At 64.9% G+C, this 113,313-nt stretch carries 105 protein-coding genes, 1 other RNA gene and 1 pseudogene (1 of these 107 only partly in view); 64 read left to right on the top strand and 43 right to left on the bottom strand.

Annotation, left to right across the window (positions count from 1 at the left end):
* Positions 1 to 294: 294 nt before the first annotated feature.
* From F7R11_RS05470 to F7R11_RS05460, 3 genes are all read right to left on the bottom strand, one after another.
* Positions 295 to 1,215 carry a PilZ domain-containing protein gene (locus tag F7R11_RS05470; protein ID WP_064801768.1) on the bottom strand — a complete coding sequence of 307 codons (921 nt, stop codon included), beginning with the start codon at positions 1,213 to 1,215 and terminating at the stop codon, positions 295 to 297.
* 245 nt (positions 1,216 to 1,460) lie between these two features.
* Complete coding sequence (locus F7R11_RS05465) at positions 1,461 to 2,435, bottom strand: alpha/beta fold hydrolase (RefSeq protein ID WP_064801766.1); 975 nt, start codon at positions 2,433 to 2,435, stop codon at positions 1,461 to 1,463.
* A 17-nt stretch (positions 2,436 to 2,452) separates the two neighbouring features.
* The gene (locus F7R11_RS05460; protein ID WP_064801764.1) at positions 2,453 to 4,003 is read right to left on the bottom strand and encodes a flavin-containing monooxygenase; all 1,551 of its coding nucleotides are present in this window, start codon (positions 4,001 to 4,003) and stop codon (positions 2,453 to 2,455) included.
* Positions 4,004 to 4,121: 118 nt separating this feature from the next.
* Between F7R11_RS05460 and F7R11_RS05455 the strand changes: the two genes are divergently transcribed.
* Positions 4,122 to 4,769 carry a TetR/AcrR family transcriptional regulator gene (locus F7R11_RS05455; protein ID WP_064801762.1) on the top strand — a complete coding sequence of 216 codons (648 nt, stop codon included), beginning with the start codon at positions 4,122 to 4,124 and terminating at the stop codon, positions 4,767 to 4,769.
* A gap of 36 nt (positions 4,770 to 4,805) precedes the next feature.
* Here the strand turns inward: F7R11_RS05455 and F7R11_RS05450 are convergent, their stop codons facing one another.
* Complete coding sequence (locus F7R11_RS05450) at positions 4,806 to 5,174, bottom strand: ArsR/SmtB family transcription factor (protein ID WP_064801760.1); 369 nt, start codon at positions 5,172 to 5,174, stop codon at positions 4,806 to 4,808.
* Between the two features lie 137 nt (positions 5,175 to 5,311).
* Between F7R11_RS05450 and F7R11_RS05445 the strand changes: the two genes are divergently transcribed.
* Positions 5,312 to 6,475, top strand: a complete 1,164-nt coding sequence (locus tag F7R11_RS05445; RefSeq protein WP_064801758.1) for an MFS transporter — start codon at positions 5,312 to 5,314, stop codon at positions 6,473 to 6,475.
* A gap of 6 nt (positions 6,476 to 6,481) precedes the next feature.
* Here the strand turns inward: F7R11_RS05445 and F7R11_RS05440 are convergent, their stop codons facing one another.
* From F7R11_RS05440 to F7R11_RS05430, 3 genes are all read right to left on the bottom strand, one after another.
* The gene (locus tag F7R11_RS05440) at positions 6,482 to 7,468 is read right to left on the bottom strand and encodes a M14 family metallopeptidase (protein WP_064801756.1); all 987 of its coding nucleotides are present in this window, start codon (positions 7,466 to 7,468) and stop codon (positions 6,482 to 6,484) included.
* 43 nt (positions 7,469 to 7,511) lie between these two features.
* Positions 7,512 to 8,843, bottom strand: coding sequence for an MFS transporter (locus F7R11_RS05435; RefSeq protein ID WP_064801754.1), 1,332 nt, complete (start codon positions 8,841 to 8,843; stop codon positions 7,512 to 7,514).
* 141 nt (positions 8,844 to 8,984) lie between these two features.
* Entirely contained in the window at positions 8,985 to 9,896 is a 912-nt protein-coding gene (locus F7R11_RS05430; RefSeq protein ID WP_064801751.1) for a LysR family transcriptional regulator, read from the bottom strand.
* A gap of 116 nt (positions 9,897 to 10,012) precedes the next feature.
* Here F7R11_RS05430 and F7R11_RS05425 point away from each other — a divergent pair, with 116 nt between their 5' ends.
* Positions 10,013 to 11,209, top strand: coding sequence for an FAD-dependent oxidoreductase (locus F7R11_RS05425; protein WP_064801749.1), 1,197 nt, complete (start codon positions 10,013 to 10,015; stop codon positions 11,207 to 11,209).
* Between the two features lie 20 nt (positions 11,210 to 11,229).
* Positions 11,230 to 11,787: a hypothetical protein gene (locus tag F7R11_RS05420; RefSeq protein ID WP_064806162.1), complete on the top strand. Its 558-nt coding sequence runs from the start codon at positions 11,230 to 11,232 to the stop codon at positions 11,785 to 11,787.
* Between the two features lie 15 nt (positions 11,788 to 11,802).
* Here the strand turns inward: F7R11_RS05420 and F7R11_RS05415 are convergent, their stop codons facing one another.
* On the bottom strand, positions 11,803 to 12,099 hold the full coding sequence (locus tag F7R11_RS05415; RefSeq protein WP_048934072.1) for a cupin domain-containing protein: 297 nt from the start codon (positions 12,097 to 12,099) through the stop codon (positions 11,803 to 11,805).
* A gap of 172 nt (positions 12,100 to 12,271) precedes the next feature.
* Between F7R11_RS05415 and F7R11_RS05410 the strand changes: the two genes are divergently transcribed.
* From F7R11_RS05410 to F7R11_RS05385, 6 genes are read left to right on the top strand one after another with little or no spacing between them, the layout of a single operon-like run.
* A complete protein-coding gene (locus F7R11_RS05410; RefSeq protein WP_390624356.1) occupies positions 12,272 to 13,441 on the top strand; it encodes an ABC transporter substrate-binding protein in 1,170 nt (389 codons plus the stop codon).
* A gap of 19 nt (positions 13,442 to 13,460) precedes the next feature.
* Positions 13,461 to 15,299 carry an ABC transporter permease gene (locus F7R11_RS05405; RefSeq protein ID WP_064801747.1) on the top strand — a complete coding sequence of 613 codons (1,839 nt, stop codon included), beginning with the start codon at positions 13,461 to 13,463 and terminating at the stop codon, positions 15,297 to 15,299.
* 32 nt (positions 15,300 to 15,331) lie between these two features.
* Positions 15,332 to 15,898 (top strand): OsmC family protein, encoded by a 567-nt coding sequence (locus tag F7R11_RS05400; protein ID WP_064801746.1) that lies wholly within the window; start codon positions 15,332 to 15,334, stop codon positions 15,896 to 15,898.
* Positions 15,882 to 16,718, top strand: coding sequence for an ABC transporter ATP-binding protein (locus tag F7R11_RS05395; protein ID WP_064801745.1), 837 nt, complete (start codon positions 15,882 to 15,884; stop codon positions 16,716 to 16,718). Before F7R11_RS05400 ends, F7R11_RS05395 begins: the two co-directional genes overlap by 17 nt.
* A gap of 7 nt (positions 16,719 to 16,725) precedes the next feature.
* The gene (locus F7R11_RS05390; RefSeq protein WP_048934067.1) at positions 16,726 to 17,475 is read left to right on the top strand and encodes an ABC transporter ATP-binding protein; all 750 of its coding nucleotides are present in this window, start codon (positions 16,726 to 16,728) and stop codon (positions 17,473 to 17,475) included.
* Positions 17,476 to 17,509: 34 nt separating this feature from the next.
* Complete coding sequence (locus tag F7R11_RS05385; protein ID WP_064801744.1) at positions 17,510 to 18,361, top strand: VOC family protein; 852 nt, start codon at positions 17,510 to 17,512, stop codon at positions 18,359 to 18,361.
* A gap of 5 nt (positions 18,362 to 18,366) precedes the next feature.
* Here the strand turns inward: F7R11_RS05385 and F7R11_RS05380 are convergent, their stop codons facing one another.
* Together F7R11_RS05380 and F7R11_RS05375 are read right to left on the bottom strand one after the other, a co-directional pair.
* Entirely contained in the window at positions 18,367 to 19,107 is a 741-nt protein-coding gene (locus tag F7R11_RS05380) for a response regulator transcription factor (RefSeq protein ID WP_031329870.1), read from the bottom strand.
* A 472-nt stretch (positions 19,108 to 19,579) separates the two neighbouring features.
* A complete protein-coding gene (locus F7R11_RS05375) occupies positions 19,580 to 20,497 on the bottom strand; it encodes a LysR family transcriptional regulator (protein ID WP_021196578.1) in 918 nt (305 codons plus the stop codon).
* A gap of 152 nt (positions 20,498 to 20,649) precedes the next feature.
* On the opposite strand from F7R11_RS05375, the gene F7R11_RS05370 reads away from it, so the two are divergent.
* Positions 20,650 to 21,546: a pirin family protein gene (locus F7R11_RS05370; RefSeq protein WP_021196577.1), complete on the top strand. Its 897-nt coding sequence runs from the start codon at positions 20,650 to 20,652 to the stop codon at positions 21,544 to 21,546.
* Between the two features lie 39 nt (positions 21,547 to 21,585).
* Here the strand turns inward: F7R11_RS05370 and F7R11_RS05365 are convergent, their stop codons facing one another.
* The 3 genes from F7R11_RS05365 to F7R11_RS05355 form a co-directional block, all read right to left on the bottom strand.
* Positions 21,586 to 22,629, bottom strand: a complete 1,044-nt coding sequence (locus F7R11_RS05365) for a serine/threonine protein kinase (protein ID WP_064801743.1) — start codon at positions 22,627 to 22,629, stop codon at positions 21,586 to 21,588.
* A gap of 5 nt (positions 22,630 to 22,634) precedes the next feature.
* Positions 22,635 to 24,317 carry a DEAD/DEAH box helicase gene (locus F7R11_RS05360; RefSeq protein ID WP_064801742.1) on the bottom strand — a complete coding sequence of 561 codons (1,683 nt, stop codon included), beginning with the start codon at positions 24,315 to 24,317 and terminating at the stop codon, positions 22,635 to 22,637.
* A 162-nt stretch (positions 24,318 to 24,479) separates the two neighbouring features.
* Positions 24,480 to 25,484, bottom strand: a complete 1,005-nt coding sequence (locus F7R11_RS05355; protein WP_021196574.1) for a LysR family transcriptional regulator — start codon at positions 25,482 to 25,484, stop codon at positions 24,480 to 24,482.
* Positions 25,485 to 25,616: 132 nt separating this feature from the next.
* Between F7R11_RS05355 and F7R11_RS05350 the strand changes: the two genes are divergently transcribed.
* From F7R11_RS05350 to F7R11_RS05190, 33 genes and pseudogenes are all read left to right on the top strand, one after another.
* Positions 25,617 to 26,924 (top strand): MFS transporter, encoded by a 1,308-nt coding sequence (locus F7R11_RS05350; RefSeq protein ID WP_064801740.1) that lies wholly within the window; start codon positions 25,617 to 25,619, stop codon positions 26,922 to 26,924.
* A gap of 25 nt (positions 26,925 to 26,949) precedes the next feature.
* Positions 26,950 to 27,996, top strand: a complete 1,047-nt coding sequence (locus F7R11_RS05345; RefSeq protein ID WP_064801738.1) for a histone deacetylase family protein — start codon at positions 26,950 to 26,952, stop codon at positions 27,994 to 27,996.
* A gap of 258 nt (positions 27,997 to 28,254) precedes the next feature.
* Positions 28,255 to 29,337, top strand: a complete 1,083-nt coding sequence (locus tag F7R11_RS05340; protein ID WP_064801736.1) for a TetR/AcrR family transcriptional regulator — start codon at positions 28,255 to 28,257, stop codon at positions 29,335 to 29,337.
* A 108-nt stretch (positions 29,338 to 29,445) separates the two neighbouring features.
* Entirely contained in the window at positions 29,446 to 31,956 is a 2,511-nt protein-coding gene (locus tag F7R11_RS05335) for an acyl-CoA dehydrogenase (protein WP_064801734.1), read from the top strand.
* Between the two features lie 31 nt (positions 31,957 to 31,987).
* Positions 31,988 to 33,400 carry a 3-oxoacyl-ACP reductase gene (locus F7R11_RS05330; RefSeq protein ID WP_064801732.1) on the top strand — a complete coding sequence of 471 codons (1,413 nt, stop codon included), beginning with the start codon at positions 31,988 to 31,990 and terminating at the stop codon, positions 33,398 to 33,400.
* Between the two features lie 7 nt (positions 33,401 to 33,407).
* Positions 33,408 to 34,346: a MaoC/PaaZ C-terminal domain-containing protein gene (locus tag F7R11_RS05325; RefSeq protein WP_064801729.1), complete on the top strand. Its 939-nt coding sequence runs from the start codon at positions 33,408 to 33,410 to the stop codon at positions 34,344 to 34,346.
* 4 nt (positions 34,347 to 34,350) lie between these two features.
* Positions 34,351 to 35,670, top strand: coding sequence for an acetyl-CoA C-acetyltransferase (locus F7R11_RS05320; protein WP_064801728.1), 1,320 nt, complete (start codon positions 34,351 to 34,353; stop codon positions 35,668 to 35,670).
* A gap of 85 nt (positions 35,671 to 35,755) precedes the next feature.
* The gene (locus F7R11_RS05315; protein ID WP_064801725.1) at positions 35,756 to 37,495 is read left to right on the top strand and encodes an AMP-binding protein; all 1,740 of its coding nucleotides are present in this window, start codon (positions 35,756 to 35,758) and stop codon (positions 37,493 to 37,495) included.
* A 35-nt stretch (positions 37,496 to 37,530) separates the two neighbouring features.
* A complete protein-coding gene (locus F7R11_RS05310; protein WP_064801723.1) occupies positions 37,531 to 38,436 on the top strand; it encodes a DUF1571 domain-containing protein in 906 nt (301 codons plus the stop codon).
* Positions 38,437 to 38,637: 201 nt separating this feature from the next.
* Entirely contained in the window at positions 38,638 to 39,558 is a 921-nt protein-coding gene (locus F7R11_RS05305; protein ID WP_064801721.1) for an OmpW/AlkL family protein, read from the top strand.
* A 148-nt stretch (positions 39,559 to 39,706) separates the two neighbouring features.
* Entirely contained in the window at positions 39,707 to 40,705 is a 999-nt protein-coding gene (locus F7R11_RS05300; RefSeq protein ID WP_064801719.1) for an NAD(P)/FAD-dependent oxidoreductase, read from the top strand.
* Between the two features lie 90 nt (positions 40,706 to 40,795).
* Positions 40,796 to 41,203, top strand: a complete 408-nt coding sequence (locus tag F7R11_RS05295) for a hypothetical protein (protein WP_064801717.1) — start codon at positions 40,796 to 40,798, stop codon at positions 41,201 to 41,203.
* 60 nt (positions 41,204 to 41,263) lie between these two features.
* Positions 41,264 to 42,631, top strand: a complete 1,368-nt coding sequence (gene miaB / locus F7R11_RS05290) for a tRNA (N6-isopentenyl adenosine(37)-C2)-methylthiotransferase MiaB (protein WP_064801715.1) — start codon at positions 41,264 to 41,266, stop codon at positions 42,629 to 42,631.
* A gap of 21 nt (positions 42,632 to 42,652) precedes the next feature.
* Complete coding sequence (locus F7R11_RS05285; protein WP_064801713.1) at positions 42,653 to 43,645, top strand: PhoH family protein; 993 nt, start codon at positions 42,653 to 42,655, stop codon at positions 43,643 to 43,645.
* A gap of 2 nt (positions 43,646 to 43,647) precedes the next feature.
* Positions 43,648 to 44,478, top strand: a complete 831-nt coding sequence (gene ybeY, locus F7R11_RS05280; RefSeq protein WP_064801711.1) for an rRNA maturation RNase YbeY — start codon at positions 43,648 to 43,650, stop codon at positions 44,476 to 44,478.
* Positions 44,479 to 44,847: 369 nt separating this feature from the next.
* Positions 44,848 to 46,068: a hypothetical protein gene (locus F7R11_RS05275; RefSeq protein ID WP_151180509.1), complete on the top strand. Its 1,221-nt coding sequence runs from the start codon at positions 44,848 to 44,850 to the stop codon at positions 46,066 to 46,068.
* 195 nt (positions 46,069 to 46,263) lie between these two features.
* On the top strand, positions 46,264 to 47,157 hold the full coding sequence (locus F7R11_RS05270; RefSeq protein ID WP_064801707.1) for a CorC family transporter: 894 nt from the start codon (positions 46,264 to 46,266) through the stop codon (positions 47,155 to 47,157).
* A gap of 119 nt (positions 47,158 to 47,276) precedes the next feature.
* Entirely contained in the window at positions 47,277 to 48,761 is a 1,485-nt protein-coding gene (gene lnt, locus F7R11_RS05265; protein ID WP_390624364.1) for an apolipoprotein N-acyltransferase, read from the top strand.
* A gap of 174 nt (positions 48,762 to 48,935) precedes the next feature.
* Entirely contained in the window at positions 48,936 to 49,916 is a 981-nt protein-coding gene (glyQ, locus tag F7R11_RS05260) for a glycine--tRNA ligase subunit alpha (RefSeq protein ID WP_031329865.1), read from the top strand.
* Complete coding sequence (locus F7R11_RS05255) at positions 49,913 to 50,581, top strand: hypothetical protein (RefSeq protein ID WP_064801705.1); 669 nt, start codon at positions 49,913 to 49,915, stop codon at positions 50,579 to 50,581. The genes glyQ and F7R11_RS05255 overlap by 4 nt, the downstream gene beginning before the upstream one ends.
* A 74-nt stretch (positions 50,582 to 50,655) precedes the next feature.
* Entirely contained in the window at positions 50,656 to 52,758 is a 2,103-nt protein-coding gene (glyS, locus tag F7R11_RS05250; RefSeq protein WP_064801702.1) for a glycine--tRNA ligase subunit beta, read from the top strand.
* A 19-nt stretch (positions 52,759 to 52,777) separates the two neighbouring features.
* Positions 52,778 to 53,356 carry a D-glycero-beta-D-manno-heptose 1,7-bisphosphate 7-phosphatase gene (gmhB, locus tag F7R11_RS05245; protein WP_064801700.1) on the top strand — a complete coding sequence of 193 codons (579 nt, stop codon included), beginning with the start codon at positions 52,778 to 52,780 and terminating at the stop codon, positions 53,354 to 53,356.
* 10 nt (positions 53,357 to 53,366) lie between these two features.
* Positions 53,367 to 54,119, top strand: coding sequence for a lysophospholipid acyltransferase family protein (locus F7R11_RS05240; protein WP_021196551.1), 753 nt, complete (start codon positions 53,367 to 53,369; stop codon positions 54,117 to 54,119).
* On the top strand, positions 54,116 to 54,997 hold the full coding sequence (locus F7R11_RS05235) for a M48 family metallopeptidase (RefSeq protein ID WP_064801698.1): 882 nt from the start codon (positions 54,116 to 54,118) through the stop codon (positions 54,995 to 54,997). Before F7R11_RS05240 ends, F7R11_RS05235 begins: the two co-directional genes overlap by 4 nt.
* A 51-nt stretch (positions 54,998 to 55,048) precedes the next feature.
* Positions 55,049 to 55,795, top strand: coding sequence for a hypothetical protein (locus F7R11_RS05230; RefSeq protein ID WP_151180508.1), 747 nt, complete (start codon positions 55,049 to 55,051; stop codon positions 55,793 to 55,795).
* A 105-nt stretch (positions 55,796 to 55,900) separates the two neighbouring features.
* Complete coding sequence (locus F7R11_RS05225) at positions 55,901 to 57,040, top strand: MGDG synthase family glycosyltransferase (RefSeq protein ID WP_064801694.1); 1,140 nt, start codon at positions 55,901 to 55,903, stop codon at positions 57,038 to 57,040.
* Positions 57,037 to 57,528 carry a hypothetical protein gene (locus tag F7R11_RS05220; RefSeq protein ID WP_021196547.1) on the top strand — a complete coding sequence of 164 codons (492 nt, stop codon included), beginning with the start codon at positions 57,037 to 57,039 and terminating at the stop codon, positions 57,526 to 57,528. The genes F7R11_RS05225 and F7R11_RS05220 overlap by 4 nt, the downstream gene beginning before the upstream one ends.
* Before the next feature lie 10 nt (positions 57,529 to 57,538).
* Positions 57,539 to 58,135 carry a dual specificity protein phosphatase family protein gene (locus tag F7R11_RS05215; protein WP_064806158.1) on the top strand — a complete coding sequence of 199 codons (597 nt, stop codon included), beginning with the start codon at positions 57,539 to 57,541 and terminating at the stop codon, positions 58,133 to 58,135.
* Between the two features lie 253 nt (positions 58,136 to 58,388).
* Positions 58,389 to 59,969, top strand: coding sequence for a two-partner secretion domain-containing protein (locus F7R11_RS05210; protein ID WP_064801691.1), 1,581 nt, complete (start codon positions 58,389 to 58,391; stop codon positions 59,967 to 59,969).
* Positions 59,970 to 60,070: 101 nt separating this feature from the next.
* A pseudogene (locus F7R11_RS27270) lies at positions 60,071 to 60,523 on the top strand (POTRA domain-containing protein); the annotation flags it as partial.
* Positions 60,524 to 60,777: 254 nt separating this feature from the next.
* Positions 60,778 to 61,782, top strand: a complete 1,005-nt coding sequence (locus F7R11_RS27265; protein WP_064801689.1) for a ShlB/FhaC/HecB family hemolysin secretion/activation protein — start codon at positions 60,778 to 60,780, stop codon at positions 61,780 to 61,782.
* Positions 61,783 to 61,855: 73 nt separating this feature from the next.
* A complete protein-coding gene (gene gloA, locus F7R11_RS05195; RefSeq protein WP_064801687.1) occupies positions 61,856 to 62,263 on the top strand; it encodes a lactoylglutathione lyase in 408 nt (135 codons plus the stop codon).
* Complete coding sequence (locus tag F7R11_RS05190) at positions 62,247 to 63,152, top strand: DMT family transporter (RefSeq protein WP_064801685.1); 906 nt, start codon at positions 62,247 to 62,249, stop codon at positions 63,150 to 63,152. Before gloA ends, F7R11_RS05190 begins: the two co-directional genes overlap by 17 nt.
* Here F7R11_RS05190 and rsmA read toward each other — a convergent pair.
* The 4 genes from rsmA to F7R11_RS05170 all read right to left on the bottom strand — a co-directional run bounded on the left by rsmA (position 63,139) and on the right by F7R11_RS05170 (position 69,094).
* Positions 63,139 to 63,996 (bottom strand): 16S rRNA (adenine(1518)-N(6)/adenine(1519)-N(6))-dimethyltransferase RsmA, encoded by an 858-nt coding sequence (gene rsmA, locus F7R11_RS05185; protein WP_064801683.1) that lies wholly within the window; start codon positions 63,994 to 63,996, stop codon positions 63,139 to 63,141. The genes F7R11_RS05190 and rsmA overlap by 14 nt on opposite strands.
* Before the next feature lie 35 nt (positions 63,997 to 64,031).
* Entirely contained in the window at positions 64,032 to 65,057 is a 1,026-nt protein-coding gene (pdxA, locus tag F7R11_RS05180) for a 4-hydroxythreonine-4-phosphate dehydrogenase PdxA (RefSeq protein ID WP_064801681.1), read from the bottom strand.
* Positions 65,058 to 65,154: 97 nt separating this feature from the next.
* Positions 65,155 to 66,645: a peptidylprolyl isomerase gene (locus F7R11_RS05175; RefSeq protein ID WP_197495037.1), complete on the bottom strand. Its 1,491-nt coding sequence runs from the start codon at positions 66,643 to 66,645 to the stop codon at positions 65,155 to 65,157.
* Positions 66,646 to 66,652: 7 nt separating this feature from the next.
* Positions 66,653 to 69,094 (bottom strand): LPS-assembly protein LptD, encoded by a 2,442-nt coding sequence (locus tag F7R11_RS05170; RefSeq protein ID WP_064801677.1) that lies wholly within the window; start codon positions 69,092 to 69,094, stop codon positions 66,653 to 66,655.
* 175 nt (positions 69,095 to 69,269) lie between these two features.
* On the opposite strand from F7R11_RS05170, the gene F7R11_RS05165 reads away from it, so the two are divergent.
* Genes F7R11_RS05165 through murU form a run of 4 tightly spaced genes read left to right on the top strand, consistent with a single transcriptional unit; the run spans position 69,270 to position 72,150 of the window.
* On the top strand, positions 69,270 to 70,355 hold the full coding sequence (locus tag F7R11_RS05165) for an aminoglycoside phosphotransferase family protein (protein ID WP_064801675.1): 1,086 nt from the start codon (positions 69,270 to 69,272) through the stop codon (positions 70,353 to 70,355).
* Positions 70,356 to 70,361: 6 nt separating this feature from the next.
* Positions 70,362 to 71,099, top strand: coding sequence for an AzlC family ABC transporter permease (locus F7R11_RS05160; RefSeq protein ID WP_064801673.1), 738 nt, complete (start codon positions 70,362 to 70,364; stop codon positions 71,097 to 71,099).
* On the top strand, positions 71,096 to 71,422 hold the full coding sequence (locus F7R11_RS05155) for an AzlD domain-containing protein (RefSeq protein WP_064801671.1): 327 nt from the start codon (positions 71,096 to 71,098) through the stop codon (positions 71,420 to 71,422). Before F7R11_RS05160 ends, F7R11_RS05155 begins: the two co-directional genes overlap by 4 nt.
* 20 nt (positions 71,423 to 71,442) lie before the next feature.
* Positions 71,443 to 72,150: an N-acetylmuramate alpha-1-phosphate uridylyltransferase MurU gene (gene murU / locus F7R11_RS05150; protein WP_064801669.1), complete on the top strand. Its 708-nt coding sequence runs from the start codon at positions 71,443 to 71,445 to the stop codon at positions 72,148 to 72,150.
* Here the strand turns inward: murU and F7R11_RS05145 are convergent, their stop codons facing one another.
* Positions 72,151 to 74,217, bottom strand: a complete 2,067-nt coding sequence (locus F7R11_RS05145) for a putative bifunctional diguanylate cyclase/phosphodiesterase (RefSeq protein WP_064801666.1) — start codon at positions 74,215 to 74,217, stop codon at positions 72,151 to 72,153. It abuts the gene before it with no gap.
* 230 nt (positions 74,218 to 74,447) lie between these two features.
* Between F7R11_RS05145 and F7R11_RS05140 the strand changes: the two genes are divergently transcribed.
* From F7R11_RS05140 to F7R11_RS05090, 11 genes are all read left to right on the top strand, one after another.
* Entirely contained in the window at positions 74,448 to 75,824 is a 1,377-nt protein-coding gene (locus F7R11_RS05140) for an aminopeptidase P N-terminal domain-containing protein (RefSeq protein ID WP_064801664.1), read from the top strand.
* A complete protein-coding gene (locus F7R11_RS05135) occupies positions 75,821 to 77,071 on the top strand; it encodes a UbiH/UbiF/VisC/COQ6 family ubiquinone biosynthesis hydroxylase (protein WP_064801662.1) in 1,251 nt (416 codons plus the stop codon). The genes F7R11_RS05140 and F7R11_RS05135 overlap by 4 nt, the downstream gene beginning before the upstream one ends.
* A gap of 3 nt (positions 77,072 to 77,074) precedes the next feature.
* A complete protein-coding gene (locus tag F7R11_RS05130; protein WP_064801660.1) occupies positions 77,075 to 78,340 on the top strand; it encodes an NAD(P)/FAD-dependent oxidoreductase in 1,266 nt (421 codons plus the stop codon).
* Between the two features lie 197 nt (positions 78,341 to 78,537).
* Positions 78,538 to 79,611: a tRNA dihydrouridine synthase DusB gene (gene dusB, locus F7R11_RS05125; RefSeq protein ID WP_064801657.1), complete on the top strand. Its 1,074-nt coding sequence runs from the start codon at positions 78,538 to 78,540 to the stop codon at positions 79,609 to 79,611.
* Positions 79,608 to 79,841 carry a Fis family transcriptional regulator gene (locus F7R11_RS05120; RefSeq protein WP_021196530.1) on the top strand — a complete coding sequence of 78 codons (234 nt, stop codon included), beginning with the start codon at positions 79,608 to 79,610 and terminating at the stop codon, positions 79,839 to 79,841. Before dusB ends, F7R11_RS05120 begins: the two co-directional genes overlap by 4 nt.
* A gap of 95 nt (positions 79,842 to 79,936) precedes the next feature.
* Positions 79,937 to 81,511: a bifunctional phosphoribosylaminoimidazolecarboxamide formyltransferase/IMP cyclohydrolase gene (gene purH / locus F7R11_RS05115; protein ID WP_064801655.1), complete on the top strand. Its 1,575-nt coding sequence runs from the start codon at positions 79,937 to 79,939 to the stop codon at positions 81,509 to 81,511.
* A 95-nt stretch (positions 81,512 to 81,606) separates the two neighbouring features.
* Positions 81,607 to 82,152 carry a crossover junction endodeoxyribonuclease RuvC gene (ruvC, locus tag F7R11_RS05110; protein ID WP_021196528.1) on the top strand — a complete coding sequence of 182 codons (546 nt, stop codon included), beginning with the start codon at positions 81,607 to 81,609 and terminating at the stop codon, positions 82,150 to 82,152.
* Between the two features lie 79 nt (positions 82,153 to 82,231).
* A complete protein-coding gene (locus tag F7R11_RS05105; RefSeq protein WP_064801653.1) occupies positions 82,232 to 83,380 on the top strand; it encodes a glycerophosphodiester phosphodiesterase in 1,149 nt (382 codons plus the stop codon).
* 55 nt (positions 83,381 to 83,435) lie between these two features.
* Positions 83,436 to 84,017: a Holliday junction branch migration protein RuvA gene (ruvA, locus tag F7R11_RS05100; protein ID WP_064801651.1), complete on the top strand. Its 582-nt coding sequence runs from the start codon at positions 83,436 to 83,438 to the stop codon at positions 84,015 to 84,017.
* 51 nt (positions 84,018 to 84,068) lie between these two features.
* Entirely contained in the window at positions 84,069 to 85,130 is a 1,062-nt protein-coding gene (ruvB, locus tag F7R11_RS05095; protein WP_064801649.1) for a Holliday junction branch migration DNA helicase RuvB, read from the top strand.
* Between the two features lie 20 nt (positions 85,131 to 85,150).
* Positions 85,151 to 85,861: a queuosine precursor transporter gene (locus F7R11_RS05090; protein WP_021196524.1), complete on the top strand. Its 711-nt coding sequence runs from the start codon at positions 85,151 to 85,153 to the stop codon at positions 85,859 to 85,861.
* On the opposite strand, the gene F7R11_RS05085 is transcribed toward F7R11_RS05090, so the two are convergent.
* The 3 genes from F7R11_RS05085 to tyrS are packed head-to-tail and all read right to left on the bottom strand — an operon-like array spanning position 85,858 to position 88,325.
* Positions 85,858 to 86,538, bottom strand: coding sequence for a histidine phosphatase family protein (locus F7R11_RS05085; RefSeq protein ID WP_021196523.1), 681 nt, complete (start codon positions 86,536 to 86,538; stop codon positions 85,858 to 85,860). The two genes, F7R11_RS05090 and F7R11_RS05085, sit on opposite strands and share 4 nt — an antisense overlap.
* 18 nt (positions 86,539 to 86,556) lie before the next feature.
* Positions 86,557 to 87,057: a D-aminoacyl-tRNA deacylase gene (dtd, locus tag F7R11_RS05080; RefSeq protein WP_064801646.1), complete on the bottom strand. Its 501-nt coding sequence runs from the start codon at positions 87,055 to 87,057 to the stop codon at positions 86,557 to 86,559.
* Positions 87,054 to 88,325 (bottom strand): tyrosine--tRNA ligase, encoded by a 1,272-nt coding sequence (gene tyrS, locus F7R11_RS05075; protein WP_064806156.1) that lies wholly within the window; start codon positions 88,323 to 88,325, stop codon positions 87,054 to 87,056. Before tyrS ends, dtd begins: the two co-directional genes overlap by 4 nt.
* 207 nt (positions 88,326 to 88,532) lie before the next feature.
* Here tyrS and F7R11_RS05070 point away from each other — a divergent pair, with 207 nt between their 5' ends.
* Positions 88,533 to 89,693: an anhydro-N-acetylmuramic acid kinase gene (locus F7R11_RS05070; protein ID WP_064801644.1), complete on the top strand. Its 1,161-nt coding sequence runs from the start codon at positions 88,533 to 88,535 to the stop codon at positions 89,691 to 89,693.
* Between the two features lie 68 nt (positions 89,694 to 89,761).
* Here F7R11_RS05070 and erpA read toward each other — a convergent pair whose 3' ends face one another.
* From erpA to rplM, 5 genes are all read right to left on the bottom strand, one after another.
* Positions 89,762 to 90,136: an iron-sulfur cluster insertion protein ErpA gene (gene erpA / locus F7R11_RS05065; protein ID WP_021196519.1), complete on the bottom strand. Its 375-nt coding sequence runs from the start codon at positions 90,134 to 90,136 to the stop codon at positions 89,762 to 89,764.
* A gap of 140 nt (positions 90,137 to 90,276) precedes the next feature.
* Complete coding sequence (locus tag F7R11_RS05060; protein ID WP_064801642.1) at positions 90,277 to 90,681, bottom strand: bactofilin family protein; 405 nt, start codon at positions 90,679 to 90,681, stop codon at positions 90,277 to 90,279.
* Positions 90,682 to 90,722: 41 nt separating this feature from the next.
* Entirely contained in the window at positions 90,723 to 91,493 is a 771-nt protein-coding gene (locus tag F7R11_RS05055; protein WP_064801640.1) for a DUF6776 family protein, read from the bottom strand.
* 230 nt (positions 91,494 to 91,723) lie between these two features.
* Entirely contained in the window at positions 91,724 to 92,116 is a 393-nt protein-coding gene (gene rpsI, locus F7R11_RS05050; RefSeq protein WP_021196516.1) for a 30S ribosomal protein S9, read from the bottom strand.
* Between the two features lie 12 nt (positions 92,117 to 92,128).
* Positions 92,129 to 92,557, bottom strand: a complete 429-nt coding sequence (gene rplM, locus F7R11_RS05045; RefSeq protein ID WP_009239122.1) for a 50S ribosomal protein L13 — start codon at positions 92,555 to 92,557, stop codon at positions 92,129 to 92,131.
* Between the two features lie 618 nt (positions 92,558 to 93,175).
* Here rplM and F7R11_RS05040 point away from each other — a divergent pair.
* On the top strand, positions 93,176 to 93,601 hold the full coding sequence (locus tag F7R11_RS05040) for an OsmC family protein (RefSeq protein WP_021196515.1): 426 nt from the start codon (positions 93,176 to 93,178) through the stop codon (positions 93,599 to 93,601).
* Between the two features lie 26 nt (positions 93,602 to 93,627).
* Here the strand turns inward: F7R11_RS05040 and rnpB are convergent.
* The 4 genes from rnpB to F7R11_RS05020 form a co-directional block, all read right to left on the bottom strand.
* Positions 93,628 to 93,970: RNase P RNA component class A (rnpB, locus tag F7R11_RS05035), an RNA gene on the bottom strand.
* Positions 93,971 to 93,989: 19 nt separating this feature from the next.
* A complete protein-coding gene (locus F7R11_RS05030; RefSeq protein ID WP_064801638.1) occupies positions 93,990 to 94,811 on the bottom strand; it encodes a DUF3025 domain-containing protein in 822 nt (273 codons plus the stop codon).
* Position 94,812: 1 nt separating this feature from the next.
* Positions 94,813 to 95,847, bottom strand: coding sequence for a dihydroorotase (pyrC, locus tag F7R11_RS05025; RefSeq protein ID WP_021196513.1), 1,035 nt, complete (start codon positions 95,845 to 95,847; stop codon positions 94,813 to 94,815).
* Between the two features lie 68 nt (positions 95,848 to 95,915).
* The gene (locus F7R11_RS05020; RefSeq protein ID WP_064801635.1) at positions 95,916 to 97,007 is read right to left on the bottom strand and encodes a tartrate dehydrogenase; all 1,092 of its coding nucleotides are present in this window, start codon (positions 97,005 to 97,007) and stop codon (positions 95,916 to 95,918) included.
* Between the two features lie 183 nt (positions 97,008 to 97,190).
* Between F7R11_RS05020 and F7R11_RS05015 the strand changes: the two genes are divergently transcribed.
* The gene (locus F7R11_RS05015) at positions 97,191 to 98,021 is read left to right on the top strand and encodes a class II glutamine amidotransferase (RefSeq protein WP_064801633.1); all 831 of its coding nucleotides are present in this window, start codon (positions 97,191 to 97,193) and stop codon (positions 98,019 to 98,021) included.
* A gap of 65 nt (positions 98,022 to 98,086) precedes the next feature.
* Here F7R11_RS05015 and F7R11_RS05010 read toward each other — a convergent pair whose 3' ends face one another.
* The 10 genes from F7R11_RS05010 to F7R11_RS04965 all read right to left on the bottom strand — a co-directional run bounded on the left by F7R11_RS05010 (position 98,087) and on the right by F7R11_RS04965 (position 108,454).
* Positions 98,087 to 98,821 carry an amino acid ABC transporter ATP-binding protein gene (locus F7R11_RS05010; protein WP_064801631.1) on the bottom strand — a complete coding sequence of 245 codons (735 nt, stop codon included), beginning with the start codon at positions 98,819 to 98,821 and terminating at the stop codon, positions 98,087 to 98,089.
* Positions 98,818 to 99,501: a glutamate/aspartate ABC transporter permease GltK gene (gene gltK, locus F7R11_RS05005; protein WP_021196509.1), complete on the bottom strand. Its 684-nt coding sequence runs from the start codon at positions 99,499 to 99,501 to the stop codon at positions 98,818 to 98,820. Before gltK ends, F7R11_RS05010 begins: the two co-directional genes overlap by 4 nt.
* A gap of 17 nt (positions 99,502 to 99,518) precedes the next feature.
* Complete coding sequence (locus F7R11_RS05000) at positions 99,519 to 100,247, bottom strand: amino acid ABC transporter permease (protein WP_021196508.1); 729 nt, start codon at positions 100,245 to 100,247, stop codon at positions 99,519 to 99,521.
* A gap of 99 nt (positions 100,248 to 100,346) precedes the next feature.
* Positions 100,347 to 101,243 (bottom strand): glutamate/aspartate ABC transporter substrate-binding protein, encoded by an 897-nt coding sequence (locus F7R11_RS04995; RefSeq protein ID WP_021196507.1) that lies wholly within the window; start codon positions 101,241 to 101,243, stop codon positions 100,347 to 100,349.
* A gap of 519 nt (positions 101,244 to 101,762) precedes the next feature.
* On the bottom strand, positions 101,763 to 103,064 hold the full coding sequence (locus tag F7R11_RS04990) for a Glu/Leu/Phe/Val family dehydrogenase (protein ID WP_064801629.1): 1,302 nt from the start codon (positions 103,062 to 103,064) through the stop codon (positions 101,763 to 101,765).
* A gap of 175 nt (positions 103,065 to 103,239) precedes the next feature.
* Positions 103,240 to 104,184: a LysR substrate-binding domain-containing protein gene (locus tag F7R11_RS04985; RefSeq protein ID WP_021196505.1), complete on the bottom strand. Its 945-nt coding sequence runs from the start codon at positions 104,182 to 104,184 to the stop codon at positions 103,240 to 103,242.
* An 81-nt stretch (positions 104,185 to 104,265) separates the two neighbouring features.
* A complete protein-coding gene (locus F7R11_RS04980) occupies positions 104,266 to 105,726 on the bottom strand; it encodes an amidohydrolase family protein (RefSeq protein WP_231973150.1) in 1,461 nt (486 codons plus the stop codon).
* The gene (locus F7R11_RS04975) at positions 105,723 to 106,517 is read right to left on the bottom strand and encodes an ABC transporter permease (protein ID WP_064806152.1); all 795 of its coding nucleotides are present in this window, start codon (positions 106,515 to 106,517) and stop codon (positions 105,723 to 105,725) included. Before F7R11_RS04975 ends, F7R11_RS04980 begins: the two co-directional genes overlap by 4 nt.
* Before the next feature lie 14 nt (positions 106,518 to 106,531).
* Positions 106,532 to 107,404 carry an ABC transporter ATP-binding protein gene (locus F7R11_RS04970; protein ID WP_082932765.1) on the bottom strand — a complete coding sequence of 291 codons (873 nt, stop codon included), beginning with the start codon at positions 107,402 to 107,404 and terminating at the stop codon, positions 106,532 to 106,534.
* Between the two features lie 45 nt (positions 107,405 to 107,449).
* A complete protein-coding gene (locus tag F7R11_RS04965; RefSeq protein ID WP_021196501.1) occupies positions 107,450 to 108,454 on the bottom strand; it encodes an ABC transporter substrate-binding protein in 1,005 nt (334 codons plus the stop codon).
* 622 nt (positions 108,455 to 109,076) lie between these two features.
* On the opposite strand from F7R11_RS04965, the gene F7R11_RS04960 reads away from it, so the two are divergent.
* Positions 109,077 to 110,084, top strand: a complete 1,008-nt coding sequence (locus F7R11_RS04960; RefSeq protein WP_064801627.1) for an isopenicillin N synthase family dioxygenase — start codon at positions 109,077 to 109,079, stop codon at positions 110,082 to 110,084.
* A 3-nt stretch (positions 110,085 to 110,087) separates the two neighbouring features.
* Here F7R11_RS04960 and F7R11_RS04955 read toward each other — a convergent pair whose 3' ends face one another.
* Positions 110,088 to 111,911, bottom strand: a complete 1,824-nt coding sequence (locus F7R11_RS04955) for an ABCB family ABC transporter ATP-binding protein/permease (protein WP_064801625.1) — start codon at positions 111,909 to 111,911, stop codon at positions 110,088 to 110,090.
* Between the two features lie 80 nt (positions 111,912 to 111,991).
* On the opposite strand from F7R11_RS04955, the gene F7R11_RS04950 reads away from it, so the two are divergent.
* On the top strand, positions 111,992 to 112,426 hold the full coding sequence (locus tag F7R11_RS04950; RefSeq protein WP_021196498.1) for an acyl-CoA thioesterase: 435 nt from the start codon (positions 111,992 to 111,994) through the stop codon (positions 112,424 to 112,426).
* A gap of 67 nt (positions 112,427 to 112,493) precedes the next feature.
* On the opposite strand, the gene F7R11_RS04945 is transcribed toward F7R11_RS04950, so the two are convergent.
* Together F7R11_RS04945 and F7R11_RS04940 are read right to left on the bottom strand one after the other, a co-directional pair.
* Positions 112,494 to 113,258: an enoyl-CoA hydratase gene (locus tag F7R11_RS04945; protein ID WP_021196497.1), complete on the bottom strand. Its 765-nt coding sequence runs from the start codon at positions 113,256 to 113,258 to the stop codon at positions 112,494 to 112,496.
* A gap of 26 nt (positions 113,259 to 113,284) precedes the next feature.
* On the bottom strand, positions 113,285 to 113,313 hold the final stretch of the coding sequence (locus F7R11_RS04940) for a DegV family protein (RefSeq protein WP_064801622.1). 934 nt of this gene lie beyond the right edge of the window; 29 of the gene's 963 nt are visible here — the last part of the coding sequence; the start codon falls outside the window, past its right edge; the stop codon is at positions 113,285 to 113,287.

The following is a 113,313-nucleotide window of genomic DNA, read 5'->3' as shown; positions in this document are numbered from 1 at the left end:
CCCAATGGGATCCGTTCAGATCAGCGCTTCGTATTATGAGAACGACTGCAGCAGCCCCATCATCCTCAAGCTCAAGCTTTTGCAGGTGGACTGCCAGTTTAGGGCGAATACGAGGCGCTATTCTCGCCTCTTTCTTATCAATCGACTGACATTTTTCGGACCGAATTGTTGATGAAAGATCGGGGTTTTGTCAAATTGGGAAACGCCCCCCGATTCGCCGCTGGATGTAAGAAAGGCCGCTATTCCTTGCGTAATAGCGGCCTTTTGTTTGTCTGCGCACCAGCGCAGCACGCCTTACTGCAGCGCCAGGCTCTCCAGCACGAAATCTTTGATATCGCGCCGCGTTTCTTCGGGCATCCGGGAGAACTCCAGGCCGTAGACGAAGCGCTCGCCGTCCTGCCGGCGATTGCGCACTTCGACGAATACGGTGATGGGCCGCACACGGTGCTCGATAGCCAGATCGACCCTGAGCCGCGCGGTGCGACCCACGATCAGGAAATCCTCCTTGGCCGACACACCTGCGCCCATGGTGCTGACGTTCTCTACCACCACGTCAACAGCGGCACGCTGATACTCACCCGAAGACAACTCGCCCGAGAACGTGGTGGTCACGCGCTGCTGCCTGCGCACAAGCGCCTGCGCAACGGCCTCTGGATAGCGCAGGAAGTAGCAGCCGAACGGACCTGCCGCTTCCGGCAGCAATTCCGTCAAAAACTTGAACAGCCGTGATCCGGTAAAAAGCCTGGCTTGATAGGTCACGCCCGCCTTCAGTGTCGGTGCGCCGCCTTCGGCCACGCATTGCACGATCAGCGCCTGCCCGGGGATCACGCCCACCAATTCCACGGGCGGCGGCGCGTCCTTGCCATCGTCTGTTGTCAGGTGGAAGAACTCCACCTTTTGCGTCAGGTTCGGTAGCGTGGAAGACTTGCCGAGTGGTGGGTCGACACGATTGCCTGATGCGGCCGCTTCGGCATCCTCCGCACCTTCTGCCGCTGACACACGCTTCTCGGCAGCCGACGCATGCTCAGGCTTCAGCCCAAACCTTCCCGCATGTGTCGTGTTGCGCCGATAGCCGAGGCGATACAACCGCTGCAGCAGAACCTCGGACGTGACCACCTGCCCCTTCTGGAGAAGCAGGGTGCCGTCGGCGTTGTAGATGGCGAAGTCGATGGGCCTTTCAAGCCGGAGATCGCCGGAAGCGAGCTTGATGAGCATGGTGGTTCTTGGCGAGGGTTGCGCGCAGCTGCGTGGCCGCGAGGAGTGTGCCGCGCACATCGTCCGGGTGCGATACCCCTCGCGCAGGGGACGCGACCACAGGCCGCATGGAATGGGCGGGCTCCCGTGTTTAACGGCACATCCGGGCCGAACTTTGACGAGTGAAGCTTGCTACACCCATCGTGGTGGCGACAAAAACAACAAAGCCCCGCATCAACGGGGCTTTTGCCGTGTCGACTACGCGCCTAGCCCGCCAGCGCGGCGCCTTGCGTGGGCGCCAGTTCGGAGGCCGCAACCCCCAGCACCCAATCCGTGGTCAACGCAGGTTGCGTGACCGGCAGCATGTGGCCGCCCGCCACGATGCGCAGGTTCACACGGTCGAGCTTCTGCTTGAGTGCTTCGCCCTGGCGCTTGTAGTGGAGGATGCGATCTCCCTTGCCGTACAGCACATCCACCGGCACCGTCATCGACGCATAGCGACGCTCCATGTCCGGCAGATCCTGCGGCGCCGACACCAGATCGGACGACGCGGCATAGAACACGTGCGGGCGCAGCCCCAACAGGCCACCGCCCTTGAACGGGAAATTCTGCGGCATGGATTCGGGGGCAAACACCGCCTCAACTGCCTTGCGCGAACTGATGATCGACATGGGAATCGCCAGCGTCCACGAGACCAGCCGGCGCACCAGCGGTGACGGCAGCACCAGGCCGTTGAATGCGCCCGGTGGCGTGCTCTCTGCATGCGTGAGCGGCGCAATCAAGGCCAGCCGACGAATCACCTGCGGGTGGTTGAGCCCAACCGCCAGCGCAATCGCGCCACCCAGCGAATGCCCCACCAGCACAGGCTTGTCGAGTCCAAGCTTTTCAATGCACCGCGCGATCGTGCGCGCCTGCGCATAGACGTTGGCTGGAGACGCATCACCACGCAATGAGCGCCCCGACCCCGGCCGGTCGATCAAGATCACGCGATGCGATTGCGTCAGCCGCTCCAGTTCGAGATAGGCGAAGTTGCGCAGGTTGCCACACAGGCCATGCACGAACACGATGGCCGGGCCGCTGCCCTGATCGACATAGTGCACGCGGTCGCCATCGACATCGATGAACTTGCCTTCCGGCGGAAACCCCTTGGTCACGCGGCGCGCGGTCAAGAACGTGAACGCCACCAGTACGGCGATCACCGCAATCAGGATGGCGACGACAGTCAGGATGGTGCTGGTCACAATGCCCCCGGAGTGGTTTAGGCGGTTTGCCGGGCGCTGACCGGCTGGCCGCGGCGCTCGAACTGCATCGCATGATCAGCAAGCGCCCCGAACTTGAGCATCATCAGGTCGCGTGCGTAGTTCTGATACGACTTCCACGGCTGCTTGGTGCCCTGCTTGGGCAGGATGCCCGCCGCGCGCTGGATGTAGCCCGACGTCAGGTCGACAGCGGGCTCGCGGTCCATCGCCTCATCGTCGAGCCGGGGCACGCAGACATCGTAACCGTTGGCCTGCATGTGGTTGAGCAGCCGGCACACATACTGCGCAATCAGTTCGGCCTTGAGCGTCCACGAGGCATTCGTATAGCCGAACGACGACGCAAGGTTCGGAATGCCGCTGTACATCATGCCCTTGTACGACACCGTCTGCGACAGGTCGACGGGGCGCCCGTCGACAGTCACGGCCGCGCCGCCCAGCACCTTGAGCTTGAGACCGGTGGCGGTGACAACCACGTCGGCGTCAAGATGCTCCCCTCCCTTGAGCTGCAGGCCGGTCGGCGTGAAATGTTCGATCTCGTCGGTGGCGATGGAAGCACGGCCCGAGCGGATCGTCTTGAACAGATCGCCATCGGGCACCAGGCACAGGCGCTGGTCCCACGGGTTGTAGCGCGGTGTGAGGTGCTGGCGCACATCGAAATCTGGCCCAATCTGCTTGCCAGCCATGCGGATGATGAAGTCCTTGACCGCCTTGGGCTTGCGGCGCGCAAGGCCGTAGAAGTACATCGTCAGCAGCACGTTCTTGGTACGCACGAGCCGGTGCGCAAGCCCCGCCGGCAACCAGCGGCGCAGCGTGTTGGCCACGGCGTCCTGCTCGGGGCGCGACACGATGTAGGTAGGCGAGCGTTGCAACATGGTCACGTGCTGCGCGGTCTCGGCCATTGCCGGCACCAGCGTGACCGCGGTTGCGCCGCTGCCGATCACCACCACGCGCTTGCCGGCGTAGTCCAGGTCCTCCGGCCAATGCTGCGGATGGACGATGCGCCCCTGGAACTGCTCCATCTGCGCCCAGGTGGGTGCGTGGCCCTCTTCGTAGTCGTAGTAGCCGCTGCACATGTAGAGGAACTTGCATGTGTAGTGCAGCTCTTCCTGCCGATCGCCGTTGGTGCGTTGCACGCGCACCGTCCAATGCGCAGCGGCCGAATCCCAACTGGCACCCGTGACCTTGTGCTGGTACCGGATCGTCTTGTCGATGCCGAATACGCGCGCCGTGTCCTGGATGTAATCGAGGATGGTCTGGCCATCGGAGATGGCCTTGTCGCTATGCCACGGGCGGAAGCTGTAACCGAGCGTGAACATGTCGGAATCCGAGCGGATGCCGGGGTAGCGGAACAGATCCCACGTGCCGCCCATCGTCGCGCGGCCCTCCAGGATGGCGAACCGGGCCGACGGGCATCGCTCGCGCAGGTGGTAAGCCGCGCCCACGCCAGACAGGCCCGCACCGACGATCAACACGTCGAACTCCGTGTCCGATGCCGTGGCACGGCTTCGGGGCGGTTGGGCGGTGGCGGCCCTTTCGATCGTCGTCTCCATGTGCGCTCCTTGTTTTTGGCCGTCCGGCGGCTTGGCGACGGGCTTGGCAAACCCGCCTTAAATTTGGTGTACGTTGTCACCACTTTAATTTTCCCGCGTCCTGACGTCAAATAGCGAAATGGAGAAAACATTTGAAACGGCCAAGAAGGGCCGCCCGTACGGTGGAGTGGCGCCAGAAGCACGCGCAGCAGAGCGCCGTGAAGCGCTGATCCGCGCCGGTACGTGCGTCTTCGGCACGGTGGGCTTCCGCAAAGCGACGGTGCGGGCAATCTGCCAGGAGGCGAAGCTGAACGATCGCTACTTCTACGCAGCGTTCGACAGCACCGAAGCGCTGCTGCGGGCGACCTACCAGCAACATGCCGAAGACCTGCGCGCGCAGGTGTCACAAGCCACAGCCGCCGTGGATGGCACGCTGGAAGCGCGCGTCGACGCCGGCCTGCACGCGTTCTTCACCTTCTTGCGTGACCCGTGTGCAGCGCGCGTGCTGCTGCTGGAAGTGATGGGCGTGAGCCCGGAAACGGACGCGACCTACCAGCGCAACCTGCTGGAGTTCGGCAAACAGATCATGGCGAATGCGCAGCCGCCCGGCGCCGACGATGCCGACCTGCGCGCCGATCACCGCATCCTCGGCCTGGCGCTCGTGGGCGCCATGACCAACGTGGGCGCGGCCTGGTTGCTGACCGGGTATCGGGACCCGGAAGAGAAGATGGTGCGCAACTGCCGGCAGGTGCTGCTCGGCACGTTGCAGGCCATGACGGCACGCTAGCGGCCCCGCCCCAAGCACCCCACTGCAGCAGTCCACCTATGCGTCGGACGGCTCCCACGCAAGCACCAGTTGCAGCAGGCCGGGAAACCTCGCGTCAAGATCCTCGGTACGCACGCGGCTGCGTCGCTCTAGCCCGTACTGCCGCTGGCGCAGCACGCCGGCTTCCCGCAGTGCCTTGAAATGGTGGGTCAGCGACGACTTCGGCCGGTCGAAGCCGAACCAGCCGCACGGGTGGTCGTACGCCTCGGATTCCAACATCAGCTTGCGCACGATGGTCAGGCGCAATGGGTCTGCCAGCGCGCCAAAGATGGCGTCCAACTGCAAATCCGCCACGGCCGGTTCCGGCAGCGGCTCGGGAAGGTCAGCCAACTCAGCGGCTGCCTTGGGCAAAGAGGTGCGTTTCATGTGGGCCACTGTATCACTTGTACGAATTTTCTCGAACTAATATATAGTTCGAGAAAATTCGTACAAGGACCCGTATCGTGTCGTCCCCCTCCATTGCCGTTTCTTCCTGCGGCACACCCGCCCGCATCACCACCGACATGTGGCGTGCCGCCGGGATGGTCACCGCCGTCTTCATGCTGTCCAACTCGCCAACGCCGCTCTATGTGGTCTGGCAGCGTGCGCTGGGCTTTTCGTCCGGCACCCTGACCGTCATCTTTGCGCTGTACATCGCCGGTCTGCTGGGCACGCTGCTGGTGGCCGGCCAGTTGTCCGACCGCTACGGACGCAAGCCGGTGCTGCTACCGGGCATTGCAGCCGCGTTAGTCGCGTGCGGGTTGTTTGCCTGCGCCTCGTCCACCGCCATGCTTGCGGTGGCCCGGTTGCTGACCGGCATTGCGGTGGGCGTCATCGTGTCGGCGGGGATGGCATCGGTGGCAGACCTGGGCGGCAGCGCACGCAAGCGTGATGCCGCGCTGCTGGCTTCGGTGGCAATGGTGCTCGGCGCTGGCCTCGGGCCGCTGCTGGCCGGCGGCGCCGGACAAGTGCTCATGCATCCGGTCATGACCGTGTTCGGCTTCGAAGCCGTGGTTCTACTCAGCGTCTTTGTGATCGTGTGGCGGTTGCCGTTGGCCCGGCCAGCCATGCCGCATGGCAGTGAACCTGCAGCGCTACATCTGCCGTCGGTGCCCGCGCAGAATCGCCGTCATGTCGCCAGCGGCATCGGTGTCTTCGGCCCCGGTATTACCGCGACGTCGTTTGTGCTGGCGCTGGGGCCATCCCTGCTTGCACGCCTGCTTGAGGTGCGCAGCCCGCTGGTGGCCGGCGGCATGGCGTGCGCGATGTTTCTGACCGCAACCGGCGTCCAGTTTGCCGTGCGGCATTATTCGGTGCGGACAGTGTTCCTGGCAGGCACGGCTGCGACCACGCTGTCGATGGGCGCGCTGTGCGCAGCGGTGCATGCGTCATCGGCGCCCCTCTTGGTAATCGCTGCGCTGCTGGCGGGGGCGGGGCAAGGTCTCGGCCAACTTGGCGGATTGACGCTCATCAGCCTGCACGTGCCGGACACGCGCAGGGCTGAGGCCAATGCCGTCATGAACCTCGGCGGCTATCTGCCTGCGGGGTTGTTGCCCGTGATGACCGGCTATGCAATCGATGCGTTTGGCCTAGCGACCGGTGCCACCGCCTTTGCCGTGACGCTGGCGCTCATCGCGCTCGGCTCAGGCAGCCTGGTCTTCCGATCGCTGGCACGCAGTGGCAACTGAGTCAATTCAGGCGGCGCCCTCCGGGCGCCCTAGCCGAACCACGGTCACACCCGGCGCCAGGTGCCGCAATGATGGCTGCAGCAGCACGCAGTTGTCGTAGGGCGTGACGAACTGCAACGCCCCATCGGTGGCGATGACCGTACCGGCGCGGGCGATGGTCTCCATGCCGCGATAGTCGTCCGCAAACCGGAAGGCGGTGGACTTGGCGACCACCGGGTCCGTCACGCGGATGCATCGCACCTCCAGCGCAGGTGCAATCCCAAGCCATTGCGACACGACCGATGCGTCGACCGTGCCCAGCGCCACCAGAAACCGCGCGCACGCATCCAGCGCCACATCGCGGCTCACGCGCTCGAAGTGCTGGCCGCATTCGATGAGCAATGCGTTCTTCGGGCTGTCGGCATCGCCAAAGCCGGCGTAGTCGCGCAGGCGGCGGCCAGCGGCGTGGCCTGCATCGATCATCAGGTGCGACGGCGCACCCACCTGACGACCGAAGGCGACGCCCTTCTCCAGCGGGCCCGTCAGCATCAGCGGCTCGGCCTTCTCGTGCATTGAGTGGATGTCGAGCAGGTAGTCCACCGTGTCGATCACGGGACGCAGCTCGCGTGCGCGGCGCAGTTCCAGCGTGTTGCCGGGGCCATCGAGCTTGTCGGCCGACCAGACGCGGTTCAGGTCTTCATCGATGAAGCGCGTGGCGTCGGGATCGTTGATGTCGAAGCGCTCGTACGCCTCCACATTGGCAAACGACAGCGTGAGTTGCCCGCGTGCCGGACGCACGCCGGCAGCCAGCAGCGCATCCACCGCAATCGCGCCGCACAGCTCATTGCCGTGCGTGAGTGCGTTGATCATGACGTGCGGGCCGAGCACACCGCTGTCGAACGTGTGCACGTAGTCCACGCCGTGCGTGCCGGTCTTCCAGCGGCGAATGTCCGGCTTCTGCAGCTCGATCGGGTACACCGGCAGCGTGGCGCGCAGCGCCTCCAGGGTCATCATGCGAAATCCTTGCGTAGAGACGAAACGAAAAGTCTGTTCGGGTTCAGTGTGCCCGCGCACGGCCGCGCAGCATCCACAGCGAGGCCAAGCTAACGAGTGTCGTCGCAAACACGTAGAAGCTCGGCGACGTCTTGATATGCGTGACACCAATCAGCCACGTGACGATAAGCGGCGAAAACCCGCCGAAGATCGTCACCGACAAGTTATAGCTCAAGGCCAGGCCCGTGCCACGGTTGCGCGTCGGGAAGATGTCGGCCAGCAGCGCGGGCAGCGGCGCCAGGATGGCCGCCAGCAACACACCCACAATCGCCTGCATGACCAGCAGGGTCCAGAACGTCGGCTGCGCAACCAGCGTGGCGAACATCGGATACGTCGACAGCGCAATCACCACCATCGCAATCGATACCACGCGGATGCTGCCAAAGCGATCCGCCAGCAAGCCGAACGCGGGCGCCATCACCATCAGCATCGCGCCGGTGATCATCGTGCAGACCAGCGATGCGCTGGTCGCGATGTGCAGTTGATTGATGGCATAGGTCGGCATGTAGACCTTCTGCACGTAGTTGAACGCGGTGACGGCCACCACCACGCCGGCCCCCAGCAGCAAACCAGGAAGACCCTGCGTGAGGGTGTCGCGCAGCGGCGAGCGTTCTTGCAGCGCGGCGGGCGCTTCGGCCTGCATGGCAACAAACTCCGGCGTCTCGGGCGTATGGCGGCGGATGTAGACGCCGATGGGGCCGATCAGCAGGCCGAACAGGAAGGCCACGCGCCAGCCCCACGATTCCACCTGCGCGGTGGTCAACGCATACGTAAGCCACGCGCTCAGGCCTGCTGCCAGCAACGTGGCGAGGCCTTGCGTGGCCGCCTGCCAGCTCGCGTTGTAGCCCATGCGCTTGCCGTTGGCGTGCTCGATCATGAAAGCGGTGGCAGAGCCAAACTCGCCGCCAGCGGAGAAGCCCTGCAGCAGCCGCGCCACGATCACGATAGCGGGTGACCACAGCCCGATCGACGCATACGTGGGCGCAAACGCGATCATCGCGGTGCCCAGCATCATCAGGAGGATCGACCACGTGAGCGCCGCCTTTCGGCCGACGCGGTCGGCATAGCTGCCGAGCACCATCGAGCCCAGCGGCCGCATGATGAACGACACGCCAAACGTGCCGACCGAGAGCATCAGCGAGCTCCACGCATCGCCCGTCGGGAAGAACAGCTTGCCGATGGTGATGGCGAAGTAGCCGTAGATCAGCAGATCGTAGTATTCGAGCGCATTGCCGACGCTGGCGGCCAGCACGGCGCGCCAAGGCGCGGGGTGTCGGTGTGTGTCAGTGGCCGCGTGCGCGGGTGCGCCGCTCGCGTTGAGGGTGTGGGCTGGCAAGGTTGTCTCCCCGTGGTCTGTGCCGATCCGCCTGTTGGCTGGTTGAACAGCCTCGGCAGGTGAAGGTTGCGGGGGAGTCTAGGCGGCACGCCTGGGGCCCTTGTGCCGTTTCGGCACAAGGTTGGGCTTTTTGCGGCGGCCTCAGCCAGAGGAGGTCTGCGCGTTGGCGACCGCCAATTGCCACACCTCGTCGAGCAGCACGCTCTGGTTGCTGCGCACGCGCATCATGCGGATGTCGACGTGGATGTGCCAGGCATCGTCGCCGGCGGGGCGCAGTGCGCCGGCGTTCAGGTGCGGCTTGGCCAGGCGATACGGTAGCCATGCCATGCCGAATCCGCGCAGCGCCATCTCCTCCACTGCCTCGTAGAAATCCGCCTGGAACACGGGCTGCAGATGCGCCTTGCGGTCTGCCGCCGCCAGATGACTGTCGAGCATCTGCCGCAGCGTCAGCCCACGTGCGAAGGCCAGCCACGGCAGCGGTGCGGTGGTCGTGCCCGGCAGCGTGAAGCGCGCACGGCCACGCTTATCGGGAGCACTCACGGGCACCAGCGTCTCGCTGCCGAGCAGGCAGTTGTCGTACTTGCGCGGGTCGAGCAGCGCATCGGCCTGCGGGCTGGCATAGGCGATCAGCAAATCGACCGTGCCATCGGCCAGCGCCAGCACACCCTCCTGCGTGCCGCCGGTCGTCACCGTCAGCGGAAACACGCCGCGCTGGCGCGCCAGCGTTTCATACCAGCCGGGGACGAAGGTGCGTGCGAGCGTGCGCCCGGTGCCGATCTTCAGCGCCACGGGCAATTGCGCCTCACGCAGCAGCAGGCGTGCATCGTTCAAGCCATCGACCGCATTGGCTGCCGCATCCAGAAACAACCGCCCGGCGGGCGTGAGCGTGACAGGGTGCTCGCTGCGCTCCACCAGTGCGGTGCCCACCCATTCCTCCAGCGCCTTGATGCGCCGCCCGAACGCGGGGTGCGTAACGTTGCGGTTCTCGGCAGCGCGGCTGAAGCTGCGCGTTTTCGCCAGTTCCTTGAAATCTTCCAGCCATTTGATCTGCATGGCACGTCCAGTGGAGCCGATAGAGGTGTGCGCATTATCTGGCAGGACTGGCGCGAACAGGCTTAACCTGCGTGCCGTATCGTTATCATCTTGAACAAACGATCCGCCTCGCATTCATGACCGTACCTCGCCCGCTGTCCATCGGCATTGCAGGCGCCGGCAACGCCGGCCTGGCTGCCGCCATCGCATTTGCCCGCCAGGGGCATGATGTCCACGTCTATGAAAAGCATCCGCAACTGACCGCCATGGGCGCGGGCCTGCTGATCCAGCCGCAGGGCATTCGTGCGCTGGAAGCGCTCGGCGTGGGCCGTGAGCTGGAAGGCATCGGCGCGCCGATCGACCGCCTGATCGGTCTGAGCCACCGTGGCTGGCGCCTGCTCGACATCGACTACACCGATGCACCCGGCCGTGCAGTCACGCGCCACTCGCTCTCTTCCATGCTGTACGACGCAGCCCTGCGTGCCGGTGCCGCTTTCCATTTCGATTGCGGCATCCAACAACTGCACCGGGATGGCACACAGGCACGCGTAACCCACGCACAAGGTGAATCGACCTTCGACCTCTTCGTGATCGCCGACGGCGCGGCCTCCGCATTGCGCGAGCCTGCGGGCTTGGCAGGCCCGTCGAGCACCTACCGCTGGGGCACGTTGTGGTTCCAGGCCTGGGTCGACAACTGGGATGCCCGCGTGCTGCACCAGCGCTTTCGCGGCACGCGCGAAATGATGGGCCTGCTGCCCACCGACATCGACGGCACCCGCACGCGCCTGTCGATGTTCTGGAGCCTGCCCAGCGATAGCGTCGATACATGGCGCCAAGGCGACATCGCCCAGTGGAAAGCCCATGTACTGAGCCTGTGGCCGCAAGCCGCACCCGTGGTCGAACAGATCCGCTCGCACGATGACCTGCCCTTTGCCGTGTATCGCCACACGTGGCCACGCGCACTGGCCAAGCCGCCCTATTGCGTCATCGGCGACGCAGCCCACGCGATGAGCCCGCAGCTCGGCCTGGGGACCACGCTGGCCGCGCAAGATGCGCTGGCGCTAGCTTCCGCCGTGCAGGAACACGGCCCCGTCGACGGCGCCCTCGCCTATCACGCGCGGCGGTTGCGCACCGTACAGGCCTATCAAACCCTCAGCCGTGCGCTCACGCCGTGCTTTCAGGCGCAATACGGCGGCTGGGCGCGCGACCTGGTGTTCACCACCGGCCTGCGCATTCCCGGCGTGGCATGGCTCATGAAACGCAGCCTGGCCGAGCCGCCCGCGCGCAATGTCGCCCACGCCGCCACACCCGCAAGTGAAGAGACGCAAGCATGAACCTGACCTCATCCATCGACATGCCGTTGCTGCGAAGCCTGTTACCTGAACACCAGTTCAGCGAGCAGCATCAGATCCGCATCGATGCCGCTCCCGGGCGTGTGCTCGACATGGTGTCTCGATTGGATATCAGCGACTTTCCGCTGGCAAAGCTGTTTCTTCATCTGCGCGCCGTACCCGCGCGCCTGGCCGCGCTGGCGGGCAAGCATAGCGAGCGCCGCGTCGACGCAGGGTTCGGGTTGCATGACTTCATCAAGCTCGGCCGGGATGATGATCGTGAACTCGCGCTGGGTCTGGTCGGCAAGTTCTGGGAGCCCGACGGTGGGCTCGTTGATGTGCAGGCAAGCGAATTCCGCACGTTTTCCGCAGCCGGCGTGCTCAAGCTGGTGATGACGTTCGTGACCCAGCCCGACGGCGCAGGCGGTACGCAGCTCACCACCCGCACCTGTGTGCATTGCCCGGACGACGCCTCGCGCCGCCGCTTCACGCCCTACTGGCTGCTGATCCGCATCCCGAGCGGGCTGATCCGCCGCATGATGCTCAAGCGCATCAAGCAGCTGGCCGAAGCACGCGCGTAGTCCGCAAATTGCCGCTTACACGTCCAGAATAACCAGCGTGCCGGCGCTGCCAGCGTCCACGCTGTGCGGCACACCAGCCGGCACGACATAGACTTCCCCGCGCGAGACCGTCACCGCCTCGCCGTGGATGCGCAGGCGCAGCTCACCGTCAATCACCAGCAGGCCCTCGGCATAGTCGTGCACCTCGTCGGGATACGGCGTGCCATCCATGCGCAGCACCTTGAAGTTGCCGCCACCAAAACGCTCCAGCACGCGAGACGACCATGCCTTGGGAAGCGCTTGCGCAAACGCATTCAGATTGACCAGTGACACAGAAAGCTCGGCTGGGAGGAAGGGACGCCGAGCATAGCATCGCCGATTCGCACACGCATGGCGCGCATGCTTGCCCGCGCGAATATGCATGCTCCAAACCGTTCGTTGGCGCACACGCACGGCCAGCCCATAGTGATTGCTTCCCTGTCTTTCCTGAGCGATGGAGCAAACGATGGCTGTACTGCGTGGATGGCGCCGTTGGTGGAGCGGTGCAGTGTGGGTGGTGGCTGCCGCTGCCGGTGGGCACGCCCTGGCGGCGCCCGCCTCCGGCGAGCCGCTGTACTTTGGCGTCTCGGGCCCGCTGACCGGGCAGAACGCGCAGTACGGCGCGCAGTGGAAGGCCGGCTTCGACCTGGCGCTGGAGCAGATCAACGCTGCCGGCGGCATCCACGGGCGCCCGCTGCAATACGTGTTTGAAGACAGCCAGAGCGACCCACGCCAGGCAGTCGCCATTGCGCAAAAGTTCGTGGCCGACCGCCGCATTCTCATCGAGCTGGGGGATTTCTCCAGCCCCGCCTCCATGGCCGCTTCGCCGATCTATCAGCGCGCGGGGCTGGTGCAGTTGGGCTTCACCAACTCGCACCCGGATTTCACCAAGGGCGGTGATTTCATCTGGAGCCCATCGGTCAGCCAGGCCGATGCGCAGCCGCTGCTGGCCGATCTGGCCGTCAAGACCGAAGGCTTCAAGCGCGTAGCCGTGCTGTACCTGAACACCGATTGGGGCCGCACCAGCAAGGACGTGTTCGCGGCAGCAGTCAAACAACGCGGCGCGCAGGTGGTGGCCGCCGAGGGCTATCAGCCTGACGAGAAGGATTTCCGCTCCACGCTCGTGCGCGTGCGGGATGCCAAGCCTGACGGCATCGTCCTGATCTCGTATTACGCAGACGGCGCCCTCATTGCCGGCCAGTTGCGCGCCACCGGCATCCAGTTGCCGATCGTGGCCGCCAGCTCGGTGTACTCGCCCAAGTTCCTGGAGCTTGGGGCGGCGGCCGTCAATGGCGTGGCAACCAACACCACGTTCTTCCCCGACGAGCCGCGCCCGGTGGTGCAGGCCTTCGTCAAACAGTTCCGCACCAAGTACCAGCGCGACCCCGATGCCTTCAACGCCTTCGCCTACGACGCCGTCATCCTGGCCGCCGAAGCACTGAAGGCCGGCGGCACCGACCGCCGCGCCATCCGCGACGCGCTGCCCAAGCTGCGCGACGTGCCTAGCGTGGTCTTTGGCCGCGCCACGTTCGATCCGAACACGCGCCGCGTACTGGGCGTGCGCAGCGTCAACGTGGTGGTCAAGGACGGCAAGTGGGCGCTGCTTGAGCGCAAGTCGACGGTGGCATCGCAATAGCACGACGGGTGGTTTGACGATGGAATCGCTGTGGCATGGAGCGTGGCTGGATTACACGGTCAACGGGCTCGTCGTCGGCAACATCTATGCGTTGCTGGCGGTGGGGCTGGCGTTGATCTTCGGCGTCTCGCACCTGATCAACTTTGCGCATGGCTCGGTCTATACCGTAGGTGCGTTCCTGGGCTGGTTTGCCATCACGCATCTGCACGCGCCGCTGTGGGCGACGATTCTGCTGGTGATTGTCGGTTCAGCGCTGCTGGGCATGGGCATCGAGCGCGTGGGGTTGCGTCCGCTGGCAAACGCGCCGCGCATTGCGCCGCTGCTGGCCACCATCGGTTTGAGCTATGTGATCGACCAGGCCGTGCAGTTGCTCGCCGGGCCCGACCCGCGAGCGCTGCCAAGCCCGCTGCCCGATTGGCGCCTGACGCTGGGCGGCGGCAGCATCGGCGCGCTGGATGTGCTGATCGCGGGGCTGGGCCTGGCCAGTGCTGCCGTGCTGTTCGTCTTCCTGCGCTACACGCGCCTGGGCTGGGCGGTACGCGCCACCGCACAAGACCGCGACGCCGCGCGCCAGATGGGCGTAAGCACCCATGCCGTCAACCAGGCGGTGTTTGCGATTGCCTCGGCGCTGGGCGGCCTGAGCGGCCTGCTGGTCGGCATGTACTACAACAACATCAGCCCAGCGATGAGCTTTCAGGCCACGCTCAAGGGCGTGGTGGCGGTGGTGATCGGCGGCGTGGGCAACGTACCCGGTGCGATTGCCGGCAGCCTGCTGCTGGGCCTGACGGAAAGCTACGGCGTGGCGCTGTTCGGCACGCCCTACCGCAACCTGTTCGCCTTCCTGTTGCTGCTAGGCGTGCTGGCGTGGCGGCCCAATGGCTTGTTCGCACGCAAGCCGGCATTGCCACCCGAACCGTTGACCGGCACCTTCATCGCACCAAGCCGGCCGATCCACGTGCCGCGCTGGGTGTGGCCCGTGGCAGTCGCGGTGCTGGCGTTGATTCCGCTGACCGGCATCTCGCCGTACGTCGTGCAAGTGCTGACCAATGCCTGGCTCTATGCGCTGCTCGCGCTATCGCTCTCGCTGGTGGCCGGTACAGCGGGGCAGATCTCGCTCGGGCACGCTGGTCTGCTGGCAATCGGCGCCTATGCATCGGCGTTGCTGGCGATCGATGCCCATGTGCCGGTGCTGCTGGCCGTGCTGCTGGCGGGCATCGTCACCGCCGGGCTGGGCACGCTGCTGGTGCTGCCGGCGTTTCGCCTGCGTGGGCACTACGTGTCGATTGCCACGCTCGGCATCGGCGAGATCATTGCGCTGGTCATCCTCAACTGGGAAAGCGTGACGCGCGGGCCGATCGGGGTGGCGGGCATTCCGCCGCTGGCGGTGGGCAGCCTGGCACTCGATTCCGCGGCGGCGTTCTACTGGATGGGCCTGGGCGCGGTGGTTGCGCTGGCGCTGCTGCAGCGCCGCCTGCTCGGCACGCACCTGGGCCGCAGCCTGCGCGCCATCCGTGATGACGACGTCGCGGCCCGCGCCTATGGCATTTCACCGGCGCGCTACAAGGCGCTGGCGTTCGGTGTGGGCGGCTTTGCGGCGGGCATTGCCGGCGCGTTGACGGCGCATCAATACAGCTACATCAACCACGAGACCTTCGGCTCACCGATCTCCATCTTGGCGCTGACCATGGTGATCCTCGGTGGCCTGGGCAACGTGGCGGGGGCGGTGATCGGCGCGGTGGCACTGGTCGGCCTGCCTGAACTGTTTCGCGTGACGGCCGAGTACCGCGTCCTGATCGTCGGCCTCACGCTTCTGCTGCTGGTCCGCTTCCGCCCGCAAGGGCTGCTGGGAACGGTCTGAGCAGTCCAACGCATGACTCCCAAGAGGGCCCCATGAGCACACTCAACGACTACCTGATCGAAAAACGCGCGGCCGTCCTGGCCCGTGATGCACGCATCGCCGCCGGTACCTTCGAGCCGGTGCGGCTGGCCGCCAGCGTGAGTGCCGAGGGGCGCAGCGGCGTGCGCCGCGTGCGCATCCGCGAGCACCAGATCATCAGCGACAGCCCGCCCGACTTTGCCGGCTACAACCTCGGGGCCAGTTCTCCGGAGCAGCAGTTGGGCGTGCTCGGGTCCTGCGTCACGCATATCTTCCTGATCCAGGCCGCGCAGCATCAGGTGCCGATCGATTCGCTGGAGGTGGAGGTGACAGGGCAGATCGATGCCCGCGCCGGCCACCCCGGCTTTGAGCACGTTCCCGTCTATCCGCACGACATCGGCTACACGGTGCACATCGCGTCACCGGCATCGCGCGAGCAGCTCGATACGCTGTTCGAGGCAGTCGAGCGCACCTGCCCGATCCTGAACCTGCTCAAGCATCCGCAAAGTATTCGCGCCACGCTGCAACACACGCGCACGGGCACCGCGCAAACGCAGGCCAGCGATGCCGTCCCGGCTTGAACTGCGTGGCGTCACGCGTCGCTTCGGCGGGCTGACGGCCGTTGACGGCATCAGCCTGGACGTGGCCGACGGCGAAGTCGTCAGCCTGATCGGCCCGAACGGTGCGGGCAAGACCACGCTGTTCAACCTCATCACCGGCATCGACACACCGGATGCCGGCACGGTGCGCGTGGATGGCATCGACACAACCGGCAGGCGTGCCGAGCAGCTTGCTGCCGCCGGCCTGGCACGCACGTTCCAACACGGCCGGGTGTTCGGCAACCTGAGCGTGCTCGACAACGTGCTGATTGGCGCGCACGCCCAGCTGCGCGCGGTGCGGCCTGCGTGGCCCGTGATCGGCCCGCTTGCCGAACTGGCGCTTGCGCTGTGGCGCCCGGCGCGCGTACGCGACGAAGAAGCCGCACTGCACGCCCAAGCGCTCGACATCCTCGCGCTCTTTGGCGAGCGCCTGCTGCCCCGCCTGCATCAGCCCACCTACACGCTGTCGTATGCGAACCGCCGCCGCGTGGAGATCGCCCGCGCGCTCGCCGCCCGCCCTCGCCTGTTGCTGCTCGATGAGCCCACCGCCGGCATGAACGAGAGCGAAACCGCCGAGATGCAGCAGATCATCGCCACGCTCAAGGCGCGCGGCCAGACCATTCTCCTGATCGAGCACAAGCTGGAACTGGTGATGCGGCTGTCTGACCGCGTGATCGCCATGGATGACGGCCGCAAGATCGCCGAGGGCGAGCCCGATGCCGTACGCAACGATCCCGCTGTCGTCGAAGCCTATCTTGGCCACCGCGCCGTGGGCGAAGCGCCCGACGCCCTGGCTGCATGAACCCCACATGACCACGCTCGCCCCTTCCGCTCCGCTGCTGCGCCTGAGCCACATCAACACGCACTATGGTCCGGCGCAAGTGCACTTTGACGTGAACCTGGACGTGCAGCACGGCCAGATCGTCAGCCTGCTGGGCGGCAATGCCAGCGGCAAGTCGACGTCGATGAAACTGATCCTCGGGCTGCACAAGCCGACCTCCGGCGATGTGCAGATCGATGGCGCCTCCACCCTAAAGCTGTCGACGCCGCAGATCATCCGCCTGGGCGTGGCGTCGGTGCCCGAAGCGCGGCGGTTGTTCGGCGCCATGACAGTGCGCGAGAACCTGCTGATGGGCGCCTTCACGCGCAACCCGCACCGCGAGCGCGCCGCCATTGCAGAAGACTACGAACGCATGCTCGCCTTGTTCCCACGCGTGAAAGAGCGCCTGCACGCGCTGGCCGGCACGCTCTCGGGCGGTGAACAGCAGATGGTGGCCATGGCCCGCGCGCTGATGGGCCGCCCGCGCCTGATCTGCATGGATGAGCCGACCATGGGCCTCTCCCCACGCTATGTCGACCACGTACTGGACCTCATCGCCCAAGTGAACGCGACGGGCGTGTCGGTCTTCATGGTCGAACAGAATGCCAGCCTCGCCCTGCGCATCGCCCACCATGGCTACGTACTGCAGAACGGCCGCATCGTGCTGTCGGGCCCGGCGCGCGAATTGCTGCACGACCCGCGCATCCGCCATGCCTACCTTGGCGGTGAAGCCGCCTGACGCTGCCGCAATCCCCCACCCAAACGGAACCGCCATGAGCCTGACCCTGGACCACATCGTCATCCGCGTGAACGATCTCGAGCGCGTCATTGCCGACTACGCTGCACTCGGCTTTACCGTACAGCGTGGCGGCACCCATGCCGACGGCGTCACACACAACGCCCTGGTGGGTTTTGCCGATGGCAGCTATCTGGAGCTGATTGCCTTCCTCCAGCCCGCACCCGAGCGCCGCTGGTGGACGCTCGGCGAGCAGCATGGCGCCGGCTATGTCGACTTTGCCCTGCTGCCGCACAACGTGGGGGCATTGGTCAGCGCAGCGCGCGCACGTGGGCTCGACTATGAAGGCCCGCTACCCGGCGGCCGCCTGCGCCCCGATGGCGAACAACTGCGTTGGGAACTTGGCCGCCCGGCCACCTCCGATCTGCCCTTTCTGTGCGGCGACATCACGCCGCGCCACCTGCGCGTGCGCGAAGGCGACGTGCGCGCGCACGCCAATGGCGTGCGAGGTATCGCATCGGTAACAGTGGTGGTACGGGATATCGAAGCGAGCGTGGCGCGCTATCGCGCACTGCTCGGATTGACGCAGGAACCGGCGCCAGTGGCGTTGTCCGGTATCGGAATCGCCACGGTCGTGTTGCCGGTGGGCGGTGCGTCCGTGGTGCTGGTCAGCCCGCTGCCGGGCAGCGCCCTGCCGGCAGCCGCAGACCTGGAACACAGACTCAGCACGCGCGGAGAAGGCGTGCTGGGCCTGACGCTGGCGGGTGCGCACAGCGCAGCCGCCTCATTGCCCACCGCACAGACGCACGGCGCGTGGATCACCCTGCAACCGGGTCATCCTGCGCCATACGTGCCAACCAATGCGCTGGCTGAAGCCGTGCTCAACTGAGCCCGTCAGACTTCGTACGGCACAGCCTCGTCGCCCACCAGTGAGCTTGCCTCATCCGCAGGCCTCAGGTGGTCCAGTCGATAGCCGTGCTTGTACACGGCTACCAGGCGCACCTCGTTCACCGGTTCGATGTTCAGTTTCATGCGGATGCGCGAGACATGGCTGTCGATCGTACGTGTGTACTCCGACGAGTTGCGGCCCCACACCTGCCCGAAGATATGGTCACGCGAAAGCGTGCGGCCCACGTTCGAGAACAGCAGCAGCGCGAGCTGGAACTCGATACCCGTCAGCGTGACGGGCTCGCCGTGCAGCGTGACCTGCTGGCGCTGCGGATTGAAGTGGAACGGGCCCACGTCAAACGGCAGACGACCGTACGGAATCGGATAAGCACGACGCAGCAGCGCATCAACGCGCGCGCGCAGCTCAGGAATGCGGAACGGCTTGGTGATGTAGTCATCAGCACCCTGCGTGAGTGCGCGCACCAGGCCCTTCTCGCTCTCTTCGGCCGTCACGAACAGGATCGGCAGGACATCCTTGTGGCGGCTGCGCACCACGCTCAGCACATCGATGCCGAGCATGCCCGGTGTGTGCCAGTCGAGGATCAGCATGTCGTACGAGGAGCGCCCCAGCATGCGCAGCAGCGTTGCGCCATCGGTATAGGTGACCACATCGTGGCCGGACTGGGACAGGATCTGGACGATGACTTCGCTCTGGAAGGGATCGTCTTCAAGCAAGGCGATTCGCATGTTCGGTTCCATGAAAAATGCGCACATGCGTGCCGGGATGGCGTGGGCTCGTACAGCAGCCCAATCGGCTGCACTCTCGTGCGATCCGTTGCATGTGTTATTTCCATGCAATTTTGTTGGCAAGGTGTGCCACGAACCATGAGAAGAGTCCTAATTTGTGAAGACTCTTCCAAGCGCCCACGGACATTGGCTGACCGAGAACATCGGCATCGCGAATAAAAAAAAACCCGGACAAACGAGGTCCGGGCGGCGGTGTTTCTCACAACGTGACGGGATCAGAAACACCCAAGGGTCGCGTATGCCGGACACGCTGCAGCACACCGGGGGGACGCGCTGCAACGCTTCACGGGGGTGACGTCGAGGAGGTCGACGTAGTTGTCCGGCAAACGTGGAGCGGATGATGCCGCGCCACATGCGTGCCCGGATCATTCGTCACAACATTTAACGGACCACCATGCCCGGTGGCGATGCCTCAGATGGGATCAGCGTTTTCCAGTTCCTGCCGGATCGACTCTGTCAGCATGTCGATCAGCAGACGCACCCGCTTGGGTACAAAACGCGCAGATGGCGTCACGAGATTGATCGGCTCACCGCTGGTGGCGTAGTCGGGCAGCACGCGCACGAGGCGCGGCAGTGGCGCGTTCGCACGGGCAATACCGCTTGCATACAAGGGCAGCGGACCGATGCCGGTGCCGGAGGCGATGAGCGTTTCCAGGTAGATCAGGCTGTCGGCATTCAGGCGCGCACGCACGGCCACGGTCTTCAGGCCGTCGGGGCCGACCAGGCGCCATTGCGTCTCGCCACGGCCAGTGCCGCGGAAGTCGAGACAGCAGTGGTCGGCCAGTTCCTGCACCGTCTCGGGCACACCGCGCCGCTGCAAGTATTCCGGCGAGGCGAACAGCCCGATGCGCAATACACCCAGCGGCCGCGCCACGAGTGAACTGTCGGCCAGCCGGCCAACACGCACGGCAAGATCGAAGCCCTCCTGCACCAGATCGACATTGCGCGGCGAGAGCACGACATCCAGGTCAATGTCCTGGTATTGCTGCATGAAACGCGCGGCCACCGGCGCGACCAGCAGGCGCCCCACATCTTCGGAAGAGGTGAGCCGCACTTTGCCGCGCGGGGTGTCCTGCAGCTCACCCGCGCAGGTTGTTGCGCGCTCAATGTCTTCCAGTGCATGCGAAGCCACCTGATACAGGCTCTGACCAGCGTCGGTCAGATGCAGCGTGCGCGTGGTGCGCTGTAACAGGCGTACGTTCAAATCCTGTTCCAGCGCGGCAATGCCCCGGCTGACAGACGATTTGGGCAGATCCAGGCGCGCGGCAGCCGCGGTAAAGCTGCCCGCCTCGACAACGCGCACGAACAGCGACAATTGATTCAAATCCACGTGGTTTCCTCCTCTTGTGGTCGTGCTCGCCGGTCTATGGTTGTAATTGTCCCGCCGGGAGCAACATTTTTTCCCACGATAACCGACTAGTGCCAAAGGGGCAACCACCCTACATTGTGGGTATGACAAATCCCCAATTTCAGGAGAAGCACATGGAAACCCTCGTGCAACCTCGTGTGCAACATGCTCGCCGCGTGGAACGCATCGTCACCGGCCGGCCCACCTCGGACGGGGCGGGCGTGAAGCTCACGCGCGTGCTGACGAACAACCTGCAACGCCGGCTCGATCCGTTCCTGATGCTCGACGCGTTCCGCAGCGATGATCCGAACGACTACCTGGCCGGCTTTCCCGATCACCCGCACCGGGGCTTTGAAACGGTGACGTACATGATCGCGGGCCGCATGCGCCACCGCGACAGCGCTGGCCACGAAGGCCTGCTGCAACACGGCGGCGTGCAGTGGATGACCGCCGGCAGCGGCGTCGTGCATTCGGAGATGCCCGAACAGGAAGACGGCGTGATGGAAGGCTTCCAGCTCTGGCTGAACCTGCCCGCACGCGACAAGATGACGACCCCGTGGTACCGCGACATCCCGTCGAACGAGATTCCCGAGTTCACGACGGAAGATGGCGTGGCGGTGCGCGTGATCGCTGGCGAGTCGCAAGGCGTGCAAGGCGCGATGACGCGTGAAGCGACACAGCCGCTGTATCTGGACATCACGCTGCCGGCGGGTGCGTCGTTTGCACAGCCGCTGCCGGTGGGGCACAACGCGTTCGTCTACGTGTTCCGTGGCAGCGCGCTGGTGGGCGATGTCGATGCACCGGGCAATGCCGGCCTGCAACGCGTGGATGACAAGCAGATGGCCATCCTCGCCAATACGGAAGGCAGCGACGGCGTGGTCATCCGCGCAGGTGATGCTGAAGCACGTGTGCTAGTGGTGGCAGGCAAGCCGCTGAACGAGTCGATCGCGCAATACGGCCCGTTCGTGATGAACACGCAGGAAGAAATCTTCCAGGCCGTGCGAGACTTCCAAGCTGGCAAGTTCGCCTAAAGCGTTCGCATTTGCCCAAAGAAAAACCGCCGCTCGGTTTTACCAGAGCGGCGGTTCGTCCAACAGCGCGATCTGCTCGCGCAATTCCAATACCCGATCCTGCCAATAGCGTTGCGTGTTGAACCACGGAAACGCGGCCGGAAACGCCGGATCATTCCAGCGACGCGCCAACCACGCGCTGTAGTGCAGCAGGCGCAGCGTGCGCAGCGCTTCCACCAGATACAACTCACGCGTGTCGAATTCGCAGAAGTCTTCGTAGCCGGCCAGCAGGCTGGCGAGCTGCGATTGCATCGACGGTCGATCGCCCGAGAGCAACATCCACAAGTCCTGCACAGCGGGACCGGTGCGGCTGTCGTCAAAGTCAACGAAGTGCGGGCCGGCACTGCGCAGCGGGTCGCCTTGCTTGGCGTCGGCCTCTTCGATCCAGAGAACGTTCGACGCATGGCAATCGCCGTGTAGGCGCAGCAATGCCACATCGCCCGCGCGGTCGTAGCAGCGACGCACGCCATCCAGCGCTGCGTCGGCCACGCTGCGCCAGGCGGGCAACAAATCCGGCGGGATGAAATCGTGTTCGAGCAGCCAGTCGCGCGATTGCACGCCGAAGGTGTCGATGTCGAGCGCGGGCCGCGCCATGAACGGGCGTTGCGCACCCACGGCATGGATGCGTCCGAGGAAACGGCCCATCCATTCGAGCGTGTCGTCGCGATCAATCGCGGGGACGCGGCCGGCGCAGCGCGGGAAGACCGCAAAGTGCCAGCGCTCGAACGCGTGCAGCGTGCGGCCGTCGATTTCCAGCGGTGCGATCACTGGAATTTCCGCAGCGGCGAGTTCCGCCGTGAAGGCGTGTTCCTCGACGATCTGCGCGTCGTTCCAGCGGCCCGGCCGGTAGAACTTGACGACCACCGGCGCGCTGTCTTCCACGCCGACCTGGTAGACGCGGTTCTCGTAGCTGTTGAGCGCGAACATGCGGCCGTCCGGCATCAGCCCAACCTGCGCCAATGCATCGAGGATGCTGTCGGGCGTCAGGCCGTCGTACGGGGCTTCAGAAGATGCTGGTTGGCCGCTGTCGTCGCTACTGTGCATGAACGTCAGGCTTTGCGGCCGCCGAGCAGTGCTGCCGCTTTGGCAAACAAACCGTTGAACGGTTGCTTGGCCGGTTGTGCAGCCTTCTGCGCCGGTTGTGCGGCTTGCGTGTTCGACGAACGACGCTGACCGCCCTGCCCGTTACCTTGTCCTTGGCCATTGCCCTGGCGTTGGCCGCGCGCTTGCGATTGGCCGTTGCTGGCGCCGTTGCCAGCACCATTGCCGCGACGCCCATTGTGCGGCTTCGGTGCAGCCTGACCGTCACGTTGGTCTTGCGCCTGGCGTTGGCGGTTACCGCCACCATTGCGACCCTGGCCTTGGCCTTGATTCTGGCTCTGGGCCTGACCGTTACCGCTCGACTCACGACGCGGTTCGCGGGGCTCACGCGGAGCACGTGGCTCGCGCGGTGCAGCGTTGCCGCCCGCAGCTTGGCGCGGTTGCTGGCTGCGACCACCGCCCGGGCGACCGCCACGCGCATTACCGCCACGGCCCGCCGAGTTGCGCCCATTCGGAATCGGCTCCGGCGCAATCGTCGGGTCCGGCTCGAAGCCTTCCAGTACGGTGCGCGGCAGTTCGCGCTTGATCAAGCGTTCGATGTCGCGCAGCAGGCCGTGTTCGTCCACGCAAACCAGCGAGATCGCCTCGCCCTGCGCACCCGCGCGGCCCGTACGGCCGATCCGGTGCACATAGTCTTCCGGCACGTTCGGCAGGTCGAAGTTGACGACGTGCGGCAGTTGATCGATGTCGATGCCGCGTGCGGCGATGTCGGTGGCGACCAGCACGCGCAGCGTGTTGGCCTTGAACTCCGACAGCGCGCGCGTGCGTGCCGACTGGCTCTTGTTGCCGTGAATCGCCAGCGACGAGATGCCATCGCGCGTGAGCTGTTCGGCCAGGCGGTTCGCACCGTGCTTGGTGCGCGTGAAGACCAGCACCTGGTGCCAGTCGTTGTCGCGCACGAGCTTGGCCAGCAGCTCGCGCTTGCGCTCGCGGTCCACCGGATAGATGCGCTGCTCGACCGTCTCGGCCGTGGTGTTGCGGCGTGCGACTTCGATCAGCGCCGGCTTGTCGAGCAGGCGGTCGGCCAGCTCGCGGATGTCATCCGAGAACGTGGCCGAGAACAGCAGGTTCTGACGCTTGGGCGGCAGGATATTGAGGATCTTGCGGATGTCGTGGATGAAGCCCATGTCGAGCATGCGGTCGGCTTCATCCAGCACCAGCAGTTCGATGTGCGACAGGTCGATGGTGCGCTGGCCCACGTGGTCCAGCAGACGGCCCGGCGTGGCCACGACGATATCGACGCCGCGCTTGAGCGCGTCGATCTGCGGGTTGATGCCAACGCCGCCGAACATCACCATCGACTTCAGCGGCAGGTATTTGCCATAGGCGCGCACGCTCTCTTCCACCTGCGCGGCAAGTTCACGCGTGGGGGTGAGCACCAGCGCGCGAACGGGGAAGCGCATGCCGTTGGGCGTCTGCACCTTGTTCGGCTGCGTGGCAGCGAGGCGATGCAGCAGCGGCAGCGTGAAACCGGCGGTCTTGCCGGTACCGGTCTGTGCACCGGCAAGCAGGTCACCGCCCTTAAGGACTGCGGGGATGGCCTGGCGTTGAATCGGGGTAGGTTCGGTGTAGCCGAGTTCGGCCACGGCGCGTACCAGCTTGTCTGACAAGCCGAGTTCGGAAAACGACATGGAAACGGTGAGACTTGAACCGGCGTGTCCCGCGCATTCGTTCGTGCGCCAATCGTGGACAGAGCCTGGGTAGATGACGGGGCGACTGGACCCCGGGGACTGCATGAACTGCAAGAAGGGCGGTAGTTTAACAGGATGTGATGGCGGACTTGGGTTTACCCGCTACCCTGCCGGCGCCCGCAACGCCGCCAACGGCGCATTCACCACATCCCCCAGCCGCTCAGCCAGCGAATACCGCGCCATATACCGCCTGAAATGTGCCAAGAACGCCTCTTCGGCGGGTGCCAGGCGTCGCTCCTTGTGCCACATCAGGTACAGATCGATATCGGCGACGCCCTCCTCCGGCGGCAAGCGCCACAGCCGCTGCTGCGCCAAGTCATCCGCCACGATGTGCTCCGGCAGACACCCCACCCCATATCCCGCAAACACCAAGCGCTTGATCTCATCCAGGCTCGGCGACGTGGCGACGATGCGCCCGGTGAATCCCTGCTGATCCCGAAACACGGCCAGCGGCGACAGCGCATCGCCCAACTGGTCGCTCATGAACGAGACAAAGTTCTCGCCGAGCAGATCGCTGATCGACAAGCCAGTGCGCCCGAACAACCGGTGGTGCCGTCCGCAAAACACCGCGTAGCGCTGGCGCAAAAACAACTGCCGCTCCAGCTTGTCGATCGGCGTGCGACACAAGCTCAAACCAATGCCGGCGCGCTTCTGCGCCAATGCATCAAGAATGTCGGCGCTGCGCATCACCTCCACCTGCAGATCGACGCGCGGGTGATGCCGATGAAACGCCGCCAGGCATTCGTCATACACGCCCGACTGGATGCGGCTGACCGTCAGCAAGTGCAGCACGCCGCTCACATCGTCCTGTGGCTCACCCAGTTCTGAGCCAAGCCGCGCAACATTGCCGTAGACATCGGTAGCGATGCGCAGCACGTCCTCGCCAACGCGCGTGAGGCGGAAGTGCGAGCCACGCCGCTCGATAAGCGTGTGGCCGAGCTGATCTTCCAGGCGCCGCAGCGCAAGGCTCACGGCCGGCTGCGTGATGTGCAGCCGCACCGCCGCACGGCTGATGCTGCGCTCGTGGACGATGGTGAGGAAGGTGCGCAGCAGGTTCCAGTCGAGTCGGTCGCTGACCAGGGCGGGATCGAGAGCAGACGGGTCCATGGCGGTGAATATGAGTTCAAATTATACAAACGATAAGTATTCAGAATTTGACTAATACCCGTCAACCGGCAATAAACACGCATCCGCTGCCTCGATGCAGTGGGCGAAAAAATATTCGTGAGGAGCTACACAATGCAATCGTCTCAACCGGGCGGGCGTCAGCCTGCGCGCGCGGCCACCGCCGCCTTTGTCGGCACCATGATCGAGTGGTACGACTTCTACATCTACGCCACCGCCGCCGCGCTCGTCTTCGGGCCGTTGTTCTTTCCAGGCGGTGATCCCTTCCTCAGCACGCTCGCGTCGTTCGGTACGTTTGCCGTGGGCTTCTTTGCGCGGCCGCTGGGTGGCATCGTGTTCGGCCACTGGGGTGACCGCATCGGCCGCAAGAAGGCGCTGATGATCACGCTCACGATGATGGGCCTGGCGACCATCGGCATCGGCCTGCTGCCGACGTACGCCACCGCCGGTGCGCTCGCGCCCGTGCTGCTGGTGCTGCTGCGCGTGGTGCAGGGCATCGCGGTCGGCGGGGAATGGGGCGGCGCGGTGTTGATGGCGGGCGAACACGCGCCCAAGGGCCGCCGCACGTTCTTCGCATCGTTTGCGCAGCTCGGTAGCCCGGCGGGGTTGATCCTCTCGCTGCTGGCCTTCCGCCTGGTCACGTCGATGGAGAAAGACGTGTTCATGGACTGGGGCTGGCGTCTGCCCTTCCTGGCAAGTGCGGTGCTGCTGGTCGTGGGCGCGGCGATTCGCTCGGGCGTCAATGAATCGCCCGAGTTTGCGCAGGTGCAGGCGCAGCGCAAGACGGCCAAGCTGCCGATCGCCGAGGTCTGGCGGACGGCGCGCGTGCCGGTGCTGCTGTGCATCGGTGCCAACACGATCGGCATTGCGGGCGTGTACTTCACCAACACGTTCATGATCGCGTACACGACGCAGTACCTGTCGCTGTCGAAGACGTTGATTCTCGATTGCCTGTTTGCGGTGGCGTTCATCCAGTTTCTTGCGCAGCCACTGGCGGCTTGGCTGGCGGAGAAGCTGGGCGGCGCGCGCTTCCTCAAGCTGATGGCGCTGCTGGCGATGGCGTCGCCGTATCCGATGTTCCTGCTGGTGCAGACGCGGCAGGCGCCGCTGATGATTCTCGGGATCGCCATCGCCGTGGTGTGCATGGCGAGCTTCTACTCGGTCATTGCGGGCTTTGTGTCGGGCGTGTTTGAGACGCGCGTGCGGTACTCGGCGATCTCGCTGTCGTACCAAGTGTGCGGTGCAGTGGCGGGCGGGCTCACACCGCTGGTCGGCACCATCCTCGCGCAGCGCTTCCATGGCGAATGGTGGCCGCTGGCGGTGTTCTACACGCTGCTCGCCGGCGTGTCGCTCGTCTGCATCACCGCCATTGACGCGCGCCAGCGTGGCCGCGCGCCCGCCGGCGATGCCGTGAACGCATAACGATCTCCCCCCAACCCGCTTCACCATGCTGACGTTCTTCCATCCCGAACAGCTGCTGCACCATCCGCAGAGCTACTACTCGCGCGGCAAGATGCGCACGCCGCAAGAGGTGCCCGACCGTGCCCGCAACCTGTTGCAAGCCGCGCGCGATCTCGGTTTCACCATCGCGCAGCCCGAAGACCACGGCCTCGCGCCGCTCACTGCTGTGCACGGCGAGCCCTATCTGCGCTTCCTGCAGGACGCCCACACCGACTGGCGCCGACTGCCCGAAGACTGGGGCGACGAGGTCATGTCCAATATCTTCGTGCGCGAGCCCAATGCACTGCGCGGCGTGCTGGCCCAGGCCGCGCGCTACCTAGCGGACGGCAGTTGCCCCGTCGGTGCCAACACATGGCGATCGGCCTATTGGTCGGCACAGAGCGCTGCGGCCGGCGCGCAAGCCATCCTCAACGGCGAGCGGCTGGCCTACGCGCTGTGCCGCCCGCCCGGCCACCACGCGCGCCGCGAAGCCGCCGGCGGCTTCTGCTACCTCAACAACGCTGCCGTGGCCGCACAGGCCTTACTTGGCCAATTCGGCGCCAAGTACAAGCGTGTCGCCATCCTCGATACCGACATGCACCACGGCCAGGGCATCCAGGAGATCTTCTACGATCGCGCCGACGTGCTGTACGTCTCCATCCACGGCGACCCGACCAACTTCTACCCGGTCGTCGCGGGCTTTGACGACGAGCGCGGCGCAGGCGATGGCGAAGGTCTGAACATCAACCTGCCCATGCCGCATCGCTCGCCGGAATCGGTGTTCTTCGACAAGCTGGGCGTGGCGCTTGCGGCACTCGAACGCTTCCAGCCCGATGCGCTGGTGCTGTCGCTCGGCTTCGACATCTATCGCGAAGATCCGCAATCGCAGGTGGATGTGTCGACGGAAGGCTTTGGCCGCCTCGGTGCAACCGTTGGTGCGCTCGGCTTGCCAACGCTGGTCGTCCAGGAAGGCGGCTACCACCTCGCCACCCTTGCACAAAACGCTGCCGCATTCTTCAGCGGCCTGCAGTCGCCCCATCAACCAGCCGGCTGACTCCAGCCACCCCGGCGCAGACATCCCTTTAGCAATTTGGATGTTTGCGCCTACTCACCTTGCAGCCTAAGCGTTTCATACGTTCTCCAGGCCACCTCCCCTCGTCTAGAGTGCCCGCTCGAATTGGGAACTTTGCGTTTTCAAACGTCTGTTCCTAACATGCCCAGGCAACCCCATACACATGTTTGAATCGAGCGTTAGAGCGCTGCAGTGCAGCAATCGAGCCGATATCAGACCTAAAAAAACGAGGTAGGAGACATGGGACGTCCTGGAGCAGGAGACACCAAGGGCCGCATTCTGGAAGCCACCGAACTGCTGTTCATCGAGTTCGGCTACGAGGCGATGTCGTTGCGGCAGATCACCGCGCGCGCGAAGGTCAATCTGGCTGCGGTCAACTATCACTTCGGCAGCAAGGAAGCGTTGATGCAGTCGGTGCTTGGCCGCCGGCTCGATCCACTCAACACGCGCCGCCTGGCGCTGCTCACGGCCTGCGAAGAACGCTGGACCAAGGAGCAGCTCACGTGCGATCACGTGCTCGGCGCGCTGTTCGTGCCGGCGCTGCAGATGGCGCGCAACCCCGATACCGGCGGCCCCGCCTTCCTGCGTCTGATGGGCCGCGTGTATTCCGACACCTCGCCGTTCGTGCAGAACTATCTGCTCGGGCATTACGCGCCGGTGTTCGGTCGCTTCTTCGAAGCGTTTTCGAGCGCGCTGCCGCATGTGCCGCGCGCTGAGCTCGGCTGGCGCCTGCACTTCTCGCTCAAGGCACTCGCCGGCGTGCTGGCCGGGGATGACCTCAACAACCTGCTGCCGATGTTCACGCAGGGCAAGCCGATGAACGATGCCTCGCTGCTGGCGCGCCTGACCGCGCTGGTGGTGGCCACGCTCAACGCTCCGCTGCCTGGCGAGGCCGGCGCACTCGACCAGGTGGTCGAACTGGCCGAAGCCCAGGCCCCCACACCCGTGGTTCAGGCCGACGATGCGCCCAACGGCGGCGACGGCGGCAATGGTCATGGCGGTTCAAGCCGCCATGGCAACGGGAGCAGCAACGGCAATGGCCGTGCCCCCGAGCGCACCACGGCACCCGCCACCGCATCCCCTTTTGCCGGTGACCTGTTTGGCCGTACGCCCGGCGCACGCGCCAGTGCGGCCGAAGATGCCGACGCGCACGAAGACGAGCACGACAGCGCCCTCGACGACCGTGACGACCGTGACGAGCACGAGGATGCTAGCGCCTCACCCACGGCACGTACCCGTGCGCTGGCCATCCGCCGCAGCAACGCCGCGCGCGCAATCTTCCCGGCCAACCCGATGCGCCCCTGGCGCAGCCCCAGCGCCTGACGGAAAAACCAAGCGCAGCGCGGCTTCAGCCCCCGTAGGCACGAGAGTCGCTGGGCATTCGGCAACCACCGAATGCCCAGCGCATGAACGCATCGAATGGAGACCCTCATGACGACGATCTGGATCGTCCTGCTTTGCATCGGCGCGCTCGGGCTCGCCACGATGGAAGCATCGGCACTCGCTTGGCTGGTCGCAACCGGTGTGTGGCTGGCGGTGGGCGCATGGCTCAGCCTGGTCGGCCCGGTGATGACCGCGTTACTTGCCATCGTCTTCGTACTGCCGGCGCTGGTGCTTACGTTCAAGCCGCTGCGCCGCACGCTGATCACGCGCCGTGTGCTGGCGGTGTTCCGGAAAATCATGCCGGAGATGTCGCCAACCGAGCGCGACGCCATCGAGGCCGGCACCGTCTGGTGGGATGCTGAACTTTTCTCCGGCCGCCCGGACTGGAAACGCCTGCTCTCGTCACCGCCACCGCGTCTGTCGCCGGAAGAACAAGCGTTCCTCGACGTGGAAACCGAGAAGCTCTGCGACCTCGCCAACGACTGGGAGACCACGCAGATCTGGCAAGACATGTCGCCCGAAGCGTGGGCCTACGCCAAGCGGGCGGGCTTCCTGGGCATGATCATCCCGAAGGAATACGGCGGCAAAGGCTTCTCGGCCTATGCGCACTCGCAGGTCATCATGAAGCTGTCGACGCGTTGCTCCGCAGCGGCCGTATCGGTCATGGTGCCCAACTCGCTGGGCCCGGCGGAACTGCTGCTGCACTACGGCACCGAAGCGCAAAAGAACCACTACCTGCCGCGCCTCGCCCGCGGTGAAGAGATCCCCTGCTTTGCGCTGACCAACGCGTATGCGGGTTCCGATGCGGCGGCCATTCCCGACGTGGGTGTGGTCTGCCGCGGTATGCACGAGGGCCGCGAAATGCTGGGCTTTCGCGTGACCTGGAGCAAGCGCTACATCACGCTCGGGCCGATTGCGACAGTGCTGGGGTTGGCCTTCCGCGCGGTCGATCCGGACGGGCTGCTCAGTGGCGATAAAGAACCCGGTATCACCTGCGCGCTCATCCCGACCAAGCATCCGGGCGTGAACATCGGCCGCCGCCATTGGCCGCTGAACGCGGTGTTCCAGAACGGCCCCAACTGGGGCAAGGATGTGTTCATCCCGATCGACTGGGTGATCGGCGGGCAGGCACAGGTGGGCCGTGGCTGGCGCATGCTGATGGAATGCCTGGCGGCAGGCCGTGCGATTTCGCTGCCGTCGTCCAACGTGGGGCTATCGAAGATTGCCGTGCGCAGTACCGGCGCGTATGCCGCCGTGCGCCGCCAGTTCCGCACGCCCATCGGCAAGTTCGAGGGCATTCAGGAAGCACTTGGCCGCATGGGTGGCAACCTGTACATGATGGATGCGGCGCGGCGCCTGTCTGCGCTGGCGGTAGACCTGGGCGAGAAGCCCTCGGTCATCTCCGCCATCGCCAAGTACCACGTCACCGAACGTGCGCGCGATGTGGTCAATGATGCGATGGACATCGTGGGCGGCAAGGGCATCTGCATGGGGCCGAACAACTTCCTGGCGCGTGCGTACCAGCAAGTGCCGATCGCCATCACGGTGGAAGGCGCGAACATCATGACGCGCTGCCTGATCATCTTCGGGCAGGGCGTGATCCGCTGCCATCCGTATGTGCTGCGCGAGATGACCGCCGCACAAGGCGCAGATTCACCGGAGACGCTGCGCGCGTTCGATGCGGCGCTGTTTGGGCACGGTGCGTTCATCGCGGGCAACTTCGTGCGCGCGTTCCTGCATGCGCTCTCGGGCGGTCGCGTGGCGCCAGCGCCAAGCCATGCCGCGCCCGAGATGCAGCGCTACTACCAGGCCGTCAACCGCTTCTCGACCGCACTGGCGCTGCTGTCCGATGTGTCGATGTTCACGCTGGGCGGCACGCTCAAGCGCCGCGAAAGCATCACCGGGCGCCTGGGCGACATCCTCTCGCAGATGTATCTGATCTCGTCGGCGCTCAAGCGCTTTGAAGACGAAGGCCGCCCAGTTGAAGATGCGCCGCTGGTGCACTGGTCGGTGCAGGACGCCCTAGTCAAAGCGCACGACGCATTGGACGGCGTGCTGGCGAACTTCCCGAACCGCGGCATCGCCGGGTTGCTGCGCGCGCTGATCTTCCCGTTCGGCTCGCCTTATCGCAAACCGTCTGACGCACTGGCCGCACAGGTAGCCGAACTGATGCAGACGCCTGGCACAGCGCGTGACCGCCTGCTGGCCGATTCGTACTGCCCCACGCCCGACATCGACCCGATCGCTTACGGTGAATGGGCCTTCCGCCTCCAACCGGCGGTGGATGCCATCGAGCAGCGCTTGAAACCCGTCGTCCGAGAAGGCAAGCTGCCGCCCGTGCCGCAAAGCCTTCCCGACTTCGAAGATTGGACCGCGCAGGCCGTGGCACAAGGCCTCATCGACGAGGCCGAACGCAAGCAACTGTGCGACTACGCGCGCTACGGCGAACACGCCGTCGCCGTGGACGACTTCCCGCCCGACTTCAACCTGCTGGCCGATCTGCAGCGCCGCAAGGATGCGCTCGACGCCTTGCAAACCGCCGAACGCCGCGCAGCCTGACGGCGTGACATAGAACAAGACAACAACAACGATGCAAGACAAGTACCTCGATTTCGTCGGTTCCGGTTTTGGAAAATGGCTGTCGGCCAACCTTGGCCTGCCACAGCCGGTGCCGTTGCGCCGGTATCAGGAAGGGAAACCGGAGTTCATCGGCCCGTTTCTGGTGGGTGCCGCACCCGGCGGCGCAATGCGCGAAACACTGGCCGCGCTGTTTGCCGAAATCGGCGTGCCCACGCGCTTTCATGAAAGCGACCCCGAATGGCTCGGCGCTGCTAACCGGCACGGGCAGATCACCGGGCGCTTTGTTGCACCCACCGGCAAGGAAGGCGATGCATTTGACCGCGTCGGCGGCATCGTCTTCGATGCCACCGGCATGCAGACAACGGAAGACCTCGACGCGCTGTATCACGTATTCCACGATGGCGTGCGTGCAGTCGGCCGCTGCGGGCGCGTGGTGGTCATTGGCCGCCCGCCTGAAGATTGCAAGACGCCGCAGGCTGCTATCGCCCAGCGCGCGCTGGAGGGGATGACGCGCTCGCTTGGCAAGGAGATCCGGCGTGGTTGCACGGCGCAGCTCGTCTACGTGGCGGAGGGCGCCGAGAACGTAGCGGCGTCAACGCTGCGCTTTCTGCTGTCGGCGCGCTCAGCATATGTATCGGGGCAGGTGGTGCGCGTGCGCGCCGCAGCGCCGGCTTCCGTGGATTGGCAGAAGCCGCTGGCCGGGCGTACCGCACTGGTGACGGGGGCCTCGCGTGGCATCGGCGCGGCAATTACGCACGTGCTGGCGCGTGACGGTGCGCGTGTGCTGTGCCTCGATGTGCCGGCTGCACAGGAAGGGTTGAACGCCGTGGCGCAGGAGATCGGCGGTGAAGCGCTGGCCTATGACATTGCCGCGCCGGAAACACCCGCCGTGCTCGCACAGCAGTTGGCGGCGCTGGGCGGCATCGACATCCTCGTGCACAACGCCGGCATCACGCGCGACAAGACCATCGCCCGCATGGCCGAACCGGCGTGGCGCAGCGTGCTCGACATCAACCTCACCGCGCAGTTGCGTATCAACGACGCGCTGCTCGCCGCCAACGCGCTGCATGCGGGCGGGGCCATCGTGTGCGTGTCGTCCATCAGCGGTATTGCGGGCAACCTGGGGCAGACCAACTATGCGACGTCCAAGGCGGGTGTGATCGGGCTGGTACAAGCCAGTGCGCCGCCGCTGGCCGAACGCGGCATCACCATCAACGCCGTCGCACCGGGCTTTATCGAAACGCAGATGACGGCGGCCGTGCCCTTCGCTATTCGCGAGGCGGGCCGCCGCATGAATGCCATGAGCCAGGGCGGCCAACCCGTCGACGTGGCCGAGGCGATTGCGTGGTTTGCGTGTCCGGCATCCAACGGTGTGACAGGCAACGTGGTACGCGTGTGCGGCCAGAGCCTGCTCGGAGCGTAGAACAATCATGCCGCCCACCGTTGCCGCACGCCCCCGCGCGACTGTCACGCCATTCGCTGCCACGCAGACGCTGGTGACCACACCGCCATCGGCCAGGGCGCTGGCGTGGCGGGCGCTGCTGTCGCAACGCAAGGGCAAGCGCGGCGGGCCGCTGCCGCGCCACACACTGGTGCGGCAAGAGGTGCCGCTGGATGCGGAGCACATCGCGCACTACGCAGCAGTCTGTGGCTTCTCGCCCGCACACGGCGTGCCGATAACGTACCCGCACCTGCTGGGCTTTCCGCTGCAACTCATGCTGATGACGGAATCGACGTTCCCGTATCCGGTGATCGGGCTGGTGCATCTGTGCAACACGATCCGTCAGCATCAACCACTCACCGCCGGTGAACGCGTGCGTGTGGAGGTCCGCCCGCGCCGACTGTTCCAGCATGCGCGCGGACAGGCGTTTGCCATCGAGACAGCCGTCATTCGGGCCGGTGCAGTGGTGTGGGAATCGCTCTCGACCTACCTGCGCGTGGGCGTGCCGTCTCCGCAGGGCGCGCCGCTGATCGCCTTGCCGGCGACGCAAGACCTGTCGCCCGATGGCCACTGGGATGCGCCCGCCGACACCGGCCGCCGCTACGCCCGTGTCTCAGGCGACTGGAATCCGATCCACGTATCGAACCTTGGCGCGAGGTTGTTTGGCTTCGCCCACCCCATCGCCCACGGCATGTGGACCAAGGCGCGCGCGCTGGCAGCGTTGCTGCCGGCCGCGCCACTTGCCCGGGGCGAAGTGGTGGCCGAATTCAAGACGCCGCTGCAACTGCCGGGCGCCGCCACGCTCTGGCAAGCCGAAGATGCCGCGCCGGGTGGCGCCTTCGAGGTACGCAACACTGCCGGCGACAGACCCTATCTGCGCGGCGTGCTGACGCTGCCGCAGGCACAACAAGAACACACGGGAGAGTAGATCCATGCTCGTCAACACTCAGGTGCGTCGCGTCGCCATCCTCGGGGGCAACCGCATTCCGTTTGCCCGCTCGAACACGGCTTATGCCACCGCATCGAACCAGCAGATGCTGACCGCCGCGCTGCAGGGCCTGGTCGACCGATTCAACCTGCACGGCCAGCGCCTGGACGAAGTGGTGGCCGGCGCCGTGATCAAGCTCTCGCGGGATTTCAATCTGACACGCGAATCGGTGCTCTCCACCACGCTCGCCAAGCAAACGCCCGCGTACGACGTGCAGCAGGCATGCGGCACGGGGCTGGAAGCCGCCATCCTGGTCGCCAACAAGATCGCGCTGGGGCAGATCGACGTGGGCATCGCGGGCGGCACGGATACGACGTCCGACGCGCCCGTCGGCCTGAACGAGAAGATGCGCAAGATCCTGCTGGAAGCCAATCGCGCCAAATCCACCGGCGCGCGCCTCAAAGCACTGGCCGGCCTGCGGCCGTCGATGTTCGTGCGCCCACTCCTGCCGCGCAACAGTGAGCCGCGCACGGGCCTGTCGATGGGGGAGCACTGCGAGCTGATGGCCAAGCGCTGGGGCATCCGCCGCGAAGACCAGGATGCACTGGCCCTGCGCAGCCACCACAACCTGACGGCCGCCTACGAGCGCGGCTTCTTCACCGACCTCATGACCGCCCACCTCGGGCTGGACCGCGACAACAACCTGCGCAGCAACCTCACTGCAGAACAGCTCGCCAAGCTGCAGCCGGTATTCGACCGCAGCGCCAGCGGCACCATGACCGCCGGCAACTCCACGCCCCTCACCGATGGCGCATCGTGCGTGCTGCTGGCCAGCGAGGACTGGGCGCGCGCGCACAACCTGCCTGTGCTCGCCTACATGACCTGCGCAGATACGGCTGCGGTCGATTTCTTCAGCGGCACACCCGAGCAGAACGAAGGGCTGCTGATGGCGCCGGCCTATGCCGTCTCGCGCATGCTGCAGCGCGCAGGCCTCACGCTGCAAGACTTTGACTACTACGAGATCCACGAAGCTTTTGCCGCCCAGGTGCTCTGCACACTGGCCGCATGGGAGTCGCCCGAGTACTGCCGCGAAAAGCTCGGCCGCAGCGCGCCACTCGGCAGCATCGACCGCAGCAAGCTCAACGTGAACGGCAGCTCGCTGGGCACGGGCCATCCGTTTGCCGCCACCGGCGGGCGCATCGTCGCCACGCTCGCCAAGATGCTGGCGCAGCGCGGCAGCGGGCGCGGGCTGGTGTCGATCTGCGCGGCCGGCGGACAAGGCGTGGTTGCCATCCTGGAGCGCCCTGAAACGATGTCGAACTGAACCAATGGGCCAACGGGAACGGCCCACCTCAAGAACCCGCGCGGCACATAACAAAACCATGCCGCGTTTCATGGACGGAGACACCATGAACACCGTTGCTGACCACAACAATCTGACCGACCGCATCTGGCTGAAGTCGTATCCCGAAGGCGTGCCCGCCGAGATCGACCCCGACCGCTATCACTCGCTGGCCGAGGTGTTTCGCGAATCGGTGGAGAAGTACCGCACCCGCGTCGCTTATGTGAGCGTGGGTACCGAGATGACGTACGACCAATGCGAACGTCAGGCCAAGCACTTCGCGGCGTGGCTGCAATCGCGCGGCGTGAAGAAAGGCGACCGCGTGGCGATCATGCTGCCTAACAGCCTGCAGTACCCGGTGTGCCTGTTCGGTACGCTGCTGGCCGGTGCCATCGTCGTCAACGTGAACCCGCTGTACACGGTGCCCGAACTGGCACACCAGCTGCGCGATTCCGGCGCGCAAACCATCGTCGTGCTGGAGAACTTCGCGCGCACGCTCGAACAGGCGCTGCCCGGCACCCAGGTGCGCAACATCGTCCTGACCGGCATTGGCGACCTGATGGGCGGGGCACTCAACCTCAAGGGCCGTGCTCTGAACTTCGTGATGCGCAATGTGCAGAAGCAGGTACCGGCATACAAGCTGCCGTCCCCCATCTGGTTGCGCGATGCGCTGGCCACAGGGCGTACGCGTGCGCCGCAAGCCGTGTCACTGGCGCCGGAAGACATCGCCTTCCTGCAGTACACCGGCGGCACCACGGGCGTGGCCAAGGGCGCGATGCTCACCCACCGCAACATCATCGCCAACCTGCTGCAGGCGGAGGTGTGGTCCAAGGGCATGCTCTCGGACGATGCGGAGACCAACGTCACGCTGCTGCCGCTGTATCACATCTTCTCGCTCACGGTGAACCTGCTGATGTTCATGACCATGGGCGGGCGCAACATCCTGATTGCCAATCCGCGCGACACCAAGCGCGTGCTGTTCATCCTGCGCAACGAGCGCTTCTCGGGCATTGCCGGCGTCAACACGTTGTTCAACTCGCTGCTGGAAGATCCGGAATTTGCCAAGCGTGATTTCTCGGCCATGAAGATCACCATCGGCGGCGGCATGGCGGTGCAGCGCGCCATCGCGCAGCGCTGGAAGCAGGTCACGGGCCACACCATCGTTGAGGGCTACGGGCTGACGGAATGCTCGCCCGTGGTGTCGATGAACCCGCCGCAGGTGACCGAGTTCAGCGGCACCATCGGCCTGCCGGCGCCATCCACCGAGGTGCGCTTCAAGGCCGACGATGGCAGCATCGCGCCGCTGGGCGAACCCGGCGAGCTGCAGGTGCGCGGCCCGCAGGTGATGCGCGGCTACTGGCAACGCCCCGATGAAACCGCCAAAGCCATCGACGCGGACGGCTGGTTCTCCACCGGCGACATCGGCGTGATGGACGCCAACGGCTACATCCGCCTGATCGACCGCAAGAAGGACATGATCCTGGTCTCGGGCTTCAACGTGTACCCGAATGAGATCGAAGACGCCGTCGCGCTGCACCCCGAAGTGCTGGAGGTGGCCGCCATTGGCGTGCCCGACCCGGTGGCGGGTGAGCGCGTGAAGGTCATCGTGGTGCGGCGCACCGGCGCGCTGACGGAGCCGGCACTGCTCGAACACTGCCGCGCCCACCTGACCGGCTACAAGATGCCGCGCATTGTCGAGTTCCGCGATGAGGAGCTGCCGAAGTCGACCGTCGGCAAGATCCTGCGCCGCGAACTGCGCGATGCCGACCCCGACATCAAGCGCGCCCGCGCCGAGGCCCAGCAATGACCCCCATGACAATCGCAACGATGGAGAAGACCCGCATGCAACTGCGCGCGCTTGCCCTGGCGACGGCACTGGTCTGCACGAGCGCCGCGTGGGCGCAGACGCCTGAGGCTTCCGCGCCCACCGTACCTGCCGCCACGGCAGCCGCTGCATCCCAGTCCACCGCCATCAGCAGCTTTGGCGCCATGGATGTCGCCCGGCAGACGACCTGGCTTGCCGGCCAGGTCCAGGCCAACGCCTTTGCCGACTGGTCTGACGACGACATCCTCGCCATGGCGCAGGCGATGAAGCCCGAAACGCTGCTGCGCTGGCTGCGCGCTGAGGTCGCCAAGCTGCCGGAGTACGAATACCGCATGCGCCGCCAGGAGCGCGTGAAAGACCAGTGGCAAAGCCAGCCGGCCCTGATGCTGATCCGCTACCGCAACGCACCACGCCAGGTGTACGCCCGCTGGCTCAAGGGGGGCGCGCATGCCGGCCAGGAAATCATCTACGACGAGACCGTGCGCCGCGATGAGATGTACGGCCACCTCGGCGGCCTGCTTGGCTTTGCCGCCATCTGGAGCGCGCTGGACGGGTCGCTCGCCAAATCGCAGTCGAACCACACCGCGCGTGAACTGGGGCTGCAGTTCATCGTCGACACGGTGGAACGCGATGGGCGCGCCCACGTGGCTGCCGGTGGCACCGGCAAGTTCAACGAGGCCAAGATGGTGACCGAAGGCGGCGAGCGCATGCTGCGCCTGACCTGGGATGCCCCCAGTGGCCCACCCACGTTCTACGCCAAGCGCGTGCGCCTGTTTTTCGACCTCAAGAACCCCTGGGTTCGTGTCGAAGAATCCTGGGATGAGTCGGGCAACCAGCTCGAGAAGATCGTCATCGAGAGCGTGACGCGCAAGACCTGGAACGACCAAACCTTCAACCCCAAGAACCCGGAATACAAGTTTTGAAGCCCCACCCGTAGAACGTTGCGCACCAAGGCTCCGCCGCTCGGGCGACCGGTATCAAACACGCCTAGGGGAAACCCCTGTGGCGTGCGTACCAGCTAGAGGAAAGCTTCAACGAACACAGAGAAATCGCTGCGTTATGCTGCGGAAACACAAATCGCCACACTTAGGCGAAATAACAATCCTATCCAGAGAGACAACCACATGAACCGCACCGCCCGCCGCTTTGCTGCAGCCCTTGCCTGCGCTGCTGTCAGCACCCTTGCAGCCTCCGCTGCTCACGCGCAATCCACCGCAGAAGCCAACGTCGCTGCAAGTGCCAGCACCGGCGCGAGCAACTCCAGTGGTGGCGGATTCGGACAATTCATGGACGACTACGTCTGGGGCCGCAACGTCATGGCGTTGGGTTGGTTCTACATCCGTCCGATGGATTCGGCCACGCCACTGACCACCACCACCGGCGCGCTGGGCCTGGGCACGTATCAGTCGCCCGGAACTGACGTGCGAGTCAGTAACGCCAACACGCTGTCGCTCACATTCACGCACTTCTTTACGGACAACATCGCCGGTACGTTCGTGGGCGGCGTGCCACCCAAGTTCGACCTGTACGGCAGCGGCAACGTGATCGCACCGGTGCCGGTCATCGGGCCGCTGACACTCATCAACCTGGGGCTGCCGCAGAACAACCCGGTCGCCACCGTGCGTGAGTGGAGCCCGGCCATCGTCGCCCAGTACTACTTCGGCACGAAGGAAAGCAAGTTCCGTCCGTTCGTCGGCGCCGGTGTCAGCTACAACTTCTTCACCAACCTGAAGCTGAACCCGAACTTCGTGAACGCGCTGCAAAACCTCGGCCAGGTGCTGCAGCTGGGCATGGGCCAGGTGCCGAGCGGCACGGCCAAGGTAACGGCAGAAACGTCGAGCTCCTGGACGCCGGTGGGCAACGTGGGCGTGTCGTATGAGTTCGCCAAGAACTGGACCGCCATCGGCACGGTGTCGTACCTGCCGCTGAAGACCACATCCACCATCACGATCCGCAGCGCGCAGGGCCAGGTGCTGGCGGTCAACAAGACCGACATCAAGGTCGACCCGCTCGTCTTTGGGCTGGCGATTGGCTACAAGTTCTAAGCTGCCGAGTTGCCCCAATCGGTTGAGCTGCGGCAAACGCCACCTTCGGGTGGCGTTTTTCATTGCCGTTTTTCACAACGACATGACCCGATATGATGGCGGGGTTTCAGAACCGATCTCCTGTTCCGCCCAGCCCGCCACGCCATCCATGACCCAGCCTTCCATCGCCATCGTCGGAGCCGGCATTGCCGGTGTTGCCTGTGCCAACGCGCTTGCCGCAGAAGGCATTGCCGCCACCGTCTTTGAACGCGCGGGCGGCGTGGGCGGCCGGCTGGCCACCACAGTGCTGCCCGAGGGCGCCCCAGCCTATGCCTTCGACCACGGTGCGCAGTCATTCAACGTGCGCAGCGAAGCCTTCCGCCGTGCGGTGGACGCTGCCCGCCGGCAGGGCTCGGTGATGCCGTGGCCGGCACGCTGGGGCCACCGCACGGCAGACGCCCTGCAGGCGGATTCACGCGACGAGGCCCGCTATGTCGGCCTGCCCGGCATGGGCGCGCTGGTGCGCAGTCTGGCGACGCCACTGGATGTGCGCTTCGGCCACGCTGTCACGCGCGTGGCGCACGAAGGACGCCGCTGGACCATCGAGCGCGACGGCGCCGACACCACCCACGCCGACATCATCGCCCTGGCCCTGCCCGCGCCCGAGCTGCCGGCGCTGTTTGGCAACGCGGCACCCACCTCGCTACAGGCATCCATTGCGCCGGTACGCTACGCCCCCTGCTGGGCGCTGATGATGGGCTTTACGCAATCGCTGGACTTGCCGTACGACGGCATCCGCATTGACGACGACATGCTCGCCTGGGCCGCACGCGACAACACCAAACCGGGCCGGGTGATGGTCGATGAATCCTGGGTGGTGCATGCGTCGCCGGGCTGGTCGGCCGCACACGCCACGGACACCCCCGAGCAGGCGCTGCACGCCCTGCACGCCCGCTTTGCCGAGGCCTTTCCCGGCACGCCCGAGCCCGACGTCATGGCGGCCCATCTGTGGCCGCATGCGCTGGTCGAACAGTCGGCGGAAATGCCCTGCCATTGGGACGCCGCCAACCGCCTGGGCGCCTGCGGCGACTGGTGCGAGGGCCCGCGTGTGGAAGCCGCGTTCCTGAGCGGTGTTGCACTGGCCGCAAAGATTGCCGAAGCGCTATAGGAACCCACCGGCCAGCGTTACAATGTCGGGTTGTCTCGTGTTTCGTGTGCCGGGTCGCTCACCCGGCGGTGGCTTTCTCCTGACGACGCCATGCGCACCCGACGCCAAGTCCTCGCCCTAGCCTTTGCCGCAGTTGCGGCATCAGCGCCGCTGCTGTCCGCCCATGCGCAAGTCCTGCGCAACATTCCGGCGGTGGCTCCGGCTGCCCAGTTGACCGTCAATTCGGTCAATACCGGCACGCTGACCACTGGCAGCACGGGCTTGGTGAACATCCTGCTGCTCGGTTTCGGAACCACCAAGGCCGATATCCGCTTCGCCCCGGGCGTGCGGATCCTGTCGCTGGATGGCCGGCTGATGCCGCCCGGTTCGGTGGTCGGCCAGACGTTCAAGGTGCGCTATCAGCTCGACCTGTATCAGCAGTTGCTGACGGCCTGGGTTGTCAGCGATGACGACTACAAGGCCGCGGTCGCCGCACAGGCGCAAGCGCAGTCCCAATAGCCGAACCGCCAGAACGCCCCACGAAGCACGTGCCCCCAGGTCAACCACTGTGAACGGCACATGAAAAAAGTCTTCATCAAAACCTACGGCTGCCAGATGAATGAGTACGACTCGGACAAGATGTCCGACGTGCTCAACGCAGCTGAAGGTCTCGTCCCCACCGACACGCCCGAAGATGCGGACGTGATCCTCTTCAACACGTGCTCCGTGCGCGAGAAGGCGCAGGAGAAGGTGTTCTCCGAGCTGGGCCGCGTGAAGGCGCTCAAGGCGCTCAAGCCGGACCTCGTCGTTGGTGTGGGCGGCTGCGTGGCCAGCCAGGAAGGCGCTTCCATCGTGGCGCGCGCGCCCTACGTGGATGTGGTCTTCGGCCCGCAGACGCTGCACCGCCTGCCGGAGCTGATCGCCGCACGCCGCCGCACGGGCCGCTCGCAGGTCGACGTGTCCTTCCCCGAGATCGAAAAATTCGACCACCTGCCGCCCGCACGCGTGGAAGGCTCGACCGCCTTCGTGTCGATCATGGAAGGCTGCTCGAAGTACTGCAGCTACTGCGTGGTGCCCTACACGCGCGGTGAAGAAGTCTCGCGCCCGTTCGACGACGTGCTGGCCGAAGTGGCCGGCCTGGCTGAGCAAGGCGTGCGCGAAGTCACGCTGCTGGGCCAGAACGTCAACGCCTACATCGGCAAGATGGGCGACACCAGCGAGCGTGCTGACTTCGCCCTGCTGCTCGAATACGTGGCCGAGATTCCGGGCATCGAGCGCATCCGCTACACGACCAGCCACCCGAAGGAATTCACCTCGCGCCTGATCGAGGCGTATGCCACCAACCCGAAGCTGGTCGACCACCTGCACCTGCCCGTGCAGCACGGCTCCGACCGCATCCTGATGGCAATGAAGCGCGGCTACACGGTGCTCGAATACAAGAGCAGCATCCGCAAGCTGCGCGCGATCCGGCCGAACATCTCGATCGCCACCGACTTCATCGTCGGCTTCCCGGGCGAGACCGATGCGGACTTCGCCAAGACGATGGACCTGATCCACGAGATCGGCTACGACACCTCGTTCAGCTTCATCTACAGCCCGCGCCCCGGCACGCCAGCAGCCAACCTGCACGACGATACGCCGCAGGCCGTCAAGCTCGAACGCCTGAAACATTTGCAGGCGACCATCGAAGAGAACGTCGCGCGCATCAGCCAAAGCATGGTCGGCAGCACGCAGCGCATCCTGGTCGAAGGCCCGTCGCGCAAGGACCCGACCGAGCTGCACGGCCGCACCGAGAACAACCGCGTCGTCAACTTCGCCCTGCCGGACCTGCCGCAGGCGCGCCGCGACCAGCTGATCGGCCAGATGCTGGATGTGCACATCGTGCATGCCTTCCCGCATTCGCTGCGCGGTGAGGTTGTCGCCAATGACAACCGCGTGACCCACTGATCATCAACACCGACGGATTGGATGAAACCGACCACCGCTGAATTTACCGCGCCCAAGAACGACAACGCACGCCTGCAGAACCTATGCGGGCCGCTGGATGAAAACCTGCGCCAGATCGAGCAGGCGCTGGACGTGACGATCAGCCGGCGCGGCAGCAAGTTCACCGTGCGTGGCACCAATGCGCGCGGCGCAGCCAATGCGCTGGAATCGTTCTACAACGCCGCGCGCGAACCGCTGTCGGTGGACGACATCCAGCTCGGCCTTGTCGAGACCCGCCAGGTGGCCGCGCATGGTGCCTACGTGCCGGAATCGAGCACCGACGTGCCCGATGGCAACGACCTGTCGCCGGTGCTCCACACGCGGCGCACCGATCTGCACGGCCGCACGCCGATGCAGCGCGAGTACCTGCGCAGCATCCTCTCGCACGACCTGTCGTTCGGCATCGGCCCGGCAGGTACGGGCAAGACGTATCTGGCGGTGGCCTGCGCGGTGGATGCGCTCGAGCGCGACGCCGTCAAGCGCATCGTGCTGACGCGCCCGGCCGTGGAAGCCGGCGAACGCCTGGGCTTCCTGCCCGGTGACCTCGCACAGAAGGTGGACCCGTACCTGCGCCCGCTGTACGACGCGCTGTACGACCTGCTCGGCTTCGACAAGACGCAGAAGATGTTCGAGCGCCAGATGATCGAAATTGCGCCGCTTGCGTACATGCGCGGGCGCACGCTCAACCACGCCTTCATCATCCTGGACGAAGCCCAGAACACCACGCCGGAACAGATGAAGATGTTCCTCACGCGGATCGGTTTCGGCTCCAAGGCCGTGATTACCGGCGACACGACGCAGATCGACCTGCCGCGCGGCCAGAAGAGCGGCCTGATCGAAGCGCAGCACGTGCTGCGTGACGTGCGCGGCGTGTCGATGACGCGCTTTTCCAGCATCGACGTGGTGCGGCACCCACTGGTGGCCCGCATCGTCGAGGCTTACGACGAATTCCATGCCCAGCATAAGGACGCCTGAACGTGGCTAAAGCAAAGACCGACACCAAAACAAAAACCAAGAAGACCCAACCTGCGGCCGCTGAGTCGTTCGGCCCGCGCGTCGATGTATTCGATGCCAAGGGCAAGCCGAAGACGGTGGATGCCAGCGCCCTGCGCATCGCCTTTGCGGATGGCCGCAGCCTGATCATCAGCGTGCCCGATACCGCCGATGGCGCCATCACCCTGGTTGCCGAGCATTCGGACACCAACACGAATGCCATGCTGTCGCTGCGCCCGGAGCACCACGACAGCGTCACGCTGCGCATCGAGGCCGAGCCGGTGCAGACCGAGCGCACTGAAGAACTCGACGACACGTTCTGGAACCACGGCGGCGAAGCCTTCGACGACGCAGAAATGCTCACGCTCGACCTCACCGTGCAGCACGGCGATGAGCTGAAGGCCGCTGCCCGCAAGGCGCTGCCGAAAGAGAAGGACATCGAAGCGTGGATCGCCCCCGCGCTGTTTGCCGATGCACAGCTCACCGTGCGCTTTGTGGGCGAAGAAGAAGGCCGCACGCTCAACCGTACGTACCGCGAGAAGGACTACGCCACCAACGTGCTGACGTTCTCGTACGCAGAAAGCGACGAAGACCCGGTGGCCGCCGACATCGTGCTGTGCTGCCCGGTGGTGGAGAAGGAAGCCAAGGAACAAGGCAAACCGCTGGTTGCGCACTACGCGCACCTGATCGTGCACGGCGCACTGCACGCGCAGGGTTACGACCACGAAGACCCGGCCGATGCCAAAGAGATGGAAGGCATCGAAACCGAGATCCTCGGCGATCTGGGCTTTGCAGATCCGTACGCAAGCCGCTGACGCACCTCCCGCATCGTTATCAGACGCCGGCCACGTGCCGGCGTTTTTGTTTCCTGCTACAGAAACGCAACATCGCGTTTCAACACTGAATCAAGTCCGTTTTCCGCAGATCAAGTCCTGACAAGGGTTTGCGGCATCTCCTCCGCCATTCGATGCAGGCGCGCGCCCGCCGAATCGCTCATACGCTCCCCTTCAGCCGTCGGCCATCTGGTACAGGCACTGCTCTCCGTACGGTGCATGGGCTTTGCCATGGCAATCCCTATCCTCGACACATAAGCCGCCACCCGAGCGCGCTCGATACACGTCGCCACACAAGGCGTCATGGGCCAACCCGCGCACAGACGGGCTCGGCCCCGCGGGGAGGTCATCATGCGTCAACGTTTCATGGACAGCATTCCATGGGCCACGTTGCTGGTCAGCGTGGGTGTCGGCACTGCGCTCGCGGTCACACCGCGCATCGCACACGCAGACCACAAGCAATCGTGCTACGCAGGCATCGTCGTCGTGTTCGACGGTGCATGGCATCCGGGTGCGCAGATTGGTTGCCGCACCGTCAATGTCTCGGGCAGCAACAACGTCGTCGGCGCGGAAGTGAACTTCATGATCGCGCAGGGCACCATCCGGCCGCGTGTGCAGGCGGTGGTCGGCAGCACCAGCGTGCAGGCGCTCATCGGCGGCGGCTACGACTTTGCGAGCAGTAAGGCCCTGGTGGGCGTTGGCGCCACCGGCGACCACTGGCTGGCCGGCGCCGATATGGAAATCGCCGGACGCTGGACGGCCTACGCCGGCGCCACCACGCTCGGCCGGTACCACGGCAACACGCCGGACCCTGTCACGACACCCGCCCCCGCGCCAGTGTCCAGCAACGTGACAGCGCCGCCGTCCACGAACAACAACGCGCCAGCCCCGGCTCCGGCACCAGGCAAGTCGCCTAGCCCTAGCCCTAGCCCTAGCCCTAGCCCTAGCCCTAGCCCGAGTCCGAGTCCGAGTCCGAGTCCGAGTCCGAGTCCGACACCGACGCCAGCACCGACCCCAAGCCCCGCCCCGGTCCCATCCCCCTGCGGAAGCTGCCATGGCGGTGACCATGGTGGGCATCATCACGACCACGATCATGATCACGACCATGACGGCCACCATGGTGGCAACCATGGCGGCGATCACGACCGCGGCGGCGATGGTGACCACGACCATGGCGGAGGCGATGACCATGGCAATCACCACGGCCCGCACGGCGGCGACCATGACCACAGTGGCGATGGCAACCACGGCGGGGATCACAACCACGGGGGCGACGGTAACCTCGGCCGGAACCATGACCATGGCGGTGGCGACGATCGCGGCGGAAACCACGACCGCGGCGGCGATTCCGGCAGCCACGGCCATCACGATGGCAATGGTGACGACCACACCCATTCCGGCCACGACAACGGCAATCACAAGGACAAGGGCACTCACCAAGGCCAGGACGAGAGCGGCCAGGGCAACAACGATCACGGTGGCGACGGCCACCAGGGCACAGGCAATGATGAGGGTAGCGGGCACACCGGTGACGACGGTCACCAGCAAGGCGGCAAGGCCAACGGCGACTGACCGTTCCCCCCTCGGCAGGCGCCATGCCGTGCCACCCGGGCCGGCCTCCTGAAGTGCAATTCAACGCACATCGGGAGGCTCGTCGCCCAGCCCGCGCTGTGTTGGAAGGCGTCCACCAAGCCGCCCCCTGCGTCATCGGGACGGCGAGTCTTTTGGTGTATGCTGGCCCGATGTTTAACGACGCGCGACCGCGCCATGAATGATCCGTATCCCAGTCCGAAGCCAGCCGACAAACCCCGATCGCTGCTGGAACGTCTGACCGACCTCATCTCGCCCGAGCCCGAATCGCGGGCCGAGCTTCTAGAAATCCTCCAAGACGCGCATGCGCGCAACCTGATCGACGCCGACTCTCTGTCGATGATCGAAGGTGTCTTCCAGGTCTCGGACCTGTGCGCGCGCGACATCATGATCCCGCGTGCCCAGATGGACGCGATCAACATCGCCGACGCGCCGTCTGAGTTCATCCCTTACGTGCAGGAAGCGGCGCATTCGCGCTTCCCGGTCTACGAGGGCAGCCGTGACAACATCATCGGCATCCTGCTGGCCAAGGATTTGCTGCGCTTCTATACCGATGAAGACTTCGACGTGCGTGACATGCTGCGCCCGGCCGTGTTCATCCCGGAATCCAAGCGCCTGAACGTGCTGTTGCGCGACTTTCGCGTCAACCGCAACCACATTGCCATCGTCGTGGACGAGTACGGCGGCGTGGCCGGCCTCATCACCATTGAAGACGTGCTCGAGCAGATCGTCGGCGACATCGAAGACGAATACGACATCGAAGAGGAAGAGGACAACATCCTCGCCACCGCCGATGGCCACATGCGCGTGCGCGGCCTGACCGAAATCGAGCAGTTCAACGAAGCCTTCGGCACGCACTTCTCTGATGAGGACGTCGACACCATCGGCGGGCTGCTGTCCAACCACCTCGGCCGCGTGCCGCACCGGGGCGAGAAGATCGTCCTGGGCACGCTGCAGTTCGACGTGCTGCGCGCCGATGCGAGGCAGGTGCAAGTGCTGCTGGTGCGCCGTCTCACCACCCCGACCGGCGGCGATGCCTCGGTCAACGCAACTGGTTCCAACACCGTCTGACCTTCGTGCCCGCTCAGTTCTCCTCCCCTGCCGGGGCGTCCCCCCGTCGGCAGGACGCCCCGCTTGTGCCACCTGCCGGGCCGCTCGCGCGGCTGCCGATCTCACAACGTAAGGCGGCCATGCCGCTGGCGGTGCTGCTGGGCGTCATGCATACGCTGTCGTTCGCGCCCAATCACTGGTGGTGGCTGCAGATCCTGTCGCTGACAGGGCTCGCAGCCCTGGTGCGACGCGCACCCCGGCTACGTGATGCCGCCTGGGTTGGCTATGCCTTCGGGCTTGGCTGGTTCCTCTCGGGCGTCTGGTGGCTCTACATCAGCATGCACGTATACGGCGACATGCCGGCGTGGATGGCCGGGCTGGCGGTGCTGCTGTTCGCGGGCTACCTGGCGCTGCATCCGGCGCTGGCGGTATGGGCGTGGCAGTGGTTCACGCGACGCGGACGGTGGTCGGGCACGGCATCCGCGCTCGTGTTCGGCGCGGCGTGGGCGGTCGTGGAATGGCTGCGTGGCACGGTGTGGACGGGCTTCCCCTGGATCAACGGCGGCTATGCGCACACCGATGGCCCGCTGGCCGGCTATGCGCCGCTGGTGGGCGTGTACGGCATCGTGCTGATCGCAGCCACGCTGGCCGGCCTGCTGTGCGTGGCGGCCGAGCGCCGCCTGCATTGGCTGACCGCCATCGTCGGCGCCGGCGTGCTCGTGGCCGGCTGGCCGCTGCACGGCGTTGCGTGGACGCAGCCCGTAGGCAAGCCGATCTCGGTGCGCCTGCTGCAGGGCAACGTGCCGCAGGACGTGAAGTTCCAGCAGACCGGCATTGAGCGCTCGCTGGAGCTGTACACGAAGATGGTCACCGAGCAGCCCGCGCAGCTGGTGATCACGCCTGAGACGGCCTTCCCGATCATGATCCAGGAGATGCCGCAGGAGATCGCGCTGGCCATCCGCACGTACGTGGATACCACCGGCTCCAGCGTGCTGTTTGGTGCGGCCAGCCAGGATTCGGCGGTGGATTACACCAACAGCGTGTTCGGCGTCGGCCCGCAGTTCCAGGGCGTGTACCGCTACAACAAGCACCACCTGGTGCCGTTCGGCGAGTTCATCCCCTTCGGTTTCCACTGGTTCGTCAACATGATGAACATGCCGCTGGGCGATTTCCGGCGCGGCCTGCCGGTGCAGCCCGCCATGACGGTGGCCGACCAGCGCGTCGCGCCCAATATCTGTTACGAGGATTTGTTCGGCGAGGAGATCGCTGCCTCGCTGCGGCACGCGAACCAGCCCGCCACCATGCTGGCCAACGTGACCAACCTGGCGTGGTTTGGCGACACGATTGCGCTGGACCAGCACCTGCAGATCTCACGCATGCGCGCACTGGAAACCGGACGGCCGATGCTGCGCGCCACCAATACCGGCGCCACCGCCGTGGTGCGCCCGGACGGCAGCGTACAGGCGCGCTTGCCGGTCTTTACGCTGGGCACGCTGCAGGCCGAGGTGCAGGGCACGCAAGGCCTGACGCCGTTTGTGCGGGCCGGCAACGCGCCTGCGCTGGGCGCGGGCGTGCTGGTGCTGCTGGTCGCGCTGGTACGCCGTCGTCGCACCGTAACGAACTGATCGGCCGCCATCCGGAGGGCTTTCGAGCCACTTTCCGGGGCGGCTGACAAAAAACGCTAAAATTCAACGTTTTACGGCGGGCACGGGGCGATGCGCTTCTCGTGCCCGCCGCTGCATTCCACCGTCACGCTGCGCCCCGAACGTTCTGGCCGCGGCGGACCACCAGGTACCACCATGCTTACCTTCCAGCAACTCATCCTGAAGCTGCAGTCGTACTGGGACGCCCAGGGCTGCGCCCTGCTGCAACCGATCGACCTTGAAGTCGGCGCCGGCACCTCGCACGTGCACACATTCCTGCGCGCGATCGGCCCCGAGCCGTGGCGCGCCGCCTATGTGCAACCGTCGCGCCGCCCCAAGGACGGCCGCTACGGCGAGAACCCCAACCGCCTGCAGCACTACTACCAATATCAGGTGGTGCTCAAGCCCGCGCCGGAGAACATCCTCGACCTGTACCTCGGTTCGCTGGAAGCGCTGGGCCTGGACCTCAAGCAGAACGACGTCCGCTTTGTGGAAGACGACTGGGAAAACCCCACGCTCGGCGCCTGGGGCCTCGGCTGGGAGGTGTGGCTCAACGGCATGGAAGTCACGCAGTTCACGTACTTCCAGCAAGTCGGCGGCCTCGACTGCAAGCCGGTGACCGGTGAAATCACCTACGGTATCGAACGCCTGGCGATGTACATCCAGAAGGTCGAGAACATCTACGATCTGGTCTGGACCGAGTGGGAAGAGCCGGGCCCGAATGGCCCCGTGAAGCGCCGCCTGACCTACGGCGACGTCTACCACCAGAACGAAGTCGAGCAATCGACCTACAACTTCGAGCAGGCCGACACCACCGTGCTGTTCCGCCGCTTTGCCGAGCACGAAGCCGAAGCCAAGCGCCTGATGGGCGTACGCGCGGAGGGTGATGCCGGCGCAGCAGACGAAGGCGCGCCGGTCGTGCAACTGGCGCTGCCCGCCTACGAGCAAGTGCTCAAGGCCGGCCACACGTTCAACCTGCTCGACGCACGCGGCGCCATTTCGGTGACGGAGCGCGCGGCCTACATCGGCCGTATCCGCAACCTGTCGCGCCTGGTCGCACAGGCCTACTACGACTCGCGCGAGCGCCTGGGCTTCCCGATGTGCGGCACCGCTGCTGCGGCCACGGAGGCTGCATGACGGCCACGCGGGTCCAAACCGCGCGACGTGGGCTGGCCTTGCTGACAGCGGCGTCGATTGCCGCACTGGCGCTGCCGGCAAGCGTTGCGCAAGCGGCGCGGCATCGCACGTCCAAACCCGCATCGACGGAAAAGATCTTCGTCGTGCCGAACAACCTGACACAGATCTGCGTGGCCGATTCCAAGCCGCTGCAGCAAGCGCTGGGCGCGGCATGGACACCGGCGCCGCCCGCGCTCGACCAATGGACGAGCCTGGTACGCACGATGGCCTGTGACCTGTCCGGCGCGCGTGACCTCGGCTGGCACCGCGTGCCGTTGCGCACGTACGCCACCGCCCTGCGCTTCCCGCTCACCTGGGTCGAGTGGCAAGGCTCCGGGGCCAAGGCGCAGCGCCGTGCGCGCGTGTTCCGCTCGTCGGCACAACTGCCGAGCCGGCTGGAATTCAATGTGTCCGGCACGCTGCAAGAGGTGCGCTATGACGAGCGCCGCGGCACGCTGTCCGCGCGCTTCCTGCGCCGTGATGCCGCCCCGCCCGGCACGAACCCCGCACCAATCGCACCGCCGCCGCCTCCGGGCCAATGCGCCGGCACGCAATTGCAGTTCCAGCAGCAGAACGGCGTGTGGCTGCTCTCGGGCGTGGAGCCCGTGCCAGGATCGCCCTGCTAACCGAAATACGTAACCGCCGCTCCGGCACTCAGACCCGAGCGGCGCAGAACAACGACGTCACCGATTCAACTGCTATGTCCACCCTCCTGATCGAACTGCTGACCGAAGAACTGCCACCCAAGGCGCTGGCCCGCCTGGGCGAGGCGTTTGCGCGCGGCCTGTTTGACGGTCTGTCGGCGCAAGGCCTGCTCGAAGAAGGCGCTACCGTGGAAGGCTTTGCCACGCCGCGCCGCCTGGCTGCGTCGATCACCGGCGTGCGCCGTACCGCGCCCGATCGCGAGCTGCGCGAGAAGGTGCTGCCCGTGACCATCGCCTTTGACGCTGAAGGCAAACCGGCCGCGCCGCTGGTCAAGAAGCTTGCTGCACTGGCCAAGACGGTGGGCGTGGAAGCCATCGCGCCCGAGTCACTCGAACGCGCACCGGACGGCAAGGCGGAATCGCTCTTCTATCGCTACACCGCGCGCGGCGCCGTGCTGGCAGAGGGCCTGCAGACCGCGCTGTCGCAAACCATCGCCAACCTGCCGATCCCGAAGGTGATGACGTACCAGCGCCCGAACGGTCAGGATATGGAGAGCGTGCAGTTCGTGCGACCGGCGCACAAGCTGATCGCGCTGCTGGATAGCGAAGTCATCCCCGTCAGTGCGCTGGGCCTGCAATCGGGCAACGTGACGCTGGGCCACCGCTTCCTGTCGGCCGGCGACATCGTCATCGCCGATGCCACGTCGTACGCCAGCACGCTGGAAGCCCAAGGCAAGGTCATCGCCAGCTACGGCAAGCGCAAGGAAGCCATCCGCGCTGAACTACTCAAGACGGCCGGCGCCGATACGGTCGTCATGCCCGAAGCGCTGCTGGACGAAGTCAACGCGCTGGTCGAATGGCCCGTGGTCTACCCCTGCCACTTCGAGGAAGCGTTCCTCGCCGTGCCGCAGGAGTGCCTGATCCTGACCATGCAGACGAACCAGAAGTACTTTGCGCTGACCGATGCGCAAGGCCATCTGCGCAACCGCTTCCTGATCGTCTCGAACATTGCCACCGGCACGCCAGAAGCCATCATCCAGGGCAACGAGCGCGTGGTGCGCCCGCGCCTGGCGGATGCCCGCTTCTTCTTCGAGCAAGACAAGAAGAAACCGCTGGCCGATCGCGTGCCGCTGCTCTCGCGCGTGGTCTATCACAACAAGATCGGCACGCAGCTGGAGCGCGTATCGCGCCTGCAGGCCATTGCTGGCCAACTCGCTGAAAAGCTCGGCGCCGATGTGGCCCACGCCTCGCGCGGCGCGCTGCTCGCCAAGGCCGACCTGCTGACCGACATGGTGGGCGAGTTCCCCGAGCTACAAGGCACGATGGGCACGTACTACGCCCGCCACGACGGTGAACCCGATGATGTGGCGCTGGCCTGCTCAGAGCACTACCAACCGCGCTTTGCCGGCGACGCGCTGCCCAGCACCGCCACCGGCACCGTGGTGGCGCTGGCCGACAAGCTGGAAACGCTGGTCGGCATCTGGGGCATCGGCCTGCAGCCCACGGGCGAGAAAGACCCGTTCGCGCTGCGCCGCCACGCGCTGGGCATCCTGCGCATGCTGATCGAGAAGCCGCTCACGCTGACGATCGACGATGCGCTGAAGATTGCCGCCGCGAGCTTCGACGGCATCGCCGCCGTCAAACCGGACCTGGCCGCCATCACCGATTTCCTGTACGACCGCCTGCGCGGCTACCTGAAAGACAAGGGCTATAGCACCAACGAGGTGGAAGCCGTGGTCAGCCAGCGCCCGCAGCGCCTGGACGACATCGTCGCGCGCCTCGAAGCCGTACGTGCGTTTGCCGCCCTGCCGCAAGCCGAAGCGCTGGCCGCCGCCAACAAGCGCATCACCAACATCCTGAAGAAAACGGATGTGGCCATCGGCGCGGTGCAGCCGCAACTGCTCAAGGAAGATGCCGAGCGCGCGCTGCACCAGGCCGTGGCCGCGTCCGAGCCGCAGGTGCACGATGCCTTCGCGCGCGGCGACTTCACCACCGCCCTGAAGACGCTGGCCGGCCTGCGCGAAGCGGTCGACACGTTCTTCGATGGCGTGATGGTGATGGCCGACGACACCGCGCAGCGCGACAACCGCCTGGCGCTCTTGGGCGAGCTGCATGGCCTGATGAACCGCGTGGCGGACATCTCCAAGCTGGCCGCTTGAGCATTGTTCGGAGCCTGATATGCCTCACGTCCCCAAGCTGGTGATCCTCGATCGTGATGGCGTGATCAACCTCGACAGCGACCAGTTCATCAAGTCGCCCGACGAGTGGATCCCCATCGCTGGCAGCCTGGAGGCGATTGCCGAGCTGAACCAGGCAGGCTACGAAGTGGTGGTCGCGACCAACCAGTCAGGCATTGGCCGCGGACTGTTTGAAGCGGCCGCGCTCAACGCCATGCACGAGAAGATGTACAAGGCGTTGTCCGCATTTGGCGGCCGCGTCGACGCCGTCTTCTTCTGCCCGCACACTGCCGCGGACGCCTGCGAATGCCGCAAGCCCAAAGCCGGCATGTTCCGCGAGATCGCGCGCCGCTTTGACCGGGATCTGACGGGCGTGCCAGTGGTCGGCGATTCGCTGCGCGACCTGCAGGCTGGCGTGGAAGTTGGCGCCTTGCCGCATCTCGTGCTGACCGGCAAGGGCATCAAAACGCGCGACGCCGGCAACCTGCCGCCTGGCACCCAAATCCACACAGACCTGCGCGCGTTTGCGCGTGCATTGCTGTCGCCTGCTCCCCAGGGCACGCCCTCGCGTGCCCCTTGAATTGCCATCCATGACCTTCATCCGTTCGCTGCTGCTCCTGATTTTCCTGGTCGTCTGGACCCCGATTTATGCGGTGGCCTGCTTCATCGTGTTTCCGATCCTGAACCCACATCGCCGTTTCTGGATGGTGACGGGTTGGACCAAGTCCGTGATCTGGGCGGCGCGCTTCCTGGTCGGCATCCGCTGGAAGTACGAGGGCTGGGAACATATTGAAGAGGCGGTCGCCACCAACAAGCAGGTGGTCCTGCTCTCCAAGCATCAGTCGGCCTGGGAGACCATGGCGTATGTTGCGACCATGCCGCGCCCGTTGTGCTTCGTGTTCAAGCGCGAGCTGTTGTTCGTGCCGTTCTTCGGCTGGACGCTGGGCTTGCTGAAAATGGTGCATATCAACCGCAAGGACGGTGCCAACGCGTTCGCCTCGGTGGCGCGCCAGGGCAAGGAACGCCTGGCCGACGGCGCGTGGGTCATCATGTTTCCGGAAGGCACACGCACCCGCTCGGGCGATCCGAAGCCGCGTTACAAGAGCGGCGGTGCGCGCTTTGCCGTCGATACCGGCGCATGGGTCATCCCCATCGCCCACAACTCCGGGCGCGTGTGGCCGCGCAATTCGTTCTTGAAGCATCCGGGTCTGATCACGCTGTCGGTCGGTCCGGCCATCTCGACCGCCGGCAAGACCAGCGACGAACTCAACCGCGAAGTCGAAGCGTGGATCGAAACAGAAATGCGTAGAATCGACGCCGACAGCTACCGCGAGCGTGCATGAAACTGCTGCGACCACCGACTTCGCCCACCACCGCCGACAGCGTGCAGCTTGAGCTGCCACTGCTCGCGCCTGAAGCCCCGTCGCCCCCGCACTCGCAACCGGACGCCACCCTCCTCGCCCCACCGGCAGTCGATCCCACCACCGTACCGCTTGGCCCCAACCAGCGCCGCCTGACGCTGGGCGAGCGTGCACTGGTGTACAACCTCAAGCGCTCGTCGCGGCGCACCATCGGCTTTGTCATCGATGACCGTGGGTTGTCCATCACAGCACCGCGCTGGGTCACGCTGGGGGAGATCGAACACGCCATCTCCGAAAAGCAGAAGTGGATCTTCGCCAAGCTGGCGGAATGGCGCACCAGCGCCGCACGCCGCGTGCTGCCGCCGATGGAGTGGCAGGATGGTGCGTCGCTGCCCTTCCTAGGCAAGTCGATCACGCTGAAGCTGGAGTCGCCCATCGGCGCGCTGATGTTCGATGCCGATGCGTGCATGCTGCATCTGGGCTTGCCGCCCTCGGCCACCGAACAGCAGATCAAGGACCGTGTACAAGGCTGGCTGCAAACGCAGGCGCGCCGGCTGTTTGGTGAGCGGCTCGATGTGTATGCCGAGCGCCTGGGCGTGCGGCATAGCGCGTATGCGCTGTCGTCCGCCGCCACGCGCTGGGGCAGCTGCACGGCCGACGGCAAGATTCGTCTGAACTGGCGTCTCGTGCATTTCCCGATGAGCCTGATCGACTACGTGGTCGCGCACGAGCTTGCGCACCTCAAGGAAATGAACCACAGCCCGCGCTTCTGGGACACGGTGGAATCGATCTTCCCCGAATTCCGCGAAGCACGCGAACAACTGCGTTCGCATCCGCCGGAATATCTGCCGGCGTTCTGAGGGCGCCCCCTCGCCCTCCACGCACGGCGCGGGCACGCAGCGCCGCCCTCCATGATCTTTGCGCCCGTCCTCTCCCTGCTGGCCTTCGTGGTGCTCTTCATCGCGCCGCTCGTAGGTGTACTGGGGACGATCCCGATGGTCGGTATCGTCATGGCAAGGGCGTACAAGAAGCGGCCTCCGCTTTCTCGGAAAGCGCGAAGATGGATGTGGGCGCTAGCGATCTTCCTTGCCGTGGCGGATCTGTGGAGCGGGTACCTGTTCTATGTATCCGCCCGCATTGATCGCGAGATCAACGAAGAACAAGTCAACAAGGCTGCGCGGGAAGACTTCACCCTCGATCGAGACTTCCAGTACGGCGAGCTGGTGATCCCTGCCGGCAGCCGGATCCACCGCTACGACGTGTTCGACAACGGCAAGAAAGACATGCCCCTGTCGCTGCGCGGCCTGCGCACCGTTCGCTTTCCCCATCCGGTCCGGGTGGCTGGGGTCGATGTCGAATCGATGGACGTGTCGACGCTGGACATGGCGCTCGTGCTGGCCAAGGACCAGGCCATCGGCCCGCGGTTCGACTACGACACGAAAGGCAAGCTGACCCACGAGGGCCAACCCGAGTCTGTTACCTGCAAGCGCGGGCAGGTGGCCCACTTCAATGCGCCCTCGATCGAGTACGACATCAATGCCGAATTCGGCAAACCGGAACCCGACGGACCCGACGCACGGTTCAAGCCAAGCCAGTGGCAATTCCTGGGCTGCACGGACGGCACCTCGATCGACCTGCCGCCCATCGCGCCGCGCTGACGTGCGTGCCCGCTGCCTGACCGGATGGTGCATTCCACAGGCGGCACGGTTGGTGGAGAATACGCCACCCGGCAACCCGATGACGCCGGAACTCCTACGCCAACCATGAAGAAGATTCTGCTCCTGAGTGTCAGTGCCGGCGCCGGCCACATGCGCGCCGCTGAAGCCATTCGCGCCTTCGCCGATGTGCACCCCGCGGGCATCGACGCCACGCACCTCGATGTGATGGACTTTGTTTCGGCCGGCTTTCGCAAGCTCTACACCGACTTCTACATCAAGCTGGTCAGCAACCAGCCGGCGCTGTGGGGCTATCTGTACCAGAAGACCGATGAGACAGCACCCAGCGCGTTCTCCCAGAAGATCCGCCGCGCGGTCGAACGGCTGAACAGCCGCCCGCTGCTGGCCGAGATCAAGCGGCAGCGCCCCGACGCCATCATCTGCACGCACTTCCTGCCGGCGGAGCTGCTCTCACGCGAGCTGCGCAAAGAACGCCTGGACGTGCCGGTCTGGGTGCAGGTGACGGACTTCGACCTGCACAGCATGTGGATCGTGCCGAACATGCGTGGTTACTTCGCGGCCAATGAAGAGATTGCGTGGCGCATGCGCGAGCGCGGGCTGGCAGCCGATGCCGTGCACGTGAGCGGCATTCCCGTGATGCCGGCGTTCAGCAAGCCACTCGACCGCGCGGCCTGTGCAGCGGAGTTCGGCATCGACCCGAAGCGCAAGACCTTCCTGATGATGTCGGGCGGTGCTGGCCTGGGTGGCCTCGACACCTTGGCCGAACGGCTGCTGGCAATGGACGGCGACTTCCAGCTCATTGCGCTGGCGGGCAAGAACCAGACGATGCTGGAAGCGCTGCAGCGCGTTGCGCAGCGGCATCCAGGGCGCCTCTTCCCGCAAGGCTTCACGCACCAGGTGGAGCGCCTGATGGCCTGCGCCGACCTGGTCATCACCAAGCCGGGCGGCCTGACCACCTCCGAATGCCTGGCCATGCAGTTGCCGATGATCGTCAACTCGCCCATCCCCGGCCAGGAAGAGCGCAATGCCGACTTCCTGCTGGAGCAAGGCGTCGCACTCAAGGCCATCGACGATGCCGCGCTCGAATTCCGCATCCATGCGTTACTGAAGGAGCCGGATCGACTGACGGCGATGCGGCACAAGATTGCGCCCCTGGGCCGCCCGAACGCGGCGCAGTTCGTGCTCGATCGCGTGCTGGGTCTCAGCGCACAAGCCCACGCCGCATGAACGCCACCGATTTCATTCCACGACGCCGCACGCTGGCGCTGGTGGCCTGGGTGGTGCTGCTCGGTTTCTTCTTTGCCAACGTCGAAATCCAGATCGAGGGCAGCGCCGGCTGGGCAGCCAACCTGCCCACCTGGCGCATCGAAAAGCACTGGCTGCTCGACCTCTTCTGGGGCGGCCGCCCGATGACGGGCTACCACGCGTGGGTGTTCCCGTTCGTGGCGCTGTTCTTCCACCTGCCGGTGGTCTTCAACGGCCAGTGGTCGTGGCGCATCGAGGCGCGCATCATCGCCTGCATCATGGTCTTCTGGCTGGTGGAGGACTTCCTCTGGTTCGTGCTGAACCCCGCCTACGGCATCGCGAAGTTCACGCCTGCCAATGTGCCCTGGCACATCCACTGGACGGCCTTTGCCCCGACCGACTACTGGACCATGAGCGCCGCGGCGGTCGTGCTGTTCTTCCTCTCCCGCGCGCGCACCGTCGTGCGCTGACTTGCCCATCATGCGAATTCTCGCCCTTGCCACTGCCGCACTGCTGTTGATCGGCCAACTCCAATCGGCCTGCGCAGACACGACGCCACCCGCCCCATCGTCAGCCAACCGCCCACTCCAGTGGGCGCAAAGCGTAACGGACGCGCCGGTCAACAACCTGCACCGCATTACGCCGTCACTCTATCGCAGCGCGCAGCTTTCGAAGAGCGACCTCCCCCAGTTGCACAAACTCGGTATCAAGAAGGTCATCAGCTTCCGCGCCTTCCATTCGGACAGCGAGATCCTGGCGGGCAGCGGCATCACCATGCAGCGCATTCCGATCAACACGTGGAACATCCGCGACGAAGACATGGTGGCTGCGCTCAAGGCCCTGCACGAGGTCGAGCGCGATGGCCCGGTGCTGATCCATTGCCAGCATGGTGCGGATCGCACGGGGCTGGTGTCGGCGCTGTATCGCGTGGTGTACCAGGGCTGGACCAAGGAACAGGCGCTGGATGAGCTGCAGCACGGCGGATACGGCTTCCACTCGATCTGGCAGAACATCACGCGCTATCTGCAGCGTGTCGACATCCAGCGGCTGCGCCAGCAGGTCGAGGCACAGGGCTAAGCCTCCCGCCGCATCAAGCCATGCCCCAGAACACGCGTGGCGACGGCGGGTGCTTCAACCCTGGACCACTATCGCAATTCAACCCTGGCCGGGAGCCTTAACAGATTAATGAACTGCAGCGGAACGGGACACTAGCCGATCAGACACCGTGCCGTCATCCGTGTCTCTACGGAGACTGTATTGGGCCCTGTCTGATTCTAGCGATGAAGCATTCTTCGTATCGTCGTTCATCCCAACTACTCGGATGAACGACATGAAGCATACGTCCACAAACATTCGCTCCATCGCCCTGGCCGCCCTGCTGCTGGCAGGCACTCAAGCCGCGCATGCGGTCGGCAACGGCACCATTGTCGACGGCACCGGCAGCATAAGCCGCAACGGCAATACCACCACGGTCACCCAGACGAGCAACAAGATGATCGTCAACTGGGACCAGATGAACGTCGGCGCCAACGACACGCTGAACTTCAACCAGAAGAGCGCCACCTCGGCCGTTCTGAACCGCATCAACTCCGTCGACCCCACGACCATTCTCGGCTCACTCAATGCCAACGGGCGCGTGTTCATCGTGAACCCGAACGGCGTGCTGATCGGCCGGGGCGCGAACGTGAGCGTCGGGAGCTTGGTGGCCTCGTCGCTGAACATCAGCGACGCAGATTTCAAGGCCGACCGCCTGCGTTTCACTGGCGGCGGGCAAGGCGACGTGACCAACGACGGCTTCGTCTTGGCCAACGAGTCGATCGCCTTGGTCGGTGCGAAGAACGTCACCAATGGAGGCACGCTCTACTCCTTGAACGGCGATGTGACGCTTGCCAGCGGGGGCGACATCTCCCTGACGTTCGCAGACTCCGGCCTGCAGGTCGGTGTGGACAAAGCCGGCCTGGAAGCCCTGGTTTCCAACCGCGGCCTCATCAGAACCCGTGACGGCGACATCATGCTCACTGCCTGGGCACGCGACTCTCTGACCCGCTCCGTGATCAACAATGCGGGCACGATCGAGGCCAGGAAGCTGACGCGCTTCGACCAAGCGTGCGTTACGTGCGCCCCCACCCGCGGCAACGTCACGTTGGCGAGTTTCGGTGACGGCGATATCTCCAGCATCTCCTTCGGCTCCATGTCTGCCGACGGAAACATGACTGCGGTCGCCCAAGGCGACGTGAAGCTCTCCAACCTGTGGGTGTCTGGCGATCTGACTACGATAGGCAACACGGTCGACCTCATGCAGAACGGGCGGAACTACTCGAACCGTGTCATGGGCAATGTCTACCTCACGGCACGCAACGGCGGCTCCATTGCCAGCACCCAGGCCTCCAACATCCTCGCCATGTCTGAGAAGGGCGAGATGCGGCTTGGCAATGTCTTCGTCGTTGGCAACCTGTCTGCGGCCAGTGACTCAGTCGTCTTTGACAATCCTGTCACGACGTTTGGTGACGTCAACATCTTCGGCAGGAACGTCTCGATGGCCGATGGGTGGAACAACAACCCGCTGCTGGACGCCCGGGGCAACATCACGATCGATGCCCTCGAGAACGTGACCCTGACCGGCCAGATCTACGGCAACGCGGTCCATCTCAATGCGATGGGTGGTCACCTGACGGTGGGGCGCCTGTCGACCTACGGGGACACCTACCTGCAAGGCGCTAAGGGCATCACCCTGCAGGGGCGCGCCCAGACCGGCAACCTCACGCTGGAAACGCAGGGCAACGTCGACAAGTGGGTTGGCCTGCAGGTCTACGGTGATTTGACCTACAAGCTCGCGGCGAACAGCCAAGTGTTTGACGGCGTGCTGCGCGACGTCGTGTACGGCCGGACGATCGGCCTGCCCCGTCGATAAAGCCGACTGTCACAGAACGCACCCGCCGAAAGCCTGACAGGCTCGCGTCGGCTGGTGCGGAAGGCCCGGCATTGCCCGGGCTTTCGCACGTCTTGTTTGCCATGGATACCCGATCTTCCCTTCTCTCCCTGGGGCTCTTCGCCTCGGGCGCGTTGTCGTACTTGCCCGCCAGTGCGCAAAGCCTGCCGGGCGGCAATCTGGGCACGCCTTCCAGCGGCTCGCTTTTGCAGAGCAACCCCACCCTGAATGCGCCCATCGATCGGCATGTCGGTGATGCGCCGGCCATTGAGGGCACTCGCCCTCAGGCGGCCACACCGGCCGCCACCGATGAGGAGCACGTGCGCATTGCACGCATCGAAGTCGACAACGTGCCCGAACGCCTGAAGCCGCTCGTCGATGCCATCGTCGCGCCCTACCGCGACCGTGACATGACGCTCACCGACGTGCGCAACGTGGCCGTGCAGGTGACAGGCGTGCTGCTGGACAACGGCGAGAGCATTTCGTACGCCTACGTGCCAGAACAGGACATGGTCGATGGTGTTGTGCATTTGCGCGTGCTGCGCGGCCATGTCGAGGCGATACACCTCAAGGGCAACCGCTCACTGGTGCGGGACCGTGTCTTGCAAAGCTATCTGGCCAGCGGCATCACCCTGACCGGCGACGTGCAAACCGCGCAGGACCAACTGACCCGCCTGTCCGAGCTGCCTGGCGTCGGCACGTTGACGCCGGTGCTGTCTCCCGGGCAAACCCCTGGCGGCACAGTGCTGTCCGTCAGCACCGAAGCCGCCCCCGCGAGGAAGGCGCCTTCGTGCTCGACAACGCGGGGTCGCGCACCAGTGGGCGCAATCGCGTCGGCACACAAGTCAACGTCAACAGCCCGCTTGGGCTCGGTGACCGCCTCCAGGCCGGGCTGTACGGCGCGCCCGATTTCCTCCAGTTCAATCACGACAGCGATGGCGGGCGCACAGTCATCGGGCACGTGTCGTATGACGCGCCGGTTGGCGTACGGGGCGCGCGCGCCGGTGTGGCGGTCTCACGCGTCGATTACACGCTGGGAGGCCTGTACCGGGATCTGGGTAAAGGCTATGCGACCGTTTTCAGCTTGTATGGCAATTACCCGCTCTTGCGCCGCCCAACCGCCAACCTGGATGTCAGCGCGAATCTGGATGCCAAGCGCATGTCGGATGCGCTCTTCGATCTGCCCAACCCGCGCACGGCCCAAGTGCTCAACCTGCAGCTTTCCGGAGACCGACAAGGCCAGATAGCCGGACTGCCCAACGCTCTGCGATACCAGATCGGCACGAGCGGCGGACGTTTGCGCAATACCGATGATTGGAACAGCGCACAAACACGTGGCACCTATTACAAGATGACGACGTCCGCAAAGTTCAGCCAGGGGCTGCGGCGCGGCATGGTGCTCGATCTGTCGATCAACACACAACACGCCTCGCGCAATCTCGACGGCTCGGAAAAAATGATGCTCGGCGGACCCGGCGCCGTGCGCGCCTACAGCAATGACACGGTGAGCGCAGACAGCGGCTACGTGGCCTCCGCCACGCTCAACATAGCCGTGCCCGTCGTCAAGGGATTGGCCGTACAGGCGTTCTACGACCGCGCGCAGGCGGCAGCGCAAAAGTTTGTGCGCAGCGGCGCGAACCGGGTCACGATGGATGGCTATGGCGCCGGCGTGAGCTACACGGTCAGCCAGCGCGCCACATTGAGCCTCAGCCACGCCATCCGGGTCCGAGATGATCCCCTGCTCGGCGATCAGCCACGCGCGATGACCTGGGCCAGCGCCGTCATCCGATTCTGAATCGGCTCCTGCACGTTCGGGCATCCGCTCCTACAATATCGCCTTCCCCGCAGTCCCCCAGGAAGGAAACCCCATGCGAATGCTCCACACCATGCTGCGCGTCGGCGACTTGCAGCGCTCGATCGACTTCTACACCAAGGTGCTTGGCATGCAACTGCTGCGCACCAGCGACAACCCCGAATACAAGTACTCGCTGGCCTTCGTCGGTTACGGCCCGGAAGCCAGCAACACCGTCATCGAGCTGACCTACAACTACGGCGTGAGCGAGTACGAGCTCGGCACCGCGTTCGGCCACCTTGCCATCGAAGTCGACAATGCTGCACAAGCCTGCGACCAGATCCGCAATGCTGGCGGCAAGGTCACACGCGAGGCCGGCCCGGTCAAGGGCGGCAGCACCGTCATTGCGTTTGTGGAAGATCCGGACGGCTACAAGATCGAGCTGATCCAGGCACGCTCGATGCCCGATGGCAACCGCCACTGAGGCGCTCCGTCGCCCGCTGGACGGCACCGCCATCGGCCTGATGGTGGTGCTGTGCATGTGCTGGGGCTTTCAGCAGGTCGCCATCAAGGTCGCCGCGCACGACGTCGGGCCGATCATGCAGGCGGGCGTGCGCTCGACGATCGCCTCTGTGCTAGTGCTGGCGTTTGCACTGTGGCGCGGCACGTGCCTGTCGGTGCGCGATGGCACGCTGCCCGGCGGGCTGATGGCGGGCATCCTGTTTGGCGTCGAGTTCCTGTGCATCTTCATCGGCCTGGGCTACACCACGGCCTCGCGCATGGCGGTGTTTCTCTACACCGCGCCAATCTTCACCGCACTCGGGTTGCACGTCTTCGTGGCGGGCGAGCACCTGCGGTCGCGCCAGTGGATCGGCATCGGTATTGCATTTGCGGGGATCGTGCTGGCGTTTGCCGATGGCATCCTGCACCCGGCGGCTGGCCCGTCGACGTCGTTGGGCGATGGGCTGGGCGTGGTCGCAGGTGCGCTGTGGGGCGCAACAACCCTCGTCGTGCGCGCGAGCAAGCTGTCGGAAGCGCCGGCGGCGAAGACGCTGCTGTACCAACTGGCTGTCTCGGCGGTGTTGCTGCTGGTGATGGCTGTGGGCACGGGCCAAGCCTTCACGGCCAACCTGACGCCGACCGCGCTGGCGAGCCTCGCCTATCAGTCCGTGCTGATTGCGTTTGCCAGCTACCTGACGTGGTTCTGGCTGCTGCGACGCTATCTGGCGTCGCGGCTATCGGTGTTCTCGTTCCTGACGCCGCTGTTTGGCGTGGCGTTTGGTGTACTGCTGCTGCACGAACCGGTCGGACTGCGCTTTGCACTGGCCGCCGCGCTGGTGCTCTCGGGCATCCTGCTCGTCAATCTTCGCTAAGGTCTGACTCGCTGCCGGCAATGCCCGTGGTGACACGACCCGCCGGCAGCGCGTTCGCCACCGCCACGAAGTCTTCCACCGCCACCTCTTCCGCGCGACGGCCCAGATCGAAGCCCAGCGCGTCGAAATCGATCACGTCACGCAGCGCGCCCAGCGTGTTGCGCAGCACCTTGCGCCGCTGCGAAAACGCCATCGTCACTACCGTGCCGAGCGCACGCATATCCACCGGCGCGTAGGGCGACGTGTCTGCCGGCCACGGAATCATCCGCACCACGGCGGAATCCACCTTCGGTGGCGGGTTGAACGAGCCCGGCGGCACGTCCAGCACGGGCTCCATGTAATACCGCACCTGCAGCATCACCGACAGCCGGCTGAACGCCTTGCTGCCCGGCTCGGCCACCATGCGGTCGACCACCTCCTTCTGCAGCATGAAATGCTGATCGCGCACGCGATCGGCAAACGTAGCCAAGTGAAACAGCAACGGGCTGGAGATGTTGTACGGCAGGTTGCCGACAATGCGCAGCGGCCGGTCTGCCTCGTGCAGCGAGCCAAAATCGAACGCCAGCGCATCGCCTGCATGCACGATCAGCCGATCGCCGAAACGCCGCTGCAGTCGTGCAACGAGATCACGATCCAGCTCGACCACTTGCAGTGTGCGCACACGCTCCATGAGCGGCACGGTGAGCGCGCCCAGGCCCGGGCCGATTTCGACGAGCACGTCGTCTGGCTTCGGATCAATGGCAGCAACGATGGCGTGGATCACGCCGTCATCGACCAGGAAGTTCTGGCCGAAGCGCTTGCGGGCCTGGTGCCCCTGGTGAACGCCAGTCGTGGATCGTGCCATCGTGTAACTCGAAATCGAAAAGGTGAAAGCGGAAATCAGGAACGCGCTGCCCGAGAAGCGTGTCGCGCCATGGCGATGGCAGTGTCGATCGCCTCGAGCAGGCTGCCGAACTCGGCGCGGCCCGTGCCGGCCAGCGTCAGCGCGGTGCCATGGTCAACCGACGTGCGCACGAACGGCAAGCCCAACGTGATGTTCACTCCGTGGCCGAAGGTGCCGTACTTGAGCGGCGCCAACCCCTGATCGTGATACATCGCGAGCACGCAATCGGCATCGGCCAGCAGGCGCGGCTGGAACAGCGTGTCGGCCGGATACGGGCCACGGGCATTGATGCCCCGCTCCAGCGCGCGGGCAATGGCGGGCTCGATCACCTCGATCTCCTCTCGGCCGAGGTGGCCAGACTCACCGGCATGCGGGTTCAGCCCGGTCACGAGAATGCGCGGTGCACTCAGTCCGAAGCGGGCGCGCAGGTCACGCTGCACGATGTCCAGCGTCTCGTCGAGCACAGCAGGCGTGATGGCATCCGGCACCTCGCGCAACGGCAGATGTGTGGTCGCCAGGGCCACGCGCAGCATGGCGTTGTTGTGCGCAGGCTGCGGGCCGGCCAGCATCATCACCACGCGCGGCGTATGGCTGCGTTCGGCCAGGTATTCGGTATGGCCAGTGAAGGGCACTCCGGCATCGTTGATGGTGCTCTTCTGCACCGGCGCCGTCACCATCGCATCGTAGCGTGCACCGTCTGCCGTATCGCGCAGGCAACCGTCGATGGCGGCGTCAAGCAGATCGAGCACGTAGCGCCCATTGGCCGCGTCGAGCACGCCCGCACGCACCGGCGCGCCGAGCGGGCGCTCCACGATGGTCAGCGCCGTGGACGCCACGCGCCAGAAATCCCCCTGGCCAATGGCATCGGCACGCGCTTGCAGCAAGGCGGCATCACCGATCACATGCCACTGCACATCGGCATAGCGCGACGATGTCTGCCGTGCCAGATGCAGCAGCGCTGCCACGGTGATGTCGGGACCGATGCCGGCGGGCTCGCCAGTCGTGATTGCTATATTCAGCATGCGGCGCTCGTCAAAAGCAGTGTCGAAGTCAGTCTAGAAATGCCACGGCCGCCCACAGGCGGCCGTGTGCGATGCGGATACCCGCAGCGTAGCAGGCTTATTGCTGTTGGCGATTCACGCGGTATTCCACGTGTGCGCCATCGCGCAACTCGCGCAGCCAATCCTCGTACGCCGCCTGGACCTTCTGTTCGCGGATCACCGAACGCGCATAGTCGCGCTGGCGGTCCACCGGCACCTCGGCTTCACGGCGACCTTCCACCTGGATCAGGTGCACGCCAAACTGGCTCTGCACCGGCTGCGAGACCTCACCTGGCTTGAGCAGGTTCATCGCCTGTTCGAATTCCGGCACAAGCTGACCCGGCGACACCCAGCCCAGCTCACCGCCGGCGCTGGCCGAGCCGTCCTGCGAGAACCGGCGCGCCGCGTCGGCAAAGTCATAGCCGTGGACGATACGGTCGCGCAGGCCAGCCAGTTGGCGACGTGCGTCGTCGGCCGACATGGTTGCACCGGTCTTGATCAGGATATGACGCACTTGCGTCTGCTGCACCTTGGTGGCAATGGCGGTGGTCGGCGCACGCTTCTCGAGCAGCTTGATCACGTGGTAACCCGCCGGGCTCTCGATCACCTGGCCCGCCACCTGGCCAGCCTTCATGTCGACTACTGCGTTGGCGAACACCGCCGGCAGACGACCGATCGGGCGCAGGCCCAGTTCGCCGCCCTGGGCTGCATCCTGCGCACCCGAATTCTCACGCGCCAGCTTGGCGAAATCAGTACCGCTCTGGGCTTGCTTAAGCAGGCTTTCCGCCTTGCTGCGCGCGGCGGCCTTTTGGTCAGCCGTGGCGTCTTCGGCTACCGGCACGAGGATCTGCGCGACGTTGTATTCCTGCTCGCCAGCCGCGGCGGCACCGCCGCCCTGCTGCGCCAGATAGTTGTCGATCTCACCGTCGTACACCTGCACCTTGGAGTCCACGTCGCGCTCGCGCAGGCGGGCCAGCAGGATCTCCTGGCGGAGGTCATCGCGGTACTTGTCGTACGCCATGCCCGACTCCGTCAGCTTGCTCTTGAGCTGCGGTACCGACAGGTTGTTGCGCTGGGCCACGCTTTCCACGGCACGGTCCACATCGGCGTCAGACACACGGATACCGCTTTCCTTGGCGGTCTGTGCCTGCACGCGTTCCAGAATCAGTTGCTCAAGCACCTCGCCGAGCAGATCGGCACGCGGGGGCAGTGGACGGTTTTGCGCGCGGAACGTGCGCTCAACCAGATCAGCACGATTGAGCAGTTCGCGGCGGGTGATGACATCGGTGTTGACCACAGCCACCACCTCGTCGACGAGCTGGCTACGCGGCGTGCCGGCAGCAGTCGGCCCCGGCAGCGTGCCCTGCAGCAGCGGCTGGCTGGGCGACGAATCCGGCTTGGAGAAGATGCCCTTCAGCGGTGCGCTTTTTTTCTGCGGCTGCTGCGCGTGGACAGCAGGCACCAGCACGGCCCCCACGGCCAGCGCAACCAGCGCCCTCGTCATTGCGTCCAGGCGACGGGCAGGAGCCACACGCGTGGCAAGGCGGTCAGCGTTCGATTGGAAAGCCATCATGTCGTTATTCATATTGATCCAGCACGGACGGCGTAATCGGCTGCGCGGTCACCGGCTGATAGCCGGGGACGTTCAGACGAATCACGTCGATCGGATTGTTCCCCACCTTCGACAGGCCCTTGAACTCGATCTGGGCAAAGATGTGTGTCGTATAGCCCGAGATCGCGTTGCTATAACGCTGCACGGCCAGGCGGCCAACCCAGCAATCGGCGGCGTATTCGAGACCAAGCAGCATATCCGATGGCTTGCGCGCATTCATGTCGTAACCGATGCGGCCCAGGCCATACAGACGCCGCGTGATCGGCCACTGCGCCGAGATATCGGCTTGCTCCAGCGGCAATTGACCGGTGTTGGTATCGGCGCGGTAGTAGCGGTAGCCGAGGTTGATCACCTTGTTGGTTTCCGGCTTCCAGCTGAACGCCACGGTCGAACGCATGATGCGATCGATGTCCTGATTGTACTGAAGGTTCGTATCGAAAAAGATGCCGCGGAACATCTGGATCGTGGTCGCGCCCAGCAGGTCCGAATAGCGGCGCACCGCCGTCGGCGCGGCGCCAGCCAGCGTCACTCGTTGGCCATCGAAATCAATCCGTTGCGCTATCGTGGCGCGCAAACGCTCGATGCCCGATTCCGCCTCGATAAAGCGCGTGGTCACGCCCGCCGTCACCTTGTTGTTGTCGGCGATGCGGTCGTAGCCGGTGTACGGGTTCTCGGTAAAGATCTGGCCGAGGTTGTAATCCGACTGCCCTGTGTCGAACAATGGGATCTGCGACTGATCACGATATGGCGTGTAGACGTAGAACAGGCGCGGTTCCAGCGTCTGGATATAGCTCACGCCAAACAGCTTGGAAACCAGCGCCGCGTCGCGCTCGAAGGTCATGCCGGAATCGAGCGAGAAGGTCGGCAGCGTGCGGTTGATCTGCGACTGCTGCGTATCGCCTGCGGGACGATCCAGGCGGTACGACGTGGCGTTCAGGATGAACTTGGGTGTGACGTACCAGCCCGGGCGGACGATCGGATAGCTGATCGTTGGCTGCATGAACAGACGTTCGCCCTGCACGGTGTCCGGCGTCGGGATCGTGAACCGCGTGTAATCGGTCTGGAAGTTGATATCAAACCCGCCAAGGTCATACCGCGTATACGACAGGTTCAACTGCGGCACACGCTCGTACGGGGGCGACAGCGGGGTCGTGGCCGTCGACAACGTCTGGAACTTCTGCACACGCGCCAGGGCCACCCAGTCGCCAATCGCATACGTAACACCGCCCTCTTGCACGTACTGGCGCTGTGTTGCTGTCACGATGCTGCGACCAAGGTCATCCGGATACGTGTTGTCCGAGACCTTGTTGTAGTTGATGTAAGCGTTTAGACCAGGCGCCAAACGCTGGGTGTGCACCGCTGAAATCGACCAACGGTTGCGCCCTGCTTCACGGTCATCGGGCAGGAATTCGCCACGCAGGACGCCGCTGTACGACGTGTCGAGATAGCGGTATTCGCCACCCAGTTGCAGGCCACGCGTGCTCAGCAAGCGCGGATACAGCGTCAGATCGCGGTTGGGTGCAATGTTGAAGTAGTACGGCAACGTGACATCGGCCCCGCTACGGCTGTTGTAGCCGAACACCGGCGCGAGAAAGCCGCTGCGCCGATCGTCATTGAGCGGGAAATCCATCACGGGCGCCGCAAACACGGGCACACCGAAGAAGTGCAGCACGCCATTGCGGCCGGTGCCGACCTGGCGATCGCTGTCGATATCGATGCGGCTGGCGCTGAAGTACCAGTCGACGTTGTCCGGCGAGCACGTGGTGTACGTGCCGTGCGTGATGCGGGTGTTGTCCTTGTCGATGAAGTCGATGCGATCTGCCGTGCCGCGGCCGCCGGTCGAATGGAACTCGTAGGCCGGTGTGCTCATGGTGCCTTCGTTGGCAGTGACCTTGAGCTTGGCGTCCGGGCCGGTGACCAGCGTGCCGCCCTTGAACAGCCGCACGTTGCCGGTGGCGGTGGCAACGTCGGTATCCTGGTTGTAGTCGAGCGTGTCGCCCTTCACCACCGTGCCGTTGCGGCGCAATTCGCCGTGGCCACGCAGATGCACGTCTTCATTGGTGCGGCCGTCCATCTTGTCGGCCGCGGTAAATGTGGGGACAGTGTTGTCCTGGCGCTGGACGGGCTCGCCCATCTTGGGCACAAGCGGGCTGCCGCCAGGTGTGGCTGGGCCCGAGGTGGCCAGCGCCGTCACGGAAGACTCAGACGATGTTGCCGCAGGCGCCGATTGCGCGGCGCCCTGGCTCTGCGCTGCGGACGCCGCCGCCCAGACCCCGGCCACGGCGAACACCAGCGGCCGCAGTGCCAGCGCGCTGCGCCGGTTGACGGCCAAGTTGGCGCCGCGCTCGTCGGGCTTGGCAACAGCAGTGCGCTGCCGGGTCTTCCTGGCTCGGTTCGGTTCGGTCATGCAAGTCGGAAACTGGGCTCGCGCCGGGCAAATGGCCACCGGGCGCGTAGGCACATCATCGGTCGGTGTTTTGCCGCGCCGGGCCGGCCAGATGGGGGCGGCGCTCGCTCGCGGCGAAACTCGGTCGGGTATTATACGGGGCTTCTTTCCCGCCTCATTCCAGCGTTCCCTCAGCATGGCTTCGACCCCTGGCGCCGCCACTGGCGCAACCGACGCGCGTCTCGACCAACTGCGCGACTGGCTCAGCACTTTGCCCGCCTCCCACGGGCTGCACATCGATACGCTGCGCCCCGCGTCTGCCGATGCCAGCTTCCGTCGTTACTTCCGCGTGGATGGCGCCGCAGGTGACCAATCCGGTGGCCAACCCGGCACCCTCATCCTGATGGATGCCCCCCCGCCGCAGGAAGACTGCCGCCCGTTCGTCCATGTGGCTGGCCTGCTGAATGGTGCCGGCGTGCACGCGCCGCAGGTGCTGGAACAGGACATCGCGCAGGGCTTCCTGCTGCTGACCGACCTGGGCCCGCAAACGTATCTGCAGTCGCTGCGCGAGCACGATTTCGACCTCGCCTACGCCAACACGTTGTTCCGCCCGGCCATCCACACGCTGGTGCGCTGGCAATCGGCCTCGCGCGAAGGCGAATTGCCGCCGTACGACGAAGCGCTGCTGCGCCGCGAGCTGTCGCTGTTCCCCGACTGGTACATCGACCGCCACCTGCAGCGCCCGCTCGACGCCGCCCAGCGCGAATCGCTCGACAAGGTATTCAAGCTGCTGGTCGACAGCGCGCTGGCTCAGCCGAAGGTGTACGTGCACCGCGATTACATGCCGCGCAACCTGATGATCAACGCGGCCGACCCGTCGCAGCCTGGCGTGCTGGACTTCCAGGACGCGGTCTACGGCCCGATCACCTACGACGCTGCCTCGCTGCTGCGCGACGCCTTCCTGTCGTGGGAAGAGGAGGAGGAGCTCGACTGGGCCGTGCGCTACTGGGAAGCCGCCCGCAAGGCCGGCCTGCCGGTGGATGAAGACTTCGGCGAGTTCTACCGCGCGCTCGAATGGATGGGCGCACAACGTCACCTGAAGGTAGCCGGCATCTTCGCGCGCCTGTGCTACCGCGACGGCAAGTCCGGCTACGTGGAAGACACCCCGCGCTTCATCGCCTACCTGCGCCGCGTGTGCAGCCGCTACAACGCGCTGGCGCCGCTGGCCCGCCTGCTCGATCAGCTTGAAGATCGCGCCCAGCAGATCGGCTATACGTTCTAGTCTCCAATGGCCCGAACTGGACACCCCCAACGCGCTGCTGAGTTCCGCGCCGGCGCTCTCGCACTCGCCCCGATGCTGCTGGGCGTGGTGCCGTTCGGCCTGATCTACGGCGTGCTGGCTACATCTGCCGGCATGCCCGCGTGGCTGGCCGTGGCGATGAGTGCCATCGTCTTTGGCGGCGCATCGCAGATGATCCTGGTGCAGCTGTGGGCCGGCGGCGCGCCCGCGCTGGTCATTGCGGCGACGGTATCGATGGTGAACCTGCGCCACGCACTGTATTCGGCCAGCATTGCCCCGGCGCTGGCGCATCTGCCGCGCCGCTGGAAATGGCTGATCGCCTATCTGCTGACGGACGAGGCCTTCGCCGCCATGAACCGCCGCGTGGTAAATGCGCGCCCTGGAACGGAAGAGGCGACCTACCGCCACTGGTACTTCCTCGGCGCCGGTGTGGCGTTGTGGACGAGCTGGCAGGCATCGACCATCGTCGGCGTGGTGCTGGGCGCGCAGGTGCCGACCACCTGGCCACTCGATTTCTTCCTGCCGCTCACGTTCATCGCCATCGTGGTGCCGTCGCTGCGCACGCGTGCCCAACTGGCTGCGGCGCTCACCGGTGCCGCGCTGGCCGTGGCATGGACGGGCTGGCCGCACAAGCTGGGGCTGATGAGCGCGGCATGCGTCGGCATTGCCATTGGGGCGATCGTCGAGCGGTTGCTGAACCGGCCGAAGACGGAGGCCGCAGCATGAAAGCGCTCATCCTCTTCGGCGTGCTGCTGATTTCCGGCGCGGCCACTTACTTCATCCGCCTCTCGTTCATCGCGCTTGAAGGACGCATGAACCTGCCGATGTGGTTCCGCAGCGCCCTGCCCTATGTACCGGCCGCCATGCTGACCGCGCTCATCGCGCCCGACCTGCTGATGCGCGATGGCGCCCTGGCCGTGTCGGCCGACAACCCGCGCCTGATCGCCGGCATTGTCGCCATCGTCATCGCGCGTGTCACGAAGAGCGCAATGTGGACCATCGTTGGCGGCATGGCTGCTCTGCTGATTCTCATGAAGGTGATGGCTTGAGTTCCACGCTGCACTCCACAATGCGGGCCATGATTTTTGCGGCGGGCCGCGGTGACCGCATGCGGCCGCTGACCGACCACACGCCCAAACCCCTGCTCAGCGTGGGCGGCAAACCGCTCATCGTCTGGCAGATCGAGCGCCTGGCCGCAGCCGGTGTGCGCGACATCGTCATCAACCATGCCTGGCTGGGTGCGCAGATTGAGGACGCGCTCGGCGACGGCAGCACTTGGGGCGTACGCCTTGCCTACTCGCCGGAGGGCGAAGCGCTGGAGACAGCAGGTGGCGTCGCCCAGGCCATGCCGCTGCTGCATGCCGGTGACGGCCACAGCGTGTTCATCGCCATCAGCGGCGATGTGTTCTGCGATTACGACTACGCTGCCCTGCGTGACCGCGCGCCCACCATGGCTGTGCAATCCGCACCGGGCATGCACCTCGTGATGGTGCCTAATCCGCCTTACCATCCGCGTGGCGACTTTGCCCTGGCTGATGACGGCGTGCTGCACGCCGATGGCACGCAACGGCTCACGTTCGGCAACATCGGCCTGTACGACACCCGCCTGTTTGCCGGCATCGCGCCCGGCACGCGCCTGGCGATGACGCCGCTCTATCACCGGGCCATCGCCGAAGGCCGCGCCACCGGCGAGCGTTTCGATGGCCGCTGGGAAAACGTCGGCACCCCCGCCCAACTGGCCGCACTGGACGCCGAGCTGGGGTCGCAGCCGGCCTGATTAGGGCAACGGCAACGTCGTAGTGCTCAGTGATTCGGCCGTCATCGGGCGGCCCAGCAGATAGCCCTGCAAAGAATCGCACCCGAGCCGGGTGAGGAACGCCTGCTGCTCGGCCGTCTCCACGCCCTCGGCAACGATGCGCAGGTTCAGCGTCTGGCCCAGTGCCACGATGGCTGACACGATGGCAGCGTCCTCGGTGTCGTGCGCCAGGTCACGCACAAAGCCACGGTCGATCTTCAGCTCGCTGGCCGGCAAGCGCTTGAGGTACAGCAGGCTCGAATAGCCCGTGCCGAAATCGTCGATAGAGATGCGCACGCCCATGGCATCGAGCTGCTGCAGGATCTGCAGGCTGGCATCGGCATCGCGCATGGCGGTCGACTCGGTAATCTCCAGCATCAGGCAATGCGGGTCGAGCGCGTGGCGCGCCAGCACATCACGTACCGTATCGATGAGCGCCGCGTGGGCAAACTGCAACGCAGAGAGATTCACGGCGACGCTCCACGTGGTGTGCCCCTCGCTGCGCCATTGCGCCATCTGGCGACAGGCTTCGTTCAGCACCCAGGCACCGAGCGGCACGATCAGGCCGGTCTTCTCGGCCAGCGGGATGAACTCGTCCGCCGAGACCAGCCCGCGCACCGGATGCTGCCAGCGCACGAGCGCCTCTACGCCGAGGATCGGGCCATTGGGCGCGTGGAACTTCGGCTGATAGTGCAGTACGAGTTCATTCCGATCGATCGCCTGGCGCAGGTCCTGCACAAGCTGCAATTGCTTGTGCACGTTGGCGTTCATCGACGGCTCGAAGAAGCAGTACGCGTTCCGGCCCAGGCCCTTGGCGTGGTACATGGCCGCGTCGGCATTGGTGAGCAGGTCGTGCTGGTTGCCGCCGTCACCCGGGTACATGGAGATGCCGATGCTGGTCGATACACGCAGCTCGTGCCCGCCGGCCAAAAACGGCTCGCGCACCACCTCCAACAGCGCATCGGCCAGCGTGCCGGCGTCTTGCGGATCATCCACGTAGGCGAGTACGACAAATTCGTCGCCGCCCACGCGCGCCACGGTGTCCTGCTGGCGCACACGCGCGACGATGCGCTGGGCCACGTCAATCAGCAGCAGATCGCCCACGTGGTGGCCATAGACGTCATTGATGGCCTTGAAGCCGTCCAGGTCCATGAACATCAGCGCGAAGTGGCGCTTCTCGCGGTCTGCCGTGCGGATCGCCTGGTTCAGGCGGTCTTCCAGCAGCAGGCGATTGGACAGCTTGGTCAGGTTGTCGTGCAGCGCCAGGTAAGCCAGCTCCTGGTTGGCTTCGGCCAGCGAGTGCGCCAGCACGGCGGTGCGCGCCTCCATGCGCAGGTCGAGCACGGAGATGATCAGCGCAATCGCCAGCACCGCCAGCGTGACGATGATGATGACCAGCGCCAGCCATTCCGCGCTCGCGCCGGTATACGCCGCGCCGCACACGCTGCCGAACGGAAACGCGGCCGCCGCCATGCCCGTGTAGTGCATGCCGACAATCGCCACGCCCATCACCACGGCTGATCCGGCGCGCAGCGCACGCACGCGCTGGGACTGTCGCCGCAGCCGGAACGCAATCCACAGCGCCACGCCTGAGGCCAGCACCGCCACACCCACCGACAATCCGAAGATCGCCGGGTCGTAATGGATGCCGGGTGTCATGCGCAGCGCAGCCATGCCGGCATAGTGCATGCCAGCCACGCCCGATCCCATCAGCAGCGCGCCGCCCACCAGGCGCGGCCATGGCAGCTCGCGCCGGCTTACCAGCCACAGTGCAAATGCCGACGAAGCAATGGCAATGGCGAGCGAGCCGAGCGTGATTGATACGTCATAGCCGAGTGGAATCGGCAGGCTGAAGGCCAACATGCCGACAAAGTGCATCGACCAGATGCCCAGCCCCATGGCGGATGCGCCGCCGATCAGCCACCAGAACGCGGCACGGCCCTGCGCGGTAACGACCCGGCCGGCCATATCCAGCGCCGTATACGACGCCAGGATGGCCACGAAGAGGGAAAGAAGGACAAGAAGGGGGTTGTAGCTGCTGACAAGCATCGGTTCTCCAGGACAGGCCGATCCAATGCGGCATGCCACACGCGGGCGAAAGTCGCATCCGAAGGATTGGTGACAATCCAGTTTGTATCGACCAAGTCCGCCCGAGACTTTAGGAGAGACGACGCCCACGCCACAAGTCTCCTTTTGGGTGTGCCCCCACCCCGCGCAACGTGTCGCGAATGGGGCGGCGTTACAATCGGCGCATCTATTTGCAGCCTGGAACCGACGCCATGTCCGCCACTGAACTCGCCTTCCTCCAGACCTATCGCCAGCGCCGTGAGCGCGTCGCGCAGTGGCTGCGCGCGGCAGGTGGCGGTGTGGCCATCGTGCCGACCGCGCCGGAAGCCATGCGCAACCGCGACAGCGATTACCCCTACCGGCACGACAGCTATTTCTACTACCTGACCGGCTTTACCGAGCCCGAAGCGGTGCTCGCCATCGTCGTGCCGGCCGGTGGAGAACCCGCGCGCAGCGTGCTGTTCTGCCGCCCCAAGCATGAAGAACGTGAAATCTGGGACGGCTTCCGCTTCGGCCCCGAGGCCGCGAAGGAAGCCTTCGGCCTGGACGCGGCACATTCGGTGGAAGACATCGACGCGACCTTGCCTGGGCTGCTCGCCAACGCGGCGGCCGTGGCCTACCCGCTGGCCGAGAGCGGCACGTTCGACCGCCGCATGCGCCGCTGGCTCGACGCGGTGCGCATGCAAGGCCGCGCGGGCGTGTCGTCGCCGCACCAGGCGCTGGACGTGCGCGCCATCCTCGATGAACTGCGCTTGTTCAAGGACGCGGGCGAGCAGGACATCATGCGTCGCGCTGGGCGCATCTCGGCCGGCGCACACGTGCGCGCCATGCAGGCCTCGCGCGCCGGGCTGCGCGAGTACCACCTCGAAGCCGAACTGCTCTACGAATTCCGCCGCCACGGCGCGCAGAGCGTCGCTTACAACTCCATCGTCGCCACCGGCCCGAACGCGTGCGTGCTGCACTACCGCGCCGGCAACGCCGAGTTGCGCGACGGCGATCTCTGCCTGATTGATGCCGGTTGCGAGCTCGATGGCTACGCGTCGGACATCACCCGCACCTTCCCCGTCAACGGCCGCTTTACCGGCCCACAGCGCGAAATGTATGAACTCGTGGTGGCAGCGCAGGAAGCCGCCATTGCCGAGACACGCCCCGGTGTGCCGTACAACGTGCCGCACGATGCCGCCACGCGCGTGCTGGCGCAGGGCATGCTCGATACGGGCCTGCTCGACGCCAACCAGGTCGGCACGATTGATGACGTGCTCGCCGGCGGCCAGTACCGCCAGTTCTATATGCACCGCACCGGCCACTGGCTCGGCATGGACGTGCACGACGTGGGCGAATACCGCACCCCAGGCGCCGCGCCCGCACAGGGTGAACGCCCGTGGCGCCCGCTGGAGGCCGGCATGGTGCTGACCGTCGAGCCCGGTATCTACGTGCGCCCCGCAGCGGGCGTGCCCGAGCAGTACTGGCACATCGGCATCCGCATTGAAGACGACGCCATCGTCACACCCAACGGCTGCGAAATCATCACGCGCGATGTGCCGGTGGCCGTTGCCGACATCGAAGCGGTGATGCGAGGCCAGCAATGACGGACACGACCGCCACAGCCCCGGACTTCGACGTCGCCATCGTCGGCGCGGGGCCAGTGGGACTGGCGCTGGCCAACTGGTTGCTGCGCGATACCGACTGGCGCATCGCCCTGTTCGACGCCCGCGACGCCGAAGCCGCCGCACGGGACCCGCGCGCGCTGGCGCTGTCGCACGGCTCGCGCGTGCTGCTGCAGGAGATTGGCGGCTGGCCCGCGCGCGCCACGCCCATCACGCATATCCATGTCTCGCAGCGCGGCCACTTTGGCCAGGCGCATATCCGCCGGGAAGACTACGACGTCCCCGCGCTCGGCCATGTTGTGCAATACGGCGACCTGAGCGCCGCGCTCAACGCCGCGCTGGCCACGCAGATGCAGCGTTACCCGAACCGCCTCACGCGCTACGACCACACGCCGGTCGAGCGCATCGAGCAACTGCCGCGCGCCGATGGCACCGTCGCTCCGGCACGTGTGCGGGCATTGCAGGGGGGGCCACATGAGGGACGCCATCCACTCGCCATCGAAACCGAGGTCGTCGTGCAAGCCGAAGGCGGCCTGTTTGACGATGCGCGCAGGCAGGCGGGCGGGCTCTCGCATGCACGCCGCCGTGACTACGGCCAGACCGCCATCGTCGCGCATGTCCGCTGCTCGGCGCCGCTGGAAGGCTGGGCGTGGGAGCGCTTCACCAATGAAGGCCCGCTCGCGCTGTTGCCGCAGGACGACGCGCAGGGCCCAGCGAGTGTTCCCGGTTATGCGCTCGTCTGGTGCTGCTCGCCCGACGAGGCACGCCGCCGCGCCGGTTTGCCGGAAGACACCTTCCTCGCGGAATTGAGCACCGCCTTTGGCGACCGCATGGGCCACTTCACGCAGGTGGGCCCGCGCCACACCTTCGCGCTCGGGCTGCATGCCCAGCGCATCCCGGTCGACCGGCGTGTCGCTGCCATCGGCAACGCCGCGCAGACCATTCACCCCGTCGCCGGCCAAGGCTTCAACCTGGGCCTGCGCGATGCGTTCGAAATGGCACGCACGCTGCGCGATGGTGCGACACCTGCCGCCCTCGCACGCTTTGCGCGTGAACGCGCATTCGACCGCGCCATCACCATCGGCCTGACCGACCTGCTGCCGCGCGCGTTTGCGGTGCCGGGCCGGCCGTTCGGCCACCTGCGCGGTGCGGCGCTCACGCTGCTGGAATGCCTGCCGCCGCTCAAGCACGGGCTGGCACGGCAGATGATGTTCGGGCAGCGGGGCTAACGCGTGATCCAAACCCATGCCGGAGATCGCCCACACGCAACCGTGGTGGGCGCCGGCATTGTCGGTACTGCTTGCGCGTTGCAACTACGGCGCGACGGCTATCAGGTCACCCTGCTGGATCAGGCCGGTGTTGGCGAAGGCTGCTCGTTTGGCAACGCGGGTTGCCTGAGCGTGGCCTCGGTCGTGCCGATGGCGCTGCCGGGCATGCTGAAGCAGGTACCGAAATGGCTGGCGGACCCAATGGGGCCACTGACCGTACGCTGGCCCTATCTGCCACGCGCACTGCCCTGGCTATTGCAATGGGTGCGCGCCGGCAACGCGGCACAGGCCCGCGCGACAGCACTGCCACTGGCGAACCTCTTTGGCGCGACCTTTCCCGGCTATCGCAGCCTGCTCGACGCCGCCCAATACGACGGGCTGATCCGCCAGTCCGGCCATCTGTATGTGTGGCGCACGCTGGCGCGCTCGTCGGGCGACCGGCTGGCGCAGTCGATTCGCGACACGACCGGCGTGCGCTCGCAAGCGCTGAACGCGGGCGAGACGCGCGAACTGGAACCCACGCTGGCGCCCGACATTCAATCGGGCCTGCTGCTGCCCGACAACGGCTTCACGTCCAATCCGGAACGGCTGGTCAAAACGCTGGCGGCCAACTTTATGGCAGCGGGCGGCACGGTCCTGCGGCGCAAGGTGCTGGATTTCGAGTTTGGCGAGCATGGCCCCACGCGGCTGTATACGGATTGCGGCACGCTGCCCGTCTCCACCCTCGTCCTCTGTGCGGGGGCCTGGTCGATGCGGCTGGGCGCCAGGCTCACGGGCATCCGTATCCCGCTGGATACCGAGCGCGGCTATCACGCCACGCTGTCTGCGCCCACCGTGCAGCCCTCGCGGCCGGTCATGGATTGCGAACGCAAATTCATCGCCACGCCCATGGAAGGCGGCCTGCGGATTGCGGGCACGGTGGAAATCGGCGGGCTGGATGCCCCGCCCGACTACCGGCGCGCCGGCGTCCTGCAACGGCAGGGCCAGCAGCTCTTCCCCGGCCTCACGTTTGCCGACGACAGCGCCTGGATGGGCCATCGGCCATCCCTGCCGGACAGCCTGCCCGTGATTGATCGCTCGGAGCGCTACCGCAACGTGTTCTTCGCCTTTGGCCATGGCCACCTGGGCATGACCGGCGCCCCCGGCACGGCCCGGCTGATCGCTGATCTGGTGGCCGGACGCGCGCCGTTCATCGACGCTGCTCCATACGGCCTGCAGCGGTTCCGGTAACGATTGCCACGACAGCGACGCCCGCGCCGAACGCACCGCCGCATCGTTTGTGCACAACATTTAGGCAATTCGGCCGTTTGGCGGTAAAATCCCGTCCTCGCATTTTTCACCCCCGTCGCTCCGCCCAATGTGTCCACTGATCCGGGCGGAAGGGGCTGTTTTTTCGTTTCTCCATCGCTAGCCACGCATCGCACACCGTGCAGATCGGACCGCATACCCTCCGCAACAACCTGTTCGTCGCCCCCATGGCGGGTGTGACGGATCGCCCGTTCCGCCAGCTCTGCAAGCGGCTGGGCGCAGGCTATGCGGTGTCGGAGATGGTCGCGTCCAACGCGCAGCTCTGGAAGAGCGAGAAGACCATGCGGCGTGCCAATCACGAAGGCGAAGTCGAGCCGATCTCGGTGCAGATCGCCGGCGCCGAGCCGATGATGATGGCCGAGGCCGCGCGCTACAACGTCGACCGTGGCGCGCAGATCATCGACATCAACATGGGCTGCCCGGCCAAGAAGGTGTGCAACGTGGCCGCCGGCTCCGCCTTGCTGCAGAACGAGCCGCTGGTCCAGCGCATCGTCGAGGCAGTGGTGGGTGCGGTGGGCGACCGCGTACCGGTCACGCTCAAGATCCGCACCGGCTGGGATCGCGAACACCGCAACGCGCTCAGCGTGGCGCGCATCGCGCAGGATGCCGGCATCAGCATGCTGACCGTGCACGGCCGCACGCGTGCCGACCTGTACCACGGCGATGCGGAGTACGACACCATCGCCGCGGTCAAGGCGTCGGTGCGGATTCCGGTGGTCGCCAACGGCGATATCACCACGCCGGCCAAGGCCAAGCATGTACTGGCAGTGACCGGCGCTGATGCCATCATGATCGGCCGCGCGGCGCAGGGGCGCCCGTGGCTGTTCCGCGAAATCGAACATTTCCTGCAAACCGGCACGCTGCTGCCGGCGCCAGAAGTGGAGGAGATTCGCGGGATCATGAATGCGCACCTGGAAGAGCACTACGCGTTCTACGGCGAATTCACGGGCGTACGCACCGCACGCAAGCACATCGCCTGGTACACGCGCGGGTTGGCGGGGGCCAACCTGTTCCGCCACCGCATGAACACGATCGAAGACACGACCGAGCAACTGGCGGCCGTCAACGCGTTCTTCGACGAACAGCGCGCACTGTCCGACCGCCTGGTCTACGAAGACCAGCACACTGCCGACAGCGAGCGCCCCACGACGGGCAACAACGACAACAACAACAAGGAACTGCTTGCCGCATGAGCCGCAACCCGATCGAACGCTGCATCCGCGACAGCCTGGATACGTACTACCGCGACCTGGATGGCGAAAACCCGTCCAACGTCTACGATATGGTGCTGCAGGCCATTGAACGGCCGCTGTTGGAAACCGTGATGGAATGGGCCTCCAACAACCAGTCGCAGGCCGCCGATTACCTCGGCATCAACCGCAACACGCTGCGCAAAAAGTTGCAACAGCACGGGTTGCTGTGACCTGGCTGAGATAGCGTTCAGGCTTCGAACCGATTTCCTTTCTGACGGCATCGCAAGGTGCCACTTTCGCCCACCGGCCTACCGGTATTTTCACCATGATCCAGCAAGCCCTGCTTTCCGTTTCCGACAAGACCGGCATCGTCGACTTTGCCCGTGCCCTGCACGCGCACGGCGTCAAGCTCCTCTCCACCGGCGGCACCGCCAAACTGCTGGCTGAATCGGGTCTGCCCGTGACGGAAGTGGCGGACTACACCGGCTTTCCGGAAATGCTCGACGGCCGTGTCAAGACGCTGCACCCGAAGGTGCACGGCGGCATCCTGGCCCGCCGCGACCTGCCCGAGCACATGGCTGCGCTGGCTGAACACAGCATCCCGACGATCGACCTGCTGGTGGTGAACCTGTACCCGTTCCAGCAGACGGTGGCCAAGGACGAATGCACGCTGGCCGACGCCATCGAGAACATCGACATCGGCGGCCCGACCATGCTGCGCTCGGCGGCCAAGAACCACCGCGACGTGACCGTCATCGTCGACCCGGCCGACTACACCACCGTGCTGGCCGAGATGCAGGCCAACAACAACACCGTCGGCTATGAGACTAACTTCATGCTGGCCAAGAAGGTGTTCGCGCACACCGCGCAGTACGACGGCGCCATCACCAACTACCTGACCAGCCTGGGCGCCGACAAGTCGCACAGCACGCGCAGCGCCTACCCGCAAACGCTGAACCTGGCCTTCGACAAGGTGCAGGAAATGCGCTACGGCGAGAACCCGCACCAGTCCGCCGCCTTCTACCGCGACCTCAAGGCCACGGACGGCGCGCTGGCTGCCTACAAGCAACTGCAGGGCAAGGAGCTGTCGTACAACAACATCGCCGACGCCGATGCCGCGTGGGAATGCGTGAAGTCGTTCGACCCGGCCAAGGGTGCGGCGTGCGTGATCATCAAGCACGCCAACCCGTGCGGCGTGGCCATCGGTGGCACCGCGCAGGAAGCGTACGAAAAGGCCTTCAAGACCGATTCGACCTCGGCCTTCGGCGGCATCATCGCCTTTAACGTGCCGCTGGATGAAGCTGCAGCAAACATCGTCGCCAAGCAGTTCGTGGAAGTGCTGATCGCCCCGGGCTTCTCGGAAGGCGCGCGTGCCGTGTTCGCGGCCAAGCAAAACGTGCGCGTGCTGGAGATTCCGCTCGGCAAGGGCGTGAACGCATATGACTTCAAGCGTGTCGGCGGTGGCCTGCTGGTGCAAAGCCCGGATGCCAAGAACGTGCAGCCGAGCGAGCTGCGCGTGGTCACCAAGCGCCACCCGACCCCGAAGGAAATGGACGACTTGATGTTCGCCTGGCGCGTCGCCAAGTTCGTCAAGTCGAACGCCATCGTGTTCTGCGGCGGCGGCATGACGCTGGGCGTGGGCGCCGGCCAGATGAGCCGCGTGGACTCCGCCCGTATCGCCAGCATCAAGGCACAGAACGCAGGCCTGACGCTGGCCGGTTCGGCCGTGGCGTCGGACGCGTTCTTCCCGTTCCGCGACGGCCTGGACGTGGTGGTCGATGCCGGCGCCTCGTGCGTGATCCAGCCGGGCGGCTCGGTGCGCGACGATGAAGTAATCGCCGCCGCTGACGAGCGCAACGTGGCAATGATCTTCACGGGCACGCGCCACTTCCGTCACTAAGCCATACCGTCCGGACTACGGACCCACGGGGCAAGGCGTAAACTGGCGCCTTGCCCCGTTTTTCTTTTCTCAGCTCACCCTCGGTTCACCTTTTCATGCGCATCCTCGGCATCGACCCCGGCCTCCGCACCACGGGTTTCGGCGTGCTCGAACGGCACGGCCACAAGCTCGTCTATGTGGCTTCGGGCACGATCAAGAGCAACGGCAATGCCGACTTGCCCAGCCGACTGAAGACGCTGTACGACGGCGTTGCTGAACTGGTGAGCACGTACCGGCCCGACTGCGCTTCCATCGAAAAGGTGTTCGTCAACGTCAACCCGCAATCAACGCTGCTGCTAGGACAGGCGCGCGGTGCGGTGATCTGCGGGCTGATGAGCGGCAACCTGCCGGTGTTTGAATACACCGCGCTGCAACTGAAGCAGGCCGTGGTCGGTTACGGCCGCGCCAACAAGGATCAGGTGCAGGAGATGGTCGTGCGCCTGCTCAACCTCGAAGGCAAACCCGGCTCGGATGCGTCTGACGCCCTGGGCGTGGCGATCTGCCACGCACATGGCGGTGAGACGCTGGCCGCCATGGCAGGCCTCGCACCGCAGCTTGCGCAAAAGGGCCTGCGCGTGCGCCGCGGCCGTCTGGTCGGCTGACAGGATTCTTAAAGCCTGCAGGTAGCTCCCACGCGGCACGGCGACTACCATGCGGTGAGTCCGTTTCCGGGAGCCCCCGATGTCACGTCGCCTTGCCCTGCTGAGCCCGCTTGCCCTGACTGCAGTCGTTGCACTGTCCGCCTGCCGGATGGAATACAACCACGGTGGCAACAACGGCGGTGGCGGTGGTGGCGCCACACCCATTACCACCATCCAGGTGATCGGCCATCGGGGCGCCTCGGCATTGCGGCCCGAGCACACGCTGGCGTCGTATCAAAAGGCCATCGACGATGGCGCCGATGTCATCGAACCGGATCTCGTTTCCACCAAGGACGGCGTGCTGGTGGCGCGGCATGAGAACGAGATCTCCGGCACCACCAACGTGGCTGACGTGTCCGCCTTCGCCGGCCGCAAGACCACCAAGACGATCGACGGCCAGAGCGTGACCGGCTGGTTCACGGAAGACTTCACCCTCGTTGAACTCAAGACGCTGCGCGCGCGGGAACGCATTCCCAGCATCCGCCCGAGCAACACGGTCTACAACGACCAGTTCACCATCCCCACGCTCGACGAGATCGTTGCGCTGGCGCGGGACCAATCCACCCGCCTTGGCCGCAACATCGCCATCTATCCGGAAACCAAGCACCCGACGTACTTCCAGTCGATCGGCCTGCCGCTGGAAGACAGGCTGATTGACGGCCTGCGCCGCGATGCCTTCACGGCCAGCCGGACCACGGTGTATATCCAGTCGTTCGAAGTCGCCAATCTCAAGGCCATCCGCAACAAGATCGGCGGCAGCCAGCCCAACTGGCGACTGGTGCAACTGATGGGGACGTCCAGCCGACAGCCTTACGACTTTGTCGTCGCCAAGGACAACCGCACCTTCGGCGACATGATGACCAGCCGCGGCATGCGCGACATCGCGGCGTATGCCAACGGCGTCGGCCCCGACAAGAACAGCATCATGAGCCTGGACGCCAACGGCCGCCTGACCGACCCGACCGACCTGATCCGCAACGCGCACAACGCCGGGCTGATCGTCCACCCATACACCTTCCGCCCGGAGAACACGTTCCTGCCGCCATCGCTGCGCAGCGGCGCGGACAACACGCGCAACGTGAGCGGCTCGATCACGGAAATCCAGGCGTTCCTGCGCGCCGGCGTCGATGGCTTCTTTACCGACGACCCGGCCGTCGGGCGTCAGGCGGTGTCGACCTTCAAGCGCTGAGGCGCGCCCCGCATCGGCTACACTGCGTCCCGTTTTGGAGAGAGGAACCCCACCCATGATCGGACGCATCGCCGGGACGCTGGTCGAAAAGAACCCGCCGCACCTGCTGGTCGATTGCCACGGCGTCGGCTACGAGATCGACGTGCCGATGAGCACGTTCTACAACCTGCCCGCCACTGGCGCGCCGATCGTGCTGCTCATCCAGCAGATCGTGCGCGAGGATGCGCACCTGCTCTACGGTTTCGGCACCGCTGCGGAACGCGAGACCTTCCGTCAGCTCATCAAGATTTCGGGCATCGGCGCGCGGATTGCGCTGGCGGTGCTCTCGGGCATGTCGGTGGCCGAGCTCGCACAGGCCGTCACGCTGCAGGAAGCCGGGCGGCTCACGCGCATCCCAGGCATCGGCAAGAAGACGGCTGAACGCCTGCTGCTGGAGCTCAAGGGCAAGCTTGGTGCGGACCTGGGTGCAGTGCCCGGCGGCCCGGCCGTGTCGGACGACGCGGTGGACGTGCTCAACGCGCTGCTGGCGCTCGGCTATTCCGACAAGGAAGCGGCGCTCGCCATCAAGCAGGTGCCGGCCGGCACGGGCGTGTCGGAGGGCATCAAGCTGGCGCTCAAGGCGCTCTCCAAGGGCTGACGCCGGCGTGGCGTGCAGACGGTAGAATGACCGCCAATCCGTTTGCCCGTCATGATCGAAACCGACAAGCTCGCCGCCAAGGCTGTCTCTGCTGAACGCCTGATTTCAGCCTCCCCCGCCTCCCCCAACGAGGAGGCCTTCGAGCGCGCGCTGCGCCCCAAGCTGCTCGACGAATACGTCGGCCAGGAAAAGGTGCGCGGCCAGCTCGACATCTTCATGACGGCGGCCAAGAACCGCAGCGAAGCGCTCGACCACGTGCTGCTGTTCGGCCCGCCGGGCCTGGGCAAGACGACGCTGGCGCACATCATCGCGCGCGAGATGGGCGTCAACCTGCGCCAGACCTCCGGCCCCGTGCTGGAGCGCCCGGGCGACCTGGCCGCGCTGCTCACCAACCTCGAAGCCAACGACGTCCTCTTCATCGACGAGATCCACCGGCTCTCGCCCGTGGTGGAGGAAATCCTGTACCCGGCGCTGGAGGACTACCAGATCGACATCATGATCGGCGAGGGCCCGGCGGCCCGCTCCGTCAAGCTCGATCTGCAGCCGTTCACGCTGGTGGGCGCCACCACGCGCGCCGGCATGCTGACCAACCCGCTGCGTGATCGCTTCGGCATCGTGGCGCGGCTGGAGTTCTATACGCCCGCCGAGCTGGCAAAGATCGTCAAGCGTTCGGCGGGCCTGCTGAATGCGCACATCGTCGACGAAGGCGCACTGGAAATCGCCAAGCGCTCGCGCGGCACGCCCCGTATCGCCAACCGCCTGCTGCGCCGCGTGCGCGACTACGCCGAGGTGAAAGCCGACGGCATCATCACCCGCGAAGTGGCTGACGCCGCACTGGCGATGCTTGATGTGGATGCGGTCGGCTTCGATCTGATGGACCGCAAGCTGCTCGAAGCAATCCTGCACAAGTTCAACGGCGGGCCGGTTGGTATCGACAACCTGGCCGCTGCCATTGGAGAAGAACGCGACACGATTGAAGACGTGCTCGAGCCGTACCTGATCCAGCAGGGCTACCTGCAACGCACGCCGCGCGGGCGTGTGGCTACCGCCTCGGCGTACCAGCACTTTGGCCTGGGTGCCCCCAAGGGCGACCTCTGGGACGGCAACAACTAACGCTCTGCCTGACGCCTGCCATGACTACCCCGAGTCCTCAGCGCAACTTCCGCTACTACGACTTCGTCATGGCCGCCTTCGTCACGGTGCTGCTGTGCTCGAACCTGATCGGCGCGGCCAAGGCGGCGCAGGTGACATTGCCGATCATCGGGCCCGTCACGTTTGGCGCGGGCGTGTTGTTCTTCCCCATCTCGTACATCTTCGGCGACATCCTCACCGAGGTGTACGGCTACGGGCGCGACCGCCGCGTGGTGTGGACCGGCTTTGCCGCGCTGATCTTCGCGTCGTTCATGGCGCTGGTGGTCCTGGCGCTGCCGGTGGCGCCGTTCATGGCCGACTACCAGAAGAGCCTGAACGATGTGTTCGGCAACACGCCACGCATCGTCGCCGGGTCTCTCATTGCGTTCTGGTGCGGCAGCTTCACCAACAGCTACACGCTGGCGAAGATGAAGATCTGGAGCAATGGGAAATGGCTGTGGACGCGCATCGTGGGCTCCACGATGGCGGGTGAGGCCGTCGACTCATCACTGTTCTACGTGATCGCCTTCTACGGCATCTGGCCGCACGAACAGGTGCTGCGCGTGGCCATCGCGCAGTACATCCTCAAGACGGGCTGGGAAATCGTGGCCATGCCGCTCACCTACCGCATCGTCGCGTTTCTCAAGCGCGCCGAGAACGAGGACTACTACGATCGCGACACCAACTTCACGCCGTTCCGGCTGAAGGTCTAGGGCACGCGGCGGTCGACCTCGTCGAGCACCAGCAAGTCCAGGTGCGCGACATCCCCCCACTGCAGCACGGTCAGCTGATGACCATCGGATGAGAGCCGGTTGATGCTGGCGTTGCGCAGTTCGTGCTGGCGCGGCTCGGTGAGTGTCATGGCATTGGCGTGGCGATACAGGCAATCCAGCACGCCGCCATGGCTGACCAGCGCGATGCGCTCGCCGGGGTGACGACGGATCAGGCGCAGCGCAGTCTCCACGGCACGCTCGTGGAATCCTGTCAGCGTCTCGCCGCCCGGAGGGGCAAAGTCGGGCACGCGTTCCTGCCAGGCCGCAAACTCGGCGGGATGTTTTTCGGCGACCTCGGCATAAGTCAGGCCCTCGAACTCGCCATAGCAGCGCTCACGCAGGCCGGCGTCATCGCGCACGGTCACGCCGACTTCGTCCGCCAGCGCCTGCGCGGTCTGCTTGGCGCGCGACAGATCGCTCGCATACACGGCATCGAACCGCTCGCGGGCAAGCGCGCGGCCCAGCTGCGTGGCCTGCTCCAGCCCCTGCATATTCAGCGGCACGTCGAGCTGGCCTTGCAGACGGCGTTCACGGTTCCAGTCGGTCTCGCCGTGGCGGACCAGCACGATGTGGGTGATCTGCGGCAACGGCAGGGGGATGGCGGCGGCACGTGGCATCACGGGTTCCTGAGCGAGTCAGACAGATTTGGCCGGTTCCGGTGCAGCAGCACGCACAACCTGCGGCGCAATCTGCAACCAGAACGTGACCGGGCCATCGTTGACGAGCGACACCTTCATATCCGCGCCGAACTCGCCTGTGGCGACGATGGGATGCTGCGCACGGGCCCGCGTCACAAAGTGCTCGTACAAGCGGCGGCCGTCTTCCGGTGCCGCCGCTGGCGTGAAGCTCGGCCGCGTGCCGGACTTGGTATCGGCCGCCAGCGTGAACTGTGACACGATCAACAAGCCGCCCGCCTGACCGTTGCCGTCGATGTTGCGCACCGGCAGGTTCATCTTGCCCTGTGCATCCGAGAAGACACGATAGTTCAGCAGCTTTTCCAGCAGGCGATCAGCCTCGGCGGCGGTGTCACCGCGTTCGGCGCACACGAGTGCGAGCAGGCCGGGGCCAATCTCGCCGGTGACGCGGCCGTCCACCCGCACGGCTGCCTCCGACACACGCTGGATCAGTCCGATCACGACAGCACCACGCGCGCGAAGCGACGCTTGCCAACCTGCACGACAAACGTGCCGGCTTCAATCTTCAAACCCTTGTCGCTGATGACGGTGCCGTCGATCTTCACGCCGCCCTGCTCGATGTTGCGGTTGGCTTCAGAGGAGGACGGGCACAGACCGGCCTGCTTGAGCAGTTGCGCAATGCCCAGTGGTGCGCCGGACAGCTCGATCTGCGGAATGTCGTCGGGCACACCGCCGCGTGCGCGGTGGTTGAAGTCTTCCAGCGCGCGCTCGGCATCGGCTTGGCTGTGGAAGCGTGCAACGATCTCCTGCGCCAGCAGCACCTTGCAATCGCGCGGGTTGCGGCCCAGCGCAATCTCTTGCTTCATCAGATCGATCTCGGCCAGCGGGCGGAACGACAGCAGCGTGAAGTACGTCCACATCAGGTCGTCGGAGATGCTCATCAGCTTGCCGAACATGTCGCTCGGCGCCTCGCTGATGCCGACATAGTTGCCCTTGGACTTGGACATCTTCTCGACGCCGTCCAGGCCCACCAGCAGCGGCATGGTCAAGATGCACTGTGGCTCCTGGCCGTATTCCTTCTGCAGTTCGCGACCGACCAACAGGTTGAATTTCTGATCGGTGCCGCCCAGTTCCAGATCTGACTTGAGCGCGACCGAGTCGTAGCCCTGCATCAGCGGGTAGAGGAATTCGTGCACCGAGATCGGCACGCCGGCCTTGAAGCGTTTGGTGAAGTCATCGCGCTCCATCATGCGTGCGACGGTGTAGCGCGAGGCCAGCTGGATCATGCCGCGCGCGCCCAGCGGGTCGCTCCATTCGCTGTTGTAGCGGATCTCGGTCTTGCTCGGGTCCAGCACCATGCTGGCCTGGCGGTAGTAGGTCTGCGCGTTGGCCTCGATCTGCTCACGGGTGAGCGGCGGGCGCGTGGCGTTGCGGCCAGACGGATCGCCAATCGTCGACGTGAAATCGCCGATCAGGAAGATCACCTGGTGGCCCAGGTCCTGCAGCTGGCGCATCTTGTTGAGCACCACGGTATGGCCGATGTGGATGTCGGGCGCGGTCGGGTCCAGGCCCAGCTTGATGCGCAGCGGCACGCCGGTGGCGGCGCTCTTGGCCAGCTTCTGCTCCCATTCGGCAGCGACCAGCAGTTCGTCGCAGCCGCGCAGCGACACTTCCATCGCGTGCGCCACCTCCGGCGTGATCGGATACTTCGGCGTGGCCGTTGCGGCGTTGTCGGAAGCGGGGGCAGTAGAAGCGTCGGAAACGGTCATGGCAGAAAGAAAGGTCACCGCGCCGACAACGAAGACGACAGCGCGGACGAGAAACAACAATCGGGAAAGCAGTGCGTGCGCGATGGCCGACATCCGTGCAAGACGTTCCGGCCGCGCAATCCCGCGATTTTACCGTGATGCGCCTTCCTGCCCAACGGACGCCATTCGGCCACCCTCCTGCACCCCCTGCACAGCGCCCCCGCTGGTATGCTCACGCGCATGACGACCGCCCCCCATTTCCATAGCGAGCTCTACATCGGCCTGATGTCCGGCACCAGCCTGGACGGCGTCGATGGTGTGCTGGTTGATTTCTCCGGTGCCCATCCGGTACTGGTGGCCGATGCTTACGCGCCCTTTCCACCGGAGCTGCGCCACGCCTTCCTCAACCTGCAGCACGCCGGCCACGACGAGATTCATCGCGAAGCCCTGGCCGCCAACGCGCTCGCCAGCCTGTATGCCGAATGCGTCGAGCAACTGCTGAAGAAAAGCGGCTGCATCCGCCGCGAAATCCGTGCCATCGGCGCGCACGGCCAGACCATTCGCCACCAGCCGGGCGCGCACGACGGTGTGGGCTACACGCGCCAAACGCAGCACGCGGCAGTGCTGGCCGAGCACACAGGCATCGACGTCATCGCCGATTTCCGCAGCCGTGACGTCGCCGCCGGCGGTCAGGGTGCACCGCTGGTGCCCGCTGTGCATCGCGCACTGTTTGGCCTGCAAGATGCTTGGCGCGTCGTCTGCAACATTGGCGGCATCGCCAACCTGACGGTGCTGCCGCCGCAGGCATCAGACGCGCGCGACACCGTACTTGGCTTCGATTGCGGCCCCGGCAACGCCCTGCTTGATCACTGGGTCCACACGCACCACGGGCATACCTTTGACCGTGACGGCGCCTGGGCGCGCACCGGCCATGTCGAGGAGGCCCTGCTCGCCCGACTGCGCGCCGAGCCTTTCTTCGACTTGCCGCCGCCCAAGAGCACCGGTCGCGATCTGTTCAACCCCACTTGGCTGAAACACCGCGCCGGCGACGCCCTAAACAGCCTGCGCCCCCAGGTCGTGCAAGCGACCCTGCTCGCCCTGACCACCGACACCATCGCCGATGCAGTTCGCCGCTATGCGCCCCAGGCAACCTCCCTGGTGGTCTGCGGCGGCGGCGCGCGCAACGGGGCCTTGATGGAGCGGCTTGGCGCGCAGTCGCCTGGCGTCGAGATTGCGCCGAGCGACCAATTCGGCGTTCCGGCCAACCAGGTCGAGGCGCTGGCCTTTGCATGGCTGGCCCGCCAGTGCGTGCGCCGCGAGCCGGGCAACCTGCACCATGCGACCGGCGCTTCAGGGCCGCGCGTGCTTGGCACGATCTACCCCGCCTGAAGCTACACAATCCTACGGGCAACAAAAAAGCGCACCGAGGTGCGCTTTTTCTTTACAGCGATGCCGCGTCAGACCGAGAACGACGAGCCGCAACCGCAAGTGGTCGAAGCATTCGGGTTCTTGATGACGAATTGCGCGCCGTTGATGTCTTCCTTGTAATCGATCTCGGCGCCCACCAGGTACTGGTAGCTCATCGAGTCGATCAACAGCGTCACGCCATTCTTGACCATGGCGGTATCGTCTTCGTTGGTGTCTTCGTCAAAGGTGAAGCCATACTGGAAGCCCGAGCACCCGCCGCCTTGCACGAATACGCGCAGCTTCAGCTCCGGATTGCCTTCTTCTTCGATCAGTTGCTTGACCTTGTCCGCAGCGCTGTCGGTAAAGACCAGCGGAGCCGGAACCTCATTCACATCGGGCGTGGCTGCCTGCGCGACTGCGTTCATGAAAATCTCCTGTGGGATGCGTCTCAAAACTTGCCTGTATTTTAAGCGCAAGCTGCAAATCGTGCCGAAGCCCCGGGTTTCAAGAGGATATTTGTGCGGTGCGCCAGCAACGGCAGGACAGCCAACACCACACCAAGTGATCAGTCCTGATTGGACGCGAGCTTGAGATTGGGCAGAAGCTTCACATCGCCGGGCGCCGAGTGCGCCAGCGTTCCCATGACGACGGCGCCCTGATGCATTTCCAGCGCCGCGTATTGCACGTTGCCCTCGATGCGCGCCTTGGGCTGCAGCTCCAGCAGTTCCGACACATGCACCGGACCGACCACGGTGCCGTTCAGGATCAGGTGACCAACGTGCACCTCACCCTCAATGCGCGCAGTGTCTGTAATGACCAGCATGCTGGGCTTGTCCGGATCACCATAGACGTTGCCCTTGATCTGGCCATCGATCCGCAGGCCGCCCGAAAAGCGCAGATCCCCCTCCAGCTTGGTGTGGGCGCCCAGCAGCGTTTCGATTGCCAGCCCCTTCTTCTTGCCAAACAGCATCGTCGACTCCTCTTTGTACGGATCCGACAGGCCCCCGCCCGTCAGATGGAAAAACTCTGGCTCGCCTTGATCTTGCCGTTCTGCAACACCTTCACCGCCACCGACTTCACCGTGGTGCCGGGCGGGACGTCCACCCAGCCTTCCAGGCGCTGGTAATGCGTGAGCTTGACGCGCGTGGCCGCTGTGGACGCAGGCGCCGAAGCCGCCGTAGCGGCCACCGCGCCGGGGAAATCGATCGTAGCAGGTTTGCCTGCCTGCACCACGTTCAGCGTGAGTGCCAGTTGCCCCTCGAACTCGGAGACCGGTGCGAACGCCTTGCCGCCGCCCTGCATCAACAGAACGCGGAAGTGCATGCGCGTCGGCTGCGCTTCGTCCGGAGCGATCCGGAAGCTGCGCACGTAGATGCCGGCCGAGTTGGTGGGTGCGGGCAGCAGGCTGTCGAAGAAGGCCAGATCCTCTTTCAACTGCGCGTTCTCGGCTTCCAGTGCCTTGAGCTGCTCCGCCATCTGCGTCTGCGCACCTTCGGCCATGCCGACGCGCGATTCCGCCGTGCCCGCCGCCGCCGCAAGCTTGTCCCGCTCGGCCTGCACCGTTGCCAGCTTGGCCGTCAGCTCGCGGTTCATGGCGCGCAGGTCGCCGTCATGCGGGCCAGTCAGGCGGCGACCTTCTTCGAAGGCCCATAGCGCCGCTGCGGCAGCCAAACCGATCACCACCGCAATCAGCAACACCGTTACCGGCCACGGCAGGCGCGAGCGCACCGTGACATTCGGGGCGAGCACGGAGGCACGACGCAACAGGCGACGCGCCTTCATGCGATCACCCCTCGACTCGCGCAGCGAATCAGAATCGGCTTAGAGCAAATTGCGGATTGCATCATACGGATCAAACGCAAACGAAACGTGAATTGTAGTCTCGGCGACATGTCGGAGCTGTTGCAAAGGGTAAGCGAGGCGTCCGACAGATCACACCGTTTGATTGGAGCGCTCAAAACAAAAAACCACACCCGAGGGTGTGGTTTTTTGCTGAAGCAGAAAGAAGCGGATTAACGCTTCGAGAACTGCTTGGCGCGGCGGGCCTTGCGGAGACCGACCTTCTTACGCTCGACTTCACGTGCATCGCGCGTCACCAGACCTGCCTTCGACAGGGTCGGCTTCAGCGTTGCATCGTAGTCGATCAGGGCGCGGGTGATGCCGTGACGCACAGCACCGGCTTGGCCGGTTTCACCGCCGCCAACCACGTTGACTTTGATGTCGAACGTAGCTGCGTGGTTGGTCAGTTCCAGCGGCTGACGCACGATCATCAGCGAGGTTTCACGAGCGAAGTACTCGTTGATGGCCTTGCCGTTGACGATGATGTCGCCCTTGCCGGACTTGATGAAGACACGTGCCACAGCGCTCTTGCGGCGGCCGGTGCCATAGTTCCAGTTACCGATCATGGATGTGGCCCCTTAGATTTCCAGCGCTTTCGGCTGTTGAGCTTCGTGCGGATGCGAGCCTTCGGCGTAAACCTTCAGCTTCTTGATCATCGCGTAGCCCAGCGGACCCTTCGGCAGCATGCCCTTCACAGCCTTTTCCAGGGCGCGGCCCGGGAAACGCTGCTGCATCTTGCCAAACGTCGTTTCGTAGATACCGCCCGGGTAACCCGAGTGGCGATAGTACTTCTTGTCGGTCGTCTTGGCGCCCGTCACGCGCAGCTTGGCTGCGTTGATGACGATGATGAAATCGCCCGTGTCGACGTGCGGAGTGAATTCAGGCTTGTGCTTGCCGCGCAGTCGGTGTGCCACTTCGCTGGCGACACGCCCGAGGACCTTGTCCGTCGCGTCAATCACGTACCAATCGCGCTTCACCTCATGGGGCTTTGCGGAAAAGGTCTTCATGATTTTTCCAAAATTTGAGTCAGTGCCCGAGTGGACCCGTATCGTGCGCAACTACTCATGAACGGATCGTCTTGTGCTGCCTATTTTTCCGCGGGCAATCCGGAAAAGATTTCGATTGTACCCCGCAAGTAGCCCTTGACACAAGGAAAAAGGCACGCTCCGACTGTAGGGACGAAAAAAAACCCAAGCTATTGAGCTTGGGTTTGAATCCACCAAAGGAGGAGGGTGGAGGAGACACCTGCTGATCGTTGACTTGGCGGGTTGCACCGCATCAGCCGATCCAATGGGTGCAATTATACCCATTTCTGGGGCACGCGCAAGATAATTTGCACTACGAAATTGCATTTCGTAATGCAAAATGCACCATGATACGCACGCGCATAGTTGACGTCTTTAAAAATCAATTACTTACGAGAGATTGACCGCCAAAGCGCTGTTGTCTACTAGAAACTTTCTTCCAATTTGGGCTCAATTCTGGTGCAAACGCAACGGGTTGCACCTTTTCATATGGGTGCCACTGTCAAGGGGAGATCACCCTAACCTGCCAACGCGGGTTCACCACGATGGCTACAATGTGCCTTTTCGGCGGCACTCGCCGACACGCCACAAGGATTGGACATGGAATGCACAGTGAGCTGGGCCGGCCAGGACGGCATGGCCTTTTTGGCGGAAACCGGCAGCGGCCATCTCGTCACGATGGATGGCGCGCCGGATGGTGGTGGCCACAACCTGGCGCCGCGCCCGATGGAAATGGTGCTGCTGGGCACCGGCGGCTGCACCGCCTATGACGTGGTGCTGATCCTCAAGCGCGGCCGCGTGGATGTGCAAGGTTGCAGCGTCAAGCTGCACGCGGATCGTGCCGAGACCGACCCGAAGGTCTTCACGCGCATCCACTTCACCTTCACGGTGACGGGGCGCAACCTCAAACGGGAAACCGTGGAACGCGCGGTCCAGCTGTCGCACGAGAAGTACTGCTCGGCGTCGATCATGCTAGCCAAGACGGCCGAGATCACGCACTCGCTGGAACTGGTTGAACTGGCCTGATTGATCGTCAATCCGGCTGGAAGGAAAAGCGAAGCGAACCGATAAGCCGGATTCTGTGCGCCGCATGGCCGAAACCCTGCGGCGTGACAACCATTCCTCTAGACCGGCTGTTGCCAGCCGGCTCAAGCTCCCTACCCGCAGACTCAGCGAGCCGCTTCATCGCCTGCTTACTTGGGATTGCTCCGGGTGGAGGTTACCGCGTTTCACCCTTCGCCCTGGCCGAAGCCGGGGCGAAGACTCGTCTCTGTGGCCCTATTCCGCACGTCACCGTGGATGGTCGTTAGCCATCACCCTGCTCTATGGAGTCCGGACTTTCCTCCCCTTACGCTCGCACGAGGCGGCGCAAGCAGCGGTTGTCTGGTCCGCTTCGCGAGGCGCGAGTCTAGCATCATTCAACGCTGACAGATTTGGCCGTCGCCCGGCGGCCTGCGCGAAACACCGTCGTATCTGCGTAAAAGCCGGCATCGTCATTGGCTTCGCACCAGCCGGGGATGCCCATGACCGGCAGCGGGCGGAAATCGCGTGGCTTCAATTCAGTGTTCAGCAGCATGTCCGCCAGCCCGGCATCGAGCGACGCCCAATCCTCCGGCAGCGTCACCACATGCACCGGCCACGCATGGGCGGTGATCGACTTATATGGCGTGACCAGCTTTTCCAACAGCGCGTGCCCAAATGGCAGCACGGCGCAGGTTGCGCCCCACGCTGCCCGGCCCTGCACGAACAAACCCTGCCAGTCGAAACCGGTCAGGCTGCGCTCGGACCCATCGTCGGTATGCAGAAAAATAAGAGCGTTCTCGTCGAACAAGGTGGCGGCATCACGCACCGTACCGCGCGCCGCACCGATGCCATCCTGCGCGATGGCCCGTGCCTGACGCACGTTGAGCGCCGCTTTGGCACGTGGCCAGCGCAGCCAGATCAGCGCGTTGAAGAAGTCGTGCAGGTTATCCCGCGTCGGCACGCAGCCCGTGGCGGCGATGTGCGCCTCGTAGGCGGTGCCGGGCGGCAGCACATCTTGCGGGATGAAGCGCAGCGAGTGGCCGCCTGACGTACGGATCGTCTGCGCAGCCGGGTGCGCGCTCAGTGCCGCATTGAGCACGTTACGCAGATCAGCGCCCTGTTCGACTGCACATGCAATCGGGGCGCCAATCTGCGTGAGCGGCGCGAACGCGGGATGCGCCCAGTCGATCGCGCCCAGGCCCGCAATTGTCAACTCAGACCGACTTCCAGCGCAGCATCTCGCCACCACGCAGCGGCACCAGCGTCTGCTCGCCGAACGGCACTTCGGCGGGGAGCTGCCATTGCGAGCGCGTGAGCGTGAGCGTACCGGCGTTGCGCGGCAGGCCGTAGAAGTCCGGGCCGTGCAGGCTGGCGAAGCCTTCAAGCTTGTCGAGCGCATTGGCGTCTTCAAACGCTTCGGCGTACAGCTCCATGGCGTGCAGGGCGGTGTAGCAGCCGGCGCAACCGCAGGCATGTTCCTTCACGCCCTTCGCGTGCGGCGCGCTATCGGTGCCGAGGAAGAAGCGCGGGTGGCCCGAGGTGGCCGCTGCCACCAGCGCCAGGCGGTGCGTCTCGCGCTTGAGCACCGGCAGGCAGTAGTAGTGCGGGCGGATGCCGCCAACAAACAGCGCGTTGCGGTTGTACAGCAGGTGATGCGCGGTGATGGTCGCGCCAACCGGGCCTTCCGCGTCGCGCACGTACTCGGCAGCCTGCTTGGTGGTGATGTGCTCGAACACGACCTTCAGTTCAGGAAAGTCGCGGCGCAGCGGCAGCATCACGGTGTCGATGAAGACGGCTTCGCGGTCGAAGATGTCGACGGTGGGGTCGGTCACCTCGCCGTGCACCAGCAGCGGCATGCCGACTTCCTGCATCGCCTCAAGCGTCTTGGCGCAGCGGCGCAGATCGGTCACGCCAGCGTCGCTGTTGGTAGTGGCGCCAGCCGGGTACAGCTTCACACCGTGGATGAAGCCGCTGGCCTTGGCCTCACGAATCACCTCGGGCGAGGTGTTGTCGGTCAGGTACAGCGTCATCAGCGGCTCGAACTGCGTGCCTGCGGGCAGCGCTGCGAGGATACGGTCACGGTAAGCACGCGCCTGGGCAGTGGTGGTTACCGGCGGCTTGAGGTTGGGCATGATGATCGCCCGGCCGAACTGGCGCGCGGTGTCACCGACCACGTCGGCGAGCGCATCGCCATCGCGCAGGTGCAGGTGCCAGTCATCGGGGCGGACGATAGTGAGAGTGTCGGTCATGATGCGTAGGAAAACGGTCAGCGGAAAACGAAAGCGAAACTCGGAGAATAAATCAGTGCAGCCGGACCTTATGCCAGCGCCTCGGCAATCGCGCGGCCTAGGTCAACGGTGCTTGCCGTGCCGCCAATGTCGCGGGTGAGCGGCGCGTGGCCTGGGCCGGCTGCCAGCACGCGCTCGATGGCGGCCAATACCGCCGCGCCCGCCTCGGGCTGGCCGAGGTGTTCGAGCATCATGGCTGCGCACCAGATCTGGCCGATCGGGTTGGCGATGCCTTGACCCGCAATGTCCGGCGCTGAACCGTGCACCGGTTCGAACAGGCTCGGATACGTGCGGTCCGGGTTGATGTTGCCCGACGGGGCAATCGCAATCGTGCCGGTGCAGGCGGGCCCCAGATCCGAGAGGATGTCGCCGAACAGGTTGCTGGCGACCACCACATCGAACATCTCCGGCTTCTGCACAAAGTGCGCGGTCAGGATGTCGATATGGAACTTGTCGACGTTGACCTCTGGGTAGGCCTTGGCCATGGCCTCCACGCGCTCGTCCCAGTACGGCATGGTGATGGAGATGCCGTTGGACTTGGTGGCAGACGTCAGGTGCTTGGCCGGGCGGCGCTGCGCCAGGTCGAAAGCGAACTTGAGGATGCGGTCGACGCCGGTGCGGCTCATGACCGTTTCCTGGATCACGATCTCGCGCTCGGTGCCGCCGTACATGCGGCCGCCGACGCTGGAATATTCGCCTTCCGTGTTCTCGCGCACCACGTAAAAGTCGATCTCACCGGGCGCGCGGGGCTGGCCGTTGCGATCGACCAGCGGACTGCGGATGCCGGGCATCAGGCGTACCGGGCGCAGGTTCACATACTGGTCAAAGCCGCGCCGGAACTGCAGGAGGGAACCCCACAGCGAGATGTGATCGGGCACCGTATCGGGCCAGCCGACCGCGCCGAAGAAGATGGCGTCATAGCCGCGCAGGGTGTCGAACCAGTCGTTGGGCAGCATCTTGCCGTGGCGAGCGTAGTAGTCGCAGCTGGCAAAGTCGAAGTGATCGGTCTGCAACGCAAAGCCGAATTTGCGCGCCGCCGCATCCAGCACACGCAGGCCCTCTGGGACGACTTCCTTGCCGATGCCATCTCCGGGAATCACGGCAATGCGATATGAATTCATGGGAATACGATCCGGTTGTGGCGGCAGTCGGGATGCAACGTTTGGTGGCGAACCTGCTGGCGTGCGGCGTGAGCGCAACGGCCGGCAGGCTCAACGGGGTGCCGCGCATGCCAAGGCGCTTGGCACCCCCGGCGGCCGGCAGGATAATGGCTATTTTATTGCATCCGACTTTTCTCCCCCACCATGTGCCAGCTGCTAGGCATGAACTGCGCCGAACCGACCGATGTGACGTTCTCGTTCACCGGGTTCGCCGCGCGCGGTGGCGTGACTGACCACCATGCCGACGGCTTCGGCGTCGCCTTCTTCGAAGACAAGGCCTGCCGCCTCTTCATCGACAACCAGTCGGCCGGCACCTCGCCGGTGGCCGAACTGGTCAAGCGCTACCCGATCAAGTCCAAGAACGTCATCTCGCACATCCGCAAGGCGACGCAGGGCACAGTGCGGCTGGAAAACTGCCACCCGTTCATGCGCGAGCTGTGGGGCCGGCACTGGATCTTTGCCCACAACGGCGATCTGAAGAACTTCTCGCCGTTCCTCTCGGGTGTCTACCAGCCCGTGGGCGATACCGACAGCGAACTCGCCTTCTGCTACATCATGCAGTCGTTGCGCAAACGGTTTCCGGGGTCGCAACCGCCCCTCAATGAGTTGTTCTATGCGCTGTCGGACATCACCAAGGAAATTTCGCGCCACGGCGTGTTCAACTTCCTGCTGTGCAACGGGCAGGCGCAGTTCGCACATTGCTCGACGCGGCTGTACTACATCGTGCGGCAGTGGCCGTTCTCGACGGCGCACCTGATCGACGCCGACATGACGATTGATTTCGCCAAATACACCACGCCTGCCGACCGCGTGGCCGTGATCGCCACCGCGCCGCTGACTGACAACGAAGTCTGGACCCAGTTCGTGCCGGGCGAGTTGCTGATGTTCGAATCGGGCCAGGCCACCATGGCAACCAAAGTGCCGATTCCGGAAGCGGTACAGATTGCCAACGCCGCCAACACGGCCTGCACCTGACACGATCGTCGCCCAACAAAAAGCCGCTCCGAGAGAGCGGCTTTTCTTTGCCTCAAACCCCGCGCTCAGTGCGACAGGATCTTCGACAGGAACTGCTTGGCGCGGTCGGAACGTGCGTCGATGTTGCCGAAGAACTCTTCCTTCTCGCAGTCTTCAACGATGCGGCCCTGATCCATGAAGATCACGCGGTTGGCAACCTTGCGGGCGAAACCCATTTCGTGGGTCACGCACATCATGGTCATGCCTTCCTTGGCCAACTCCACCATCACGTCGAGCACTTCGTTGACCATTTCCGGGTCCAGCGCGGAGGTCGGCTCGTCGAACAGCATGCAGATCGGGTCCATCGACAGCGCACGGGCGATTGCCACGCGCTGCTGCTGACCGCCCGACAGCTGGCCGGGGTACTTGGCCGCATGCGCCTTCAGGCCCACGCGATCCAGGTACTTCAGGCCCTTGGCCATCGCCTCTTCCTTCGAGCGGCCCAGCACCTTCTGCTGCGCGATCGTCAGGTTTTCAGTAATCGACAGGTGCGGGAACAGTTCAAAGTTCTGGAACACCATACCGACGCGCGAACGCAGCTTCGGCAGATTGGTGCCCTTGGCACCCACCGAGGTACCGTCGACGAGGATCTCGCCCTTCTGGAACGGCTCCAGCGCGTTGACAGTCTTGATGAGCGTGGACTTGCCCGAACCCGACGGGCCGCACACCACCACCACCTCGCTCTTCTTCACGCTGGTGGTGCAGTCGGTCAGCACTTGGAACTGGCCGTACCACTTGGAAACGTTCTTGATCTCGATCATTGGGTCACCTTCTTCTGAAGTCGCTTCACCAGCACGGAGGCGCCGAAGCAGATCACGAAATAGCACAAGCCGGCAAACAGCAGCAGTTCGACGATACGGCCGTCGCGCTCACCGATGTTGTAGGCCTGCGTAAAGAAGTCCGACAGCGCGCTCACATACACCAGCGACGTATCCTGGAACAGGACGATCGCCTGGGTGAGCAGCAGCGGAATCATGTTGCGGAAGGCCTGCGGCAGGATCACCAGGCGCATGGCCTGGCCGTACGTCATGCCCATCGCGTAGGCCGCGAACATCTGCCCGCGCGACACGCTCTGGATACCGGCACGGATGATCTCCGAGTAGTACGCCGCTTCGAACAGCGCGAAGGCGACCAGCGCGGACGTCATGCGCATGTCGGTGGCCGGCGACAGATTGAAGACCTTCTGCAGCACCTGCGGCACGATCAGGAAGAACCACAGCAGCACCATCACCAGTGGGATGGAACGGAAGAGGTTCACGTACGCCTGCCCAAACCATTGCAGCGGCTTGATGCCCGACAGACGCATCATCGCCAGCAGTGTGCCCCAGACGATGCCGACCAGGATGGCCGTGCCCGTGATCTCGAGCGAGAGGATCATCCCCTCGCCAAGCACGCGCATGTTGTCGACAGTAATGGACGAGAAATCGAAGTGATAAGCCATGAAAAGTCCTCGCCCCTTTACTTGCCGCCAATGAAGCCAGGCAGGCGGGAACGTGCTTCCACCCAGCGCATCAGGCCCATTACGGTCAGGTTGATCAGCATGTACATCAGCGTCACGGCGATGAACGACTCATACGGCTGCGCGGTGTAGTCCACCAGTTGGCGGCCCTGCGCGGCAAGCTCCAGCAAGCCGATGGTCGACGCCACAGCCGAGTTCTTGAAGATGTTCAGGAACTCCGAGGTGAGCGGCGGCACGATGATGCGGAACGACATCGGCAGCATGACGTAGCGGTAGGTCTGCGCCAGCGTGAAGCCCATTGCCAGGCCCGCGTTGCGCTGACCACGCGGCAGCGAGTTGATACCCGAGCGCACCTGTTCGCAAACACGCGCTGCGGTAAAGGTACCGAGGCACAGCGTCGCGCACAGGAACATCGCCGTGGCGGGGTTCATCTGCTTGATGTAGTCGCCGCCCGGCAGCAGTTCCGGCATGACGAAGTACCAGATGAACAGCTGCACGATCAGCGGAATGTTGCGGAACAGCTCCACGTATGCGGCAGCAATGCCCGACAACAACTTGTTCGGCACGGTACGCAGCACACCCAGCACGGAGCCGAGGGCAAGCGCGATGATCCAGGAGGTGAGACCGAGTACGACGGTGGTCTTCAGACCGGACAGCAGCCAGTCTAGATAGGTCTGATTCTGGGCGGCTTCCGTAAAGAAGACGCCCCAGTTCCAGTGGTAATTCATGATGGTTCCCTCAAAAGAAAACGGAAGGGAGAGGACCTGTTAGCCGGCCTTTGCCTTCCGTTTCGATGATGCTTGAGTCAGGCCCGTTGAGGGAGCCGATCAGTCAAGAGCCTTGTCGTTCGGGTTCTTGATCAGCGCCTTCATGTCGTCCGACAGCGGGAAGTCCAGGTTCAGGCCCTTCGGCGGAACCGGCTGCTCGAACCACTTCTTGTACAGCGTGGCGACCGTACCATCCTTCATCAGGCCAGCGATGGTCTTGTCGGCGACGGCCTTGAACGGCGCGTCGTCCTTGCGGACCATACAGCCATACGACTCACGCGATTGCGGCTTGCCAACGACCACCCAGTCAGACGGGTTGCGTGCCTTGGCGCGCTCGCCGTACAGCAGAGCGTCGTCCATCATGAAGGCGACAGCGCGGCCCGATTCCAGCGTCAGGAACGACTGACCGTGGTCCTTCGTGCTGATGATGTTCATGCCGAGCTGCTTGTCGTCGTTCATCTTGCGCAGCAGACGCTCGGAGGTTGTGCCGGCGGTGGTCACGACGTTCTTGCCCTTCAGGTCAGCCCAGTCCTTCACGCCCGAATCCTTCTTCACCATGATGCGGGTGCCGATGATGAAGATGGTGTTCGTGAACGAAGCCTGCTTCTGACGCTCGAGGTTGTTCGTGGTCGAACCGCACTCGATATCGATCGTGCCGTTCTGCAGCAGCGTGATGCGGTTCTGCGAGGTGATCGGGATTTCCTTGACCTGCAGGTCCTTCAGCTTGAGCTGGTCTTTCACGGCCTCGACGATCTTCTGGTTGATGTCGTACGAGTAGCCAACGGTGCGCACGCCGCCGATGTTGTAGCTGAACGGAATCGACGAATCGCGTACACCCAGCGTGATGGTGCCGGTGTCCTTGATCTTCTTGAGCGTACCAGTCAGCTCTTGCGCGTGGGCAGCACTGCTCAACACACCAACGGCTGCAAGCACGGTTGCCAGCTTCGCGAGGTTCATGAAAGTCTCCTTTTGACCATGAAAGAGAAAGACGGGACTGTACCAAAAAACGTTTGGCGACAGTATTGGTGTTGCCACTAAATCGTTGAATCGTACGGAGTTTTTCCTCCGGCGCGGACCTTGCCGCAACCACGCTTTCCGAGCAACCGGACACCTTACGTTACGCTTTTCCGGAAAACTGGAAACACCGCGCAGCGCCTGCCACGGAAACGCTCTGCACAATCGGCACGCACGCACGATCGCTTGAGCGGATGACCGCCAGTTGCTAAGGAAAACAAGGGGAAATGAAGCCCGCCCGATGTGCGCTCTCTGTCGCTTACACGAACCCGACTTGAGGATGGGAAGGGCGACGATGTCATCGCCCTTCTCATGGTGCGGTGCTTTGGAGCGTTATGGCTCGCCCGATGAGCACCGGCTTTCTTCAACCGTCGCGCATAGCTGCCTGATCGGCAGCGACGCGATAGACCGGAACAGTGCCCTGTTGGAGCACCGCGCCGGTATTGATCAGCGCGTCGCCGATCAGGGGTACAGACCGCGCTCTTGGCGGGCCTGCAGAATCCGCGTACAAGCGATGATGAATGCCGCCGTACGCAGAGTGACCTTGTTGTCCTGCGAAACTTGCCAGACACCACGGAAGGCGTCCTGCATGATCCGTACCAGGCGCTGGTTGATCTCGTCTTCGGTCCAGAAGAAGCTCGAGAAATCCTGCACCCACTCGAAATAGCTGACCGTCACGCCGCCGGCGTTGGCGATCACGTCCGGGCACACCAGGATGCCCTTGTCGCGCAGGATGTCGTCGGCCTCGGGCGTCGTGGGGCCGTTTGCACCTTCCACGACAATCTTTGCCTTGATATGGGGCGCGTTCTTGGCGGTGATCTGGCCTTCCAGCGCAGCCGGGATCAGGAATTCGCAGTCCAGCGCCCAGAAATCGTCTTGCGACACCGTCTCTGCGGCAAAGCCGGCCACGCTGCCGTTGTGGTCAACGTGCGTGATGAGTGCGTCGACATCCAGGCCATTGCCGTTGAACACGATGCCCTTGTGATCCTGCACCGCGATGACCTTGGCGCCTGCGTCGTGGAACAGCTTGGCGGCCACGCTACCCACGTTGCCGAAGCCCTGCACCACCACGCGCGCGCCCTTGACGTCGATGCCAAGGTTGCGTGCGGCTTCGCTGCCGACCACGAACACGCCACGGCCAGTGGCTTCACGACGGCCCAGGCTACCGCCCAGTGCGATCGGCTTGCCGGTCACCACGCCGGTGGCGGTGGAGCCTTCGTTCATGGAGTACGTGTCCATCATCCACGCCATGATCTGCGCGTTGGTGTTCACGTCCGGTGCCGGAATGTCCTTGTTCGGGCCGATGATGATGCCGATCTCGCTGGTGTAGCGGCGGGTCAGGCGTTCCAGCTCACCGGAAGACAGCTTGCGCGGGTCGACGCGGATACCGCCCTTCGCACCGCCGTACGGCACGTTCACGGCCGCGTTCTTCACCGACATCCACGCCGACAGCGCCATCACTTCCGACAGCGTCACGTCCTGGTGGAAACGCACGCCGCCCTTGCCCGGGCCGCGCGACGTGTTGTGCTGCACGCGATAGCCCTCGAAGTGGGCGATGCTGCCGTCATCCATCTGGATGGGCACATCGACGATCAGGGCGCGCTTGGGGCGCTTGAGGGTTTCAACCCAGCGTGCGAGCGAGCCAAGGTAGGGGGTGACCCGGTCGACCTGCTGCAGATAGATGCCCCACGGACCGAGGTTTTCGGCCGGCAGATAGGACGGGATGGCGTGCTGAAGTGTCGTCGGAGAAGCGACATTGGACATGGTTGTCTTCCTGTTTTGGACCTCGGTAAGGTCCCTCGTTTGGGAATATGCGGTCCCACAAAATGCCCGCCAGCTTAGGGACCGCCCAGAACGAAATCCAATGCCGTTTTTACATCGGGTTATGCATGTAACGCATAACCCGATGAGCCAATGTGATGGCGCATTCAGCCTCCCCTCAGCCTGCTAGCGCGCTCCACAGCGTGTCGATCAGCTCCCGTTTGCGCTTGGATTGCGGGTGGCGGCGGTCGTGGCCGCCGTTTTGCGGGTGCTCCCGGTACAGGCGGATCTCCATCTCGATCGACAGCGTGCCACCGCCCTTGCCTTCGGCGCGCACGAGCCGCCCGGCAGCCACATCGTCGCGCACCGCGCTCTCCGGCAGAAAGGCCACACCGTGGCCCGCCAGCGCCATCACCTTGAGCGCCTCGGCCATATCGGTCTCGTAGCACTTGTCGAGCAGCGGTGCCACCGGCGAGTTTTCCAACAGCACATCGACCATGCGGCCCAGAAAAGCGTTGGGCGTGTAGCTGAGGTAGGGAATCGGCTTGCGCGCCGCAGGTACCAGTCGGTAGATCGGGCGGCCATTCGCATCCGGCTTGGAGAACGGCGACAACCGCTCGGTGCCGAGCACCAGCATGTCGTAGCGCGTCGGGTCGAGCTGGATCATCTGGCGCGCATGGTGATAAACCATGACGAGGTCGCATCCGCCTTCCACCAGCGTCATCACCGCATCGTGCACGTTGAGCGCGCGCAAGCGGCACTGCAGCTTGCCGACCTTCTCCTCCACCTGCGCCAGCCACCCGGGAAAGAACGTGAGCGATAGCGTATGCGGTACGGCAAAGTCGATCGTCGAGGCGCTGGCCGGGCGCTGGCCGCGCATCAGCGCGCGCGTTTCGCTCACCTGCGCGAGCATCGCCAGGGCCTGCTCGTAGAAGACCTCGCCCGCAGGCGTGAGGCGCGTGGGGTAGCTTGATCGGTCGATCAGCTCATTGCCCAGCCACGCTTCAAGTGACTGGATGCGGCGCGAGAACGCCGGCTGCGTCACGTGCCGCAATTCTGCCGAGCGCGAAAAGCTGCGCGTCTCGGCCAGGCTGATGAAGTCTTCCAGCCATTTGAGTTCCATCGCCTTGCGCCCCCTTCCGCGCGGTGTCGGTAGCGCCGCGTTCGGGCGCCTGCTGGAAGGGCATTTTAAGCGCTGACAACCTCAGGCGGCCATTCTCTCGGCGCGCTGCTGGAGTTGCCCGACGGCTGCGCGGGCCTGTGCGCCCAACTCGGCAAGATCGACACCGGGAATGGCATCGTCCTGCGCGATGACGCGCCCACCCACCAGCAACGCGCGCAACGTCGGTCGGCCCCCGCTGGACACCGGCGCAATCGCCACGTCGTGCAGGCCGAAGTAGCGCGGATCGTCCAATCGGTAGACCGCCAAATCGGCGGCCTGGCCCGGCACAAGGGTGCCGATGCCATCCAGGCCGAGCACGGCGGCACCGCCGGCGGTTCCCCACCGCACCACGTCTTCGATGCGCGCGGCATCCGCACCGCCTTCCGTGCTGCCGCCCTCCGATTGCGCGCGCGCCAACTCGCCGCGCCGCGCACGCTGCATCAGCCAGGCGGCGTGGGTTTCGGAAATCATGTCGGCGGCCTCGTTGGAGGCGGCGCCATCCACACCAATCGACACCGGCACGCCAACCGCTTCCAGCGCGGGGATATCGGCAATGCCGCTGCCAAGCCGGCCGTTGCTTTGGGGGCAATGCGCGATACCCGTGCGGGTTTCACCGAGCATGCGGATCTCCGCGGGGCTGAGTTTGACCAGATGGGCGAACCAGACATCAGGGCCGGTCCATTCGTATTCCGCGCAGAAGGCCACGGGCGTGGCGCCATGCGCGGTTGCCGCCGCGTTCTGGTACTCGACCGTTTCCGAAAGATGGCTGTGCAGGCGAATCCCCAGGCGGCGCGCGGTGCGTGCGCAGGTGCGCAATTCCTCGGGTGCCATCGAATACAGCGGCGTGGTGGGTGCCATCGCCACGCGGCGCATGGCATCCGGACCAGGCTGGTGGTAGCGCGCGGTCAGTCGCTCGCAGTCGGCCAGGAAGGCGTCGAGCGTTTCGGGGCGCAAGGCCTGCGGCAGGTCGCTCTCCAGCCCCCGCGTGCGCGTGGCGCCCCCACGGCACAGCACGAAGCGCAGGCCCAGCGCTTCGGCCTCTTCAAAGAGGATCGCCGAACTGTCAAACGGCATGCCGGGGTAGTAGAGGTAATTGTGATCCGCCACCGTGCCGCAGCCACTGCGCACGAGTTCGATCAGGCCGATGCGGGCCGCCAGGCGGAAGGTGTGCTCATCGAACGCCGCACGAAACCGATAGGGCGTCGCACCCAGCCACGGCGTGAGCGTCAGGTTCAAGCCAAGCGGCTCGCCCTTGAGCAGCGACTGGAACAGGTGGTGATGCGTGTTGATCCACGCTGGGTACACCACGCAGTCGGTCGCATCCAGGACACGCTCACCAGGGCGTGGTGGCAGATGGCCAATGGCTTCGATCTTGCCGCCGGCCACGCGGATATCCGGCCCGGCGATGCGCTCAGCATGTCCTGCCCGCGCATCCTGCCCGGTGAGGATGGCCGCCGTATTGCGAATGAGGAGCGAGGATTCGATGGGGATGGGCTGCATCATGCAAGCTCGCTCTCATGCCAGTGTGACAACGTCAGCCGCGACAGCGCGACCATGACGGCGAACAGCGCAATGCCTGTCAGCGTAATCAGGAACAGCGCCGCAAACAGACGTGGAATGTTCAGCGAAAAACCGGCTTGCAGGATCTGGTAGGCCAGCCCCGCGCCCGTGCCGCCCGTGCCCGCCACGAACTCCGCGACCACCGCACCGATCAGCGCCAGCCCGCATGAAATGCGCAGGCCGCCGAAGAAATAGGGCAATGCACTCGGAATGCGCAGGCGAACCAGCGTATCCCACCGGCTTGCGCGGTTGATGCGAAACAGGTTGGCCAGCCCCGGGTTGACGCTGCGTAGCCCCAGCACGGTGTTGGAGATGATGGGAAACACCGCGACCAGCGTGGCGCAGATGACGAGCGCCAGCGTCGGCTGCTTGACCCAGATGATGATCAGCGGCGCGATGGCAACGACGGGCGTGACCTGCAACAGAATCGCATAGGGAAACAGGCTGGCTTCGATCAACCGGCTCTGCACGAACAGGAAGGCCGCCACGGTGCCGCACACGACGGCCAGCGCAAATGCCAGCAGCGTGATCTGCAACGTCACCCATAACGAACCGGCCAAGAGCGACCAGTCTTCAACGAGCGTCTTGCCGATGGCCGCCGGCGACGGCACGAGATACGGCGGCACTTCAAGCGCCACGCAAACGGCTTGCCACACAAGCAGCAGCACAACGCCCACCGCGAGCGGTGCGGCCACCCGCTGCACAGCGGGGCGGGACAACAACGGAGGATGCATGATGAACTCCCAGATCAATCGACGACAGGCACGCCGGTGTTGGCTTGCGCAAGCAGGGCCGACAACTCTGCACAGGTCTGCATGAACGCTGGCGATACGCGAAACGCTTCGTCGCGCACGGCCGGCCCTTCGATGGGCACATCGGCGATCACGCGGCCGGGGCGCGCCGCCATTACGATCACGCGGCTCGACAGATAGACCGCCTCGTAGATGCTGTGCGTGACGAACACCACCGTCAGGCCGCGCTCGGCCCACAGCGCGCGCAAATCGGCATCGAGCTTGTTGCGCGTGAACTCGTCCAGCGCCCCGAAGGGCTCGTCCATCAGCAACAGATCAGGATCCGTTGCAAGCGCGCGGGCGATCGACACACGCATCTGCATGCCGCCGGACAGTTCGCGCGGATACACCTGGCCGAATTGGCCCAGCCCCACCAGCGCCAGCGCGCGCCGCACGCGCTCGTCGGCTTCGGCGCGTGGCATGCGCGCAAGGTCGAGCGGCAAGCGGGTGTTGTCGGCAACCTTGGCCCACGGCATCAGCGTGGCCTCCTGAAACACCATCGCCAGCGTGCGGCCCGGCGCGCCGATACCAGCCGCGAGCGTCGGCCCGCCCCACCAGCGCACATGGCCGGCCGATGGCTGCTCCAACCCGGCGAACAGCTTGAGCAGCGTGCTCTTGCCGCAACCGGAAGGCCCCAGCAACGAGACGAACTCGCCCGGCTGGATGGCGAGCTTCACCCGCTCAAGCGCCACGGTGCCGTTCGGATACGTCTTCTCGACCTGGTTGGCGAACAGCACCGGCGCATGGTTCACGCGTTCGCCGTCCAGCGGAGGCTGTCCAGGGCCATGCGACGCCGGCGCTGTCCGGCTGCTACGAAACACGAGCGACATGGCGATCTCCTTGGCCCAACAGTGGTTGTAGTTGTGGTGCTGTACTCATGGCATCACCTTCAGGTCTTTGACGAACTGCGTGGTGTAGGCGCGCTTCCACTCCACATCGGCCTTCAGCAAGCCCGCGTTGACCATGAAGTCGCGCGTCTGCTTCCAGCGCCCGTCGGTCATGACGCCAATGCCCTGCGTGGCGGCATCGCCGCCGGTGATCATGTGGAATTGCTTGAGTTTTTCCAGTCCGTACAGGAGCTGGTCGTCCTTCATGTTGGGGTTGTCGTGCTTGATGAGCGCATTGGCGGGCGCGGGGTCGGACAGGTAGCTCTTCCAGCCTTCCATCGAAGCGCGCACGAAGCGGGCCACCAGGTCGGGCTTGTCCTTGATGGTCTTGTCCATCGTGACGATCGTGGTGCCGTAGGGCGGGTAGCCATCGTCGGCAAACAGGAAGAAGTGCGTCTTCACGCCGGCCTTGTCGGCACTGAACAGCTCGGACGATGCATACGCCTGCTGCGCCGATTTCGGGTCGGCCAAGAATGGCTGCAGGTTGAACGTATAGACGCGGGACTGCGACTCATCGAGCTTGTACTTGCCCTTGAGCCACGGCCACCACGTCGTACGGCCCGAGGTGGAAACCAGGATGGTGCGCGTCTTGAGGTCGGCCAGGCTCTTCACGTCTTCATGGGTCATCATGCCTTGCGGGTCGGTCTGCATGGAGGCACCCACGGTCGTCACGGGCACGCCCTGCTCTATGCTCTTGAGCACTTGCAAGTCGTAGCCCATCAGAAAGTCCGCCTGCCCGCTGCTCAGGATCTGCATGCCGTTGACCTGCGGCCCGCCCATGCGGATCTGTACGTCGAGCCCGTACTTCTTGTAGAGGCCTGTGGCGACTGCCTGGTAGAAGCCGCCATGTTCGGCCTGGGCATACCAGGAGGTGAGAAAGACGACCTTGTCGAGTGCGAAGGCACTGGCAGACCAGCAAACGGTGGCGATGGCTGCCACTGCCAGCCCAAAGGATCGACGGATCAGGCGGCGGGTCAAGAAGCGAGGTTTCATGGCGAGGCGCGGTTTTGAGCAGTCGTTCAACACGCCTGTGGCTACGCCGTCATGAGAGCCCGCGCGATTCGATGGAGGCCGGGCATTGCGTCATGAAGGCACGGCCGTGCGCCGGAGAACCGGACGCGCAGGCGCGGCTTTCAAGAGCAATTTCCGGCCGCTGCGCCAATCAACCGAAGTACCGGGCGGCACTTCACGCAGCAGTGAACGCTTCTACTCTCGCTCGGTGTTTTGCAACTTCCATACCATCCGCCACGGTGGCATGAACCCGCGCGAACGCACGGCATCGACACGCCAGCACTGTGCACAGCATGCGCACCAACAGTGCTTGATTTCCCTGTCTGGTGCATGCAAAGACAAACCTCAGCCCATCACACGCGCGTTGGGTGTTGGCCTGAACCTTGCGTTGATGACCCGCAAGAGTAGAAGCGTTCACCAGCCGCGCACACCATGCCGGCTGGCCGGGAATTGCTCTTGAAGCCGGAACAGGCCCACCCAGCCCTCTGTGGCAACAGATGGGCCTGTGCGCCATTTGAACTTCAAGACACCGCCACCGCTTCAGCGCATGGTCTTGCGGCTCCAGGTCCGGCATTCATCGACCTACCCTTCGCACGGAGCCCACATGAGCACGCTCGCCACCTTGCCCCACACACTCACCGAACTCGACAAGGAAGCCCGCATGGGCGGCCTGGGTTCGGAAACCCAGACGCGGGAAATCCGCCGTATCGATCTCTCCGACTTCGACGCTCGCCGGGTGCAGATCGCCGACGAACTCTGGGCAGCCGCCACGGACGTTGGCTTCTTCCAGCTCGTCAACCACGGCATTGACCTGACACAGGTGCAAGGCGCATTCGACATGGCGCAACGCTTCTTCGCGCTGCCGGACGGCGTCAAGGCGCAGTACCCGCTGCAGCGTGCGCTGAACAGCGGTTGGGAAAGCCGTGCACAGGTGCGCCCCTCCACGGGCACGCAAGACCAGAAGGAGTCGTATCAGATCACGCTGCCGCACATGGCGCCGCTGTGGCCGAGTGAAGACGAGCTGCCCGGCTTCCGTGCTGCCATGCTGGCCTTCGAAACGCAGTGCTGGCAGGTGGGGATGCGGGTGTTGTCCTGCTTTGCCGACAAGCTCGGCTTCGAGGCGGATTTCTTTACGCACGCGCACGACCCGTCCAGCCCCACCTATCAGAGCACGCTGCGCCTGCTGCACTACTTTCCGACCGATCCTTCCGCGGCGAGTGGCCTCTGGCGTGCCGGCGCCCATACGGATTTCGATTGCCTGACGCTGCTGTTCCAGCGCGCCGGCCAGGGTGGCTTGCAGCTCTGTCCGGGCAAAGAGATGGAAGGCCAGCAGTGGACCAGTATCGAACCCGCCGACGACATCATCACCTGCAATATCGGCGACATGCTGATGCGCTGGAGCGACGATCAGTTGCCGTCGAACTTCCACCGCGTGCGCAACCCGCTGCCGCACGAGTATCAGGGCTCGCGCTACAGCCTGGCGTTCTTCTGCCAGGCCAACCGCGATGTAATGATCGAAAGCCCATCCGGCAAGTACGCGCCCATCAGCGCGGAGGCGTACCTGCGCCAGCGTGTTGCAGCCAACTTCCGGGCGGGGCAAACGGCGATGTAGGCCTTAGGCGGCCGCTTCCGGTTCGCGCTCGGGCTCGCGTGCCTGCATGCGCCACATCTGCGCATAACGGCCTTCTGCGCGCAGCAGCGACTCATGCGTGCCGCGCTCGATGATGCGGCCGTGCTCCATCACCAGGATTTGGTGCGCGCGCACGATGGTGGACAGCCGGTGCGCAATCACCAGCGTGGTGTGGTTCTGTGCCAGGCTCATCAGCTCTTCCTGGATGGCGTGCTCGGTGCGCGAGTCCAGCGCGGAGGTCGCTTCGTCGAACACGAGAATCGGCGGACGCTTGAGCAGCGTGCGCGCGATGGCCACGCGCTGCTTCTCACCGCCGGAGAGCTTCAGCCCACGCTCGCCGACCTGCGTGTCGTAGCCGTCGGGAAGCGATTCGACAAAGTGGTGGATCTGCGCAGCGCGGGCGGCCTCGATCACCTCTTCGCGCGTGGCATCGGGGCGGCCGTAGGCGATGTTGTAGTAGATGCTGTCGTTGAAGAGCACCGTGTCTTGCGGAACGATGCCGATGGCCGCGCGCACGCTGGATTGCGTGACATCGCGCAGGTCCTGCCCGTCGATTTCAATGGCGCCCGATTTGACGTCGTAGAAGCGGAACAGCAAACGTGCGAGCGTCGATTTGCCGGAGCCGCTTTGCCCCACCACCGCCGTGGTCGTGCCTGCCGGAATGGTGAAATCGACATCAAACAGGATCTGACGCTTGGCCTCGTAGCTGAAGTCCACATGCGCAAAACGAACGTCGCCGGCGTGCACGGCCAGCGGTTGCGCATCCGGTTTGTCGGCCACCTCGCGATTGGTCTGCAGCAGGGTGAACATGCGGTCCATGTCGGTCACTGCCTGCTTCAACTCGCGGTAGATCACGCCCAGGAAGTTGAGCGGAATGTAGATCTGCAGCATCAGCGTGTTGACCAGCACGAGATCGCCCAGCGTCATGTGCCCCGCGGCCACGCCCTGCGTAGCGCGATACAGGATCAGGATCAGCGCCGTCGCCACGATGAACTGCTGGCCAAAGTTCAGGATCGACAACGAACGCTGTGAGCGAATGGCGGCAGCACGATAGTTCAGCAGATTCTCGTCATAGCGACGCGCCTCGTACTCTTCGTTGCCGAAGTACTTGACCGTCTCGAAGTTGAGCAGCGAATCGATCGCCTTCTGGTTGGCGCGCGAATCCAGCTCGTTCATCTTGCGGCGGAAGTGCGTGCGCCAGTTCGTCACCGTCACCGTAAAGACGATGTAGCTCACCAGCGCGCAGAACGTGATGAGCGCGAACCACACGTCGTACTTCACGAAGAAGTACGTGATGACGAGGCCGACTTCAACGAGCGTCGGCAGGATGCTGTACAGCGAATACGAGATGAGCGACTGGATGCCGCGCGTGCCGCGCTCGATGTCACGGCTCATGCCGCCAGTCTGGCGCTCCAGGTGAAAGCGCAACGACAGCGCATGCAGATGGCGGAACACCTGCAGCGCGAGCGTGCGCACCGAACTCTCCGTCACCTTCGAGAAGAGAATCTCGCGCAGCTCGGAGAACAATGACGTCGACAGCCGCAGCAGCCCATACCCCACGATGATGCCAACCGGCACCACCAGCAGCGCGCGCGGATCACTGGGCGATACGTTCATCGAATCGATCAGCCGCTTCATGACCATCGGCACGCCGAGGTTGGCGACCTTGGCGGCGATTAGAAACGACAGCGCCAGCCCCACGCGCCACTTGTAGGCCATGAGATACGGCACCAGGCTCTTGATGGTGCGCCAGTCACCGCGGGCAGCCCCGGGCGGAGGCGGTTCGGAAGAGGCGGGGAAGCGGCGCATGTGCGGTGCAATAAAATAGCGGATTGTGTATTCTCCCACCGATCACCTGTGCGCGCCCCGTGCCCAGGCCCTCCGCTTCAATGCTGCCCTGCATCATCATGTCCGACACCCAAGCCTCCACTGAGATCGTCAAGCTGCCCGCCGGCAAGCAACCCGCCGTGCGCGTCATGCCGATGCCGTCCGACGCCAACGTGCACGGCGACGTGTTCGGCGGCTGGATCATGTCGCAGGTCGACATTGCCGGGTCGATTCCGGCGGTGGTGCGCGCCAACGGGCGCGTGGCCACGATTGCCGTCAACTCGTTCGTCTTCAAGCAGCCCGTGTACGTGGGCGACCTCGTGAGCTTCTATGCCGAGGTGGTCAAGACCGGCCGCACCTCCATCACCGTGGATGTCGAGGTCTATGCGCAGCGCATGGGCACCAACGGCCGCCATGCCACCGTCAAGGTGACGGAAGCAACGCTTACCTACGTCGCCACGGACGAGACACGCAAGCCGCGCGTGCTGCCGGAGTAGTGATTCGGCACCGCTCAATGAAAAACCCGGCCTATGCCGGGTTTTCTTTTGCGCACAAGCGACGCGCTCAGTTGAACTTGGAGAAGTCCGGACGGCGCTTCTCAAAGAACGCGGTGAAGGCTTCACGGGCTTCCGGCGCACGCAGCATCTCGCCAAACTGCTTGCCTTCCACCGACATGCGCTCTGCGATCTGCGGGGTCGCACCCTCCTTCATCAGCCGCTTGGTCGCGCGTAGCGATGCAGGCGGCAGCAGCGTCAGCTTGCGCGCCTGCGTGCGCACGAAGGCATCCAGTTCGCCGGCGGGCAACACGCGATTCACCAGACCCAACTCGCGCGCCTCGTTCGCATCGAACGGCTCACCGAAGAGCAACTTGTCAGCGGCGCGATGGTAGCCCGCCAGTTGCGGCAGCAGCAGGCTCGATGCGGCTTCCGGGCACAGCCCCAGTTGCGCGAACGGCATCGACAGCTTGGCCGTCTCGGATGCATACACGAGGTCACAATGCAGCAGCATGGTCGTGCCCACGCCCACGGCCGCGCCGCTCACCGAGGCGATCAACGGCTTGGTGGCCGTGCTGATCGCCTTCAGGAACTGGTGCACCGGGGCGTTTTCGTCCTTGGGCGGGTTCTTCATGAAGTCTTCAAGATCGTTGCCGGCCGTGAAGACGCTTTCATGGCCCGCCAGCACGATCACGCGGATGGCGGGATCGGTCTCGGCGGCCACCAGTGCATCCGCCAGCGTCTGGTACATCGCGGCGGTGATGGCGTTCTTGCGGTCCAGACGGTCGAAGGTCAGCGTCAGGACGCCGTCTGCGGTCTCGGTACGAATCGACATGAAAACTCCAAGTAAAACCTGCGCCGCTAGATCGGCACAGGGGAATCAGATAGAT

The organism is Ralstonia insidiosa (assembly GCF_008801405.1).
Taxonomy (GTDB): Bacteria; Pseudomonadota; Gammaproteobacteria; order Burkholderiales; family Burkholderiaceae; genus Ralstonia; species Ralstonia insidiosa.
This window is presented reverse-complemented; position numbering and strand designations above follow the sequence as displayed.

What these genes read in the sequence shown, in the direction of transcription:
- F7R11_RS05470 (WP_064801768.1), bottom strand. Translation starts at nt 1,215, where the DNA reads ATGCTCATCAAGCTCGCTTCCGGCGATCTCCGGCTTGAAAGGCCCATC.
- F7R11_RS05460 (WP_064801764.1), bottom strand. Translation starts at nt 4,003, where the DNA reads ATGGAGACGACGATCGAAAGGGCCGCCACCGCCCAACCGCCCCGAAGC.
- F7R11_RS05455 (WP_064801762.1), top strand. Translation starts at nt 4,122, where the DNA reads ATGGAGAAAACATTTGAAACGGCCAAGAAGGGCCGCCCGTACGGTGGA.
- F7R11_RS05450 (WP_064801760.1), bottom strand. Translation starts at nt 5,174, where the DNA reads ATGAAACGCACCTCTTTGCCCAAGGCAGCCGCTGAGTTGGCTGACCTT.
- F7R11_RS05445 (WP_064801758.1), top strand. Translation starts at nt 5,312, where the DNA reads ATGTGGCGTGCCGCCGGGATGGTCACCGCCGTCTTCATGCTGTCCAAC.
- F7R11_RS05440 (WP_064801756.1), bottom strand. Translation starts at nt 7,468, where the DNA reads ATGATGACCCTGGAGGCGCTGCGCGCCACGCTGCCGGTGTACCCGATC.
- F7R11_RS05430 (WP_064801751.1), bottom strand. Translation starts at nt 9,896, where the DNA reads ATGCAGATCAAATGGCTGGAAGATTTCAAGGAACTGGCGAAAACGCGC.
- F7R11_RS05425 (WP_064801749.1), top strand. Translation starts at nt 10,013, where the DNA reads ATGACCGTACCTCGCCCGCTGTCCATCGGCATTGCAGGCGCCGGCAAC.
- F7R11_RS05420 (WP_064806162.1), top strand. Translation starts at nt 11,230, where the DNA reads ATGCCGTTGCTGCGAAGCCTGTTACCTGAACACCAGTTCAGCGAGCAG.
- F7R11_RS05410 (WP_390624356.1), top strand. Translation starts at nt 12,272, where the DNA reads ATGGCTGTACTGCGTGGATGGCGCCGTTGGTGGAGCGGTGCAGTGTGG.
- F7R11_RS05405 (WP_064801747.1), top strand. Translation starts at nt 13,461, where the DNA reads ATGGAATCGCTGTGGCATGGAGCGTGGCTGGATTACACGGTCAACGGG.
- F7R11_RS05400 (WP_064801746.1), top strand. Translation starts at nt 15,332, where the DNA reads ATGAGCACACTCAACGACTACCTGATCGAAAAACGCGCGGCCGTCCTG.
- F7R11_RS05395 (WP_064801745.1), top strand. Translation starts at nt 15,882, where the DNA reads ATGCCGTCCCGGCTTGAACTGCGTGGCGTCACGCGTCGCTTCGGCGGG.
- F7R11_RS05390 (WP_048934067.1), top strand. Translation starts at nt 16,726, where the DNA reads ATGACCACGCTCGCCCCTTCCGCTCCGCTGCTGCGCCTGAGCCACATC.
- F7R11_RS05385 (WP_064801744.1), top strand. Translation starts at nt 17,510, where the DNA reads ATGAGCCTGACCCTGGACCACATCGTCATCCGCGTGAACGATCTCGAG.
- F7R11_RS05380 (WP_031329870.1), bottom strand. Translation starts at nt 19,107, where the DNA reads ATGCGAATCGCCTTGCTTGAAGACGATCCCTTCCAGAGCGAAGTCATC.
- F7R11_RS05370 (WP_021196577.1), top strand. Translation starts at nt 20,650, where the DNA reads ATGGAAACCCTCGTGCAACCTCGTGTGCAACATGCTCGCCGCGTGGAA.
- F7R11_RS05365 (WP_064801743.1), bottom strand. Translation starts at nt 22,629, where the DNA reads ATGCACAGTAGCGACGACAGCGGCCAACCAGCATCTTCTGAAGCCCCG.
- F7R11_RS05360 (WP_064801742.1), bottom strand. Translation starts at nt 24,317, where the DNA reads ATGTCGTTTTCCGAACTCGGCTTGTCAGACAAGCTGGTACGCGCCGTG.
- F7R11_RS05355 (WP_021196574.1), bottom strand. Translation starts at nt 25,484, where the DNA reads ATGGACCCGTCTGCTCTCGATCCCGCCCTGGTCAGCGACCGACTCGAC.
- F7R11_RS05350 (WP_064801740.1), top strand. Translation starts at nt 25,617, where the DNA reads ATGCAATCGTCTCAACCGGGCGGGCGTCAGCCTGCGCGCGCGGCCACC.
- F7R11_RS05345 (WP_064801738.1), top strand. Translation starts at nt 26,950, where the DNA reads ATGCTGACGTTCTTCCATCCCGAACAGCTGCTGCACCATCCGCAGAGC.
- F7R11_RS05340 (WP_064801736.1), top strand. Translation starts at nt 28,255, where the DNA reads ATGGGACGTCCTGGAGCAGGAGACACCAAGGGCCGCATTCTGGAAGCC.
- F7R11_RS05335 (WP_064801734.1), top strand. Translation starts at nt 29,446, where the DNA reads ATGACGACGATCTGGATCGTCCTGCTTTGCATCGGCGCGCTCGGGCTC.
- F7R11_RS05330 (WP_064801732.1), top strand. Translation starts at nt 31,988, where the DNA reads ATGCAAGACAAGTACCTCGATTTCGTCGGTTCCGGTTTTGGAAAATGG.
- F7R11_RS05325 (WP_064801729.1), top strand. Translation starts at nt 33,408, where the DNA reads ATGCCGCCCACCGTTGCCGCACGCCCCCGCGCGACTGTCACGCCATTC.
- F7R11_RS05320 (WP_064801728.1), top strand. Translation starts at nt 34,351, where the DNA reads ATGCTCGTCAACACTCAGGTGCGTCGCGTCGCCATCCTCGGGGGCAAC.
- F7R11_RS05315 (WP_064801725.1), top strand. Translation starts at nt 35,756, where the DNA reads ATGAACACCGTTGCTGACCACAACAATCTGACCGACCGCATCTGGCTG.
- F7R11_RS05310 (WP_064801723.1), top strand. Translation starts at nt 37,531, where the DNA reads ATGCAACTGCGCGCGCTTGCCCTGGCGACGGCACTGGTCTGCACGAGC.
- F7R11_RS05305 (WP_064801721.1), top strand. Translation starts at nt 38,638, where the DNA reads ATGAACCGCACCGCCCGCCGCTTTGCTGCAGCCCTTGCCTGCGCTGCT.
- F7R11_RS05300 (WP_064801719.1), top strand. Translation starts at nt 39,707, where the DNA reads ATGACCCAGCCTTCCATCGCCATCGTCGGAGCCGGCATTGCCGGTGTT.
- F7R11_RS05295 (WP_064801717.1), top strand. Translation starts at nt 40,796, where the DNA reads ATGCGCACCCGACGCCAAGTCCTCGCCCTAGCCTTTGCCGCAGTTGCG.
- miaB (WP_064801715.1), top strand. Translation starts at nt 41,264, where the DNA reads ATGAAAAAAGTCTTCATCAAAACCTACGGCTGCCAGATGAATGAGTAC.
- F7R11_RS05285 (WP_064801713.1), top strand. Translation starts at nt 42,653, where the DNA reads ATGAAACCGACCACCGCTGAATTTACCGCGCCCAAGAACGACAACGCA.
- F7R11_RS05275 (WP_151180509.1), top strand. Translation starts at nt 44,848, where the DNA reads ATGCGTCAACGTTTCATGGACAGCATTCCATGGGCCACGTTGCTGGTC.
- F7R11_RS05270 (WP_064801707.1), top strand. Translation starts at nt 46,264, where the DNA reads ATGAATGATCCGTATCCCAGTCCGAAGCCAGCCGACAAACCCCGATCG.
- lnt (WP_390624364.1), top strand. Translation starts at nt 47,277, where the DNA reads ATGCCGCTGGCGGTGCTGCTGGGCGTCATGCATACGCTGTCGTTCGCG.
- glyQ (WP_031329865.1), top strand. Translation starts at nt 48,936, where the DNA reads ATGCTTACCTTCCAGCAACTCATCCTGAAGCTGCAGTCGTACTGGGAC.
- F7R11_RS05255 (WP_064801705.1), top strand. Translation starts at nt 49,913, where the DNA reads ATGACGGCCACGCGGGTCCAAACCGCGCGACGTGGGCTGGCCTTGCTG.
- glyS (WP_064801702.1), top strand. Translation starts at nt 50,656, where the DNA reads ATGTCCACCCTCCTGATCGAACTGCTGACCGAAGAACTGCCACCCAAG.
- gmhB (WP_064801700.1), top strand. Translation starts at nt 52,778, where the DNA reads ATGCCTCACGTCCCCAAGCTGGTGATCCTCGATCGTGATGGCGTGATC.
- F7R11_RS05240 (WP_021196551.1), top strand. Translation starts at nt 53,367, where the DNA reads ATGACCTTCATCCGTTCGCTGCTGCTCCTGATTTTCCTGGTCGTCTGG.
- F7R11_RS05235 (WP_064801698.1), top strand. Translation starts at nt 54,116, where the DNA reads ATGAAACTGCTGCGACCACCGACTTCGCCCACCACCGCCGACAGCGTG.
- F7R11_RS05230 (WP_151180508.1), top strand. Translation starts at nt 55,049, where the DNA reads ATGATCTTTGCGCCCGTCCTCTCCCTGCTGGCCTTCGTGGTGCTCTTC.
- F7R11_RS05225 (WP_064801694.1), top strand. Translation starts at nt 55,901, where the DNA reads ATGAAGAAGATTCTGCTCCTGAGTGTCAGTGCCGGCGCCGGCCACATG.
- F7R11_RS05220 (WP_021196547.1), top strand. Translation starts at nt 57,037, where the DNA reads ATGAACGCCACCGATTTCATTCCACGACGCCGCACGCTGGCGCTGGTG.
- F7R11_RS05215 (WP_064806158.1), top strand. Translation starts at nt 57,539, where the DNA reads ATGCGAATTCTCGCCCTTGCCACTGCCGCACTGCTGTTGATCGGCCAA.
- F7R11_RS05210 (WP_064801691.1), top strand. Translation starts at nt 58,389, where the DNA reads ATGAAGCATACGTCCACAAACATTCGCTCCATCGCCCTGGCCGCCCTG.
- gloA (WP_064801687.1), top strand. Translation starts at nt 61,856, where the DNA reads ATGCGAATGCTCCACACCATGCTGCGCGTCGGCGACTTGCAGCGCTCG.
- F7R11_RS05190 (WP_064801685.1), top strand. Translation starts at nt 62,247, where the DNA reads ATGGCAACCGCCACTGAGGCGCTCCGTCGCCCGCTGGACGGCACCGCC.
- rsmA (WP_064801683.1), bottom strand. Translation starts at nt 63,996, where the DNA reads ATGGCACGATCCACGACTGGCGTTCACCAGGGGCACCAGGCCCGCAAG.
- pdxA (WP_064801681.1), bottom strand. Translation starts at nt 65,057, where the DNA reads ATGCTGAATATAGCAATCACGACTGGCGAGCCCGCCGGCATCGGTCCC.
- F7R11_RS05175 (WP_197495037.1), bottom strand. Translation starts at nt 66,645, where the DNA reads ATGGCTTTCCAATCGAACGCTGACCGCCTTGCCACGCGTGTGGCTCCT.
- F7R11_RS05170 (WP_064801677.1), bottom strand. Translation starts at nt 69,094, where the DNA reads ATGACCGAACCGAACCGAGCCAGGAAGACCCGGCAGCGCACTGCTGTT.
- F7R11_RS05165 (WP_064801675.1), top strand. Translation starts at nt 69,270, where the DNA reads ATGGCTTCGACCCCTGGCGCCGCCACTGGCGCAACCGACGCGCGTCTC.
- F7R11_RS05160 (WP_064801673.1), top strand. Translation starts at nt 70,362, where the DNA reads ATGGCCCGAACTGGACACCCCCAACGCGCTGCTGAGTTCCGCGCCGGC.
- F7R11_RS05155 (WP_064801671.1), top strand. Translation starts at nt 71,096, where the DNA reads ATGAAAGCGCTCATCCTCTTCGGCGTGCTGCTGATTTCCGGCGCGGCC.
- murU (WP_064801669.1), top strand. Translation starts at nt 71,443, where the DNA reads ATGCGGGCCATGATTTTTGCGGCGGGCCGCGGTGACCGCATGCGGCCG.
- F7R11_RS05145 (WP_064801666.1), bottom strand. Translation starts at nt 74,217, where the DNA reads ATGCTTGTCAGCAGCTACAACCCCCTTCTTGTCCTTCTTTCCCTCTTC.
- F7R11_RS05140 (WP_064801664.1), top strand. Translation starts at nt 74,448, where the DNA reads ATGTCCGCCACTGAACTCGCCTTCCTCCAGACCTATCGCCAGCGCCGT.
- F7R11_RS05135 (WP_064801662.1), top strand. Translation starts at nt 75,821, where the DNA reads ATGACGGACACGACCGCCACAGCCCCGGACTTCGACGTCGCCATCGTC.
- F7R11_RS05120 (WP_021196530.1), top strand. Translation starts at nt 79,608, where the DNA reads ATGAGCCGCAACCCGATCGAACGCTGCATCCGCGACAGCCTGGATACG.
- purH (WP_064801655.1), top strand. Translation starts at nt 79,937, where the DNA reads ATGATCCAGCAAGCCCTGCTTTCCGTTTCCGACAAGACCGGCATCGTC.
- ruvC (WP_021196528.1), top strand. Translation starts at nt 81,607, where the DNA reads ATGCGCATCCTCGGCATCGACCCCGGCCTCCGCACCACGGGTTTCGGC.
- F7R11_RS05105 (WP_064801653.1), top strand. Translation starts at nt 82,232, where the DNA reads ATGTCACGTCGCCTTGCCCTGCTGAGCCCGCTTGCCCTGACTGCAGTC.
- ruvA (WP_064801651.1), top strand. Translation starts at nt 83,436, where the DNA reads ATGATCGGACGCATCGCCGGGACGCTGGTCGAAAAGAACCCGCCGCAC.
- ruvB (WP_064801649.1), top strand. Translation starts at nt 84,069, where the DNA reads ATGATCGAAACCGACAAGCTCGCCGCCAAGGCTGTCTCTGCTGAACGC.
- F7R11_RS05090 (WP_021196524.1), top strand. Translation starts at nt 85,151, where the DNA reads ATGACTACCCCGAGTCCTCAGCGCAACTTCCGCTACTACGACTTCGTC.
- F7R11_RS05085 (WP_021196523.1), bottom strand. Translation starts at nt 86,538, where the DNA reads ATGCCACGTGCCGCCGCCATCCCCCTGCCGTTGCCGCAGATCACCCAC.
- tyrS (WP_064806156.1), bottom strand. Translation starts at nt 88,325, where the DNA reads ATGACCGTTTCCGACGCTTCTACTGCCCCCGCTTCCGACAACGCCGCA.
- F7R11_RS05070 (WP_064801644.1), top strand. Translation starts at nt 88,533, where the DNA reads ATGCTCACGCGCATGACGACCGCCCCCCATTTCCATAGCGAGCTCTAC.
- erpA (WP_021196519.1), bottom strand. Translation starts at nt 90,136, where the DNA reads ATGAACGCAGTCGCGCAGGCAGCCACGCCCGATGTGAATGAGGTTCCG.
- F7R11_RS05060 (WP_064801642.1), bottom strand. Translation starts at nt 90,681, where the DNA reads ATGCTGTTTGGCAAGAAGAAGGGGCTGGCAATCGAAACGCTGCTGGGC.
- F7R11_RS05055 (WP_064801640.1), bottom strand. Translation starts at nt 91,493, where the DNA reads ATGAAGGCGCGTCGCCTGTTGCGTCGTGCCTCCGTGCTCGCCCCGAAT.
- rpsI (WP_021196516.1), bottom strand. Translation starts at nt 92,116, where the DNA reads ATGATCGGTAACTGGAACTATGGCACCGGCCGCCGCAAGAGCGCTGTG.
- rplM (WP_009239122.1), bottom strand. Translation starts at nt 92,557, where the DNA reads ATGAAGACCTTTTCCGCAAAGCCCCATGAGGTGAAGCGCGATTGGTAC.
- F7R11_RS05040 (WP_021196515.1), top strand. Translation starts at nt 93,176, where the DNA reads ATGGAATGCACAGTGAGCTGGGCCGGCCAGGACGGCATGGCCTTTTTG.
- pyrC (WP_021196513.1), bottom strand. Translation starts at nt 95,847, where the DNA reads ATGACCGACACTCTCACTATCGTCCGCCCCGATGACTGGCACCTGCAC.
- F7R11_RS05020 (WP_064801635.1), bottom strand. Translation starts at nt 97,007, where the DNA reads ATGAATTCATATCGCATTGCCGTGATTCCCGGAGATGGCATCGGCAAG.
- F7R11_RS05015 (WP_064801633.1), top strand. Translation starts at nt 97,191, where the DNA reads ATGTGCCAGCTGCTAGGCATGAACTGCGCCGAACCGACCGATGTGACG.
- F7R11_RS05010 (WP_064801631.1), bottom strand. Translation starts at nt 98,821, where the DNA reads ATGATCGAGATCAAGAACGTTTCCAAGTGGTACGGCCAGTTCCAAGTG.
- gltK (WP_021196509.1), bottom strand. Translation starts at nt 99,501, where the DNA reads ATGGCTTATCACTTCGATTTCTCGTCCATTACTGTCGACAACATGCGC.
- F7R11_RS05000 (WP_021196508.1), bottom strand. Translation starts at nt 100,247, where the DNA reads ATGAATTACCACTGGAACTGGGGCGTCTTCTTTACGGAAGCCGCCCAG.
- F7R11_RS04995 (WP_021196507.1), bottom strand. Translation starts at nt 101,243, where the DNA reads ATGAACCTCGCGAAGCTGGCAACCGTGCTTGCAGCCGTTGGTGTGTTG.
- F7R11_RS04990 (WP_064801629.1), bottom strand. Translation starts at nt 103,064, where the DNA reads ATGTCCAATGTCGCTTCTCCGACGACACTTCAGCACGCCATCCCGTCC.
- F7R11_RS04985 (WP_021196505.1), bottom strand. Translation starts at nt 104,184, where the DNA reads ATGGAACTCAAATGGCTGGAAGACTTCATCAGCCTGGCCGAGACGCGC.
- F7R11_RS04980 (WP_231973150.1), bottom strand. Translation starts at nt 105,726, where the DNA reads ATGATGCAGCCCATCCCCATCGAATCCTCGCTCCTCATTCGCAATACG.
- F7R11_RS04975 (WP_064806152.1), bottom strand. Translation starts at nt 106,517, where the DNA reads ATGCATCCTCCGTTGTTGTCCCGCCCCGCTGTGCAGCGGGTGGCCGCA.
- F7R11_RS04970 (WP_082932765.1), bottom strand. Translation starts at nt 107,404, where the DNA reads ATGTCGCTCGTGTTTCGTAGCAGCCGGACAGCGCCGGCGTCGCATGGC.
- F7R11_RS04965 (WP_021196501.1), bottom strand. Translation starts at nt 108,454, where the DNA reads ATGAAACCTCGCTTCTTGACCCGCCGCCTGATCCGTCGATCCTTTGGG.
- F7R11_RS04960 (WP_064801627.1), top strand. Translation starts at nt 109,077, where the DNA reads ATGAGCACGCTCGCCACCTTGCCCCACACACTCACCGAACTCGACAAG.
- F7R11_RS04955 (WP_064801625.1), bottom strand. Translation starts at nt 111,911, where the DNA reads ATGCGCCGCTTCCCCGCCTCTTCCGAACCGCCTCCGCCCGGGGCTGCC.
- F7R11_RS04950 (WP_021196498.1), top strand. Translation starts at nt 111,992, where the DNA reads ATGCTGCCCTGCATCATCATGTCCGACACCCAAGCCTCCACTGAGATC.
- F7R11_RS04945 (WP_021196497.1), bottom strand. Translation starts at nt 113,258, where the DNA reads ATGTCGATTCGTACCGAGACCGCAGACGGCGTCCTGACGCTGACCTTC.